Origin of the sequence: Dawidia cretensis (genome assembly GCF_018598175.1) — a bacterium.
GTDB classification, from domain to species: domain Bacteria; phylum Bacteroidota; class Bacteroidia; order Cytophagales; family Cyclobacteriaceae; genus Ohtaekwangia; species Ohtaekwangia cretensis.
The window spans coordinates 1-115343 of record NZ_JAHESE010000019.1 but is presented as its reverse complement, the minus strand read 5'-3'; the positions used below and the strand labels follow the sequence as shown (position 1 = coordinate 115343).

General features: G+C 52.9%; 80 protein-coding genes (1 of these 80 running past the window's edge). 27 read left to right on the top strand and 53 right to left on the bottom strand.

Annotated features, from left to right (window positions below; all coding sequences use genetic code 11):
* The 4 genes from KK062_RS17880 to KK062_RS17865 all read right to left on the bottom strand — a co-directional run.
* Positions 1 to 613 carry the 5' portion of a hypothetical protein gene (locus tag KK062_RS17880; RefSeq protein WP_254085703.1) on the bottom strand. It extends 203 nt beyond the left edge of the window, so the window shows 613 of its 816 coding nt (coding positions 1–613); the start codon lies at positions 611 to 613; its stop codon lies beyond the left edge, outside the window.
* 18 nt (positions 614 to 631) lie between these two features.
* Complete coding sequence (locus tag KK062_RS17875) at positions 632 to 2527, bottom strand: outer membrane beta-barrel protein (RefSeq protein WP_254085702.1); 1896 nt, start codon at positions 2525 to 2527, stop codon at positions 632 to 634.
* Positions 2520 to 3077, bottom strand: coding sequence for an RNA polymerase sigma factor (locus tag KK062_RS17870; protein WP_254085701.1), 558 nt, complete (start codon positions 3075 to 3077; stop codon positions 2520 to 2522). The genes KK062_RS17875 and KK062_RS17870 overlap by 8 nt, the downstream gene beginning before the upstream one ends.
* 224 nt (positions 3078 to 3301) lie before the next feature.
* Positions 3302 to 5323 carry a caspase family protein gene (locus tag KK062_RS17865; protein WP_254085700.1) on the bottom strand — a complete coding sequence of 674 codons (2022 nt, stop codon included), beginning with the start codon at positions 5321 to 5323 and terminating at the stop codon, positions 3302 to 3304.
* A 116-nt stretch (positions 5324 to 5439) separates the two neighbouring features.
* Here KK062_RS17865 and KK062_RS17860 point away from each other — a divergent pair, with 116 nt between their 5' ends.
* Positions 5440 to 5985 (top strand): outer membrane beta-barrel protein, encoded by a 546-nt coding sequence (locus KK062_RS17860; RefSeq protein WP_254085699.1) that lies wholly within the window; start codon positions 5440 to 5442, stop codon positions 5983 to 5985.
* Between the two features lie 87 nt (positions 5986 to 6072).
* On the opposite strand, the gene KK062_RS17855 is transcribed toward KK062_RS17860, so the two are convergent.
* On the bottom strand, positions 6073 to 11292 hold the full coding sequence (locus KK062_RS17855; RefSeq protein ID WP_254085698.1) for a carboxypeptidase-like regulatory domain-containing protein: 5220 nt from the start codon (positions 11290 to 11292) through the stop codon (positions 6073 to 6075).
* Positions 11293 to 11391: 99 nt separating this feature from the next.
* Positions 11392 to 12249, bottom strand: a complete 858-nt coding sequence (locus KK062_RS17850) for an AraC family transcriptional regulator (RefSeq protein ID WP_254085697.1) — start codon at positions 12247 to 12249, stop codon at positions 11392 to 11394.
* Positions 12250 to 12337: 88 nt separating this feature from the next.
* Here KK062_RS17850 and KK062_RS17845 point away from each other — a divergent pair, with 88 nt between their 5' ends.
* On the top strand, positions 12338 to 13279 hold the full coding sequence (locus tag KK062_RS17845) for an NADP-dependent oxidoreductase (RefSeq protein WP_254085696.1): 942 nt from the start codon (positions 12338 to 12340) through the stop codon (positions 13277 to 13279).
* Positions 13280 to 13425: 146 nt separating this feature from the next.
* Here the strand turns inward: KK062_RS17845 and KK062_RS17840 are convergent, their stop codons facing one another.
* Entirely contained in the window at positions 13426 to 14412 is a 987-nt protein-coding gene (locus KK062_RS17840; RefSeq protein WP_254085695.1) for a hypothetical protein, read from the bottom strand.
* A 175-nt stretch (positions 14413 to 14587) separates the two neighbouring features.
* Positions 14588 to 15016, bottom strand: a complete 429-nt coding sequence (locus tag KK062_RS17835) for a putative quinol monooxygenase (protein WP_254085694.1) — start codon at positions 15014 to 15016, stop codon at positions 14588 to 14590.
* A gap of 211 nt (positions 15017 to 15227) precedes the next feature.
* Between KK062_RS17835 and KK062_RS17830 the strand changes: the two genes are divergently transcribed.
* Entirely contained in the window at positions 15228 to 16025 is a 798-nt protein-coding gene (locus KK062_RS17830) for a hypothetical protein (RefSeq protein ID WP_254085693.1), read from the top strand.
* A 54-nt stretch (positions 16026 to 16079) separates the two neighbouring features.
* Here the strand turns inward: KK062_RS17830 and KK062_RS17825 are convergent, their stop codons facing one another.
* Complete coding sequence (locus tag KK062_RS17825; RefSeq protein WP_254085692.1) at positions 16080 to 17168, bottom strand: type I restriction endonuclease; 1089 nt, start codon at positions 17166 to 17168, stop codon at positions 16080 to 16082.
* A 224-nt stretch (positions 17169 to 17392) separates the two neighbouring features.
* On the bottom strand, positions 17393 to 18232 hold the full coding sequence (locus tag KK062_RS17820) for a universal stress protein (RefSeq protein WP_254085691.1): 840 nt from the start codon (positions 18230 to 18232) through the stop codon (positions 17393 to 17395).
* A 157-nt stretch (positions 18233 to 18389) separates the two neighbouring features.
* Here KK062_RS17820 and KK062_RS17815 point away from each other — a divergent pair, with 157 nt between their 5' ends.
* From KK062_RS17815 to KK062_RS17805, 3 genes are read left to right on the top strand one after another with little or no spacing between them, the layout of a single operon-like run.
* Entirely contained in the window at positions 18390 to 18941 is a 552-nt protein-coding gene (locus KK062_RS17815; RefSeq protein ID WP_254085690.1) for a hypothetical protein, read from the top strand.
* A complete protein-coding gene (locus KK062_RS17810) occupies positions 18928 to 19677 on the top strand; it encodes an LVIVD repeat-containing protein (protein ID WP_254085689.1) in 750 nt (249 codons plus the stop codon). Before KK062_RS17815 ends, KK062_RS17810 begins: the two co-directional genes overlap by 14 nt.
* A 4-nt stretch (positions 19678 to 19681) precedes the next feature.
* Positions 19682 to 20383 (top strand): hypothetical protein, encoded by a 702-nt coding sequence (locus KK062_RS17805; RefSeq protein WP_254085688.1) that lies wholly within the window; start codon positions 19682 to 19684, stop codon positions 20381 to 20383.
* Here KK062_RS17805 and KK062_RS17800 read toward each other — a convergent pair.
* The 5 genes from KK062_RS17800 to KK062_RS17780 form a co-directional block, all read right to left on the bottom strand.
* Positions 20312 to 21541 carry a hypothetical protein gene (locus KK062_RS17800; RefSeq protein WP_254085687.1) on the bottom strand — a complete coding sequence of 410 codons (1230 nt, stop codon included), beginning with the start codon at positions 21539 to 21541 and terminating at the stop codon, positions 20312 to 20314. The two genes, KK062_RS17805 and KK062_RS17800, sit on opposite strands and share 72 nt — an antisense overlap.
* 365 nt (positions 21542 to 21906) lie before the next feature.
* Positions 21907 to 22878, bottom strand: a complete 972-nt coding sequence (locus tag KK062_RS17795) for an alpha/beta hydrolase (RefSeq protein WP_254085686.1) — start codon at positions 22876 to 22878, stop codon at positions 21907 to 21909.
* 51 nt (positions 22879 to 22929) lie between these two features.
* Positions 22930 to 26499, bottom strand: a complete 3570-nt coding sequence (locus KK062_RS17790) for an ELWxxDGT repeat protein (RefSeq protein ID WP_254085685.1) — start codon at positions 26497 to 26499, stop codon at positions 22930 to 22932.
* 119 nt (positions 26500 to 26618) lie between these two features.
* The gene (locus KK062_RS17785) at positions 26619 to 28103 is read right to left on the bottom strand and encodes a calcineurin-like phosphoesterase C-terminal domain-containing protein (protein WP_254085684.1); all 1485 of its coding nucleotides are present in this window, start codon (positions 28101 to 28103) and stop codon (positions 26619 to 26621) included.
* Between the two features lie 84 nt (positions 28104 to 28187).
* Positions 28188 to 28646 carry an Lrp/AsnC family transcriptional regulator gene (locus KK062_RS17780; protein ID WP_254085683.1) on the bottom strand — a complete coding sequence of 153 codons (459 nt, stop codon included), beginning with the start codon at positions 28644 to 28646 and terminating at the stop codon, positions 28188 to 28190.
* A gap of 122 nt (positions 28647 to 28768) precedes the next feature.
* Between KK062_RS17780 and KK062_RS17775 the strand changes: the two genes are divergently transcribed.
* The 5 genes from KK062_RS17775 (at position 28769) to KK062_RS17755 (ending at position 40014) form a co-directional block, all read left to right on the top strand.
* A complete protein-coding gene (locus tag KK062_RS17775; RefSeq protein WP_254085682.1) occupies positions 28769 to 30007 on the top strand; it encodes an aminotransferase class V-fold PLP-dependent enzyme in 1239 nt (412 codons plus the stop codon).
* Positions 30008 to 30337: 330 nt separating this feature from the next.
* The gene (locus KK062_RS17770) at positions 30338 to 33490 is read left to right on the top strand and encodes a SusC/RagA family TonB-linked outer membrane protein (protein WP_254085681.1); all 3153 of its coding nucleotides are present in this window, start codon (positions 30338 to 30340) and stop codon (positions 33488 to 33490) included.
* A 19-nt stretch (positions 33491 to 33509) separates the two neighbouring features.
* A complete protein-coding gene (locus tag KK062_RS17765) occupies positions 33510 to 35111 on the top strand; it encodes a SusD/RagB family nutrient-binding outer membrane lipoprotein (RefSeq protein WP_254085680.1) in 1602 nt (533 codons plus the stop codon).
* Positions 35112 to 35209: 98 nt separating this feature from the next.
* Complete coding sequence (locus tag KK062_RS17760) at positions 35210 to 38512, top strand: VCBS repeat-containing protein (RefSeq protein WP_254085679.1); 3303 nt, start codon at positions 35210 to 35212, stop codon at positions 38510 to 38512.
* A gap of 158 nt (positions 38513 to 38670) precedes the next feature.
* Entirely contained in the window at positions 38671 to 40014 is a 1344-nt protein-coding gene (locus KK062_RS17755) for a DUF418 domain-containing protein (RefSeq protein WP_254085678.1), read from the top strand.
* Between the two features lie 156 nt (positions 40015 to 40170).
* On the opposite strand, the gene KK062_RS17750 is transcribed toward KK062_RS17755, so the two are convergent.
* The 7 genes from KK062_RS17750 to KK062_RS17720 form a co-directional block, all read right to left on the bottom strand.
* On the bottom strand, positions 40171 to 40521 hold the full coding sequence (locus KK062_RS17750; RefSeq protein ID WP_254085677.1) for a hypothetical protein: 351 nt from the start codon (positions 40519 to 40521) through the stop codon (positions 40171 to 40173).
* 450 nt (positions 40522 to 40971) lie between these two features.
* Positions 40972 to 42534 (bottom strand): SusD/RagB family nutrient-binding outer membrane lipoprotein, encoded by a 1563-nt coding sequence (locus KK062_RS17745; RefSeq protein ID WP_254085676.1) that lies wholly within the window; start codon positions 42532 to 42534, stop codon positions 40972 to 40974.
* A 20-nt stretch (positions 42535 to 42554) separates the two neighbouring features.
* Positions 42555 to 45605: a SusC/RagA family TonB-linked outer membrane protein gene (locus KK062_RS17740; RefSeq protein ID WP_254085675.1), complete on the bottom strand. Its 3051-nt coding sequence runs from the start codon at positions 45603 to 45605 to the stop codon at positions 42555 to 42557.
* A gap of 399 nt (positions 45606 to 46004) precedes the next feature.
* The gene (locus KK062_RS17735; RefSeq protein ID WP_254085674.1) at positions 46005 to 48560 is read right to left on the bottom strand and encodes a discoidin domain-containing protein; all 2556 of its coding nucleotides are present in this window, start codon (positions 48558 to 48560) and stop codon (positions 46005 to 46007) included.
* A gap of 205 nt (positions 48561 to 48765) precedes the next feature.
* Positions 48766 to 49566, bottom strand: coding sequence for a hypothetical protein (locus tag KK062_RS17730; RefSeq protein WP_254085673.1), 801 nt, complete (start codon positions 49564 to 49566; stop codon positions 48766 to 48768).
* A 166-nt stretch (positions 49567 to 49732) separates the two neighbouring features.
* Positions 49733 to 51772 (bottom strand): HelD family protein, encoded by a 2040-nt coding sequence (locus KK062_RS17725; RefSeq protein WP_254085672.1) that lies wholly within the window; start codon positions 51770 to 51772, stop codon positions 49733 to 49735.
* Positions 51773 to 51824: 52 nt separating this feature from the next.
* On the bottom strand, positions 51825 to 52175 hold the full coding sequence (locus KK062_RS17720; RefSeq protein WP_254085671.1) for a winged helix-turn-helix transcriptional regulator: 351 nt from the start codon (positions 52173 to 52175) through the stop codon (positions 51825 to 51827).
* 161 nt (positions 52176 to 52336) lie between these two features.
* Here KK062_RS17720 and KK062_RS17715 point away from each other — a divergent pair, with 161 nt between their 5' ends.
* Complete coding sequence (locus KK062_RS17715) at positions 52337 to 53230, top strand: NmrA family NAD(P)-binding protein (RefSeq protein ID WP_254085670.1); 894 nt, start codon at positions 52337 to 52339, stop codon at positions 53228 to 53230.
* A 75-nt stretch (positions 53231 to 53305) separates the two neighbouring features.
* Here KK062_RS17715 and KK062_RS17710 read toward each other — a convergent pair whose 3' ends face one another.
* The 10 genes from KK062_RS17710 to KK062_RS17665 form a co-directional block, all read right to left on the bottom strand.
* Positions 53306 to 55654 carry a GH92 family glycosyl hydrolase gene (locus KK062_RS17710; RefSeq protein ID WP_254085669.1) on the bottom strand — a complete coding sequence of 783 codons (2349 nt, stop codon included), beginning with the start codon at positions 55652 to 55654 and terminating at the stop codon, positions 53306 to 53308.
* A gap of 13 nt (positions 55655 to 55667) precedes the next feature.
* On the bottom strand, positions 55668 to 57215 hold the full coding sequence (locus KK062_RS17705) for a sulfatase family protein (RefSeq protein WP_254085668.1): 1548 nt from the start codon (positions 57213 to 57215) through the stop codon (positions 55668 to 55670).
* A complete protein-coding gene (locus tag KK062_RS17700) occupies positions 57194 to 60664 on the bottom strand; it encodes a glycoside hydrolase family 38 N-terminal domain-containing protein (RefSeq protein WP_254085667.1) in 3471 nt (1156 codons plus the stop codon). The genes KK062_RS17705 and KK062_RS17700 overlap by 22 nt, the downstream gene beginning before the upstream one ends.
* Positions 60665 to 60671: 7 nt before the next feature.
* Entirely contained in the window at positions 60672 to 63806 is a 3135-nt protein-coding gene (locus KK062_RS17695; RefSeq protein ID WP_254085666.1) for a GH92 family glycosyl hydrolase, read from the bottom strand.
* A gap of 61 nt (positions 63807 to 63867) precedes the next feature.
* Complete coding sequence (locus KK062_RS17690; RefSeq protein ID WP_254085665.1) at positions 63868 to 64797, bottom strand: LamG domain-containing protein; 930 nt, start codon at positions 64795 to 64797, stop codon at positions 63868 to 63870.
* 30 nt (positions 64798 to 64827) lie between these two features.
* A complete protein-coding gene (locus KK062_RS17685) occupies positions 64828 to 66456 on the bottom strand; it encodes a RagB/SusD family nutrient uptake outer membrane protein (protein ID WP_254085664.1) in 1629 nt (542 codons plus the stop codon).
* 12 nt (positions 66457 to 66468) lie between these two features.
* Positions 66469 to 69441, bottom strand: a complete 2973-nt coding sequence (locus KK062_RS17680; protein ID WP_254085663.1) for a SusC/RagA family TonB-linked outer membrane protein — start codon at positions 69439 to 69441, stop codon at positions 66469 to 66471.
* A gap of 84 nt (positions 69442 to 69525) precedes the next feature.
* A complete protein-coding gene (locus KK062_RS17675; protein ID WP_254085662.1) occupies positions 69526 to 70935 on the bottom strand; it encodes a sugar porter family MFS transporter in 1410 nt (469 codons plus the stop codon).
* A gap of 73 nt (positions 70936 to 71008) precedes the next feature.
* Entirely contained in the window at positions 71009 to 72814 is a 1806-nt protein-coding gene (locus tag KK062_RS17670) for a class I mannose-6-phosphate isomerase (RefSeq protein WP_254085661.1), read from the bottom strand.
* A gap of 423 nt (positions 72815 to 73237) precedes the next feature.
* Complete coding sequence (locus KK062_RS17665) at positions 73238 to 74368, bottom strand: MFS transporter (protein ID WP_254085660.1); 1131 nt, start codon at positions 74366 to 74368, stop codon at positions 73238 to 73240.
* A gap of 202 nt (positions 74369 to 74570) precedes the next feature.
* Between KK062_RS17665 and KK062_RS17660 the strand changes: the two genes are divergently transcribed.
* The gene (locus KK062_RS17660) at positions 74571 to 77201 is read left to right on the top strand and encodes a valine--tRNA ligase (protein WP_254085659.1); all 2631 of its coding nucleotides are present in this window, start codon (positions 74571 to 74573) and stop codon (positions 77199 to 77201) included.
* A 516-nt stretch (positions 77202 to 77717) separates the two neighbouring features.
* Here KK062_RS17660 and KK062_RS17655 read toward each other — a convergent pair.
* Positions 77718 to 78707, bottom strand: coding sequence for an acyl transferase (locus KK062_RS17655; protein ID WP_254085658.1), 990 nt, complete (start codon positions 78705 to 78707; stop codon positions 77718 to 77720).
* Between the two features lie 35 nt (positions 78708 to 78742).
* Here KK062_RS17655 and KK062_RS17650 point away from each other — a divergent pair, with 35 nt between their 5' ends.
* On the top strand, positions 78743 to 79642 hold the full coding sequence (locus KK062_RS17650) for a hypothetical protein (RefSeq protein ID WP_254085657.1): 900 nt from the start codon (positions 78743 to 78745) through the stop codon (positions 79640 to 79642).
* A gap of 78 nt (positions 79643 to 79720) precedes the next feature.
* Here the strand turns inward: KK062_RS17650 and KK062_RS17645 are convergent, their stop codons facing one another.
* Positions 79721 to 82132, bottom strand: a complete 2412-nt coding sequence (locus KK062_RS17645; RefSeq protein WP_254085656.1) for an alpha-ketoacid dehydrogenase subunit alpha/beta — start codon at positions 82130 to 82132, stop codon at positions 79721 to 79723.
* 271 nt (positions 82133 to 82403) lie between these two features.
* Between KK062_RS17645 and ald the strand changes: the two genes are divergently transcribed.
* From ald to KK062_RS17620, 5 genes are all read left to right on the top strand, one after another.
* Positions 82404 to 83519 carry an alanine dehydrogenase gene (gene ald, locus KK062_RS17640; protein WP_254085655.1) on the top strand — a complete coding sequence of 372 codons (1116 nt, stop codon included), beginning with the start codon at positions 82404 to 82406 and terminating at the stop codon, positions 83517 to 83519.
* 218 nt (positions 83520 to 83737) lie between these two features.
* A complete protein-coding gene (locus tag KK062_RS17635) occupies positions 83738 to 84490 on the top strand; it encodes a TerC family protein (protein ID WP_254085654.1) in 753 nt (250 codons plus the stop codon).
* Positions 84483 to 85010, top strand: coding sequence for a YfiT family bacillithiol transferase (locus tag KK062_RS17630; RefSeq protein ID WP_254085653.1), 528 nt, complete (start codon positions 84483 to 84485; stop codon positions 85008 to 85010). Before KK062_RS17635 ends, KK062_RS17630 begins: the two co-directional genes overlap by 8 nt.
* An 11-nt stretch (positions 85011 to 85021) precedes the next feature.
* A complete protein-coding gene (locus KK062_RS17625) occupies positions 85022 to 85993 on the top strand; it encodes a YheT family hydrolase (RefSeq protein ID WP_254085652.1) in 972 nt (323 codons plus the stop codon).
* Positions 85994 to 86020: 27 nt separating this feature from the next.
* Entirely contained in the window at positions 86021 to 86719 is a 699-nt protein-coding gene (locus KK062_RS17620) for an SOS response-associated peptidase (RefSeq protein ID WP_254085651.1), read from the top strand.
* A 56-nt stretch (positions 86720 to 86775) separates the two neighbouring features.
* On the opposite strand, the gene KK062_RS17615 is transcribed toward KK062_RS17620, so the two are convergent.
* The 5 genes from KK062_RS17615 to KK062_RS17595 form a co-directional block, all read right to left on the bottom strand.
* Entirely contained in the window at positions 86776 to 87786 is a 1011-nt protein-coding gene (locus KK062_RS17615) for a hypothetical protein (RefSeq protein WP_254085650.1), read from the bottom strand.
* An 82-nt stretch (positions 87787 to 87868) separates the two neighbouring features.
* Entirely contained in the window at positions 87869 to 88222 is a 354-nt protein-coding gene (locus KK062_RS17610; protein ID WP_254085649.1) for an MmcQ/YjbR family DNA-binding protein, read from the bottom strand.
* A 1-nt stretch (position 88223) separates the two neighbouring features.
* On the bottom strand, positions 88224 to 88460 hold the full coding sequence (locus tag KK062_RS17605; protein ID WP_254085648.1) for a DUF6728 family protein: 237 nt from the start codon (positions 88458 to 88460) through the stop codon (positions 88224 to 88226).
* 24 nt (positions 88461 to 88484) lie between these two features.
* Positions 88485 to 90446: a (E)-4-hydroxy-3-methylbut-2-enyl-diphosphate synthase gene (gene ispG, locus KK062_RS17600; protein WP_254085647.1), complete on the bottom strand. Its 1962-nt coding sequence runs from the start codon at positions 90444 to 90446 to the stop codon at positions 88485 to 88487.
* Between the two features lie 40 nt (positions 90447 to 90486).
* Positions 90487 to 91194 carry an SDR family NAD(P)-dependent oxidoreductase gene (locus KK062_RS17595; protein WP_254085646.1) on the bottom strand — a complete coding sequence of 236 codons (708 nt, stop codon included), beginning with the start codon at positions 91192 to 91194 and terminating at the stop codon, positions 90487 to 90489.
* Between the two features lie 61 nt (positions 91195 to 91255).
* On the opposite strand from KK062_RS17595, the gene KK062_RS17590 reads away from it, so the two are divergent.
* Together KK062_RS17590 and KK062_RS17585 are read left to right on the top strand one after the other, a co-directional pair.
* Complete coding sequence (locus KK062_RS17590; protein ID WP_254085715.1) at positions 91256 to 91990, top strand: MlaE family ABC transporter permease; 735 nt, start codon at positions 91256 to 91258, stop codon at positions 91988 to 91990.
* Positions 91987 to 92739 carry an ABC transporter ATP-binding protein gene (locus KK062_RS17585; RefSeq protein ID WP_254085645.1) on the top strand — a complete coding sequence of 251 codons (753 nt, stop codon included), beginning with the start codon at positions 91987 to 91989 and terminating at the stop codon, positions 92737 to 92739. The genes KK062_RS17590 and KK062_RS17585 overlap by 4 nt, the downstream gene beginning before the upstream one ends.
* A gap of 6 nt (positions 92740 to 92745) precedes the next feature.
* Here the strand turns inward: KK062_RS17585 and KK062_RS17580 are convergent, their stop codons facing one another.
* Entirely contained in the window at positions 92746 to 94719 is a 1974-nt protein-coding gene (locus tag KK062_RS17580; protein WP_254085644.1) for a DUF3858 domain-containing protein, read from the bottom strand.
* A 60-nt stretch (positions 94720 to 94779) separates the two neighbouring features.
* On the opposite strand from KK062_RS17580, the gene KK062_RS17575 reads away from it, so the two are divergent.
* Entirely contained in the window at positions 94780 to 95295 is a 516-nt protein-coding gene (locus tag KK062_RS17575; RefSeq protein ID WP_254085643.1) for a metallophosphoesterase family protein, read from the top strand.
* Between the two features lie 6 nt (positions 95296 to 95301).
* Here KK062_RS17575 and KK062_RS17570 read toward each other — a convergent pair whose 3' ends face one another.
* The 6 genes from KK062_RS17570 to gldA form a co-directional block, all read right to left on the bottom strand.
* Positions 95302 to 95817, bottom strand: coding sequence for a hypothetical protein (locus KK062_RS17570; protein ID WP_254085642.1), 516 nt, complete (start codon positions 95815 to 95817; stop codon positions 95302 to 95304).
* Between the two features lie 47 nt (positions 95818 to 95864).
* A complete protein-coding gene (gene dnaN / locus KK062_RS17565) occupies positions 95865 to 96989 on the bottom strand; it encodes a DNA polymerase III subunit beta (RefSeq protein ID WP_254085641.1) in 1125 nt (374 codons plus the stop codon).
* 105 nt (positions 96990 to 97094) lie between these two features.
* The gene (locus tag KK062_RS17560; RefSeq protein WP_254085640.1) at positions 97095 to 98060 is read right to left on the bottom strand and encodes a DUF4340 domain-containing protein; all 966 of its coding nucleotides are present in this window, start codon (positions 98058 to 98060) and stop codon (positions 97095 to 97097) included.
* Complete coding sequence (gene gldG / locus KK062_RS17555) at positions 98057 to 99748, bottom strand: gliding motility-associated ABC transporter substrate-binding protein GldG (RefSeq protein WP_254085639.1); 1692 nt, start codon at positions 99746 to 99748, stop codon at positions 98057 to 98059. Before gldG ends, KK062_RS17560 begins: the two co-directional genes overlap by 4 nt.
* On the bottom strand, positions 99742 to 100470 hold the full coding sequence (gldF, locus tag KK062_RS17550) for a gliding motility-associated ABC transporter permease subunit GldF (RefSeq protein ID WP_254085638.1): 729 nt from the start codon (positions 100468 to 100470) through the stop codon (positions 99742 to 99744). Before gldF ends, gldG begins: the two co-directional genes overlap by 7 nt.
* Positions 100471 to 100495: 25 nt before the next feature.
* A complete protein-coding gene (gldA, locus tag KK062_RS17545) occupies positions 100496 to 101431 on the bottom strand; it encodes a gliding motility-associated ABC transporter ATP-binding subunit GldA (RefSeq protein WP_254085637.1) in 936 nt (311 codons plus the stop codon).
* A gap of 204 nt (positions 101432 to 101635) precedes the next feature.
* Between gldA and KK062_RS17540 the strand changes: the two genes are divergently transcribed.
* The 3 genes from KK062_RS17540 to KK062_RS17530 all read left to right on the top strand — a co-directional run bounded on the left by KK062_RS17540 (position 101636) and on the right by KK062_RS17530 (position 106136).
* Complete coding sequence (locus KK062_RS17540) at positions 101636 to 103915, top strand: ATP-binding protein (protein WP_254085636.1); 2280 nt, start codon at positions 101636 to 101638, stop codon at positions 103913 to 103915.
* Between the two features lie 103 nt (positions 103916 to 104018).
* A complete protein-coding gene (locus KK062_RS17535; RefSeq protein WP_254085635.1) occupies positions 104019 to 105482 on the top strand; it encodes a redoxin domain-containing protein in 1464 nt (487 codons plus the stop codon).
* 186 nt (positions 105483 to 105668) lie between these two features.
* Positions 105669 to 106136, top strand: a complete 468-nt coding sequence (locus KK062_RS17530; protein ID WP_254085634.1) for a hypothetical protein — start codon at positions 105669 to 105671, stop codon at positions 106134 to 106136.
* A gap of 150 nt (positions 106137 to 106286) precedes the next feature.
* On the opposite strand, the gene KK062_RS17525 is transcribed toward KK062_RS17530, so the two are convergent.
* Entirely contained in the window at positions 106287 to 107261 is a 975-nt protein-coding gene (locus KK062_RS17525; RefSeq protein WP_254085633.1) for a polyprenyl synthetase family protein, read from the bottom strand.
* A 113-nt stretch (positions 107262 to 107374) separates the two neighbouring features.
* Between KK062_RS17525 and KK062_RS17520 the strand changes: the two genes are divergently transcribed.
* Complete coding sequence (locus KK062_RS17520; RefSeq protein ID WP_254085632.1) at positions 107375 to 108229, top strand: mechanosensitive ion channel family protein; 855 nt, start codon at positions 107375 to 107377, stop codon at positions 108227 to 108229.
* Positions 108226 to 109239, top strand: a complete 1014-nt coding sequence (corA, locus tag KK062_RS17515) for a magnesium/cobalt transporter CorA (RefSeq protein ID WP_254085631.1) — start codon at positions 108226 to 108228, stop codon at positions 109237 to 109239. Before KK062_RS17520 ends, corA begins: the two co-directional genes overlap by 4 nt.
* 6 nt (positions 109240 to 109245) lie before the next feature.
* On the opposite strand, the gene KK062_RS17510 is transcribed toward corA, so the two are convergent.
* The 6 genes from KK062_RS17510 to KK062_RS17485 all read right to left on the bottom strand — a co-directional run.
* A complete protein-coding gene (locus KK062_RS17510; RefSeq protein WP_254085630.1) occupies positions 109246 to 110559 on the bottom strand; it encodes an amidohydrolase family protein in 1314 nt (437 codons plus the stop codon).
* Positions 110560 to 110570: 11 nt separating this feature from the next.
* Complete coding sequence (locus KK062_RS17505) at positions 110571 to 111938, bottom strand: amidohydrolase family protein (protein ID WP_254085629.1); 1368 nt, start codon at positions 111936 to 111938, stop codon at positions 110571 to 110573.
* Between the two features lie 13 nt (positions 111939 to 111951).
* A complete protein-coding gene (locus tag KK062_RS17500) occupies positions 111952 to 113619 on the bottom strand; it encodes an amidohydrolase family protein (protein ID WP_254085628.1) in 1668 nt (555 codons plus the stop codon).
* Positions 113620 to 113727: 108 nt separating this feature from the next.
* Positions 113728 to 114078: a translation initiation factor gene (locus KK062_RS17495; protein ID WP_254085627.1), complete on the bottom strand. Its 351-nt coding sequence runs from the start codon at positions 114076 to 114078 to the stop codon at positions 113728 to 113730.
* A 1-nt stretch (position 114079) separates the two neighbouring features.
* Positions 114080 to 114880: a DnaJ domain-containing protein gene (locus tag KK062_RS17490; RefSeq protein ID WP_254085626.1), complete on the bottom strand. Its 801-nt coding sequence runs from the start codon at positions 114878 to 114880 to the stop codon at positions 114080 to 114082.
* A gap of 70 nt (positions 114881 to 114950) precedes the next feature.
* The coding region (locus KK062_RS17485) for an LPP20 family lipoprotein (RefSeq protein ID WP_254085625.1) at positions 114951 to 115343 on the bottom strand (393 nt) is incomplete at its 5' end.

Sequence of the window (115343 nt, the reverse complement as noted above, 5' to 3'; positions counted from 1 at the left end):
TCTGAATGATATTCTGGACATCGCCGCTATAGGTCACACCGCTTTCACCACGCGCAACGGTAGCACTAATCACTTGTGAGCAGTTATTCGCGTCACGCACCGTGACAGAATATTGTCCGTTGGCCAGGTTTTCGAATACAGGGTTCGCACCAAAACTGCCTGTGCCCAGTTTATACTGGAAAGGCGTCTTTGTACCCGTAGCCGTTACCGTAATGGTACCGGTGTCTTCGCCACAGCCGGTATCACTTGTTGCTTCGGCCGAAGCCACCAGGTCGCTCGAAGGCACCTGTAGGGCAACATCCGTCGTCGTCTCACAACCGTTGGCGTCTTTCAACGTAACGGTATAGCTACCACCCAGCAACTGGCTGAATGCACCGTTTGCCTGGAAGGTACTACCGTCGATGCTGAACTGGTACGGCGTACGACCGCCCGTACCCGACACGGTGATGGAGCCGTCTTCGACACCACATCCCGACGGATTACCCTGGTTATCTACCGCAAGGGTCAAACCACTCGTGGCGCAATCCACCATTTCTTCTTCAGAATGGTTTGCACAGGCGCTGGCTAACAGGCCTATTAGAAAAAAATGGACATAGTTCGCCCTGCGAATCATAAAATTCTTTGTTTTTAGTTAGAGTTGATACTTGAGTGAGAAGAAAACCCCCGAGCTCACCAGGTCGACCTTGCCTTCGCCGACGCCGGAAAGAGGAGCTTTGAGAAAGGGTTCCGCCTGTACCTGGAACCGCCTGCTCAGCCGATGCTGTATGCCGATAGAGATGTTTAACATACTAGCCCAGTCGTTGTTTTTACGTGTAAAAGTTTCGTTGTATATATAGTCCTGCGTGGGACCTTTTACTCCATACGTATAATCTTCGTTCAACATGATGTACGACGATACACCGGTCGTGATCGAGAAATTGGTGCGCGCCTCCGGTCGTATATAGTACGTCACGTTCAGCGGCAGGTCCAGCACGCGGCACTCGCCGTCCAGCCAATCTGCCTTTACCGTGTACGGTCCCGAACCGTATGTCTTCTCGGGGTTCTTGCTGGTATAGATCTTACGCGACCAGATGGCACCCGCAGTAATCCCGATACGCTTCATCGGCATAAACTCTACCAGCAAACCGACGTTGATGCCCGACTTACCCGGACGCTTGTACCCAATCGTACTGAAGTCCGGCGACACCGGCAGCTTGATATACCAACGCAACACCTTTGCCTTCTCTTGCTTCTCCTCTTCTTCCTGTGCCGCTACAACCTGTGTAGTATCTTTTTTCTCCGCTTCCTTCACCTGGGCGCTGTCTTGTTGTACAGCTGCCGCCAACGCTTCCTGCCCCGAAATAGTCTCGCCTTTGTTACGTTTCCGCATCGGTGGACCATGCACACCCATTAGGTCGCCCTTTTCCCGTACATACACGTCGTCTGCTTCACCCGCTTGCTTGTCGCGGTCCGAAGCTTGTGCGGTACCAGCCTGATCCTGGCTGTCCCGCACCGCCTCTTGGGTATCAGGGTAAAGACCTATTTTCTTTTCATCCGCCTGCACGCCGGCTCCGATCTGTTTGTCATCCTTCGTTACCTCGCTTGCCACGGGCTGTTGTTTATTCTTTGTATCTGTTGCCGATGTAGACACTTGATCTTGTTGTTCCTCTGTCGCAGCACCCTCTTCTTTTACTCCAGCGGCAGCCTCCTCCATACCTTCTACGCGATTAGCCTCCGAGGCTATTTTCGATTGCTCTGATCCGACCGGCTTTTTATCCGCCGTGGCATCTACCGGACGGCCTGCGACCCGCTGTACCGCGATCATACTATCCTGCTGATTCGATACAGCAGTCGCAGACTTACCTTGTTTTGCATTCACCTGTCCCGTCCGGCCAGTTTGGTTAATTGTCCTATCTTCCACGCCGGTGCTGACCGCTGTTTCGCGCTGTATCCGGCGGCGATTGTTCGTTGCTTCCAGGCCGGCTTCCCCGGTCTTGTTGTTATTACTGCTTCCACCGACCTCTTTCAGGCTGGAAACAGCATTTGTCTTATTGACTGCCGTCGTATTCTTAGCTGTCGTATTTCCTGCCAGGGCCTGCCGGGATGTTTCCTCCTCCTGCGTAGTTCCCCTTGCACCCGTCCGTACCGTAGCCGCCTCCTCACCGTCGTCGGCAGCATTGTTCGGCAGCTCGTCTGTTGTCGTTCCCGGGATGTCCTGTGTCGGCGTGCCAGCGTCTCCACGGTGTGTCGGCACGGTCCGGGCAAGTGCAGTGTCTGTATCCGCCGAAAGCAGTGGCATAGTCTCTACTACCGTTGCTTCCTGAGGAGAAGTCTTTCTATCGTCCGACTGCCATACCGACCATACGGAAGAGAGCAGCATTGCTCCCACCAGTACGCGCAGTGTGATGCGCCGGAAAAAAGCAGCCTTGTCGTCACTGTCCAGACGTGCGCGCAGCATCTCCCAGTCCTGCGGATCGTACGCAGGCTCGAGGCCGCTTGCTGCCTCCCGGAACAGCTTATCCAACTCTTTGTCTGACATCTCAGGCATACTTTTTCACATTAATCCTTTTCAGCAACGTCCGCAGCTGCTCGCGCGCTTTAAACAGGTTAGATTTAGAAGTCCCCACTGAGATTCCCATCTGGGCCGCAATCTCCTCGTGCATATAACCGTCTATCACGTACAGGTTAAAGACAGTTCGGTACGCCGGTGTCAATTGCTGCACCATCATGACCAATTCTCCGTAGGACAGTGTGTCCAGCGCATCTCCGTGTACCGACACCACTTGCGCGGCGGCAGCCTCCAGATCCTGATGATGCTCGTGCTTACCCGATTTGCGGTACTGATCAATGGCCGTATTGATCATGATCCGCCGCAACCACGCTTTAAACGAAGACTGATCTTCGTGCTGGTTCAACCGTGTGAACACTTTCATAAATCCATCGTTCAGGATCTCCCGGGCTTCTTCCCGAGAGCGCGTGTACCGCAAACAGATGCTCATAGCATACCCGTAAAAATGCTCATAGAGCACCTTCTGGGATTCGCGGTCGCCCTTGAGGCAACGTTGAATGATTGCGTTAAGCTGCTGCGGGTCTTCCAAGCATTCTTAATTTTTAAATCTTCCCCAAGACGGGCCTTGTCCGGGGCAGGTTGCCTGCACTTGAAAAAAAATCAACAGGATTCCAGGATGTATGGGGAAAACATCCCGAAGGTAATTATCATTCAGGCACTTCCGCAATCGATGTCGCCTATTTTACGACAGTGTAAACCCGCAATTCCTGTAAAGAGAAAAGATTGCCTTTGAACGTTTATGGAGTGATGCACCTATCGCAGATAAAATACCCCTTTTAGCCGGGCCTCTTCCCATGGCCGCTGCGAGCCCTTCGAAAGCTCCTCCACATGGTTGCGTGTATTCATAAATACATCCTCGATCCGTTGCGATACCTTCATTTGTTTAATCAGCTCGCCAGTATACAACCCGTGCGCGCCCGCGCCGTCGGAAGCCACCGAGCCGGGATCGGTCGCGTATGCGATGATCATCCCCGAAGGTGCATTGACTTTGGCCAGTCCCGCCCCACCCCGCTTACCGGTCGGGAACGGGTTGTTACGACACGCATCCAGGATGATCATGTTCAGCCCCTCGTGATTTGTCACTTCCACCGTGCGCAGCACCCCCGTCAACGGAATGGTCTTCTGCCGCACGTCCAACGCCGATTGAATGTCCGCGTCCACCGGCACCAGGTAATTGGCGCCGTCTACCTCCAGCCCGTGCCCGGCATAATAAAACACCGACACATCCACATCCTGCACACGATCGCCAAACGCATAAATGGCATTCTTCATTTGCTCGTAGGTTCCGTCTGTGATCTTCAATACATCAAAGCCCAGCTCGCTCAACGTGGCGGCCATACCGTTGGCATCGTTCACGGTATTATTGAGCTTGTTGGTATACTGATACGAAGCGTTACCGATCACCAGGGCGACCTTCTTCTGCGAAACCTTGACTTTACCGGTCACACCCGCCCTGCCGGCTACCGTTGCCCTGGGCTCATAGGTGATGTAAAAATCTTTGGTTGTTGTTTTGGCCTCCGTACTCTCGGCCGTTATACGCACTTTGTTCTTACCGGGCAGCAAGTCTGCCGCGCCGGTGAAGTGACGGTCGCCATCCAGCGTCGCTTCCTTATCGTTAATATATACCTTAGTGATCCGCTCGTTTCCTTCGATTGTACCTTCCACCGCCGCTTTATCGGTATCCACTACCTGACTGGCATAACTACGGTCTAATCCCGGTGTATTGATCTTGATCTCCGCCGGTGTGTTGCGTTCGATGTAATAGAGCTGCACCGCACCTTTCTGCAACCCCACGGCTAAATATTCACCATTCCCGGATATTGCCAGTGCCGAGGGCGTACCCGGCAAGGATACCGTACTGGTGATCTCTGCCTTCTCCAGGTTTACCGTCCACACCGCCGAGACATCTTTGGAAATATAGGCCACATGACCTGCGCCAGGCGCAAACGACATTTCGTCGACACGATAACGCATCGGCACGCGTTTGGTTTCATTACCCGTCAGCCAGTCGTACGACAAGATCATGTTACGACGCTCCGGCTGGTTCCGGCCCTGCATACCCCCCTTTGGAATAAACACCTCTTGTAATCCCACTACAAACCGATCACCCAGCGAGTTCATGGCTGCAGCATGCAATACAGAACGTGAGCCGGTATAGTCACCGCTTTGCAGCGTCAGCTCGCGCAGGAATTTTTGCGTGATCGGATTCCAGCTCAGCACGCTGCCTTGCTCGGTAATCATAAACAATTGTTGTCCGAAACGATCGTACCCCACAAACATGGGGTTTCTAACAGTAGCCGGCACACGTATATTTGCATGCGTAAGGTTTGCCTTCAGATCGAAAAGCTCGAGGTTGTTGTCCCGCGTATAGAGCACCAGTGTTTGCCGGGAAGGATCGAGGTTAACCAACACCAGCTTCGCCGGCACCTTTGCCGTACGAACGCGATCGAAGTTACCGGTGGTATATTGGTATATAGCACCGCCCGCCGTAACAACGACAAACTTATTATCTTGCTCGGTAAACGAAGTATATAGTACCTTTTCATCGGCGGACCACTGCTTCACCAGGCTCCTGTCTGCTACATCCCAGATGGATACAGTTCCTTTTTCATCCACCACCGCCAGGTACTTCCCCGCCATGGAGAACGTCATCGCCACCACCTTTATGGGGGTATCGCGGGTAAGCGCCTGGTATGGTGTAAGGAAAATATCCTGCGCAACAAGCGACGCAGCAAGATTTAGTATAAGCGTGACCGATAGTAAAATGCGAAACATATATAGTTCGTTTAAGATGTGGAGCTCATATCAACGCGCGAAGGCAACCAATTGTTTTGATTCCCGTTACAAAAACAAATTTATACTGAACCCTTTTAATCATTCAAACAAACCACATGAAAAAGTCTTTAGTAGTTGCGCTTTTAATCTTAGTCGTAGGAACCACTGCGTATAGCCAGCAGGATAAAGGTGACGTCAACGTCACCTTTTCCGGCACCTACACCAGCAATAAGTTGTATAGCTTCGGGCAGATCTTTATCAAAGGCGGTTATTTCGTAACCAAAAACATCGAAGCCGGTATAAAACCGCAGTTTCTCTTCGGTGATGGCTTCTCGGGCACCGGCGTCGGCCTGTATGGCACCTATAACTTCCTGACCAAAGACGCCAAACTGGTGCCGTACGCGGGCGCCGAAATCAACCACTCCAGCCTCAAATCCGGCGGTGGTGAAGAGTCGGGCAAAATGAAACAAACAAACATGGGCCTATACGGCGGCAGCAAATACTTTATTACCGAAAGCCTGAACGTCGATGCCGGCATGAACTTCTCGTTCAACCTGGCCAGCAACCCTTCTGAAATGGACCTCGGCATGATCTTCCAATTCCAGGTAGGCGTGGGCTTTATCGTCGGCAACGTCAATAAAAAGAAAGTAGTAGCCGAGTAATCTCGCGCACAACAAATAATATTAAAGTTGGTGAAGGTGAAGCGGTGAGCTGGTTCCGTCCCTCCGGAACCGCTCACTTGCTTTTTCCTATCGCACATTCACTGTCTTGATACCTTCCCGGCCAAACAACGTCGGGAAATACATACACTCCACCCGCGCCGGGTTCAACGCATAGGTTCCACTGAATCGCGGTATCAGCTCCACGGTATACCGGTATACCCCGGGCTCGAGGTGTTTAAAGAAGATCACCGTCTTTTCATACCGGTGCTCACGATAAACTTCTTCGCGGTTCGCTCCCGGCAGCTTGGCGCCATACGAGCATCCCGCCGGGATCGGGATCTCTAACATGACATACTCCGCTGGGTGTTTCACCGTCACGGTAGCCGTCAACCGTACGGGCTTACCCGCCGCCAGGCGCAGGCTGCCAGGCTCAAAGGCCGTTGTCACCGCAAAATCTTTATCTACCGGCGCTGGATTCTCCACCCGGTGTTGCTGGTGGGCCGTCAGGTATACCGGCCAATCACCTGTTTTGGAAACCTGCAGCGTTGTAACGTTCGCACGGAATGTATAGGGGAATGCGTGAATCGTCGTATCCTGTTTATCGCCCGACAATCGTAACGCTACATCATGGTCCGCGCGCTGCGACATATTCGTAAGCGTCGGCGCGAGCGTTTCCAACAGCAACGACGACTCATACGTGTTGCGCCAATGTTGCCCGCGCATCTCCAAGAAATAATAGCGAATACGGGTCAGGTCTTGCGGTGCCACTCCCCCCTCTTTCGCCAATAACTGGTACACCTGCCAGGTATTGGTCAGCGCGTTGTCATCGACCGGACCGTCATATACCCCCCAATAATAATTCCCTTTGGAGGTCATCTGTCGCATAGACTGGATCCATGCCCGATCGATCTTGCCGCCCGTGAGCTGCACAATACTTTCTACCAGCAACCGCTCGCGCAACGTGGCCCGGGTTGATTGCCGCACGGCATACACAACATCTTGCGCCGCCACCGTCTGGCCCTGCTCTAACAGGAATTGCATCACGGCAAGCTCGACCGGCAGGCTATCGTGCGATAGCTCACCCGCCAGCGTACGAAACAACAAGGCTCTATCAACCGGTACGGCATAACCCTGCTGTGCAGCCAGCTGCAGACTACGCGCGACGTGCAACGTCACCCATACATCGGTTGCACCGCTGTTCCACCAGGCCCATGCGCCATCGCGGTTTTGATGCGACACCAGCTTCCGGATAAGCTTCTCGATGGCGGCCTGCTCACGAAACTCCTTCTTCTGGTACGTCAACAGTTGTTGCTCCACCAACAGCGCCCGTAACCGCGAGGCTAACTGCTCATTGCAGTCATAGGCATACGTTTTTAAATAAGCCACCTCTTGCAGCAACACATCCGACAAGTCGCCCTGCGCATGGATCGTGACAGCGGTTGTGTCCGTAAAGCGCCAGGTAAACGTCGTATCGCGCGCCAGGCTGGCAAACATGCCCGTTGTCTCCAGCGTGCCCCGCGGGTACACCGGCAGGGTTCGCAGCTCGCCGTCACGGTACAGTCGCGTGGAGGCCGTATAACGAACAGATATAGAATCATGCCCCGCTGTCTGTAAGTAAATGCTGTCGATCACCGCACGATCAGGCGCTACGCTGTCGCTGCGTTGTACGCTACCATTCACCACGATACTGCGTGTCACGCGCAGCACCTCGTTGCTGTGCTGCGTGATCTTACCCAATGCCACGGCGCGATCGCCGGCCACCACCACCTCTTGCAACATTTGGACATCTGCGTATAAACTGACATTCACCACCGACTGATCTGCCATCCGCTCCTGCGTATCATATCCTATAAAAGCAAACACAAGCGTAGCGTTCGGGGGGCAGTCCAGTATGTAGTATCCATCTACGCCACTTACAGTTCCTTGCGTGGTTCCCCTGACCATCACATTTACACCCGGGATTGGTAAACCCGTTTCATCTGTCACGCGCCCCTGCACGGCCCTGCCCCAAGGCTGCCGTGGTGCAGAAGGGACATAGTATTGATTGCGCAGTCGCGCTACTTCCTGCTCGCGTTCGACGGCATCCAAAGGGCCGGTACCCAACCACCGTTGGGCTGCCGCCAGCGCCGCCGCGCTGACCGGGTCGGCGGCCAGCAACGAGCTATCATCCATTGTGCGATAGGTATGACCATACGGCCGCACCACCAGCGAATCGACCTGCATGTATTGCCCTGTCTCAAAGACGACCACCACACGGTACGTTCCCACCGGCAAAGTCCGGCCCAACACATTTCCCGCAAACGGGTATTGCTCCTGCGGGTCGTCAAGCCGAATAAAACAAGTGGTGGTCACGGCAAGCCCCCTTGTCGCAGGATATGGATCCAGCGTTACCCTGCCCATGCGTTGCGTTGTTGCGGACAGGCCGGGAGGCTGCCGGTAATGAAAAAACTGTTTTACCGTTCCCTCCGGCAAAAACCGTATACGTTGCGCCGTATAGGCTCTGTCGCGTAAAAGACTGAAGCCCATGCTCCAGGACCGCGATCCCTGCTGAATCCTTGATCGAACATCAACCTCCTTCAGAAGCAACATGTTGTTGCGCAACTGATATTGATAGTCCAGCGCAATCGGAAAGGTCATGCGCACGCTATCGTTGTGCGTAATGGCTGCCATTCCGGGGTAAACCGGCCCCACCAGTAATGTATTCCAATACCGCCGGCTATCTTCCCGGCCATTCAATGTGAGGTAATGATCTCCCTGCTGCAAGTATGTACTCTTGGCAATCCCCGCACGCTCAACCGGTATAAAATGTGTCGCAAGCCCGACTACCTCTTCCTTTGTCAATTTATAGGGCATTTTCACACGCGTTGCGTACACGGGCAAATGATTATAATCCAACGATAAAATCAGTTTCTGTGCCGAGTCTATCCGCACGTGGGGTAGCGTGATCTGTGACAATGGCAGACGCACGGTAACCGTATGCTCACCGGGCCGCACGGTGAACGAATACGGCTGTTGCAAGGCGCCGTCATAATACACCACGCGTCCATCGATATATACAATATGCGCCGGCATGACCTTTCCTTGCAGCACAACAAACGGCGCGACCTGCGCGACGTCGGCAGGCTGCCGGTTTTCAAAGTATCCACCGTCGGGAAACAGGAAGCGATAAAACAACAGGCTGTCCAGCCCCAACCGGGCACCCCAGGTAGTATATGACAAGGGCCTGCTTAACCACCGCTTTAAACGCTCCCCCATAAATACATTCCGTTCCTCCCGCTTGCGTGGCATCCTCCCTAAGTTGGGCACGGCGACATCGGTCGGCATCGTAAACTTGCGCGTATAGGCATACGCTGTCAGGTCGACATCCCGTACCGGCTGTCCGCGCGCATCGCGTACCGTGATCGTAATGGGCGCCCGTTGTCCGGGATATACCTGTTCAGGATGCTCTACGCCAATGGCCAGCTCGCGGGTATCAAAGGTGAAGGGATGCTCCTCGTTGTATACATTACCACCCCAGGTGTATTGCACAGACAGCGTATAGGTCGCCCGGGCGTCAGCCTTACGTTTCCACAACACGTCCACATCTTTCCCCGACGCAATCAATCGGCTGTTGCGGAAAAGAAAATACCGGAAGAGAATATGCCGTGGGTTCTCGGTCTTCACATGCAATGAGTCGTGCGTACGTCGCGCGGTAAACACCAGCGCCGCGGCCTGGTCACGTGGGGCCAACGACACGGTGCTGTCGGCATAGTGCACCCGGTAGAGTGTCGCGGCATAGCGCACCTTCTCCTGATAGGGCAACACCACTTCGCGCATGGACGATATACCGACACCAGTAAAGGTTTCTAACCGCACCGGACCCGACACAGGATATTTACCTGCATCCCAGGCTTTCACCTGCAACGTATCGCCCTGCAGCAACAACGCCACGGGAAACGGTCGACGATTATACGAAAGCGATACAACCTTTTCTACCCGTTCCTGGCTGCTGTTCAGAAAAGAGACGACGGCCTCATATCGTAACGCCACATCGGGCATCACACTATCGGGCAACACCACCGCGGTCTCGCCGACAGGATCCAGCGCAAGTGTATGATACCACAGCGTATCGGGCACAAAAACCTGGCGCGGAAAATATTGCTGCACCCGTACGGGGCGCAGCAATATTTCTACCCGCGCGTCGTACACCGGAAGATCATTGGCATCAACGCCTTTCAGGTATAACAATGAAGGTTCTCCGGGTCGCCCCTGCTCCACCCGCACGGAATAGGTGTTTTGCTGTAACACATAATCCTGAAACTGAAAGCTGCCCTCCGGCAGGGTACGTCGGCGACCACGCTGTAACCGGATGAAATAACGGCGATCACGCAAAAGGCCCAGGCTATCATGCAAAACAAGCTCATGGGTGTAAGCCCCCGGGCGAAAAGGTTTTGCAGTACCCAACTCTCTGTCAGACATATCATCGCGATAGCTGTTATCCGAAAGGTACAAATCCACCGGCTTGCGAAACCGACGTCCGCGTGGTGAAACAATATACGCCTTCAACCGCACCGTGTCGCCGGCTTTATACACCGGCTTATTCATGGCCACATATCCGCCCATACGCACATCTCCCCAAAGCGGGCTAAGACGATAATAAATACCAGGCGGCGACAATCGATCGCCATATACCAGGTTTGAAATATTTCGTTTGACGTAATGGTACGGTGAGAGCAGAATCTTCACCGGCGCCGAGTGGAGAACCTTCCGACCTGTGCGCACGACCACGCCGTTGTTCGACTGACGCTGGATCATAAAATACGAGACATGGCCCCCGTACTCCACCCGCAAAGTTCCCTGGCGGTTAGCGCTGGCCAACCTGTATGTGCCACTGACTGTATCGTATGGGATATTCTTTTGTCGCACATACACCTGTGCATCGGCAACTTCCCGCCCCAGCGAGTCATACAGCACCAGCACAAGGTCCCGCCGGTTGTTCAATACTTTCAGGTCTACATTGTTAACCGAACGTAGCTCCCCTCCCAGCTCGCCACCGTTGGCATACAGAAACATATAATGCCCCACCGGCAACGTGCGGGCATACGTCGAATCCGTCGGATACACATCTACCAGCGTATCGAGCATAGACACTTCAAAATCGCGAATATTGTCGTACAACCGTTGAACCTCGCCCGGCCGGACCTTATAAATAAACGTATAATAACTGGACTGACGACGCGTGGCGAGATCCTGATCCTGCGGGTGTGCCGGCAACGCAACGGCCAGCAACCAGCATATCACACAGGCGGATCGGTAAAAGTCCTGCATAGGAAATAGGGTTAGTTCCCCTCAGGATGCACGACCGGACACAATTCCATACGGGCAGGTGAAAAAAATTCAAACGTGCACGGCAGCCGCGCGCGACCCTTAAGCGACCGGCTGCGCGACGCGCTGCATTTCCTTTCGGAATTGTAGAGCGCTTTTGCCCGTTGCCTTTCGCAAGAACTTGTTGAGGTGGCTCTCATCGGCAAAGCCCAGCTCGGCAGCGATCTCGTGCACACGCAGGTCGCTGAAGCGCAGGCGCGATTCGATGTGCCGCAGGCGCAGGTTGGAAATATATTGCTGTAACGTCTCTTGTGTCTTATTTTTGAAATAACGTCCCAGGTACGATTCGGATACCCCGAACTGTTTGCTCAGGTGTTCTGCCTTGAGCTTCTCCGGCTGGCATAAATTAGCCTGTACGTAGTGGAGCATATCCAGGGCGCGTCCATCGGTATCTTCGTGCACGGCGGCCGGCAAATACTTGGCGATGTTCCGAGCCACAATGACGATCAATGTATTCACCAGCTTCTCAACGAGCTCGCGGTTATACAGGTCGCGGTTTACAAACTCCGCAATGACGGCCTCGGCCAGACTCCGCACCAGCGGTTTGTCGGATAAGTTCTTTAGGATACAGCCGGGTTGATGATTGGCATTCTGTAAAATATATTCCAGCCGCCGGAGGTCGTCGGTGTGGAAGGACTTGGAGCGTATATAATTATCGTTGAACCGGAGAAAAAAAAACTCCGTGGTGGCCCCGACGTCAAACGAATGACAGTCTTGCGGTGTGATCAGGAACATGTGGCCCGGCCGGTAGTTAAAGGTGCTTTTATTAATACACTGCTTGCCCGTGCCCGACATGATATATACCAGCTCGAAAAACAAATGACGGTGGCCGGCGCTGGGGCCTTCGTCCAGCTTGCTAAAGGCCACTTCAAACGGTTCGTACAAGGTTTCGTGCTTCATGACGCAAAACTACCGAAAAAGGTAGTAATAGTACCGGAATACCCATAAAACCCGGTATAAATTTGCATTATTAAACATCACAAAAGACATGAAAGCAATCATCTTACAGGCTCCCGGCGGCATTGAACAGCTGCAATATACCGAGCTTCCCCAGCCCGCGGTGGGTGAAAACGACGTTTTGGTACAAGTAAAAGCTATCAGCCTCAACCCCGTAGACGTCAAGACTCGCGCCGGCAAGGGGGTGTACGGTCGTCTAAAAGAGCTTACGCCCATCGTCATAGGTTGGGACATTGCCGGCATTGTCGCCGCCGTAGGCGCCGGCGTTATCACCTTCCGCCCAGGCGATGTCGTTTTTGGCATGGTCAACTTCCCCGGTCACGGTCAGGCGTACGCCGAATACGTTGCTGCTCCCGCAAATCACCTCGCGCATAAACCCGCCAATATATCGTTTGAAGAAGCCGCGGCCGCTACGCTCGCGCCGCTCACAGTCTGGCAGGCCATGGCCAACCATCCGCAGGTAGGCCCGGGTAAACGTGTGCTCATTCACGCCGCCGCTGGTGGTGTTGGTCACTTCGCCGTACAGCTGGCCAAGCACCGGGGCGCCTATGTGATCGGCACGTCGTCGGCCGCAAACAAAGACTTCGTCCTGGGACTCGGCGCAAACGAACACATCGACTACCGCGCACAGCCTTTTGAGCAGGTAGCCGGGCCGGTAGATTTTGTACTCGACACCGTCGGCGGCGACAACATCGACCGCTCGTTGACGATCGCCAACCGGGGTGGCGCCATCATCAGCATTCCCTCGGGTCTGAGCGAAGCCGTGGTACAGAAAGCAAAAGACAAAGGTGTCGATGGCAGCTTCATGCTGGTACAATCCAACGGCGTTGACCTGGAGGCTATTGCCGCCCTGCTCGCCAACGGTACCCTCAAAGCGCACGTATCACAAGTTTTCCCATTCAGCGAAATAGGTGCCGCGCACCTCCAAGTAGAAACAGGCCGCACGGTAGGCAAGATCGTTATACAAGTATAATTTATACCATTATCGAATTTTCTATATCAACAAAAAAGCACGGCTTAAAAAATCGTGCTTTTTTACTGAGAGCATATTTCGCGCCTCTGTACGAGGCAATTCGGTGGATTATACTATTTCGATAATTTTCATACTGTGGCTATCTTTTAATTTCTCTTATTTAAAACTAAACAAAATCCATGAGACGGCAAAAGAACCCCTGGATAGTCTCTATAGATTCTTCCCGGGCTTGTTTCCAAATCTTCAAAAGTATCTATGGTCTTATGTACGAAATATACATTCAAAAGTTTCGAATTAAAATTCACGATCACTTTCATACGATCCGTAACCTTTGAAGTCTGCACTATCAATTGCTCATTCGTCGGCAAGTCCAACCGAAACCTGCGTTTTTCTACCTTTCTAAATTCATACTTCTCCCCATATTGACAGGTTAGCCGAGTCATAAACTTATTGGCGTGGATGGATTGTTGCATTTCATGCTGCAAGTCCTTGACTAAAATATCCCCTCGGCAAATTGTTAATGCTATCACTTTCCGATAAGAATATTCATCTTCCTGTGCCGCATAATACACCGTCCACAAAAATTCCCCCTTCTTTTCCAAAGGCACAATTCTTCCGGTCATTTCATGCTCGTATGCAACGTAGACTTTATCGCCCACTTCTTCAATATCAAAATTGGAATACCGGTGCACGATACCTTCGTAACTATAATTATGATCAACAGGAAAATACGTCTTTAAGATGGACGATTCGATCAATTGACTGATCGATGGGAATTTATGCGTAAACATAACTTGCGATACACGCGTCCAAATCCCTTCGATATGGGACTTGTTCTGCGTTTCAAGGTACTCGCGACTAAACATCACTTTCGCCAACTCCTCCCGGAAAATTCCGGTAAACTGAAACGACTTCAGCACCGCGGTAAAAATACCACCACCTAAAATCGTTGTTCCGATGCTATTGAAAGCCGACGGTAACCGTGCAACAGTCTGCGGCAACAACGTTCCTGCCTCATTTGCAAATCCATGCCCGGATAACATATGCCCAACCAGCATGAATACAAAACCCAGCAACATAAAAATCCAGGGTAAATTGGAGAATAGCCATCTCCCGGCATTTTCTACTTTCATATATACTATAACTGATAACTGTTACAATGCCATAAAACGTATCCTTACACTTACGATGAAGGATATAGTCAAATCATTGCCTGAAAGTATATATTTTATCACACCCTGCCAACGATGGCACAAATATAATTTTGGGGAAATAATCTATTTCCCCAAAGTTAAATCCCCAAAGGAATCAATCAACGCCCAGTCCGCCGACCATCTCCAGTGCTACGCCTTCGGGCTTGCCATCGATCAACGGCATGGCCTGGCCGATCAGCGCGCGGGTCTCGGGCAGCGCGAGCGACTGGTCGTGATCTTCTTTGCTGTCCCAGATCTCCATGACATGAATAACATTTTCGTCTTTCGGGTCGCGGCCGATGGCGTATACACGTATGCCCTTCACGGCCGACACCTGGCGGGAGGCCTCCAGCAAGATAGCTGTGAGCTTATCGGCCTGCCCGGCCTTGGCGCGAAATTTACCGGTCAAGCCATATTTAGTAGCAGGAATGGTGGTCTTCTCCATAGTCGTATTCTTTTGGTTCTTGGTCTGTGTTTTAAAAAATAGCCCCGTGCACACTACTGACGATGCGCACATGGTGATCAGAAAGATAGCGAGTTTCATGGCCCTGGGTGTTTGATGGACCAAAAGTAGGCTACCCGGTTGACAGCTGTATGTCAGCAGCCGCCGCCACCCGGCACATCTATGCAAAAAAAATTGCACCCGGCCGTCCTGCCCATAGGATTGGGGCATTTTGCCGCCGTTGGGCAGAGGCACGTTGTGCCGTTGTACGCAAACTGCTACCTTGGTCCGTGACACCCCTTACCCCATTACCATGCTGAATTTCTTCAAACGGAAACAAACTCCAGCGACACCCGTTACGCCCACCGTTAAAACGGTACTGTGTGTACCCGGCCCCTGGCAGAACCATCAAGAGGTACTCCACGCCATTGCCGAAAACAACCTGAACGAATACATCTTTGCCGGCATGCTGCTGTTTGACATGAAGCGTAGCATAGGCTACGAGCTGGAAATATGTGACCCCGACACGCGCATGCGACAGTCGTTTGAAGTAGCCGGTAGCACTACCGGTGTACGTGATGAAAAAGGGTTCCTCGACGCCATCGAAGCCCACAAAACCGTGCTCTACGTGGTGGGTGAAACGGGTAGTCTCCAGGCCGCCGAGCAGATTGCCCGGGCCGGTGCCGCGTTGCTAAAAGCCGGCGGAATTGGTCTTAAAGTCGAGTCGGCCGGCAAGGCCTTTACCAAAGCGCAATGGCTCGACATGCTGGAAAAAGACTTCGACGAAGCCAGCCTCTACAAAATGTTTGTTCTCGACGTGCTGCTGGATTCCGAGCGCGGTATACTCTACTCCTGCGGCATGCACAACCTCGGACTCAAAGATGCGCTTTTTGTCGACGGCCAGGACCGCGCCGCCATCATGGACACCTTAAGCTCCTTTGGCTATTACCAGATTGTCGACAAACCCACCATCCACGCCGGCCAAACCTTCTCACCCTACCGCGACGCGCCTATATACCGCATCCACGAAGAAAGCGACCAACCCAACGCCGGCCATGACTTGTTTGAAAATCCGTTTGGAATGTGGCGGTTTGAAAAGATTAGAGACTAAAAACGCCGGGCCTATAACAGACCGGCGTTCATATGTTTTATTAAAAGAGAATGATTAAGCTTCTGCCTTTACAGGCTCTTTCTCATAAAAATCAACACTTCTCAAAAGCAATTCACTGTAATCGAATAGCTGGTCTAATGTAACTAATTCATGTTTTGATTCATTTTTAGCCTCATCAAAAAGAACTAAGTATTTCTTCGCTCCATTAAATTGCAGACGGCATAATGGCTTACGGTTATTATCGTCAAGCAACACACCATAATACGACTTCGTATCCCTTCCCACAACGCGTTTCGAATCAATGCGTTTGCGTAGGATCGATTTGACAATCATAAAGCCCTCTTTCTCATCTTCTGTTGTCTCAATACTTTTGGCTTCTTCCTCCACTTTCAACGCTGCTTCCTCCTGTACGCGTTGATTCTCCACTTCGGCCTCTTTTGAAAGAGCCGATTTCAATCGATCACTAATCATATCGCTAATAAGCTGAGTAACCGATTTCCGCACGATCTCCTTAAATTGCAAAACTACTTTTTCTGTCGCCCGGCCGTCGTAGACACTCCCAATAAAAAATTTAACAAAACCATCCGATGGTTCTTTAAATTCTTGAGAAAGAACAGCTTTTATCTCACTAGAATATTTGAGCTCGCTTGCCGTCGTAAAAATATTATCCACATCGAAATACGACTTATGGAATTTTTTGAGCTCGTCAACCTCAACATCCTTTATCTCCGTCAGATTGAATTCAAAAAACGGCTTCTCATCCATTTTATTGGACTCCACCAGGTCCGTATAGAATCGATAATGCACACCGTTTGTCAATAGACTAAATTTAGCCTTTGTCGTATGATAGTATCGAAATAGCTGAGAGTTATGAGGATCTAATTTCTCCTTATGGTGTTTACATTCAATCAGCAAAATGGGATCTCCCCCTTTCATGATGGCATAGTCCACTTTCTCACCCTTTTTGATTCCTAGATCCGCAATAAATTCCGGGTTAACTTCAGCAGGATTAAAGATATCGTATCCTAAAATCTGAATAAAGGGTAACGTCAACGAAGTCTTAGTTGCCTCTTCCGTCTGGATTTGGGGCAGCATCTTAGCCACCCGATCACCCAACTGCTTAATCTGGTCCTTAAAATCCATAAAATATAGTAGGTTAGTTAGTATGCAGACAAAGGAATAAACAACGCTCCCCTCCAACTCGTCATTCAAATGCCAGGCGTCAGGAGCCTCTCCATTCAAGTTAGAGGTTTATTATCATTCGGCAAAAGATCACACTATATAAAAATGTTTGCCGCTCATACTACGTTTTGCCTCATGAAACGTCATTAACACACTAAACCAAAATCACTACTATAAGGATATCATTAATACTCACTAACAGCAGACGGCATCACTGACGTCCAGATCATCGACCTGGAGTGGTCGACGATGTCTTCGGCCACGCTGCCGTGCAGGAAGTGCGCCATACCGCGGCGGCCGTGAGTGCCCAGGGCAATCATGTCGGCTTCGACCTGATGGGCAAAGTTTAAGATACCTGCTTCAGTGTCCATGTCATGGTATATATTGACCGTATAGTTTTCAAAGCCCAAACGCTCGGCGAAGGCTTCGAGACGCTCCCGAACGTTGACGTCGCGCTCAGGGTATAGAGGCGAATTGACCCAGACAATATGCAGACGGGTTTGGAAGAACTGTTGCAGAGCTTTGACCTTGTGGGCCAGCTCTTCCTGGAATTCGTTTTCGAGTGTACAAGGAAACACAATGCGTTTCACGGGGCCGCTATAGTTATCCTTGACGGTGATGACCGGTACGGCCGATGTGCGCACGACCTTCCCGGCATTGGAGCCTACGAAGAACTCGCGCAGGCCGCTGGCGCCGTGGGTGCCCATGATGACCAGGTCGCCGTCGACAGCGGACACATAGATGGGTATGATCTTGTGCATAGATCCGAAGCGGATCGCATGGATAACGCTTACGCTATCTGGCACATCCACCGTGAGCGTGCGCATTTCCAGCGCGGCCTGCGCGCGCAGCTCTTTAAAGAGGCCATCTTCAAACGACAAGACTGCCGGATCTTGCAATATCGGTACTTCGATAACATGCAGCAGGTGTATTTCACCGGCTGCCTGAGCGGCTACGTCGACGGCAAACCGGAACGCGTGTACGGCGGGTCCGGAAAAATCGCAGGGTACAATGATTCGTTTCATGGCAATTGTGGTTTCAAATCGTACTTCAAAAATAGCCTGGCGCAGCAATGTCGCAGATGAAGTCCGTCAGGATGGCGGCTGATTTCCATCAGACTTCCGTAGACTCATTCCAACCTTTTGCCAACCGGCCGTGTCTGACCTGTTGAAACTCCTACCTATGAGAAACTTCCTGTCATTATGCGGGTTCTTCGCGCTGCTTGTGGCACTGAATGCCTGTACATACGACGACGGCCCAGAGATCGTACAAGGCTACCGGCCGGTCTACAACCCCCTGGACATTACTGGAATCGCACTACAGGATGCACAGCCCGTGCGTTACCCCGGAAAAATTTACCGCTACGGTGCTTACCTGTTAATTAATGAATATAACCGCGGCATTCACCTTTTCGACAACAAAAACCCCGCGTCGCCGGTGCCTATCGGATTCATTCACATTCTGGGCAACCGCGAGCTGGCTATTCGGGACAACGTGCTCTATGTAGATCATCTCAATCACCTGGTTGCCCTCAGCATCGATGACTTTAATACGCTTGTAAAAATCGGGTCCACGCCGTTGGGAAAGGAGCTTGACCCCGGCCGTATCATGACGTCCAATATGCCGCCACCACCAAAGGGCTACTACTTTGATTGTGTCGACCCGTTAAAAGGATATGTTACCGGTTGGGAACCCGCCACACTTGAAAACCCGTCTTGCTATGCGCCCAAATAACTACCGCAATACCCTCATAAGGCTCTTATTTCTGTTGTGCCTTGTAGCCTGTAGCGACTCAGATCCTTCCAATAGCCCTGCGCCTACGGGTCAGGGTGGCTCGACAGCCCGCTTTACAGTGCATGGAAGCTACCTGTATACCGTCATCGATGATCAGCTCTCAGTCTTTGACCTCACGCGCCGCGATACACTCGTGCACGCTTATACCGGTAGTTTACCCTTTGGGATCGAAACAGTTCATGCCCAGGGCGGCTATCTGTACCTCGGCGCACAGAACGGCATGTACATCTACTCCCTGATGGACCCTGCGCAACCGAGCTTTGTCTTTCAATATCAACATATCCGCTCGTGCGACCCCGTGGTGGTGCAAGGCAAGTGGGCATATGTTACCTTACGCGGCGGCAACACCTGTGGCAGCAGCAGCAATACTCTGGAGATCATCGACATCCAGGATCCAAACCAGCCCATCTTGTTTAAATCGTATCCCCTCACCCATCCCTATGGCCTGGCGATCGATGGCAACATGTTGTTTGTCTGCGATGGCGCCCTTAAATTATTTGATGTGAGTAACCCCGCCAACGTACGGCTTCTGACGTCCGCTGAGATCAACAATCCCCACGACGTCATCGTCAGCAACGGACTGGCCACCGTCACAAGCGCCGAGGGCATTCTGCAATACAGCTATGGCGCTGACCACCTCACGCTCCTCAGCACCATTCCTGTTGAAATCCCTTAAGACCGTGTACTCCACTATATCACTATTCTTTGCCCTGTTGCTGATCAACACCGCAGCCTTTGCCCAGAGCACAGACGAGTATGACCTGGCCGTGCCCCGGCATGCTTTTAAATTCAGTCCTGGCCATCTGATGAACTTCCACCCGACCGTACAATTTGCCTACGAACAGCGGGTCGCGCGTCGGTTGACACTTCAGGGCGAATATGGTCACGTGATAAACGCTCAACACAATGACGAAAGAGGCTTTGCCAACTACGACGACGAGTGGAACAGCGATCGAAAAGGCTATAAAACAAAACTGGAAGCGCACTATTATGTATACGCCACAAAAAACGGGCGCTTTGCCTGGTACAGCGCGGCAGAGCTATATTATAACCATATTTCCTATACCAAACAAAGGACGACCAGCGAATACTATGGCGAAACACCCGACACCCGCTATGAAAAAATTCACCGGCAACGGGTACACTACGACGAAGGAGGTTTTAACTTCAAATTTGGTTTTGTGTATACCATGGGGCCTGTGTTGCTGGACATCAACGCCGGCTTGGGCCACCGATTTATACAGTATAATAAAATATTGCCTGTATTCAAAGAATCCCGTGATTGGTTCGAGTTTGGTCCCCGGGAAGAGTCACGTAACCAGCCGGGTCTGGCGATGGGCGTTCGTATAGGCTATCGTTTCCCGTGGCGACGGGCAACCTAACAATGCAGTCGTCACAACAGCATAAACAGCCCGTGCCGTCAGGTTTTGCAGCAACGGAGCGGCCTGCTCTTTTGACGCGGAGATCACCATCGCATACGTATACATCCGCGCCTCAGTTTGTGCAGGCTCGGTCTTCGCGGTGTATTGATAGATCATTTGTAGCGTCTGAGGTCTCCGCTGATCATTTACCTGTCGGTCAGCTTCCGGCGCTTTTTTACTCGCCTGGCGCGGCTCCGACTGTGACCTCGTTACTGTAAAATTCAGGTTTTGCACCGGTGCTGGCTCCCGGAGCATAACTTCCTCTTCACTTCCCGGATCGTTACCTTCCGGTCCCTGTTCCACGGACGCCTCGCGACCGCGTAGCGCCAGGATTTTTGCTGCGCCAAAACGCTTCACCTCTTTGATATGACCACCCTCGCGCAGTGATCCAAATTCGATGCCGATCGACAACATCAATGTCCATCCTTCTTCAGGCGGCGTCTGATCCATGGAAAGTTGCAGTGTAGTAGCATCCATTCCCTCCAGTGAGGGACACCATTCCGTCGAAGCGTCGACGCCGAAAGCGCCTCGATTATACCAGGCGTGCGGCAAATACTCTTTCTTGGCTACGTCAAAGAACAAGTCAGGCACAATGCCCAGCGTGGCGGTAATGCGAAATAACGCGTGGTTATTCTGTGGAAAATAGTTTATACTGTGCATCAGTTCAGGTATATCGACGCGGGCGCTGCACGTGGCACGGTCGAGCGTATAGTATGCCGGGTTACGCACGATGGAGTCAAAGCGCGGCATTTCCTGGGTAGTTGAAAAACCTTCGAGTATGCGGGCATGATCAGACAGGATAATATTTCTGCGCCCCCAGTCACTGGTACCATCCTGCAACTGTACGCGGCGCATGATGCTGTTGATATCACTACCAAAGTTATAGTCTGCCAGGCGCCGGATAGGGTTCATCGTCATGCGCACATGCCAGCCCATGCGTGAGCATCCGCCGAACTCGGACATCGTGCGGCGTGTATTGATAAAGTTAGCGCCTTTTTTGAGCTCGTCCGGGTTGGGTCCACCCTTACGCCGTACGACGATCTTCGAACAACCGCGCATGCGATACGCGCTCAAATCACCTAATTTACCCGTAAATGTAATCCCCTCCAGAAATGGCATAATCAATTGGCTTTATAATGAACATCCCTATAACAACTGGCAACGAAAGCGCCTGGCCGAAAGTAGTAAAAGTCTGCATCGAGTCAATCAATTGTATAATTTAAATTTTAAGGAAATAGAAATAAGAGTACGATGTTCAATAGCTTTAAAACTATTTGTTATCTATTGAATATCTATTACTAAATAACTCATTATCTATTGCTTATATAGATAGTTGCTTGACCAATGATAGACATCTACCGGATTTCTATAGTATACTTTTATGCTGTATCGAAAAAGGCTGATTATTTCTACAAACAACCGATCGGTTGAATACAAAACCTTAAAAATCGGGTATCTCTGGATGATTCAAGTTCCGAGAGAGTCTACAATACCTTTTGCAGAAAAACGGTCGTATAATTTAATACTGGTGTAAACCAGGGTTCAAAAAGGCAAAATGTATGGGGGGTATCCGGAAAGGTATGTACTTCCGTATAAATGCCGTAACGCTGTAAGATGGCGATATAGTCTTCCCGGCCGGCGTGCATGCGGGCTACACTACTGTTGAGAAACAACGTAGGTGGTGACTGTTTGCCGGCGTAGGTCAACGCCGAGGCCTGTCGCCAAAGATCAGGGTTCTCCGTGCGCGTATAGCCAAACCAGTTTGTAGCGGCTGAAATAGACCTGGTGTCGTTACCTTCACCCGATTCCGGGTGTATAAAGGCCACTATTCCGTCGATGTTTACCACCGCTTGTACAGCACTGCTATAGTCCATGTTGCGGGTGCTGTCGTCGAGGGCCGGCACGTTGGTGGCGCTACCGAGTAAAGCGGCGAGCTGGGCACCGGCAGAAAAACCGAGCGCAGCGATGCGCGTGGGGTCGGCGTGATAGGTAGCGGCGTGTGCACGGATCCAGCGGATGGCGGCTTTCAGGTCGTGTACGGCAGCGGGATAGAGCGCGTCGGTTGACAAGCGGTATGATACGGTAAAACACACAAACCCCTGCGCAGCCAATCGTTCCGCCAGGGGTATGTGCTGTTGCCGGTTGCCCGAGCGCCAGCCACCGCCATGGATGATCATGACGGCTGGTAAAGGCTTACGACTGTGTACAGGATAAAATACATCCAATTGCAACGTGTGGCCGTCGATGGTGGTATACGGTACATTCCGCGCTTGTTGCACGCCCGGCGGTACACTGTCGGTGACGAGCACGATGGACGGATAGTGCTTGCGTGCCTGACGATACGCGCCGGCATTGCTGAACGACGTGTCCGCCCGGTGGATGAGCCCCTCCGTGCGTTGCGCGTACCCGGTGAGCGGCAGCAACAATATCGTCAACCATAGTCTATACGGTGCCATGGTACAATATACATATTGTCGTGCGGTTTCCCACCGGGATGGCACGCTATATCATTTCTTAAAAATCTTCATTTGCACCGGCGCAAACGTTTCGCCGGTGATGATGACCACGTATACACCGGTGGGAACACCGGCCAGGCTGATCGTCGTTTCGGATGGACGAAAATACGTGATCGATTTTCCATAGACATCTGTTACGGTGATGTCGCGTACAGGCTTCTTCGATTCGACTATCAATATGTCTGTGGTCGGATTCGGATATGCTTTTACGGGGCCCAGGTTATCCTCAATACCCAGAACTACGTCAACCTTCAGGGTTGCTCCTACCGGCGGCGCTTCCAGGTATATATCGTCACCGGACTGACTGGCCGTGATCGTTACCGTGCCTTGGCGGAGAATGGTGACCTCGGCTCCGGATACCATGACGATGGACGGTTCGGACACGGCGTATTCTACTGGCAGACCAGACGACGCTGTGGCGTTCAGGAGCAACGGCGCATCGCCTTCGTGTACCAGGGCGGGCAGCTCGAAGGTGATGGTCTGTTCATATTTCTCAACAGTTATAGTGCGTATGACTGGCTCGGCGGCGAGGTAGTCTTCGCTACCCTCTTGCGTGGCCGTAATGGTGACCTGACCGGCGCGCAGGATGGTGGCCTGACCGGCTTCGAGGCGAATGACAGTGGGATCGGACACGACCAATGCAACCGGCAATTCCGATGTGGCCGTTGCCCCGAGTGTAAAGGGACTGTCGAGCACTTTCTTTACAGCAGGCGCTTCGAAATGGATCGTCTGTGCCACGGCCGGGTCCATGGCCGGCTCGTCCTCCAGGTCGTAATAGAAGTATTCGTTGCCATAGTTGGAGTCGTTCCGCACCTCGACCAGCATGCGGGTATCACTGATGAGGTAAAATCTACCGATCGTACCGTCTGCGCTGGTGACTTTCTTCGTCACACCGTTCGCGGTCGTTTTCCAGAGGTCATCGCGACCGTTGCTGGTGGCAATGAAATATAATGCGCCGTTGAGGGCGGTCAGTCCTTTTGGATTAGATGAGCCTTCGCCAGGTTGAATGTCGCGCACCATGCGCGTGCCTTCGGCGGTACCATCGCTCGACCACAATTCAGTGCCGGTTTGGTAGGTGCTGTTGGTAAAATAATATCGCCCGTTTACGGGCCAGGTGCCCGGGGTAATCTTGCCGGGAGAGCTATAGATCTTCTGGTGCTGGCCCGTGGCCAAATCCATCGTCCAAAGTTCATTTCCAACGAAGTCGTTATACGTCATGTTGTTGGTATACAGGATCCGGCCGTTAAGGAAAACATATGCAAACGGACCGCCTGTAGATACAGCGCCCGGTTTGGGATCGTTCAGAAATTCTGTGGTATTGCCATCGGTTTTATACATCGCCCAGCCATGCGTTGCATCGAGGCCCGTGAAGTATACAACACCATCGTGCTCAAACATGGAGAATTGTCCTTTCAGACAGTTTGCTCCGCAATTAAAAAATGGCCGGGTACCGTCGGAGGTACCGTCGGTAACGTACAAGTCTCCAAAAGCATATTTACCCAGTAGCATCCGGAATTCGGTAGCTGAGCCGGTGGCGGAGGTTTCCGGGCTCAGGTCTTTTACCATGGATGTTCCTGCTGGTGTGCCATCGGTACGCCACAGCTCCCACCCTACACCGGGCGATGGCCAGGTGAAAAGGCCAAAGGTGTCGTCAACGGCAGGGTAGATCGGCTTGACGCCGATGATTGCAAGCGGTGTACAGGGCACAGCAGTTTCTGCGCCTCGGCTCACTGCCAGCCATTGGCGTTGACCGTAGGGCCAGTTCTCGGCGCATACCATCAGGGCACCATTCACGGCATTGGCGATCAGTATATGCGCCGGTGATCCATCAACGATCAGCTCCGCGTGCGGCACGGTTCCTTCGGGCGTGCCGTCAGAACGCCACACACGAGTAGGCTTGTTGCTGGCAGTCCTCTCGGAAAAATACAGGGTATTGCCCGCTACCACCAGGTTAGCGACATCACCGTACGGCGTGTCGGGGTGTACATCTTTAAATAAGATCGTTCCAGCCGTTGTACCATCACTTTTCCAGACGCATTGGCCGTGCTCACCGTCATGCGCGACGAAATAATAATATCCGTTATACAACACCCATGGATCGGTGAAATCGGTGGCTGGTGCATGTGACGTGCCCAGGTCTCTTAGCACGGTAGTACTTTCTGCGGTTCCTTGCGTGTGATAGACGACACTGCCGTCCTTGAAGCTGCTCCATTGAAAATACAGTCCCTGGCCGTTACTACCCAGCGCTCCGGCTGATGCGGTGACCGTTGCCGGTCCAAAATCTTTTATAATACCGGTTGTTCCGGTCGTTGCGTTGTAGCTGGCTAGCCGGATATTTTGCCCATTCGGGGAAAGATAGTACAGATAATCACCGCCTACTTTCACACTCCCCTGTGCGCCGTTCGCAGCACCGGGGGTCAGGTCAACCACCATGTGGGTACCCGCCGTCGTGCCATCGCTTTGCCACAGCTCGGTGCCGTGGTCGGCATCCCATGCAAAAAAATAAGACTTGCCTTTATAGAGCACCATTTCCATGGTTCTGGTATAACTGTTCAGCTCTGTTACCATTTCCGGTTGCGACTGTCCATTGCTCCACCGATAAAGTTGCAAGACCGGCCTCCCCAGGTTGGTTCCGTTAAAGAAATATAGATCGTTGCCAGATGCCATCAGCTGTTGGGGCTTAACGGTATTTGCTCCCTGACCAATAGCTATAGCGTAAGAACCTTCCGTTGTGCCGTCAGTACGTCCCAGCCGTTCTCCATCGATAAAGTATACGATGCCGTTGACCTGGACCATACCGTAAGGATTGGAAAAACCGGAGTTATTTCGGCCAGTGATAGCACTTGTACCAGCGGCCGTGCCGTCGGTGCGAAACAGGTGAGAGTATGCCGTCCCATTGGTGCCGTTAAAAATGACAGCCTCCTCCGTTGCCACAAACTCATAGGTGGCGCCATCGTCGCGGCCAGGGTCAAGGTCTGTGATAATATGGGTGCCGGCTTCGGTGCCATCGCTCCGCCACAATTCCCGGCCCGTTTGAGCCGTCTTCAGTGAGAAGATTAGCTGGTTGCGAAACTTTATGGCACGTTCTGGCAAGATGCCGTTGAAGTCCATTACCTGGTGCGTGCCGGCCACTGTACCGTCCGTCGCCCACAGTTCATCGTTATTTATTCCCCAGTAGATGTGTGTATCGGTTGCGATAGGCGCCATGGCCAGGGAACGCGCGCCCATCTCCATGACGTATTGCGTGCCTTCGGGCGTGCCGTCAGTGCGCCAAAGCTGTGCGGGTGACTCGATCGAAACCGCATAGTTGACAACGAAATAATCGTACGCTCCCAGATGTAAAGTAATCGAGGCCCCAGGGCCGCCAGAACTGTACGTGGATGGGTTTTGCTCGTATGTGTTGATATCTTTCAACAGGGTGAGCGGCGCCTGTGCGGATACCCCATTTGTGAGCAGCACGAAGGCTGTCGTCAGCAATGCGAGGCTGCGAATGGTAACCAACCGGCAAATAGATTGCGCGAGCCCGGAAAGCGGGCGCAGGAGGCATAAAGTCAATTCCATAGACACCCCAAAAATACGGGATTTCGTCTCACCTCGTGGTCGCACGTATGTTCTGCCTCAAAATAAAACTTTACGGTGGCTACCATCCCAAACAGCCCTGGGCAAGGGTACGCCGCGTTTTACAACGTCAATGTTTCAGCGTAACGATTGTTAAAGCGATCGGTACAAACTACTTCAAAGTTTTTCGTGCCTGCTGGCGGTTTGATGAAGAACAGGTGATCGGTAAGCGAGGGATCCACCCAACTGCGCGGCACCGGCTTGGTGGCGCCTTCGTGAAGCTCAACGGACCATGGGTCGAGCTCGGTGCGTTGCTCGGGGCTGCCCAGGGATTTGCCGTCGGCAAAGCATTCGATCTTCCAGGCTTTGTCCCAGTTCCATACGTTGATGCATACTTCGTCGTGGAACACACGGTGGCGGCCCGGCACATAGGCGCGTAGCTGGTGCTCTTTCGGGCGGCCGGTGGATTTGTAGTACCACTTCAGGTCATTGCCGTCTACTTCGTATACGCCATAACCGCTCGGTGTGCCGTCGCTGCAGATGGGGCCGGTCCACCAGGCGCCGCAGACAGCGCCGTGGTTGTGCTCGGTGATGTTGTTCTCCGTCCAGTTTTCGTTTACGTGCGTGTGGCCGGAGAGGATGTGTACGTTGTATGGCTTCAATAAGGTATACAGGCGCTCGCGGTTCAGGACCACGCCGCCCATGTCGTCGGCGTATTCCTTGTAGCGGCGGCGCTTGCCCGTGTTGGAGGGAATGTGCAGGCTTACCACCACCGTGGTGCCGGGCTTGATGTATTGCAGGTCTTGTTCGAGCCAGGCAAGCTGGCGCTCATCCAGGTAGCCGATGTATTTTTTGTCTACGCCGACGAAGAACACATCGTCGAGTACGACGTAGTGGATCTTGCCGCGGTTGTAGGAGTAATATGACGGGCCGAAGTTTTTCTCAAACGTTTTGGACGAGCCTTCGTCGGTGCGGGCTTCGAGGTCCATGTCGTGGTTGCCGATGACCTGGAAGAACGGGATGCCGCTTTGCGCGATGGCTTGTTTGTAGTCGGCAAACAATTCGAATTTATCCCACACCAGGTCGCCGCAGCCGATGCCGTGAAAAAGCGTGCCGGCGGGGTATCCGCTCACCAGCGCCTTCAGGTCGGGCGCCGACTGGGTCAGCAGTTTCTGCGCGTCTTCTTTGGATTGTATCTGGGGGTCGGCCCACAATACAAAGGCGTGTTTGTCATCGCTGCCGGGAAGGGCTTGCAAGGTGAAGTCGGCCGTGAAAGTTTTCTGACGGTGGTCGACGGCCCGGTAAAATTGGGTAACGCTCTGCTCGTGCGGGAACGCATAGCCCGCCGGCAGCGACATATATACGTACGAAGCAGTCTTGTTGCTCAACAGGGTGTATTCGCCTTTGGCGTTGGTCAGCACTACGTTGATGCCGTCGGTGATGGCAACGCCGGCCAGGCCTTTGCCATTGGCCAGTACACGCCCCTTGAGCTGCGTGGTGTTGAGGTCGCGGTTGGCGCCCGCGAGACGCTGGGCCTGGGTGACAACCGGCGCGATGGCCACAGCACCCAACACGCCCAGTCCTTTGATAAAGTCTCTTCGTATCATATATAGTTTAAAAAATCGGGTTACGTGCAAAGATTGGGAGGATTGCCAGGCGAACGGGTATGCAGGACATTAAGTTTCTATTAATTATAGCGTCAGGCTGTGGCTGACCTTGACCCGGTCCATGACCACGTGGGTATAAAAATGCTTGACGTTGCTGTTGTCCATGAGCCATTTTTTGACAAAGGCTTCGTACTCCTGCATGGTACGTGTGTTGACCAGGAGAATGAAGTCGTAGTTGCCGGTGACAAAATAACATTGCTGCACTTCGGGTTGCGCCAGCATGGTGGCTTTAAACTTATCGAGCGCTTTGGAGTTTCCCTGTTCGAGGATGACGTCGACAATGCAGGTGATGGCGATGCCGGCGACGGCGGGTGCAATGATGGACACGTCGGCTTCGATGATCTTGTCTTCGCGCAAGCGTTTCAATCGCCGTTGTACGGCCGATGCGCTAAGCCCTACTTCCTGCGCAAGCTCGTCGGCGGTAAGCCGGTTGTTTTGTTGCAGCAACCGGAGAAGGTGTTTATCGAACTGATCAACGTCCATGCGTTTTTTACCCGTTTAGGGTATTAAAGATACCGTAAAAAAGCGTTTGCCTCCCGTCTTTGCAGAAATCACGCCCGGCGTCGCCGGTAGTTTTGCATCCTTAACCTTTTACGATTACGCTTATGAATCAATTTCAATCAACTTTATCTGAAGACTTGTCTGTCACTCCATTTACACCGGCCGAGATCGATGCGCTGCGGCGCGACACGCCGGGTTGTAGTCATGTTGTCCACCTCAACTATGCCGGCGCCGGTCTGATGCCAACGCCCGTGATCCAGGCCCTGCACGACCACCTCGACGTGGAAGCACGTATCGGTGGTTATGAGGCCGCGGCCTTGCGCGAGCGTGAAGTACGATCTTTCTACACGCAGGCGGCACGATTGCTCAACACCAAACCCGGCAACATTGCGTTTACATCGAGCGCCACCGATTCGTATAGTCGTGCACTGTCGTCTATTCCCTTCCGAAGGGACGATGTAATCTTAACTACTCAAGACGACTTTGTCTCCAACCAAATTCAGTTCCTGTCCTGCCGGAAACGGTTTGGTGTGCAGGTGGTACACGTGGAGAATGCACCGGAGGGCGGCGTGTCGTTAGAGGACCTTGACGTAAAGCTGCGCGTGCTGCGGCCGCGGCTGCTGGCCATTACCCACGTGCCGACCAATGCGGGACTGGTGCAGCCGGTATATGCTATCGGAAAGATCGCTGCCCAATATCCGGAAACCTATTATCTGTTGGATGCCTGTCAGTCGGCGGGCCAGATGAAGCTCGATGTACACCGTTTACACTGTGACTTTCTGAGTGTGACCACGCGTAAGTTTTTGCGGGGGCCTCGTGGCACCGGTTTTCTCTATATATCTGACAAGGCCCTGCATGCAGGACTGGAACCGTTGTTTCTGGATATGCGCGGTGCGACCTGGAAAGAGAAAAACCTCTATGTGCCGCAGCCGGATGCCACGCGTTTTGAAGACTGGGAGTTTGCGTATGCGCTGGTGCTGGGTAGCAGCAGGGCAATTGAATATTGTTTGGCGATAGGCGAAGACCGCATTGAGCGTCGCGTTAAGATGTTGGCCAACGATCTGCGCCAGGGGCTACAATCTTTGCCGGGTGTGTGGGTATTGGACCATGGTCCGGATGTTTGCGGGTTAGTGACTTTTACGGTGACGGGTGGCGAGCCGGTGTCTTTGGTGCAGCAACTGCGGAATCAGCATATTAACATCGTTCCGAGCTACCGCGATTTTGCGGTGCTGGACTTTGATGAAAAGGGCGTTTCCTGGGCGCTGCGGGCGTCGCCGCACTACCTGACGACGGAGCACGAGCTCCATCTTTTTTTGTCGTGTTTTGAAAAATTAATCCAATAGAGGATAAAAAAAGACCCATATCACCCGCAATACGGTATGGATATGGGTCTTCATGGCATTTTTTACGGGCACTATTCCCAACTTTTTTAAACTTTTATCTCCGTTGGGTGATTTCATAATTACGCCCTGCACACGATCGAAAACGTTATTCTGACCTTTCAAAACCTTGTGCTTCTACACACACGGTTGCATGTGTGCGTACACGCACACTCACTTTTGCTTGTTTTAGTTTCAAAACATTATATCTTTACTGAGCAATCGATATGCACAAAATTCCGTTTGAGCATGTCGATTCGAAATATTTACTAACCCAAAACCCAAACTACAATTATGAGAAGAAGTCTACGACTTACGTCTATGCTGTTGTTGTGGCTAACAACCGCGGTGGCGTATGGGCAGACCGTGACTGGCAGGGTCACTTCTGCCAGTGACGGCGCTGCTATGCCGGGTGTGTCGATTCTGTTGAAAGGCTCGACTACCGGTACGGCTACTGACACGGACGGCCGTTTCACTCTGAGCGTTCCCGATGTGTCGAGCGCCACGCTTACTATTTCGTTTATCGGGTACGCCACGCAGGATGTACCACTGGCTGGTAGGACGTCCGTTGACGTGGTGCTGTCGGAGGATATCTCCCAACTGGGCGAGGTGGTCGTGACGGCCCTTGGCGTGCAACGGGAGGCCAAGACGCTGGTGTACTCTACCCAGACGGTTAAGGCGCAGCAATTGACAGAAGTTCGCGATGCGAACAACTTTGTAAACTCGCTGCAGGGTAAGATTGCTAACGTGCAGATCACGCAGGGCTCGGGTGGCCCGGGTAGTGGGGCACGTTTTGTCATGCGTGGTAACCGCTCGCTGCAGGGAAGCAACAATGCGCTGATCGTGGTCGACGGTATTCCTATCAACAACGTATCGCTTTCTCCTGCGAGCAACGACTTCGGCGCGGTACAGAACTCCGACGGGGCTTCCAACATCAATCCGGACGATATCGAGTCGGTCACCGTTCTTCGCGGTGCCTCTGCCGCTGCTCTCTACGGCAGCGAAGCAGGTAACGGCGTTGTGGTCATTACGACAAAGAAGGGTACGAAGGATAGATTCACCGTTAATATAAACTCTGGGATAACCGCTGAAAGGCCGTTTGCTCTTCCAGCCGTACAAAATACATATGGACAGGGTATAGAGGGAGCGCTAACCATGGCATCCGGTAGCAGCTGGGGTGCACGTATGGACGGGCAGACCTATACGAATCTCATGGGCGAAGAGCGTACCTACAGTCCTCAAAAGGACAATATCAAGGATTTCTTCAAGACAGGCGTAAATTTGAACAACTCCATCAGCGTACAAGGTGGTTCGGAAAAAATGCAGACGTATTTGTCGTACACCAATAACAATGTGAAGGGGATTATACCCAACAACGACATGAAACGGCACACGACTACGGTGCGCCTGACCAATCAGATCAGCAGCAAATTTTCCACCGATGCGAAGTTGACCTATATCTACCAGGACATCGATAGCCGCCCTCGTACGGGTGAAGAAAACGCGCCGGTAAGCGACCTCTACCAGGTGCCCCGGAGTATGAGCCTTGGCGATGTTAAACAATATCTGGCTCCTATCGAAGTAGGCACCCCGGCCCCGGCCCCCTGGCCTGCCACGCTCTCGTCCATTTATCAAAATCCTTATTGGATGACAGAGATGACGAGCATCAATGAGACACGAAACCGCATCATGGGTTTTATTTCGGCGAAATATGAATTCAGCAAGAAGTTTGGGATTTCGGGCCGCGCCAATCTGGACAAACAAATTGACATGGGGAATTCAAAATACTCGGACGGCACGTTGTTATGGGCCACGACAGCCGGTGGTCTCTACGAACGCATGGACATGGTCGCCACGCAACAGTGGTATGATCTGAATTTTTACGGCGCGTTTGATCTGAATAAAGATTTAAAGCTGGACTACCGCGCCGGTGCCATCTACCAGGACAAACAACATGAGCGCAACATTTCGCAGGCGAACGGCCTGAACGTCCCCAACCTGTTTCTCATGTCGAACGGAAAGTCTTTTAATTATCCTTACGACGCATCAAATCTCTTTCACCAACAGGTGCAGGCAGTTTTCGGACAGCTCAGCTTTGCGTATAAGGAAGCCATTTTCTTAGAAGTAACAGGCCGGAATGACTGGTTCTCGTCACTTCCTGATCCGTATAATGTGTTCTACCCGTCGATCGGCCTTTCAGGCGTGATCTCCGATCTGGTGACAATGCCGCAAGCAATATCGTTTCTTAAACTAAATGCAAACTTCGCCGTGGTAGGTAACGGAGGCCAGCCATTCATTATCAATCCGTCGTATCCATATGAAGCGGGTGCAGGCAATGGCTTTCTGCACCGTCAATACACACAAGCTCTTGCAGACTTAAAACCCGAAGAGGTAACCAATATCGAGTTCGGGCTTGATGCACGTTTCCTGGAAGGGCGTCTCGGGCTCACATTTTCTTACTATAAGAGTAACTCCCGCAACCAACTTCTTCAAGCACGTCAACCTGTTGGCACAGGCTACGAATCCAAGTACTTCAATGCGGGTAACATTCAGAACCAGGGCATCGAAGCCGTGTTGAGCGGTACTCCTGTCAAGAGCGGAGATTTCAGCTGGGATATTACCTATAACTTTGGTTTAAACCGAAACAAGGTAATTGAAATAGACCCTTCTCTTCCGGACGGCGAGTTTTTCCTGGGCGGCGGCACCGGCTATGGCCGCCTGGCGACTCCCATCGCTATAAAAGGCGGGAGCTATGGTGATCTGTATGGTAAACACTGGCTCCGCAATGCCGCAGGCCAGCTTGTCGTTTCCCCTGAAGGCACTCCGACTGCCGGGCTTCCGACGACCGACGGCTCGCAAACTTACCTCGGGAATTTCAACCCGAAGGCTACCATGGGTATTACAAACTCCTTCACCTATAAGAACTTCTCAGCACGCGTGCTGATAGACGGTCGTATCGGAGGCATCGTGGTTGACGCAACCGAGATGAACCTGGCTAACAGTGGCATCGCCGAAGTAACGGCCAGCAACCGCGAGGAAGGCTGGAACCTCGGTGGTGTTGATGCCAACGGCACCCCTGTAGCAACCAACGTTACAGCCGAACGATTCTGGTCGGCCGGTGACAACATCGTTGCCGGAAAACGTTATGGCGTAGGCGAGGTATTTGCCTATGATGCCACCAACTTCCGCATCCGCGAGTTGAGCATCGGCTACAACATACCGGTTCCTGCCAACTTTTTGATCCGTTCAGCTAAATTTTCGATCGTCGCCAGAAACCTGGCGTGGCTGTACCGCGGCGAGTCGCTTCTGGATATACCCGGACTTGGCAAACGCAAGATGCAAATAGATCCCGATATGAGCATGGGCAATGGTAACTATCAAGGAATTCAGATTGCAACGCTTCCTTCTACGCGCAGCCTGGGTTGTAATCTGACACTTACGTTCTAAGCATTCAATGACAATACTTATGAAAAAAACAAAACGCTATATACTCCGCGCCACCTGTATGTTGCTGGGCAGTTGCATGTTGTTGCTGGCGTGTACGGAGAGCTACGAGAGCATCAATACCGACAAACGAAATGTGACCGTGATGACGGCAGCGGAAATTCCGTTCCTGTTCAGCAAGGCCTTGTCGGTGGCCCCGAACAACCAGAACAATTACCAGATCGCACAGAACCTTTTTGCCGACCAGTATGCGCAATATTTTGCCTGTACCGCGAGCTCCTTCGGTTCTGACCGTCTGGTCATCAACCAGAACTGGGTGGGGGCCGCATTCAATCCGATCTACACGCAGGTTGCACCACAACTTGATGCTATATTTCAATTGACGGATCCTTCCACTGCAGAATACCAGTTGGCCAGTATCTGGTGGGTATATGCATTCCACCGGGTGACGGACTATTGGGGCCCAATCCCTTACACGCAGATTTTACAAGACAGTGACGTCGTACCGTATGATGCACAAGACGCAATCTACAATAACTTCTTTGAACGACTATCCGCTGCCGTTACTGTACTGGAGGGGAAACGTGCAGAAACTCCGTTCGGAAACTACGACATCCTGTATGGCGGTGATGTAGACCTTTGGATAAAATTCGCCAATACACTACGGCTTCGGCTAGCCATGCGCATTTCAAACGTAAACCCGGGGCGTGCGCAAACCGAGGCGGAAGCTGCTGTTGCCGGTGGTGTGATGGAAGAGAGCCCTACCGACGACGCGCTGGTACAGCGTTCGCTGAACGGAGGCGATGGCAACGGACTGGCTATTATGCAGTGGAACGAATTTCGCATGAGCGCATCGATGGAATCGGTGCTGAAAGGATACGAAGACCCGCGTATATCGGAATATTATCTACCTCACCCTGTGGTGATCGGCGGCACGGAAGTTCGTCGCGAATATGACGGTGTACGTAACGGTATGACTCCTGGTCAGATGGCAGCGGCTGTTAACCATACGGATTCGCTTTCCCAGCAGGGACCCCGCTGGTCGCCTGTAGCGGCCGGTGGTATAGCAAGCTACAACTCTACGCCTCAGAACGTTATGTGTTCCGCAGAGGCCTGGTTCCTGCGTGCAGAAGGCGCTCTGAAAAACTGGAATATGGGCGGCAGCACACCCCAGGAATACTATGAGGCGGGCATCACCCAGTCGTTCCTGCAATGGGGCTTCACGGCCGGTCAAGCCGCGGCATACGCCGCCAGTGCCAACACACCCATCGAGCCCGACGATTTCTTCGACTCGCCGGCGATGACGGATATTCCCGTTGCATTCGGTAGCACCCTGGACGTCCAGGAAGAGCAGATAGCCACCCAGAAATGGATCGCGCTCTTCCCCGACGGAGTGGAAGCCTGGGCCGACTACCGCCGCAGTCATAAGCTGAAACTGTACCCGGTGGTAAACTCCGACAACCCGCTGATTGGAAACCCCTCTTCGCAATGGCTGCGCCGCATTCCGTTCCTCGAATCGGAGCGCGGGATCAACCCCGATGGCGTTGCCAGTGGCGAAGCTTTGCTCAACGGCCCGGACGACTCGCAGACGCCGTTGTGGTGGGACGTCATTCCTCGCAATTAGTGCTCAAAAATCCTCTATAAAAAAGGTCAGGCGGTATACACTGCCTGACCTTTTTCATTTTTATCTTTCGGTATACCTGAACCTTATCCCTTCGCGGCATGAAATCCATTTGCCTTTTACGTTTCATTCCTTTGCTGTGCAGCGCCGTGCTTATCGCTGGCTGTAAACACGACGCTACAACTTCATCGGCCCCTACTCTCTTTGAAGAAATTGCGCCGCAACAATCGGGGGTGACGTTTACCAATACGGTGCGTCAGCAAGGCGACAACCACGTATTGAACTACCCGTACTTTTTTAACGGCGGCGGTGTGGCCATCGGTGATCTGAATAACGATGGCTTACCTGATCTCTATTTTTCGGGCAACCAGGTAGCCAACACGCTATACCTCAACAATGGCAATTTTACTTTTGAAGACATTACAGTCCAGGCAGGTGTGGCCGTGCCACAGGGTTGGAAAACCGGTGTGACACTGGCCGATGTAAACCAGGATGGATGGCTCGACATATATGTATGCCGCTCTGCGCGAACGGACTCTACGCTTCGTAAAAATTTGCTTTTCATCAATAACCACGACCTGACCTTTACGGAGCAAGCAGCACAGTATGGTGTGGCCGATGACTCTTATTCTACACAAGCGGCGTTCTTTGATTACGACAAAGACGGCGATCCCGATTTGTTTGTGCTCAACCACTCCATCCCGAAGTACGGCGGCTTTAGCAAACTACTGGCCGGTCTTAAACATCAGAAGGGCGATAAATTCGGCAGCCGCTTATACCGGAACGACGGCGGCAAGTTCACCGATGTAAGCGAACGCGCGGGGCTCATTAACAACGTGCTGAGCTTTGGACTGGGACTGGCGATTACTGATTTCAACAACGATGGCTGGCCGGATCTGTACATCTCCAACGACTTCAATGAAGAAGACTATTTATACATCAACCAACGTGACGGCACGTTTAAAAATACCATTACAACTGCCACCGGGCACGTATCGCTGTTTTCTATGGGCTCTGACGCCGCCGACATCAACAACGATGGCTTGACCGACCTCATCACCCTCGACATGTTGCCCGAAAGCAACGAGCGCATCAAACTTTCGTCGGGTGATGACAATTACGACAAGTATAATCTGCTGCTGGAGGCAGGCTTCCACGACCAGATCATGCGCAACATGCTGCAGATCAACAACGGCGACGGTACGTTTTCAGAAATTGGTCAGCTGGCCGGTGTTTCGAATACCGACTGGAGCTGGGCTGCTCTGTTTAACGACTACGACGGTGATGGCTGGAAGGATCTATACATCACCAACGGTTATGAGAAGGATTATACCAACATGCAGTTCCTGAAGTTTACGGTGGACGAGCAGGTGAAGGCCCGTACCACCGGCACCGCCCCCAACCTGCAGTTGATCCTGGACCAGATGCCGGCCATTCAGGTTGGCAATTGTGTGTTTAAGAACAACGGCAACCTGACGTTCACCAAAATGAATGCACCCTGGGGTGTTACGCGGCAGTACAAATCGAACGGTGCGGCGTATGCCGACCTGGACAACGACGGCGACCCCGACCTGGTGGTCAATACCTTGAACGAGCCGGCCGTACTGTATCGCAACCGTAGTGTGGACGATCACCAGGCCAGATTCCTGACTGTAGACCTACGGAAGCGCAATGCCGGTCGCACGCTGGCGGGTACGCAGGTGACGGTATACCAACCGGGCCGTGTGCAGCACTATGCGTTTGAGCCGGTGCGGGGATTCCAGTCGTGCAGCTATACACCCATGCAGATCGGACTGGGTGCCGACAGCGTGGATTCGGTGCGCATTACCTGGCCGGATAATAAAAGCCAGCATTTCACAAAGGTCTCTAATACGCTGGAACCTGATTATGCGCAAGCTACGGCCCGCTATCGTTCTCCGTCTACTGCGAAGCCGTTTTTCACACTTACACCGGCTCCCGCCTGGCAACATGTTCCGTCCGGGGTGAACGATTTTAAACGCCAGTTTCTGCTGCCGCGTATGTATTCGCGCTCGGGTCCGCGCATGGCGCAGGGTGATGTCAACCACGATGGGTTAGAAGATCTTTACCTCTGTGGACCGCAGGGTCAGCGTGGCACCGTATTGCTGCAACGGAAAGACGGTACGTTTACGGAAGCGGCTGTGCCGGTGTTCGAGCAAGATAAAGTATATCAGGATGAAGATGCTGCCTTCTTTGACGCCGATGGCGATGGCGATGCGGACTTGTACGTGGTGAGTGGTGGTTATCAGTTTCAACCGAACGATGCCATATTACAAGATAGATTATACCTGAACAATGGTCATGGTCAGTTTATACGCGGCACGTTACCAACGGAAACGCTGGCGGGATCATGCATTACTGTGTTGGATGCGGACGACGACAAGGACATGGATGTTTTTGTAGGCACCGGTATAACACCGGGACAATACCCTATCGCGTCGGCCAGCTTATTGTTGATGAATAATGGCAAAGGCGCCTTTACTTCGAGCACGGATGGTTTATTTGCCGGGCTAGGCATGGTACGCGACGCGAAGGCGGCGGACATCAATAGCGATGGCAAGACCGATCTGATCGTGGCCGGTGAATGGACCCCCGTGCGTACGCTGATCAACCAGGGCGGCGCAGCGTTTACCGATGCTACGGCTACCTTCCTTGCCGGAAACACGACGGGCTGGTGGAACTGTCTGAAAGTAGAGGACCTGGATGGTGATGGCGACGTCGATATTGTAGCGGGTAACTATGGTGCGAATCATCAGTACAATGTTACGGCTGAACACCCCGCGACGCTCGTCTATAAAGACTTTAATAAAGATAACCAGGTCGATCCTTTCTTCTGTTATTATATAGGAGATCAGTCCTATCCATTTGCCAGTCGCGATGAAGCGCTTGGACAAGTGACATTCCTTAAGCCACGGTTCAACGACTACACGTCGTATGCAAATGCTACGTTGAACACGATGTTTAAGCCCGAAGAACTAGAAGGTGCTACGACGCTTTCGGCCCCCTCTCTATATACCTCCTATTTCGAAAATCAAGGCGGCCGATTTGTACAGCATGAATTACCTGTACAGGCACAGTTTGCTCCGGTATATGCTATTGCTACAAGCGATGTAGATCACGATGGTGACACCGATTTGATCCTGGCAGGCAATGAGACAAACGTGCGCGTTCGTGTAGGCCGCTCGGATGCGCTCAGCGGCGCAGTGCTGCTGAATGATGGCAAAGGGAATTTCTCCTATCTGCCGCAAAACCGCAGTGGATTGCAGTTGCGGCATGATACCCGGGCACTTGCGGTGATTGCTGCCGGTGGCTCAACCCTATTAATGAGTGGCGCTACCGGACAACCTTTAACATGCTATCGCCTGGCGCAACGGCCGCGCCCATAAAATCATATACCTATACTGCAACTATTCCAACGCAGCCAAAACTTCTCTACCTCAGCCACGACGAGAACTGAGGCCGGCGATTATACCGTTCATGTAAATATCGGTGTATGCCAGCGGCGTGCGCCGTATATTAATTTCACGTTAGCTATATACTCGTTATGGAAACAACTATACAACCTCTACAACAAAAGGAACGACTTTTCATTCTGGATGCCATTCGGGGCATAGCCCTGTGTGGCATCCTGATCCTAAACATCGGTGGCTTTGCCCGGCCTCATCAGGCTTCGCGCCACCTATTAGTGTACAACGAAACATCCCCCGTGGATCTTGCCTCCTGGTACGTTACCAACTTCCTGGTGGAAGGTTCGTATCGCGGCTTGTTCTCGATGTTGTTTGGCGCGGGCATGTTGTTGCTCGTACACCGGCTCGCCAAGCAACACACAGGCTTAGCCGCGGCCGATATTTATTACCGGCGGCTGATCTGGCTGTTGCTCTTCGGCCTGTTTAATGCGTATGTATTGTTATGGTTTGGCGACATCCTCTATGCGTATGCACTTTGTGGGCTTTTCTTATTCCCCTTTCGTAACAGCTCTATTAAGCTACTGCTGGTGCTCGCTATTTTCTGCTTTGCGGTGACGGTCTATAAAGGTTGGTCCCGGACTACGGAACGACTGGCGGTGCGCGAACGAGCCCTCGCCGCCCTGGCCCTCGAGAAACAGCAGAAGGCACTGACCGACAAACAACAAGAGGATCTCAAAGCCTGGAAGATGATCGAAGAAAAAAGCAGTATTGCCAAACTGCGCGAGGGTGCCGAGAAGAAGGTCAGCGATATGCAAAAGTCCTACCCCGAAGTTTGGGAACACCTGGCCCCGATGATACGGGCATTTGAAAGCACCAAGATCTATGACGCCTTTTTCTTCGACGTGATGCTGTTCATCTTTCTGGGCATGGTATTCTATAAAACGGGCATCCTGACCGGCGACAAACCTTTGTGGCTGTACGGTGTGTTTGTTGTCGTGGGGTATACGCTGGGATTCGGCTGGGGCATCCTGGAAGGGAATGCTTACCGCGCGGCGAACTTTGATTATTACCGGTACCTGGAGATCCGACCTATCAAGATCGAGATATATCAGTTACACCGCTTGTTGGTTACGTGCGGGCATATCGGATTGATTGTGCTGGTGTGGAAGAGCGGCTGGATGGATTGGTTTCTTAAAGGCTTTGCCAACGTGGGTCAGCTGGCGTTTACCAATTACCTGATGCAGTCGGTGCTGTGCACGTTGTTCTTTCATGGTTATGGTTTGGGATTTTATGGTAAGCTTACTCGCAGCGAGCTTTGGTATGTTGTCGTGGGGGTTTGGGTGTTCCAGATTATTTTCAGCGCGATATGGCTGCGGTATTTTCTCTATGGGCCATTGGAGTGGGTGTGGCGGAGCTTGACGTATTGGAAGCGGCAGCCGTTGGTACGTGCGGCAGGGTCCATTGAGACAGTTAGTGCATAAAAACAAAAAGCCCCTCGCTGCTGACGGGAGCCTGTGTCAACGGAGCTAACAGCCGCACAATTTCATGGCTGTGGGATAAAAATTCTCTTAACACATAAAAGTATTTCCCCTTGTAACCATTCTTCAACCATTGATTAAGAAGATGCTACTTACACGCTAATAACTAAGCAATTTTAATGAACCCCAAATTACTTTAGACCCTTCAGGGATGTCAGCACTCTCCGGAACATATATATAACTATGATCCGGTGGAGTCACCGACACCAACATAAGATCGCGTTTTTCCAATTCATGAAAATCACGTTCAGCCAGCTGCGAAAATTCACGGCACGGCTCAATTACAAATAGTTCTTCTTCAACTGAAAGTACTTTAATGAGATAGACATTCGCTCTAATCTCAGACTCTCCGTCAGATATACCTGCGTTATAAGCTTTTAACAATTTAATATCATCGTAATCCGCTGAAATATCTAGTAGCTCAAATTTTCCCAACTCAATCCCCTTCATTTTCCTAACATCACAGGAAATCAGAGAAATAAACAGCAAACAAAAGATCAACAAATACCTCCTCATAATCAATCTATTTCCGCGGGATGACCCCCCATATTTTTATACAAATGACCCGATTTATATAATCGATACATTCGATCGGGCTGGACTTTTGTTAGGCCAGTAGGGTCATTGGCGTCATATTGCTGCGAGCAACGCGGTGGATAGGAGTACAAGAATATAAAGGATAAATCACAAAGAAAACTCCTTGAACTGCATTAAAAGGCATAGTATAACAGGCTTAGAGCCGTTGCGGTCGCTAAACTGCACACGATTGCCATAAGTAAGGCCTTAAAAAAATATATTCACGCGATTGATAAAAACTGCTGTTCTGGGCGATTTGACGAGAGCATAAAAAAAGAGGGTATCTCAATATTGAGACACCCTCCCCTTTATCTATATCGATGCTTAGAAATTCGCTTTGTCAACATCCCACCAGAGGCGTGTGCCACCGGTGTTCGGACCCTTCAGGCGGGTAACCGCATCTGCAACGGCGGTGCGATTAGTCTGGAACTCAGCCTCGGGATACGGAAGTCTTCTGATCTGAACGTCCGTGTCGATCGAACCACCACTTCTATTCACGTAAACCGGGAACAGCTTGGGATAGCCTGTGCGGCGGAATTCCGTCCACGCTTCCATGCCTTCGGGGAACATGGCAATCCATTTCTGGGTTATGATGCGCTCGAATTTGCGTTCGTCGCTGTCTCCGTTTTCCCAGGCGATGGTGATGTTCGACGGTGCGTCAATGTTACGCTTGTCGTTCAGGGGATCTATGTAGTCAGCTTGTGTGCTGGTGTTGTCGGACAGATAGCTACCGATATTGGCACCCCACTGTTCCATCGATACCTGTACGCCCTTTTCATAGTTCGCTTGCGCGTCGCCCGCACCAGCCCAGCCACGCAGGGCAGCTTCGGCTTTCAGGAACCATACTTCCGCGGCAGACATAACGTGCTGGGCACGTGTCTGGGTAAACGTCGTCGCCGTGTTGAGGCTCGAGTAAGGCGTGTATCTCGCTTTCTCGTCGATGTCGGAACCTATACGAATACCGATGTACTGGCCGGAGAAGTCCGGGTCACCAGTGGCAGGAGTCGTTGTCCGCGCAACGTATATCGGCAGACGCGGATCGTTGTATCCCTGCAAGTAGGTAATAACGGCTGCGTTGACGCGGTTATCAGCCCACTGTTCGGTGATCATGAACAGATCGCTTGTACCGTTGGTTACCTCACGGGCGGCATCGTCGGCGGGTACTTCCATCAATCCGCCAGCGTGGGCGAGAGCCTTTTCTCCTTCACGCTTGGCAACTTCGGGAGCTACCTTTACGATGTGCGTGGCGAGACGCAGACGCAGCGAGTTGGCAAACTTGATCCATTTGGTATAATCACCTTCGTAGAACAGGTCCACCGATTCAAAAGGTTTCTGACCGGCGTTGGCAGGATCGCTTACAAATGCTCCGAGGTTATTTACAGCAGTATCGAGCTCCAGAAAGAACTGGTTATAGATATCGGACTCGTTGTCGTAGGCGATGTTCGTAGCCGATTTTCCCGCCGCACTGTACGGAATAGGACCGAATTTCTCCGTTACGCGATGCATAGCTTCGACTTTCATAATCAACGCGACAGCCCATAGGTCCGGGTTGGTTTGACCCAGTCCGCTGCGCTGCATCTGGTCGATATTTCGGAACACGAATGTATACATGCCTTTAAAGGCGTTGTTATTCCAGCCGTCTACCAAGCCGTAGTTCATGTTGTTTTGAAACGAAAACGGGTGCGGCGACATCATATAGCCCGCGTAAGCATCCGCACCCAGGTTCTGGGCAGTTTGATAGTCGTGGAACAGCTCGTGCTGCATGGTGGGAAACAATAGCTTCGCATCGTCACCTACGCCGGTGTTATCCGTATTATAATCTTCGAAGTTGTCCGTACAGCCCACCATTGCGGCGGCCGTCAGGAATGCCAGAATATATTTTTTCATAGCTATGTAGTCTTTTATCGTTAGAGAGTAACATTAACCGAGAAACCGATATTGCGGGTCGCGGGCTGGCTGAAAATGTCTACACCGGAAAGACCGTTACCCGTCGAGAGCGTGAGCTCAGGATCGAACGGAGCATCTTTGGAAATGTAGAACAGGTTACGGCCGATGAGCGAGAAGCGAAGGCTTTTCACCACGTTACTCTTCATCGGGAACGTATAGCCGAGCGACGCTTCACGCAGGCGTACAACGGTAGCGTCGTACATGTATTGGCCCATGATGCCGTTGGGGCCACCGGTAGTACCATACCATGTCTGGGCATCGACCGACGAAACAGCTTCGCCTTCGGGGTTGACCGCATTTACGGGTACGCCACCTTGCGCTCTTGCATCACCCGTCCTTTCAGAAACACCATACTGGTCCATGAGGGCTTCCGTCATCGACAGTACCTTTCCGCCGAAGCGGCCGTCTACGAGGACGTTGAGTACGAAGTTGCCGTAGTTAACCGTGTTGGTCCAGCCCATGGAGAATTTGGGGGTAGCGTTGCCGATGAATTCGAAGTCCGTCGTACGACTGGGAGCTCCGTTTTCATCGAGCATAACACGGTCCTGATCGTCGCGCATCACTTGGTAACCGTAGATGTCACCCGTCATACCGCCTACTGCTACCTGACCGAGGTACCCAAGGTTGTTGTTCCCAGTAACAACGAGGTTATTGATGCCGCGGTCGGCGGCAATATCGATCACTTCGTTTACGTTACGCGAGCCGTTGAGCGAAGTATTCCATGAGAACTTTTCGCCGCGGATCACATCGTAGCCAACCATAAATTCGAAGCCTTTGTTTTGCACTTCGCCTGCGTTGATATACGCTCTTTCGTAGAGGCTGGCGGCAGAAGGCGTCACCTCAATGAATTGATTGAACGTATTCGACTTGTAGTAGTTGAACATCACGCTGAGGCGGTTGTCAAAGAACTTCAGGTCGGCACCAACTTCGTACGTGCGGGTACGCTCGGGCTTGAGGGTAGCAAACGCCATCACACGACGCAGGTCGATCGCACCGGTGCTGGGATTGGTATAGTTTTGCGGGTTAGTCACGTACAGCGGTACCGTGTTACCTACTTCGGCGTAGTTCACGCGAACTTTCGCGAAGGTAATAGGAGCCGGCAGGTCTACTGCATCCGACAAAACACCGGAGAGACCTACTGCAGGATAGAAGAACGAAACGTCGGGTGTAAACGACAGGTTCGAAGACCAGTCGTTACGACCAGTGGCATTCAGGTACAACCACTCGTGGTAGCCAATGTTAACAGTTCCGAATACGGACTGCAGCTGTGTGTGGTTTTCGGGAATCGTCTTGGTGGCGTTCATGTCGCCGCTTACCAATACGTTTTGCGCCACAAAGAAGTTCGGGTTTCTCAGGCCGAGGCTACCGGGACCGGTTTCCAGTCCAACGCGGCGGCTATCGGTAATGGAGGTACCCACGAGACCGTCAATTCTAATAGCGCCATCCATCGGTAGGTTGAACGTCAGCAACGCGTCGCCGTACTTTTGTGAAAGCGTCTGGGAATTGTTGACGTAGAAACCGTTGGCTGACCCGCCCGTCAATGTAGCATGTGTACCGGAGTACATCTTGGCTTCGAAAATATCCTCGATGTGGTCCATGTTACCACGGAGTTGCAGGCTGAGGTATTTATTAAACTCATACTTCACGCTACCAGACAGCAGGTACCGCTTACGGTTTGCTTCGTTGGTATTTCTGTTGGCAACCCACCACGGGTTTTGACGAATATCTTCTGTGTCTATCCAGTTCTGGCGATCAAAGCCTTCAGCACCGGCAAACTCGTACTGATTTTTGTACGGCATGATGTCGGCGTTACGCGGGAACAGGTAGAGACCTACAAGCGGGTTGAGGTACAGACCGGCATTGGGTGCATTGTTGATCGTCTGCGTGGTATAGTTGACGCTGGCATCTACACTCAGCTTCTTGTCCAGGAACTTGGCCGTCTCACGCAGGGAGATGTTGTTACGATCCAGGTCGTTGGTCGGCATAACACCCTTTGCGTGGGTATTGGCATATGAGAAGTATGTTTGCGCGATTTCGTTACCGCCTGACAGACTGAGGGAGTTTGTCCAGTTTGTACCCGTGCGGAAGAATTCGTCTGTGTTACGTTCGCCGGTTCCGGCTGCGCCTGCGCCCCAGCTTTGTTTTGCAGTTGCCGTGGTTCCACCGTAGGCATTCTGGAAATCGGGCGTATAGGCCACGGTGCTTGCCGTGAAGGTCGAGTTGAAGTTTATTTGTGTCTGCCCTTCTTTGCCTTTCTTGGTCGTGATAAGGATCACACCGTTGGCAGCCTGGCTACCGTAGAGGGCCGATGCCGAAGCGCCTTTCAGCACGCTGATGCTTTCGATATCGTCGGGATTGAGCGTAGAGATCACGTCACCACCATCGACGTTGGTCGAGCCGCCGTACGCGCTGTTAGGCTGGCCGTTGGAGTTACCGCTGTTCGTTACGGGAATACCGTCTACTACATACAACGGCTGGTTAGAGCCGGAGAGTGAACGGTTACCACGCAACACGATTTTTGACGAACCACCCACACCCGATGCGCTAGGCGAAATGCTTACGCCCGGCACTTTACCGTTCAGGGTATTCATCAGGTTATCCGTTTTTACGCGTGTCAGCTCGTCGCTGCTTACTTGCTGCGTAGCATACGTCACCGTTTTTTCAGAGCGTTTCACACCGAACGCGGTGACTACCACCTCGCCGAGTGAAAAGATGTCTTCCGTCATGCCGACGTCGATCTGTGTTCTGTTGGCTACTTCAACTTCTTCTGTACCGTAACCGATAAAGGAGAAGACGAGCGTACCAGTGGCGAGAGCCGAGTTGCTAAGGGTATAGTTACCCTCGGCGTCGGTAGATGTTCCGATTGTTGTGCCCTTCAGCACAACCGAAACACCGGGCATTCCATTCCCTTCAGAAATGGACGTGACTTTTCCAGTAACCGTCTGCGCACCTGCATAGGCACACACCAGCAACAAGAAAACTGTCAGCGGGATGCGAAACGTTGTTTTCATAAACATGTTAGCGTTTAATGTTGTTAAGTTAGTTGCGGTTATTGCTAAACGCTTTTAGCTTGCTAGCTAAACCTATTTAGCAAAACGGGCGCAAAGTAGAATGCGTGAAAATGAAAAACAAGGACAGCCAACAACCGTGGACGCCAACGCTTACAACGTGTGCGTACACAATGTACTGTCCGGTTTGGAAAAGAGGGTTTAACGCACGCATTAGGGCATCCGGCCTTGCGGTGCATGTAAGATTAAATTTGCACGGCGCACATCTTCTTTAATTTTTTAATGCGACTACTTACCGTAATCTGGGGGAGTGTTTTTGCACAACGATATACACGCGATCTACAAAAACAAAGCCCCACTGAATCAGTGGGGCTTTGATGTTACATATATATTATAGAATCGTTACTCGATGACGAGTCGTTGCTGCAGTGTTTCTTTTTCTGTCTTCAGTTGGATGACGTATATACCTTTTTGCCAGCCGGAAACGCCAATCTGTGTCGTTCCTTCTTTCGTCACCGCAGACGTGTGCGATACCTGTCCGGTAGACGTGTTGACGATTTTTATGTTGGCCTGACCTACAGTGCCTTGTATGCTGACACCGATGATTTCGCACGCCGGATTCGGATATACCGAGAGGCCCATACGCGCCGCTTGTGCCGTGCCGTACACTTCAAACTCGTACAGGGAATAGCCGTATGTCGTGCCGCGGGCAGTGCCATTCATGCGTACATAGCGCGCGGCTATCGACGTGATGGCGATGTCATCTGCAGCACCGTCGCCAGTCGTCGTGTTATATACTTCGTTCCAGGCGTTGCCGTCGGTCGATACTTCGAGCGTGTAGTTTTTCGCATAGGCATTTTCCCACACCAGCTTTACGCGGCGGATGTCGTACGTCGCGCCCAGGTCAACCGTTATGGATTGCGGATCAATTCCTTCGAGGCTCGCCCACCGGGTGGCCACGTCGCCATCGATCGCCAGGCCGGGCGGGAAGTTGGCGTCTTCGAGGGACGACGCTACGGCTGTTTTGTTCAGCGCCAGGTTCACCAGTTGCTCTTCGCTGGCCGGTGTGCCGTATACTTCTACTTCCCACAGGGAGTAACCATAGACGGTGTTGCGTTGAGTCGCATAGATGCGCACGAAGCGGCCGGTGCCTGTTACCGGGATGTCGTTCGTGCCACCGGTGGCGGTGGTTGTGCTGTAGAGCTGTTTCCAGTCGTTGGCCGCCGGATTATCAGACACCTGTACTTCGAATGCCTTCGCATACGCGGTCTCCCATACCGTGCGTACGCGGTTGAGGTCGTAGCGTGCGCCGAGGTCGATGTAGATCCATTGCGGATCGCTGAACAACGTCGACCAGCGGGTTGTCAGATTGCCGTCGACGGCGTAAGCCTTCACATAGTCTGTGGTCTCTTCTGAAGAAACGGTAACGGGTTTGTTGCGGGCAATGTTCACGGGTGTTACCACGCTGACGCTATTGCTTACAGCAGAGCTGTTGCCTGCTGCGTCTTTTGCTTTGACGGTAAAGGCATAGGTGGTGTTCTCTGCCAAGCCCGTGGCTGTATACGTCGTGCCGGTTGTCGTCGTTGCCAGTATGCCATCTTTGAATACGTCGTACCCCGTAACGGCTACGTTGTCGGTTGAGGCGTTCCAGGCCAGGCTGACGCTGCCGGACGCTACCGCGGTGCTGCGCAGGTTGGCCGGTGCGGCCGGTGCCTGGTTGTCGGCTTGTGTGCCGTATACTTCCAGGGCGAAGATGGAATATCCATAGGCTGTGGCGCGGGCCGAGGCAGCGATGCGCACATAGCGACCAGTGGCGCTCAGGCCGGTGTGATCATTGACCACGGTGTTGTTACCCGCGATCGCTTTCACTTGCTTCCAGTCGTTGGCGGCGGGGTTGTCGGACACTTGTATTTGATAGGCGGTTGCGTAAGCAGCTTCCCATGTGATCTTCACACGGTTGACGCTGTACGGACCGCCGAGGTCTACATAGATCCACTGGTCGTTGGAGAATGTAGATGACCAGCGTGTGCTGTAGCTGGCGTCTACCGCGTACGATGCCGCGTACTGCGAATCTTCCGTGGACGATGCCGTGACGGTTTTGTTCAGCGCCAGGTTGTTCGGCACTGGTGTTGCATTGTTACAAACATTGCCGAGCGTGTTGTAGATGGAGTTGATGTCGCCGTATTCGGACGCAATGTCCCAGATCATGATACCGGCCGCGGTAGTCTTGGCCAGGTTGGATTTCTGAACGTGCTCGGCTGTCGTGTTGTGCTGGTCGTAGAACGGAACGCCGAGCATGCGCTTGTTTTGCGGCACACCACGGTTGGTCCAATATTGCATGGCGTCGCGGGCCATGGAGTACGGACCATAGCACATGATGTTGAGCAAGTCTACAATGCCGACGTTGTCGTAGTTGTCACCATAGAAGGGGCTTTCGGCTACGGCTGCTGTGAACAGCTTGCCCATGCCGTGCATGCGGGTAGCGATAACGGGAGCGAGTGCATTCCAGCGTGCTTTTGTGGTCGGATACTCCCAGTCGAGGTCGATGCCGTCGAGGTTGTATTGTGTCACCAATCGCGCGCAAGCATCGGCCAGGCGGTTGATGGAAGCTGTGTTAGTAGAAATTGCTTCGAACGGCGTGTTGCTGGGCGATGAATCCAACCACCCCCCCACTGACAGCAGCACTTTTACGCCGGCTGCGTGACCACGGGTCACCAGGTCGGTCAGTGCGGCGGCGCCACCCACGCCGCCGATGTTACCATCGGTGCCGGGAATTACGAAGGCATAACAAATGTGCGTGTACTTGCTGTAGTCAATTTTCGCAGGAGAATTGATATAGTAGTTTCCGCCGGCTACCCACGAAGGATAGTAGCCTACGACATTGTAGCAGGTCTGCGCGAAGGCGCTGCCCGCAAACAACAGTAGTGAGAACAGTAATAGTAGTTTTTGTTTTTGCATATATAGTACGATTTATCGTTTTTGCGCTGTAACTTTTCAGGCTACACATTTGTTATACCCCTTAGAGGGCTATAGCAGCGCGTAAAAGTAAAGGAGCAGGTAAGAGTACACTGCTCCGTTTAATAATTGGCGATAACCGTTCAATAATTACAAAATACCCTTACACAGTCCATCGAAATGTATAGGGCTCTATCGTTTACTTCAGTTACTCTTCGTATTCAAACTCCCACTGCGCCACACCGGTGTGCTCACCCGTGTTGGAGGATTTGTAACGAATGGTCTGTTTTACCGGGAGGCCATTGAGGTACGTATACTCGTGAGAATATGGTACCGAGGTGGGTTTGGCAGGTGTGTAATAACTGCTGCTTTGGCGGATCTTGTTGTTTTTGGATACGCTCTCGAAGAACATGTCGGTGAAGCCCAGCAAGCTGTAGGGATTGACGTTGTCATCAAATTCATAGTACGTCTCGTTGGCAAAGCGATTGGAGTCGTCGATGGTTTTGCTGTAGACGATGTTGTCGCCGGACATCGACATGCGGTATTTGAACCACCGGCCGTTGCTGCTTTGATAAAGCGCGTTGATGGTGTCTCCTGCTTCGTAGGTAATGGTGACGTCGGTGTCGATGTCTTCGTCCAGGTGGATGGCAGAGACGCGGCCTTTTGTGTCGTACGTATAGTTCGTGGTGCTCATCGAGCCTGTTTCTGTGCGGGTGCGATCGATCTGCGTGACTTTGTTGCCTGCGTAGGTGAATGCGTCGGTCCAGAGAACGTAGAACTTTTCTTCTTCAATTTCATACGACGCATATTCTTCGCGTTCGAGGCGGCCGGAGGATGAGTAGAAGAATGTGCGGGAGTAGCCGGGGCGAAGGGTGCCGTCGCTGCGTTGCATGGACATGACGACGGAGAGGAGTCGGGGGTTGTTCCCGGCGGCCTGGTGGTCGTCGTCGGAGCTACAGCGTGTTAAGAATAGTAACGACAGCGTAAGGTAGAGTAGGGGGTGTTTCATCGGGGTGTTTTTAGTATTGCGGTTTATTTAACGCGATACTGTTTCCTCCGGACGTATTTGTAGGAATAAAAAAACTCCGCGAGACGGAGTTTCTTTTGTTTTTGGGCTTTGCCTGGAGCGTCATGCGCGTCGCACAAGGAAAAAATCATGGGCGACGCGGCGGCCGCTAAATAAAAGAAGAACGTTCTTGCGTGTATAATAGTGTAAGCTTGTGCATGGCGCGCGTGCAGGCGATGTAGAGCATACTTTTGTCGACGGCGGTGTTGTAGTTACGGGCCGACACAAAGGGAACTACGACCTCATCGAACTCCAACCCTTTTGACAGGTGGGCCGTGGTAATAATGACGCCTTCGTGAAAGGCCGTGCTGTCGGTTGTCAGCAAATGTACATGCGGTGAACGCAGCTCATTATACAGATAAGCAGCCTGGTCACGCGTTTTGGCGATGATGCCAAGGGATTGATAGCCGGCTTCTTTATAGGTGGCAACATGATGTTTGATGGCGGCCGCTTCTTCCGCATTGCTCTCAAAACCTTTCACTTGCGGCTCTTCGCCGTGGCGCTCCATGGGCAGGAGGTCGGGGTTGCGGAACAGGCGTTGCGCGAAGGCGGTGATCTCCAATGTCGAGCGATAGCTTCTGAAAAGCTTCACCACATCGCCTTGCGGAAATACACGCTCGATCGTTTCCGCCGAAGATGCGCTGTAAGGATTCACTTGCTGGCTGACATCGCCCAGGATGGTCTTGCGGCATTTGAACAAGCGTGACAGCACCGCATATTGAATGGCGGTATAATCTTGCATCTCGTCTATCAGCAAGTGCTTTACGTGATCATACGCAGGTATACCTTCCATGCGTATTTTACAATAGATCAGCGGAAAGACATCAGAATACTCCAACACCTCACCCTGCATCATGCGGAACATCTCGGGCTTGCCAATGAATTTATAGAACTCCCGGTATACTTCCATGACGTTGGTCAGCTTGAAGATGCGCGGTACGGCTTCCCATACTTTTGCTTTTTCCTGCCCCGTGAGTTTACGATTTGTCTGACTGCGGATGTGTTGGAATACATCTTTGACCACTTCCGGAAACCGCTTCAGGAGCGGTACCCGATGGTATGTTTTTACGCGCTCCTGGATGAACGGCCAGGGTACGATCACGCCGGCGACGCGAATCTCCGTTTCGTTGAAGTAGTGATTTTCGAGGTGAATAATAAAGCGGTTGAGCTGGCTGAGAAACTCGGGGGACGCTTTGAATTTAATGCGTTCAATGAAGGCTGCATCGGGATTTTCCAACACCGCGTATACCTGCTCGAAGAAGGTCTGGAACCGTGACTTGTTTTCCAGCAGTGTATCGGCGAGCTCGTCCATGCCCATTTCGGGGATCTGCTCCTCTCCCAACTCGGGCAATACGTTGGAGATATAGTCAGCAAAGACTTTGTTGGGCGATATGATCAGGATGTCTTTGGCGGAGATTTCTTCGCGGAAGCGGTATAACAGAAAGGCTATACGGTGCAACGCGATGGACGTCTTGCCGGAACCGGCTACTCCCTGGATGATCATGACCGGGGCTGTTTCATTGCGGATCACTGCGTTCTGGTCGCGCTGAATGGTGGCCACGATGTTTTTCATCTTCTCATCCGAGGCCTTGCTTAGCTCCCGCTGCAACACGTCGTCGTGGATGTTGACCGAGTTTTCGATCATAAACTCCATCTGACCTTCGCGGATCTTATACTGACGTTTGAGGGTGATCTCACCGTTGATCTTACCACCCGGCGTTGTATACCACCCAGCACCAAGCTCGAAGTCGTAGAACATCGACGATACTGGGGCGCGCCAGTCGTAGATGAGGTTTGCACGCTCGTCGGCAAAGGAGTAGATGCCAATGTATATCAGGCTCTCCTTGTCTTTGCCATCTTGTAAAAAGTCGATGCGCCCGAAATACGGAGATTGTCCCAGTTTGAGCAGCTTGCGTTTTCGGGACACGGCCGACTCGCCTGTGTAGGCCATACGGTTGATAGACTGCTCGGAGGCGACCATGTCGGCCTCATCCATGCCCGACTGGTGCTCATACAAGTATTCCTTGCTCTGCTGTAGCTCGGCCGAGTAACTACGCACCGTATCATCTGCACGCCGGATGGCATACAGCAGTTTTTCCTTTATGACTTCGAGATATTCGCGCTCTTCCTGCTCTGTACGATGGATCATCGCGCAAAGGTAACACGATTTTGAAGAAAAGCGCCGGTAGGGATGGCGTAGCTTATTCGGCGACGACCTCGGCTGGTTTGCCTCCTAAGGCATATTCCACTCCCCAATCACGCAGCACGTTCAGAGCAGGCATCAGGGCTTTCGCTTTGGGAGTGAGAAAGTATTCTACGCGGGGTGGTATTTCGGGATAGATCACACGCTCCAGCAGGCCGTCGCGCTCGAGGTCGCGCAGTTGGGTGGTGAGCATTTGTTTGCTGATGTCTTTCATCATCATGCTCATTTTACCAAAGCGGTTGATGCCGTTGCTGACCAGATAAATGACCAGCATTTTCCACTTCCCGCCGATGATTTCCAGTGTTGCCGTTACGGGGCAGTGCTCCAGGTCTTTTGTCTTTACCGTCATAAGTAATTGATTTTCAGCATTGGTCCATAAATATAGACTAGATCAGTAAAAAGTATCTACTAACAAATATAAGACTGTCTCGTTAGTATTGCAACACCATTTCTGTTCGCGACAAGTGGCTGCGTGATTTCATTCTCACAGTTTAAAAACCTATGTATTCCATGAAAAAGTATGTTATTACCGGATCGATCGGGCACATCAGCAAGCCTGTCGTAGAGGGCTTGGTGAAAGCCGGAAAAGAAGTGAACGTTATTACCAGCGATGCCGCCAAAGTATCCGCGATCGAGGCCCTGGGGGCAAAGGCCCTGGTGGGTTCTGTGTCCGATCGCGACTTTGTCAAGCGTGCGTTTCGCGAGGCCGATGTGGTCTATACCATGATCCCGCCCATCTGGCAAACAAGTGATTGGCGCGCGGCGCAAAATGAAGTGGGTAGAATCTACATCGAAGCGCTGCAAGGCAGCACGGTAAAGTATGTGGTCAACCTGAGCAGCATCGGCGCGCACCTCGGCAACGGTGTAGGCCCGGTAGACGGCCTGGCCGATTTTGAGAAGATGCTGAACGGTTTACCCGGTATACAGGTGAAGCATCTACGCCCTGGCTATTTCTTTTATAATCTCATTACGCAGATCGGGCTCGTCAACCATGCCGGTATACTGGGTGATAATTTCGGATCAGAGGGTCAGAAGATACCGCTGGTCCACACACGCGATATTGCTGCGGTGGCATTGGAAGAATTGCTCAACGTGTCCTTTACCGGCAAATCGTTCCGGTATATTTTGAGCGACTACCGGACGATGCAAGATGCGGCACGCGTGCTCGGACAAGCCATTGATAAGAATATACCCTGGGTTGTCTTCACGGACGAACAGGCACTGAAGGGTGCGTTGGATGCCGGAGTGCCGGCGTCGCATGCCGGACCGTTCGTAGAGATGGGTGCAACGTTGCGTAGCGGACGGATGCAGGAGGATCTGGAAAAGCATGCTCCCACCCCCGGGCCGACAAAGCTTGAAGACTTTGCGCCTGAATTCCGGGCTGCCTTTACGGCAGCTTCGTAATACGGAAAAGAGCAGAGGCTGTCACAACACCTTCGCGACAGCCTCACTCTTGTTCTTAACCTAAATCTTTCGTTTCTATCGGTTGTAATCGTTGCGGGGTTGATTCCCCATTTGCAATGTCAGCTTGCCCCCTTTCTTGATATCGTCGAGGGCGATGAATGTTTTCTTTACCTTTCGGCCGTCGAGGCTCATCGACTGCACATAGATATTACCACTGCCGTTGTTCTGCGTTTCGATGACGAACTCTTTGCCTGTAGCATACGGTGCGCGGAGCTGAATTGTGATCTTGTCGAATACGGGGCTGGCGATGCCAAGCGTCGGTTTTAGGTCTGTGAGGCCTTTGACGTCGAACAGACCTATGCTGGCAATGACATACCAGGCGCCCAGTTGGCCCTGGTCTTCGTCCTGCCCGTAGCCATAGCCGTGGATGCCGGTGGTGCCATAGAACTCATTGCAGATGGCGCGTACCCACTTCTGCGTCAGCGACGGCTTACCCGAGTAGTTGAAAAGCCAGGATATATGAAGGTTGGGTTGGTTGCCTTGATTATACAAACCCGCCAGGCCAGAGAAGGCGTCGAGTGTAGTGCCACCACCAAAGGCGTTCTTTTGCGATAAGGTAAAGATGCTGTCGAGGCGTGCGTTGAACTTATCCTGGCCGATCTTTTTGATCAGGCCCTCCGGATCATGCGGCACGTAGAACGTATACTGCCACGCGTTACCTTCCTGGAATCCGCGCCAGGGTTCGCCGGGTTTAAAGTTGTCAATGAATTTGCCTTCGGCAGTCTTCGGATGAACAAGCTTTAGCGTAGGGTCGTAAATTTGTTCCCACCCGCGGGATAGGCGCAGAAGTTTTTCATAGTCGTCTTTTTTGCCCAGGGCCTTAGCCCACTGCGCGACGGCATAGGCGCTAAAGGAGTATTCCAGGGTGTGCGATGCCGAGAACTTCCACATTTCTTCCCAGTCATTGCCTTTGTCGAAGTGCGGCACGTAGCCATACTTTACAAATTGATCGACGTCCAACTTGCCGGCGCCACGCGGGCGATCTTCACCTTCGACCTCATTCTTGAGCGACGCCTGGTAAGCCAGGTTAACGTCGAAGTCGCGGATGCCCGCCATGTAGGCGCTGGCCATGACAAGGCTGACGAAGTTGGTGCCCACGCCCGAGACATAGCGGCTGTTGGCGATGCCGTCGCCGAGCCAGCCGGCGTCTTTATAAATCAGGAGTTGGCTTTTAACGAAGTCGGAATAGTACTCGGGATACGCGATGGCCCAAAGCTGGGTGAGGTTCCAGAAAGCTCCCCACACGGCGTCAGTGTTGTAATGATGGTGCACGGGATTGCCGCTGGCGTCGAGCGCTATTTGTCCAACGGCACCGTCGTTTTTAGGATACGCGCCGTTTACGTCACTCGCCAGGCCGCGGCCCAGTAAGGCATGGAATAGGCCGGTATAAAACTTCACTTTGTCTTCGCGCACGGTACCTTCTACCTTGATCCTGCCGAGGTAATCGTTCCAGGTGGCATGTGCTTGTGTCCGCGCCTGGTCGAAGGTAAGCTCACGTGCTTCGGTTTGCAGGTTCAGACGCGCGTTGTCGATGGACGTATATGAAAAGCCGGCCTTGACCGTGACGCTTTCCTGATCCTTTGTGTTAAAGGTCAGGTATAAGCCCGCGCCCTGGCCGACCTGCTCGGTGCCCCCGGGGTTCGCCCTTGCCCCCTGAAACACGCCAAAGGCGGCGGGTTTCTTGTCGACCACCGCAGAGAAAAACATGCTCACCTCTGCGCCGGGTTGATACTTCTGTACATAGACAGGCAGCGTGGTAACAAAGCCCTCGATGCGGCCGTCGGGTGTCATGTATACCCGGGCATCTTTAACGCTACCGCTTTCGCCCTGTTTGTTGCCAATGTCGAAGAGAATGTGTGATTGATTGCCGGCCGGGAAAGTATAGCGGTGCAGGGCCGTGCGTTTGGTTGCCGTCAGCTCCGCTTTTATACCGTGGTCTTTCAGTATCACGGAGTAATAGCCGGGAGCGGCTACTTCGTCCTTCCGGTCAAACCGCGAGCGATAACCCTCTTCGGGGTTTTCCAGCTTGCCGGGAATGGTCTTGAGTGTTCCCGTCGACGCCATGAATACGATGCCGCCCACCTGGAATTCGTGCAGGTTCGGAAAACCCTCGATGGATTCATGCCGGTGGTCATAGCCAACGGCATCCCACCCGTGCACATTACCATAATGCGCGTTGGTAGCCGGGGCAGGTTTCGCCATGCCGAACGGTACGGCCGACGGTGTATAAAAGAACCAGCGGCTATGCGCCGTGCCGATGTTCGGATCGACAAACTGCGTATAGTCCTGTTGTGCCAGCGCCGCCGTGGCGACAGTCGTGAACAGGCACGCAGCCAGTATGGTTTTTAGAGATGGTATGTTCATTGCTGTGGTTGTTTCAGGGTACCGGATCTTTATACTGCGCTTGCAGGACTTTGAGCTGCTGTTGCAGTTCTTTAACCGTCGCGGCATACGCAGCGTCGTTGTATACATTGTGCATTTCGTGCGGATCTTTCTTCAGATCGTATAGTTCCCACGCCTGCACAGGGTCATAAAAATACATAAGCTTGTAGCGTTCCGTGCGGATACCGTAGTGGGCCGTAGCACCAAACGACTTCTCATAATAATGATAATATACAGATTTACGCCAGTTTTTATCTTTCCCTTTTTGCAGCAATGTCTTCATCGACACCCCCTGCATATCACCGGGAACCGTAATACCGGCGAGGTCGAGCAACGTCGGGGCCACGTCGAGGTTGAGCGCATAGTCGTCTATCTGCCGGCGTTGTGGAATACCCTTCGGGTAGCGGATCAACATCGGCGTACGGAACGACTCCTCGTACATGAACCGCTTGTCGTACAGGCCGTGCTCACCCAGGTATACACCCTGATCGGACATATACACTACAATGGTGTTTTCCGAGAGGCCCTTGTCATCGAGGTATGCTAATACACGGCCAATGTTGTCATCCACCGAGCGGACACAGCGGAGATAGTCTTCCATAAACCGCTGGTACTGCCACCGCAGCCGCTGGTCCTTGTCTTTGATTGCCGCGAACGCTTTGTACGAGGAGCGATAAGCGTCATCCCACGTGCGGCGTTCGGCCGGTGTCAGGCGCTCCATTTCGCGTTGAAATTCGGCTGGAGCCCAACTGTTCACCTTCGTAATGGCGCATGTGTCGCACGGCACTTTGCTGTCGTAACGAATGTCGAGGCCCTCTTTCATAGAAATCAACTGCCGCTGCAAGGCTACACGCCCGGCGTAGTCGTCGTAGAAGTCGTGCGGCAACGGGAACTGGCGATCGTTGAAGTCCTGTAAGTATTTGAGCGGCGGCATCCAGTTACGGTGCGGAGCCTTATGGTGTAACATGATAAAGAACGGATTGTCGCGGTTGCGCTCGATCCAGTCCAGCGCCAGGTCGGTCGTGACATCGGTAACGTAGCCCGTATAGGTAGTGTCTTTACCCATGTTGATAAAGGCCGGGTTGTAGTAGTGGCCCTGGTCGGGCAGAATGTTCCAATAATCAAAACCGGTGGGCTGACTGAACAAATGCCACTTGCCAACCAGCGCCGTTTGATAGCCGTGCTGCTTGAAGATCTTGGGCAGCGTCTGTTGTTTACCATCGAAATATGTACCGTTGTCACGCTGGCCGTTCAGGTGTGAATACTTGCCGGTAAGAATTACCGCGCGACTGGGACTGCACACCGAGTTGGTCACAAATGCCTTGCGCATCAGAGCACCCTCGCGGCCGATGCGGTCGATGTTAGGGGTTTGAATCAACGCCTTGCTATACGCACTCACGGCCTGGTATGCGTGGTCGTCCGCCATGATAAAGATGACGTTGGGCTTGCGCCCCGACGCCGATTGCGCTTCCACCTTCCCGCCCGTACCTGCCAGGAAGATCAACAGACATACGATGCGGGTTATCTTTCTTGTACTTTCCATGTTTCCGTTCCGTAAGGTTTCATCCAGAATGTTTGGCCGCCGGCAGTACGCTCTTCGTTGTCGCAGGCGGTTACACGGACGGGACGGATCGCGCCCCACGCGAATGTCGATTGCACCGCCTGGTTGGACAGGTTAACCAATCGTACCAGGTAACCCTTACCATCCTTCGCAGGCCGCACTGTCGACACCGCGATCTTGTTGTTACCGCTTACGCTAAACAGCGACTTGTAGGGTACGGCATTGTTTGACAGCACGGCAACTAACGGCTGGGCAATCTCGACACTGCGCTGCTTCGCCTCGTGCGAATATGGCGTCAGGGGGATAATAGAATACCGGAATGTTACCGGGCCTGATTGAGAGGCCTTGTAATTTGTCGTCCACGAGTTATTCATCACCCAGGAGTATACCGTCGGCGACGATGTTGCAAACCGGCTCCAATCGAGGAACTCGCGCGTATCAGACATCCACGCCTCGCCTTGCAGTCCCCCTACTTCCAGGATCGGCGTACCCACCGTCGTCAGCAACACATGCTGCTGTATGCCGGAGATCGAGACACCATTGTTGACCGAGTAGAAGTTCTTATTAGCACCTGACAGTTGCTCGCGCTCGGGACGAATCTCACCAAAGGGCAAGTCGATGACTGTTTCAGCGTTGTGTACATTAAACGGAAAGGCAAAGCGTACGCTTTCAAATGCACGAACGTCCTTCTTATCGACGGTATTCCTGATATCAACGCGGTTGATACCCTTGTACACCGTAATCTCGCGCGCCAGGCTATGGCAGCCCGGCGCATCAGACGTGACGCGCAGCGTAGCCGACACCGGCCCCTCATGTACGCGCTCGATGCTTTTCACCGACGTGACATACTGCGGCGACTCGGCATTACGCCCGGTGTAAATATAGTCATTCAAACCTCTGCCGGCGGCGTAGTTGGTGACACCTGACTGCAGCGTGGTAATGGCGCCATTCCGCGGATCAACCGTAACTGAAACGAGACCATTTGACAAGGTATTGCCTTGCCCGGCAAACGGTGTCTTCGCTACGCCGGCGGGTTGCTTTGCGGCAACCAGGCGGTATACCCGGGAACCCAGCGGCTGTACATCGGCCGCGATGAATGTCCAGGTGTTGTTGCCGGTCTGTTGCAGGCTCACCTCATTATTTTTATCGTCCATCAGCTTCTTCCTTCTCAGGTCCTGCGCCGTCGTGACACTGACCACGTCCGTACGCGGCCAGAGGTTGGTGTTCAATACCTGGATATACGGGCCGCGATCCTCCACGTTTAACGCCCCATGCAACGCCTGGGTTATTTGCTGCGTTACCGAGTCGGCACGCAACGCGAAGGCTTGCTTTTGCTTCCACAGCGCGCGTGTAAATTCCGCGTCGGGGTCCGGCCCGCTGGCCGACGCACCCCACGTATGTTCGGAGAACAACGCAACGTTTCGCCAGGCATGGTAAAAGCTCTCCGACGGATAGCCCGCCGGCTTCGCGATGGACCACAATATTTCCAGTTGGTTGAGACGCTCCGCGTTGTAACGATTCAGCGACAACTCCGCTGCTGTCGAAGCTGCTCCGTCTTCCCAGTACGGTGTGAAGTCACCTTTAAAGATGGGTAGCTCGTCGCTATACTCCTGCTCGAAGCGGGTAAAGAGTTCTTCCGCCGTGCCGATGTGGAACTGCGGTGATTCATATTCTTCGTTCCACTTGCGGATGATATCCGGCATTTCCGTATCGGGCGGGCCGTTGTCGCCGTGCACCGTATAGCGCAGGTAGGAATACCGGTATGGAAACTCCTTCGACTCGAGCGTATTCAGGTATTCCCACACCGGATCGAGGCCGCTGGAAGAAAGCCGGCCCGCGAGCCAGTCGTGAAAGAACGAGTACCCCTTGCCGGCAGACCAGCACAAGATCTTTTCGTCGCCCGACGGCGACTGCCAGTAAAACGGGTAGTCGCCCCACTCCTTGTGCGCCAGGCCGACGCGACTACCGCCCGTCTCCAGGTGAGGCACATAGTTGGGGGCCATGGAGAAGTACTTCATGCCGTTTTCCGCCATGGCAGTCACCATGCCCCATGACGCCCCCGGTACGTCCGACATCATGACGGTACGAACGTCTACACCCAACGCCTGCCCCACACGATGCGCATCGTCGAACAGGTGGGTCATTTCTTCCTGCTTGCAAAGACCCGTCAGAATGTTGCCCACAGATGCGTTCAGTGCGATCTGGCCACTCTTCACGGCTTCCTGAAAGGCATGCATCTGCGGCGTGCCTTTGTAACGTGTCAGGTATTCGTTTACCGGCCACATCGTCTCTACATTCCATTTAAAACGGGCACCCTCGGGATAGTCCTTAGTCCGCGCCGCCAGCGTTACCGCTTGCTCGATGTTGCGCAATTGCAGCCGCATGACATCTTCGTGGCGGTGGGTATAGCCGATATCGAGGTGCGAATGCGGCAAAAAGTACACTTCCCACCGACGCGCTCCTTCCATCGTCACGTTTTTCTGTACCGTACCCTGACGGCTGCGGAACGCGACGTCTACTTGCACAGCCTCTTCCATTATACCCGGCGGGAACGTGGCGGTAAAATCGTATAGTCCCATTCTGGAGGCGGGAATGCGTTCACGCGTCTTCTTGCCTGCAAACGACAGCTCCACCGTGGCGCCGTCAAACAAAGGCTTATCAAACTTGAGCTTGTATTCGCGGCGTGGGCCTTCGGGTGTCTTGCGGTAACCTTGCGTGGGCAGGAACTCAACCTCCGTGATCTTGTCGATACCGGAAAGACTGCGCCTGCTCTTTTCGTAGAACCGAATCTCGCTTAGCCCATAGAAGTTTATATTCTGGTTCTTCCAGGCAGCATCCTGCTGGGTCTGCTCAGTGCCATCGTGATAGTAATTTCCGCGCTGCAAATCGGCGGTAATACAGAAATATTTAAACGGTATACCGTGCAGGTCCAGGTGGAAGTCGGCAGGTTCTTCCTGGCGGCCCACGGATTCGGGCAAGACAAAGTAATCTTTCGCGCCGTCTTTGAGCGTTTCCCAATGTTCACCGTCGCGCGAGTACTGCAGGTATACTTTCTGCAATCCGCGTCGGGTGTGGTCGTGTTGGTTGTGGTTCCAGATCTCCACAAAGTCGGGTTTGCGCTCCGTGTCGAATTCATAGAGCAACCATACCGCGCCGGCGCGCGTCTGCGGACGAGCCTGCACGGGTGTATCGGAAGGTTTCGAGATCCACATGGATTTCCCCAGATTTTGTGAACGGTGGAAGTGGCCTTTCATACCACTTCCATTGATGGTCTCTTCGTCATTGAATCCCGGAAACGAACTGCTGGATTCAACCTTCAGGGCACCTGCCGGCACCGGCGTGTATACGTCGATCTGTTGGGCGCCGGCGCCATTTATTTGACAAAACACAGCCACCAACAGGCAACTGCTGTATAATAATTCCCTGATCACCACGCTCCTACTTTACGCTTTCTGCCGTTATGCCCCATTGCTTGTTCGGCTCGTCGCCCATAACCAGCGTCAACTTGCCACCTTGCAGTAATTCCTTCGCGGGGAATTTAAAGGAGGTGAGCGGCTTGCCGTTGAGCGTCGCCGACTGCACATATTTGTTGTTGCGTGATGCGTTCGTGGCTTCGATCACAAACTGTTTCCCGCGACCATAACGTCCGCCAAGGTCTATGACGACCTGCTCGTACAGCGGACTGGCGATCTCGTATACCGGCTCGGCACGACAGCCGCCATCCGTCTGGAAGAGGCCAATGGACGCCATCACAAACCATGCGCTCATCTGGCCCTGATCTTCGTCGCCCAGGTAGGCATTGGCCTGGCCGCCGCCGTAGTATTCTTCCAGGATCGAGCGGCTCCACTTCTGCGTCAGCCACGGTTGGCCTACCCAATTGAACAGGAAGGCAAAGTGCATAGACTGCTGGTTGCCCTGTACGACGGGATAATCCCAGTACTGGTCGTTGGGCGCATTGTACCGCCACGGCTCACTGGCTACAAAACCCCAGTGGAGGCGATCGGTAAATGTCTTCTTCCCGATGACATCGGCGAGGGCCGGCACATCCTGCGGCACAAAGAAACTCAACTGCCAGGAGTTGCCTTCCACATAGTGGTGGTTGCGGCCCGACTGGAAGGGGTCAAACGGCTCTGTAAACACACCCTTGCTGTCGCGCAGCTGGGCATAACCATTCTTCGGATTGAAGGCATTCCGCCACCATTCACCGCGCTCGGCAAATACTTTATAGTCGGCCTCTTTGCCCAACGCTTTGGCAAATTGCGACACCGCCCAGTCGTCGTATGAATATTCGAGCGAGTTGGAGAACCGGCCGAGGTCTGACGGCACATATTTATACTTCATGTACGCCACCAGGTCGCGGTTACCCGCAAAACCTCCTGCTACGGGACCGGCAGGCGTCGTCTGCATTTTTTTCATCGCCTGGAAAGCCTTCTCCGTATCAAAATCACGGACGCCCATTTGATACGCCGAAACCATCAACGGTATTTCGTGTTCGGCCACCATCACCGGTATATACTCCATCCCGGCGGGGCCTTTGGCCAGCCAGCCGTTGACATCGTACATCGCCAGCTGCGAGTTCACCCACTTAGACGACCACTCCGGTGTCGCCAGGTTCCACAGTTGGTTCAGGTTCCAGAATGTATTCCAGAACGCGTCGCAGCCAAGCGCCAGGTGATTAGGGTTGGTAAACTTTTGTTTGGTCTCGTCCGGTGCCATCCACTCGCCGTTAACATCGCTCCACGTATTGCGGCACAGCGAGCGGAAGAAGTTGGTATAAAACCGTACTTTCTCCAAGCGGTTGTCCGACGTAATCGCAATGCGCGACAGATAGCCGTTCCACACGTTCTTTTGGTTCTCTACCACGGCATCATACTTCCAGCCAAAGGGTCTGGTAATTTCTTTCTCCAGGTTCTCGCCGGCATTGGCAATGCTCACCAGCGATATGCCGGAGCGAGCCTGCACGACAGCGGATTTTTTCGTATCGAATTCAACATATACACCCGCATCCTTCAAGTCCTTGCCTTGCAGTTTGCTGATGTCTACCAATTCGTCGTTGAGCCAACCGCCGATTTTTTTAATGGGCTGATCAAATTCAATAACGAAGTTCACCGTATACTCCTGGTCGGCATCGTCACTCCACACCGTTGGGCGTGGCGAGATCTGGTGGCTGCGCCCCTCGATGCGGTAGTCGCTTACTTTCCGGATCTCTACTTCCAATAATTTATAGTCATACTCCGCTTGTACGTGCAAATCGATCATCACGCGGCCGTCCTGGTCTTTCGGGAAGGTATAACGCTGAAAGCCCGCACGTTCCGTGGCCGTTACTTCGGCCCAGATGCGGGTGTCGGGCATATATACCTTATAATATCCCAGTGGCGCTTCTTCCGTCGCTTTGTCGATACGCGATCGGTAACCGCCGTCGGGATCGAACTCTCCACCTACCCTGGTTTGCAACGTGCCGTTGGTCGGCATCGTGCCCAGGCCGGCCATGGTCCACTCATGAATGTGTGTAAAGCTGCCAATGGTCTCGAACGTCGGCTGATAACCCGCCTGCCAGCCTATGTTCTGGTTGTCGGGGCTGAGCTTTACCATGCTGAAGGGCATCCACGGACCGGGCGCAATCATCCAACGGGAGTGCGCGGTACCTATGCGCGTATCAACATAGTCGGCCGGAGTTTGCACATTCCCGGCGGTGCGTTGTACAGCGCCCGCTTCAATTTCTTTTCCATTAACGACGATGCGGTACAGGCTCGTTTTAGCCTTGGTAACGGCAGGCATAGGCGCCTCCAGTTGATAGCGGGCCGAGTCCAGTATGCTTTCCAGAATTGTCTTGCCATCGAGTTGCACTTCCAGGCGCGGGGTGCCGGCCAGGTGCTCTACGTCTACCAGCAGCGGCTGAATATTTTTCTTGCCGTCTTTTAATTCATAAGACGCGGGCCTAACGTTGCGCACAAAAACGTTGTCGTTCACCGTCAATGTCACGCCGTTCGGGCCTTCCAGTCGGATGTGGTCAAATACCACCCACGAACCTTCCAGCACTGTAATCATGATGGCGTTGCCGCCGCGGCGCATCACACCTTCACGCAACGGAATCTCCAGCACACGCTCCGAGTTTGCGGGCGCACTGCCGGTCAGCGAAGCGTCAGAATTTCCCTTCAACAGGAACTTCTCGAATTGCTGTTCATTGATGCCCACCTTTAGCAGCGACTTGCGCGGATGCGCATCGACCAGATCGATCACGAGTTTCCACGGACCACCGGCAGGCAATGTTTTTATACCGAACAGAATATTGATCTCGTGCGTACGCCAGCCCGACGTGCCCCACGTGCCACCCCAGGTGTCGTCGGGGCCGGGCAGCACATACGGAAAATCCGTCGCGGCATTCGAACGACCGACAAGGAAAAAGCGGTCTTCGAAACCAAAGTCCTTACTCAAGAATTTTTTATAATCCGCCGGGCCCAGGGCCAGGTCGGAAGCGGAGTTGTCGTTCTTGCCAATGCTCCAAATGTCGGTGGCCGCGGCACGATCGATGCCGATCAAAGAAAGAAGTACGAGAACAATGAATCTTTTCATTACGCATAGATGGTTTAACCCTTCCCGCCCTGCGTTACCGGCCGGGAAGGGTGTAAGTAAATTATTCAATGCCAATCCAGGTCACCAAGGTACCGTTCATGGTATGGTTGCCGGTCTTGTCGAGAATAGATGTGCCCAGGTTCAGGGTCAGCGGCCAATAGGCCAGCAGACCTTGCTCATCCGCGGCAAAGTCCCTGCCAGTATCGGCCGCAATTTGTTCGGGTGTTTTCACGACGTTCCACAGGCTCACCTGACGCACCTCGCCGGCAAAGAACCGTCCTTCGTAAGTGGGGTGGGTTCCGATCTTGATGTGTGTTTCAGGCTTTACGTTCATGCGGTTCTTGGCTCCGCCGACCGTCATGCGTACCACTCCGTCTACGTAAAGTACGACATTCTGTCCATCGAACGTAAAGGTGAGGTGATACCATACTTTTGGCTGGAAAGCAAACCCTACGTTGCCGCCTACCCAGCCACCGTTGTGTACGTACGCCTGCAAGGTGCCTTGCGCGTTGTAACGCGTGATGAAGCCGCCGCTCGCATCTTCACCTGTAAACAGGTTACCACCGGTCATATCCTTAAAGCGTGCGTCAAACTCGATGGTAAACTTATCGCGGATGTCGTAATCGGCAATGGTGCCGATGTCCATGTTGCTGCCGACACCGAAGGAAGGATAACCGGGCTTGATCGTGTTGCCCTGATAGTTATCCATGGCTGTCTGCAAAATTCCCAGCGCGTTTTCAAAAGCATCATCAGGGCTATTGTCGAGAATATACTGAGCCCACTCGATTTGTGCCGTCAGCTGTACTTTGGAGCCCGGCGCCAGGTTGCCTTCCTCCAGGCCTTCCTCCGTGTTGGCGAGCAGCGCTTGTGCCTCGCCGATCTTTCCTACCAGCGCACTGTGGGCGGCCGAGTCGGCGGCGTCGTCATCGCTGCAGGAAGCCATGGCGATGCTGAACAACGCCAGTATCAGGAATATATTTCTGTTTAACATAAATGTTTTCAGTTGAAGTTCTTGTCTGGATTAATACTCCGGGTTTTGTCCTAACGTTTCAGGGTCAGGCATACCGTCAAACTGCGGTTGTGGAATAGGGCGCACCAGGTGGTGGTCCTGAATGTTCGGCGCTGCGTCAGGATTATACGCCCGCACACGTTCGAGTAGTTTTCCCGTGCGCTTCAGGTCATACCAGCGCTGGAACTCGCCGCCCAGCTCGCGGCCGCGCTCGTCCAGGATGAAGTCGATGCTCATGTCGGCGTCGGAAACCGTCATCTCGGCTTCGTGCCCCGGGGTGATGACACGTGCACGCAAATCGTTGATATACTGTGCAGCGGTACCCGCGGCACCCAGGCGCAGCTGCGCCTCGGCAGCGATCAGGTATATTTCACCCAACCGGATGATCGGATAGTTGCGGGCAGAGATATTGGACAGGTCGCTGGGACGCGTCTGGTCGTCAAATTTGGTAAGACCGATAAATGTACCGCGGTCTTTGGGAACGCCCGCGGCATCGTACATGTCGTTCATATCAAAGACCGTATACTTGTGAGCCACGGCTGCACGTTGACCCGCTGTCAACACACCGGTATACAGATACAATGCCGTATCGGAGTACAGCGTTTTCATTTCCGGGAACACCGAGGTGTCGTCCGCCGGGTCATTGTACAGCCACGCCCACTGGTGCCCCTGGGACCAGCGCAAGTCGGCCTCCTGATTGAATAACGAGATATAGTATTTGGATGGCATGATCTGGCAGCCGCCGAAGCCGGTATAGCCCAGCTCTGTTTTCACACCGGCAAAGCGGTCGATGTGCATGGCGTATGCTTGCCAGTACCAGCTGCCGCCTGCGCCAAATGCATCGTCGTCGCTAAACTCCGCCGTCCAGATGAATTCCTTGTTGACCTTCTTCGTCTCGTCCCACAGTGCCGTCCAGGACGGTTCAAGAGCGTAACCATGATTTTTGATGACGTCCTCCGCCATATCCGCTGCCTTTTGCCAATCGCCATGATACAGGTATATACGTGTGAGCAATGCCTTTGCAACGCCTTGGTCCACACGCCCGAGCTCGTTTGTTTTGGGCGGAAGAATGGTGATGGCCTCTTCCAGGTTGGCGATAATTCTATTGTAAAAATCCTCCCGTGTAGATCTTTCCGCCCGAAGGCCCTCCTCTACGTCGGTCGATTTTGGCAAGTACGTGTCGCCCCATTGTTCTGTCACGTGCCACAGGAAAAATGCCTGTAACGTCAGCACCTCGCCCTTGCGGCCTTCTTTTACTTTTGGATCGCTATAGACCATGTCCGGATAAGTTTCCAGGAACAGGTTGCAGTTCCACAAGGCTTTGTAAAAATGATTCCAGTACCAGGCAACGTCAGCGCTGTTGGCATCGAGCCCCAGGTAGTCCGTTACCGGGGTACCGGCGGCGTTCTTGCCCCGGAGCCAGGTATCGGCGCCATTCTCGGTCATAAAGCCCAGGCTGAACGTACCGCCGTAGACGTTCAGTTTTTTATACAGCAGGTGCACAAGCGATTCACTTCCCTCTTCGGTCTCAAATACAGCTACCGTAGGGCCATACGACTCCTCGTCCAGGTAGCTTTCGGAGCATCGGATCGCGCTGAAGGTGAAAGCAATCACCAATGCGCTATAGAGTAATTTTTTCATCCTTTTAATATTTTATAACTGAAAGTTGAGGCCCATGATGTATTGTGTCTCGTTGAACTGGATGCCATCCTCGCGCCAGTAACCCCAGTAGCGGAACGGAGCATTGACCGTGGCATAGACGCGCAACTTGCTAACTGCGTTTTTGAGCAGGGCGTTGTTGACCGTATAGCCCAATGTGATGTTCCGCACATCTATATAATCATTGCTGTGATACGCGGTTGCCGACATATACCGCATGGTCTGGCCGGCCACCGGACGGGGAGATCTGTTGGACGGATTCTCGGGTGTCCAGTAATCGACGTTCACGGTATTCCAACGGCCCACCTGGCCTGGCCAGATGGTGGCTTTATAGCTGTCGAACGTAAGCGCGCCGATCTCCGCATACATATCGAAGGTAAAGTCGAAGTTCTTCCAGTTAATGGTCGACGAGATAGAGCCCATCCATTTTGGACGGCCGTTGCCGATGATCACGCGGTCGTCGCCGTCGATCTTTGCATCGCCGTTCAAGTCAACCACTTTCACTTCACCGGGCTTCTGCCCATAAATGGCGGCTACGTCGGCTTCGTCTGTTTGCCAGATGCCGGCTTGTTTGTAGTCGAAGCGTACACCGGACACGGGCTGGCCGATCCACCAACCGTTGTTGATATCCTTGTCCAGGCGCGGGTCATACAGCTCGATCATCTCTTCCTTGTTGCGGTAGTAGGTCGCGCCGACGCTCCATCGGAAAGAACCCTTGCTGACGGCCACTGCGTTCAGGGCGATCTCCAGACCGGTGTTTTGCGTACGGCCTACATTCTCCATGGCTTTATCGAAGCCGCTGGTGTAAGGCAGTTTCCGTTCGTTCAGCAGGTCGTACGTTTTCGATTTATAGTAGTCGATCGTACCAGTGATGCGGTTGTCGAAAATACCGAAGTCGATACCGAAGTCAAGTGACTTTGTTTTTTCCCACGTCAGGTACGGTGTGGGGCGGATACCCGGCTCGAGCCCGGGGTAATGTACCTCTCCGCTCTCGGTATTGAAGGTCACAAAAGATGTGTTCAGCGTACCGCGGGTGGCATAGGCGCCGATCGACCGGTTGCCGCTTACGCCATAGCTGGCGCGCAGTTTCAGGTCGGATATGACCGGGATGTTTTCCTGTACAAACGACTCTTCCGACGCACGCCATGCCAATGCAAACGACGGAAAGAAATCCCACCGCTGATCTTTCGAAAGCTGCGAGGCGCCGTCCTGACGGAAGGTAACGGTGGCCATATACCGGTCGTTGTAGGCGTAGTGAATACGTCCTACGTACGAGATCATCTGCGTGCGGGTAAACGCCGATCCCAGTGTTTTACTGTCGCTCAGCGCACCCATATTGAACCACTTATAGCCAGCCAATACCTGATCGCGGGCACTGACAGAATTATTAATAGCTTCTACGTTCTGGATCTCGTATACACCCAATACGTCGATGGCATGCTTGTTGAACGTCTTTTTATAGTTCAACACGTTGTTCCACATATAGTCCGCATTGCGGTTGTTCTGTGTCTCGACCCGGTTGCGGGCATCATTATATCCCCACCAGCGCTGGTCATAGTACAGTCCCTGGGCATAAAACCCGGGGTTATAGGAGAAGTTCGTACGGAACGTCAGCCCCTTGGTGATGTCAAACAATGCATAACCCTTCAGAAAAGCTCTCCAGCTTTCGCGGCGCTCGTCATAGACGTCGTTGCTTTCCGTCGCAAAGGGATTCTTGACGATCGGATCGCCCATGTCGTTGTTCAGAGAGCCGTCTTCGTTATAGATCGGCATCAGCGGCGACATCTGCAACAGCAGGGGCAGCGGATCGGGCTTCGCTTTTTCTTGGCTGTAATACAACCGCGCCGCCAATCCGACCTTCATGAACTTCGCGACCTGATGATCGAGATTCATGTTGGCATAGTATTGATTTGAATACGCACCGTCAAAGCGGGCGTCGTTGTTCCGGGCGTTGATCTGAATTTTATATTGTGTTGTGGGAGTTCCTGAGGAAACTGTCACCGTATGGCTTGTCCAATGTGTCGGGCGCTCGAAATACTCGCCTACCCAGTCGGCATCAACCTTACCCATGTTGGCAAGTTCGGTACCCAGGAATATTTTGGAATCGTCCTCCACGCTGGACCATGTTCCCGCTGCCCGGTAGGCTTCGCGTTTCATGGCAACGTACTCGTTGGCGTTCATCGGATCGTATGTATGATAGTTTGCCTTGCCGATGCCGGTAAACATATCGTAGCTCACGACCGTCTTACCCTCTTTACCCTGCTTGGTGGTAATCACAATTACACCGTTCGCGCCCTGCGCACCATACAGCGAGGTGGATGACGCGTCTTTCAACACGTCTACCGACGCGATGTCGGTCGGGTCAATTGTATTGAGGCCGCCATAGTACGGCATACCGTCGAGGATAATGAGCGGATCGTTGCCCGCCCGCACCGAACGCGTACCCCGCACGCGGATGTCATTACCGCTCACACGAACACCCGGCACGCCGATCAGCGCAGCCCGAATATCGTTCGAAGGTATCCGCACGATACGATCAGCGCCAAGGGATGAAACAGCGCCCGTTACGTCCGACTTCTTCACCGTCTGGTAGCCCATGACGACTATCTCGGACAGTGTTTCCAGCGAAGGGTTTAGCGCTACATTGATTGTAGACTGCTCGCCTACGATAATTTCTTCCGACAGATAACCTACAAATGAAAACACCAGCACCGTGCTCTTATCGGGCACGGTCAGCGTATAGTTACCTTCGGCATCGGCCATTGTGCCTTGCGAGGTGCCTTTGATCACGACATTAGAGCCCGGCAACACCTCGCCGTCGGGCGAAGTAATCTTGCCGCGCACCACAATGCCATCCTGCACGACGTCGGTTACGATCGCTGCCCGGGGGGCACCGGTCACGCCGCCCGGCGCGACGGTAAACAGGAGCATGCCGCAACATGCCCAATACGTAATTAATCTTTTCATACACGGAGGTTTAGGTGCTAGTTGTTGATATGTTCATACAAATTGTTAGGCGTACGTACAGGGACTTTTTTACTTACTTCAGCCTTATCCTTCCTTCTTCCAGATCCGCTCGATCTCTTCCAGGGTCTTGCCCTTGGTCTCGGGAATCATCCTGTACGAGAAGACCAGGAGTATCACAGCATTGACCATGAAGATCCAAAATGTGTAGGCACCGCCCAGGTCCTGCATCATCACGGGCGTCCACTGCGTAATCAGCGCCACGCCGATCCACAGTACCACGGTAGCCAGGGACATCGCGACACCGCGTGTTTTAGTAGGGAATATTTCAGAAATGATAACCCAGGGAATAGGCCCGAGGGAAGACGCAAACGAAGCAATGTAGCCGATGATAAAGACCATCAGCCAGGTGTTGTTGCCCACCTGCAAATAAAACAGCAGGCCGATGGCCGCCAGGCAGATGACCATACCGGACACGCCCCACAGCAACAGCGAGCGCCGGCCGATCTTATCGATGAATGCAATGGCCACGAAAGTAAAGATGGTATTGGTTGTACCGATAATAACAGTCTGCACCAACGCGGCGTCCTGGCCCATGCCGATGCTTTTTAAGATCTCCGGAGCATAATAAATGATTGCATTGATACCGGTTATCTGCGAGAACAATGCCAGTACAACACCTACGATCAACGCTGCGCGCAGTCCTTTTGAGAAGAGCTCGCGGACAGTACCTTTCTCCTCGTGCAGCGTATTACGAATGTCTTGCAGCACGACACGCGCCTGGATATCACCGTTGAGCTTCTTCAGAATCTTCAATGCTTCATCGAGCCGGTTTTTGCTGGCGAGCCAACGCGGACTTTCCGGCACGAGGAAGAGCAGGCCGAAAAAGATGATTGCCGGCACTACTTCTGATCCCAGCATATAGCGCCAGCCCAGCTCAACATTCCAGGCTTCGTTACCCATGCTGGCGATCTTCATGTTGATGAAGTAGATCAGGTTTATACCGATCACAATCGCCAGCTGATACAGCGTCACCAATATACCACGGTGCTTCGCCGGTGCGATCTCGGCAATATACAGTGGCGACAACATCGACGCAGCCCCCACGGCAATGCCGTTAATAAACCGGGCGATAACAAATTGCGTGAGGTCTACCGGAATGGCCGAGCCCACCGCCGATACGGCGAAGATGATGGCGGTCAGGATCAGTACTTTCTTGCGGCCGATGGCGTCGCTGACATAGCCTGTACAGAGTACACCAAAGATACATCCCCAAATAGCGCTGGAAGCTGCCCAGCCCGTCATGGCAGCGGAAAGCTGAAACTTGGTTTGTAGATACCCAATGGCCCCGGCGATCACCGCTGTATCGTATCCAAACAGCAGGCCGCCAAAAGCTGCTACGAGCGATATCGTTACAACAAACCGCATATTGGCACGGGGGCTTTCATTGACCGTGCCGGCTTTTTCCATTTCTGCTGCTTTTGTGTTCACATCCATAAGACATAAAAATTTAGCACTGCCCTATATACCCTTGCATTAATAGCTCGTACAGGCGCAGGTATTCGGTTGTTTAGTTTCGTACAAATGCTTTGATCGTGGCACACTGTTGTCCAACCGACTCGCCATGTGGCCGAACCGTATACTCTCCTACAGCGGCTGGCACAATAAATGTTTCCGCATAGTGCACCACAAACGGCTCAAATGCGCCGGAGGGGCTTTCAACAATCGCTTCGCGTCCCTCAATCAGGTTAAGCACATTGACCGTGTTACCGGTGTGATGCGGCACTGTGCCGGTAAACCAATGCCGCCGGGTCTCAATGAATTGCGAGGCATGCAAGCCTGTTTTTTCTTCGATCCAACCGTCGCCTTCGCCGATCTTCTCAATAGCATTGATCAGATTTTTCTTTGTCCACTCCGTCTGACGATCCCATTGGATTACTTTCTCACCATGGTCGATGTGAATGGGACGTGGCTTGCCGTCAAGGCCTAAGCGATCCCAATCCCACAATTTAAAGGTGAAGATGTAAGGGGTAGCGCTGATTTCCAGTACCATGCTGTTTCGCCCGGAACAATGTACCGTTCCCGCGGGAATGAGCACATGGTCGTGTTTCTTTACGGGCCACTTGTTGACGTATTTCTCCGCATCGAACCTACTTGTCTGCTGAGCCTCCCGTAGCTTGTCGATCATCTCCGTTGGATCTATGCCGTTCTTCGTGCCGAGATACACTACGGCGTCCTCACGGGTATCCAACATATAGTAGCTTTCGTCCTGGGTGTAGTCCAGTCCGAAGTGTTCTTTTATATATTCTTTTGTGGGGTGTACCTGTAAGCTCAGGTTGCCACCCTCCATGGTATCCAGAAAATCGAAACGAATGGGAAACTCCCTGCCAAAGCGTTGATATACATGCTGCCCCAGCAGCGACTGCGGATACGCGAACACCAGGTTGATGGAAGGTATTTCCACCACGTGTTGACCGAATCGCAGCAACAGGCTATTCTCTTCGGGCACACAGTCAAAACACCATGCGTAATTCTCTGCGGACTTGTCGAGGTCGCACACTTCCTTCATCCATTGTCCACCCCACGGGCCGGGATCAAAAAAAGGCACCACGCGGAAAGGCTTATTCGATACCAGTTTCAGTCCTTGACGAATAGATGTGCCCCGCACAAGTTTGGGTTCATTGTGTTTATTTGTATCCAGGACATAATCCCACGAATCCATCAGGGTTTGTTTGTGGCGGTCCAACACGCGCCAATCAATAAAGAACCCTTGTTTGTATTGCTGTGAGAAAGTAGCCTGTTGGTTTTGTACCCCCAGGTTATTCACTTCATGCCGGCGCATGCGCAGTTGTATTTCCCACCGCGCCATATCGACATACACCAGGATATCGCCGTGGCCAACAACCGCTGCGGCCCCCTCTCCTACTACTACTGTCACACCCTGACCAGATGCTACTTGCTTTTTGAGCGTCTCAACGGCCTTGGGGTCAAAGTAATCCTGGATTTCCAACGAGGTCAGTTTGCCAAAAACACGGTCATCTGTCAGGTAGGGATATACCATCTCGCGAATGTCCTCCTCTTCCTTATATGCCGTGCGGGTGACAACAAAGGAGTCATACTCCAGGGTATCGCGCAGGGTCTTCTCGAGGGACTCCCAATACACGCCCTGGTAGCAATCGACCACCAGCACAACATTTGGCTGGTATTGTCGTCTTTCATTAACATGTTTTTGGAGCTGGGTAGATATATGCTTCCAGCCTGCCCAACAGTTCTCGTCAGTCGCCTCCACCCGGATAGCCGGATGTTTATCATAATTCGACGTTATCCTGGTCTCGTTAACCTCCGCTCCTGCTACCAAATCGCTTCTGTCCATCATGACGCTTATCTATCTTTTCGTTTTTGCATTTCCTTCATCTCCTGCCCATCTTATAAAAATGTGTGTATGTATGAACATTCGATAACTCAAAACTAGCGCAAATGTTTGAACCGCCAAAAAAACGGGGATCTTTTTCTATCAGCGGGGTAACAACCTTGTAAGATACCGTTTTGTTTGCCTTGTGTGCGATGCTCACCTCGAGCGGTCCTGCCTGCATCATACGCCACCTGCTGGCCCGGTGTCAGCACGGCAAGTTCTTTGGGGTTGTTGTCCTCTATAATAGTCTACACGCACCTTGCCGGTGGTTACCGCCACACAGGTAAGTCGCCCCATGGACGGGCTTCGCGTGGATAAGCGTATAAAAGAAGGCCGGGTTGAGAAACTCAAACCGGCCAAACCAACCTCACGCGTCAAAGAAAGATCTTATAAGAGATGGAGCGCTTGCAATACTTCGATTATACCATCGGGCAATGCGACACCACTAAAAAATATACCTACGGAAAAGACTTTGTGGTCAGATGCTGCCCGACGGATGGCCAGCGGCAGCGAGCTTACTGACAAGGTCGAGAACAACAAGGCAAACAACAATGTGAGCACAAGTACGACTATCGGCTGTTGCACCACAAAAAGCAACGTCATGACGAGCACGATCAGGAACAAGCTTCCGTAAAAGGTCTTGCGCAGGCCCAGTCGTGTGACCATATGGCTGGCCGGCCACGAGACAATGGCTGACAGTACCAGGATATATACCAGCAATACCTTGCCGTTGGCGGCATGCAGCCACGCCCCGATGCGCGGTTGCAACACGTCGGGGAAGAGGTTGAACATGACCGTGGTGGCGGTGCCCAACGCTATACCTAGTAGTAAAATGTGACCATACCGTGCCGTGCCCAGATCCGCATCAGCTTCTGTTTCTTCCTCTCTGCCGGCCTGCGTTTTGAACAGGTGCAGCGAGTTCTTTTTCAGCGCCAGGCCCGATAGAGCCACAACAGCCCCACCCGCCATGAAGGTGGCCGGTGCACCGGCATAGTCGATAATGTCGACGATGACAGGCTCGAGCGCATAGACCAGGTTGCCGATGATCGTGAGCAAAGCCATGGCCCGTGGCAGCTGCTCGACGGGAGTAAAGAGCTCGAGCGTGGACAGCGCAGGACTGGTGAAGATGCTCATGGCGATCAGCCAGCAGATGATCAGCACCGGCAGTATCCATTTAAACGTTTCGCCGGGGTGTGCCAGCAGCGTAAAGGCTACGGCCATAAAGATCATGGCGGCAAAGCTGATGCCCGCCGAGATGATGGGAATGCGATGGCCCTTCTCGGCGCGGTAGCGGTCCCCCAGCAGCCCCGCCAGGGGTGGTGTGACCGTCACAATGATAGCTTCTGCTACGACGAGCAAAAGCGAAAACTGCGTGAAGTGAAATTCAACGAGCAGCTTGGGTTGATAGCGTTTGTACGCTATCCAGCCGACGACCACCGAGGCATACAGGGCGGCCAGGCTCCAAAGCTGCTTCCACCGGATTTCCGGTTCGGGTTTCGTGGCAGCAAGAATTTTCATAAGGTGTCTCAGGTACCCTATCTACGCAACGCGACGGCCCGGTGGATTTCGGTCCAACCGGATTATTCCAGCCCCTGCATTTTGAGCCCATTTTCCCCACTGTCGTATGCTCATTTTCTTTATTTTTGCGGCCTTACGGACGCCCGCCGGCGGTTGCAAATACTGCTAGAAGGGTGCTCCGTGAGCCCAATACCCTATTGATATGCTTTCGACAAAATATAACCCTGCAGAAGTAGAAGACAAGTGGTACAAGTACTGGATGAAAAAAGGCTTTTTCCACGCCAAGCCGACATCCGGAAAAGAACCTTACACCATTGTGATCCCGCCGCCGAACGTGACGGGCGTGCTGCACATGGGCCACATGCTGAACAACACCATCCAGGATGTGCTCGTACGTAAAGCACGTATGGAAGGCAAAGAAGCCTGCTGGGTGCCGGGCACCGACCATGCGTCGATCGCTACCGAAGCCAAGGTCGTTGCCATGCTACGTGAACGTGGCATTAAGAAGTCAGACCTCTCCCGCGAAGAGTTTTTGAAGTATGCGTGGGAATGGAAGGAAAAGTATGGTGGCATCATCCTCGAACAGCTGAAGAAGCTTGGCGCCTCCTGCGATTGGGATCGCACCAAGTTTACCATGGATCCCGACTACTACGAAGCCGTGGTCGATGTTTTCATCGACTTGTATAACAAAGGCAATATCTATCGCGGCATGCGCATGGTCAACTGGGACCCTGCCGGCAAGACTGCACTGTCGGACGACGAAGTTATTCACCGCGACGTCCCCTCAAAATTATACCACATTCGCTACGCCATTGAAGGCAGCCAGGATGAATATGTAACCATCGCGACGGTACGTCCCGAAACGATCATGGCCGACGCGGCCATCTGCGTAAATCCCGCCGACGAGCGGTACAAACACCTGAAGGGCAAGCGTGCACTGATCCCGCTGATCAACCGCGCGATTCCCATTATAGAAGACGAATATGTCGCGATGGATTTTGGTACGGGCTGTTTGAAAGTAACACCCGCGCACGACATGAACGACAACGAGCTCGGCCGCAAGCATAACCTGGAGGTGATCGACATTCTCAATGAGGATGGCACGCTGAACGAAAAGGCCAGGCTATACGTTGGCGAAGACCGTTTCATTGCACGTAAAAAGATTGCCAAAGAACTGGAAGCCACTGGCTACCTGGTGAAAGCCGAGGAGTATACCAGTCACGTAGGTTTCTCGGAAAGAACGGATGCCGTGATCGAGCCGCGTCTGTCGCTGCAGTGGTTCCTGAAAATGGATACCATCACCAAGCCGGCGCTGAAGCACGTCATGAATGACGACATTCAACTTATTCCGCCGAAGTTCAAGAACACCTACAACCACTGGATGAGCAATGTGCGGGATTGGTGTATCTCCCGCCAGCTGTGGTGGGGCCACCGCATACCGGCATGGTATAATGCCGCCGGCGACCACGTAGTGGCGAGAACCGAAGCCGAAGCCCTTGCGCTCTTCCAGGCCAGGAACCCGAATGTTACCGCCGCCGAGGTCCGCCAGGATCCAGACGTAATGGACACCTGGTTCTCGAGCTGGCTGTGGCCTATTGCTGTCTTTGATACCACGGTTTTTAAAGATGGTAACGCCGGCAATGCCGACCTGAATTACTTCTATCCTACTAATGACCTGGTGACGGCCCCGGAAATTTTGTTCTTCTGGGTAGCGCGTATGATCATTGCAGGCTATGAATACCGCGGCGCCATGCCGTTTAAGAATGTATACCTGACAGGCATTGTACGCGACAAACAAGGCCGCAAGATGTCAAAATCGCTGGGCAACTCGCCCGATCCGCTCGACCTCATTGCCACCTTCGGCGCCGACGCCGTGCGCACGGGTATGCTGTTCAGCTCGCCGGCGGGCAACGACTTGCTGTACGATGAAAAGCTGATTGAGCAGGGCCGCAACTTTACGAACAAAATCTGGAATGCTTTCCTGTTTGTGAAGGGCCTTACGGTGGCCGATATACCGACACCCGAAGAAAACGCTACGGCGGTGGCATGGTTTGAAACACAACTGCAGCAGTCGCTGGCCGAGCTGAACGATCACTTCAGCAAGTTCAGAATGTCGGACGCGGTCCACGCTGTACGCAAACTGGTGTGGGACGACTTCTGCTCGTGGTATATTGAAATGGTCAAGCCGGAGTTTGGCAAGCCGATCGATGCAGCAACGTATAGCCGCACGGTGGGTTTCTTCGAAACCTTGCTCCGCGCCACGCACCCCTTCATGCCGTTCATTACAGAAGAACTGTGGCACGCGCTGCAGGAGCGTACCGATGACGACTGCGTGATCAAGGCCGCATGGCCCGTGGCTGGACCGTTCGAAGATACGCTGCTACAGGAAGCCCGGTTGGCATTTGAGATCATTACCGAGGTTCGGAATATGCGTAATGCAAAAGGCCTGTCACCGAAAGAGGCGCTGACACTGCTGGTTAAAAATGGTGAGAAGGTACCGGTGAAGGCGTGCTGGACAGTAGTTAAAAAGCTGGCAAACCTGAAGGAAATCAACTTTGTGACAGAAGCACCGGCAGGGCAATCGTCGCCATTCCTGGTGCGGTCGGCAGAATTCTTTATCCCGCTCGAGGGGAAAGTGAACGCGGAGCAAGAACGCGATGAGCTGCAAAAGGAATTGATTTACCAGCAAGGATTCCTCGAGAAGGTGAACCAAAAGCTTTCAAATGAGAAGTTTGTTGCGGGTGCGCCAAAGAAGGTACTGGACATCGAGTATAAAAAGAAAGAGGATGCTGAGACAAGGATCAAAGCGCTGGAAGAGGCCTTGAGTCGGTAGACATGTGGCTTGCGTCCATAAAAAAAGGCTCTCTGAGATCATCAGAGAGCCTTTTCTTTTCCTGGTTGACAGAAAAGTAAACATGTCCATTCCTGGAAACTATGTTAAAAAACATACATACGCTGCTGAGCAGCCGAAGGGATGCGGCGGCGGGAGAGGCGTTGGCTTTTCAGTATCTAGTGGCTTGTTTCACAAGCGGGATAAGGCCCGGGCACGGTGCCGCTACGGGTTATCGTCGCTTTGTCCTCGAGGCTTGAACTGCTATTGGGCAACAGCGATCGTACCAACTGAGGGAATGAAGGGATGCTGATTAGATTCTTTGGGCGGTCTTGGCAGTGTGCTTGGGAGCCTCCTTTTTCGTATAGGTAGGACAAGTGTACTGGCTGCACGCTGAGATGAAAGCTGCTAAGAGTGCGAATGCAACAATCTTTTTCATGTTATAGAATTGGTTACTAACAAAAATATGGTTCTTTAATAAGAAAACAAATGTGAAAAGGTGCAATCGACGCGGTTTTCTTACTCCATCATCAAATTACATCCTCGAATATCACTGTTGTCCATCCGTCCGAGGACCTCGAATGCGCCTGATTCATATACTTTTCCCAGGTCTTCGGTTTCCAGGAAGGAAATCGTCTGGAAGTTTGCCAGGTCTACGACGTTAATCCCTGCCGTTTCATCAAGTAACCCCTTGCGTAGCGGATCCGTTACTTCCCGGCCCGTAATACGCATCCAGGGCGGGCATTTAAATGTATATTTTCCGGTTGTATAGGCCTGAGAAAGCAACTCGGTCATGCCGTATTCGGAAAATACCGGCCGGACATGCAATCGTTCGTATAAGGTTTGGTGCAGCGCGGCGCGGGTAATTTCCTTACGTCGCCCCTTCATGCCCCCGGTTTCAAAGACCAGGCAATGGCTAAGGTCGACGTCATGTTTTTCAGCCAGGTCCAGCAAGGCAAACGATACTCCCCACAGGATGATCTTTTTGGAGGTATGGCGCAGCTTCGCTACATCGGCCAGCAGCTTGTCGGTCTGGTGCAGGTAGTACGCCGAATATTCGGATTGGCTATTTTTTATGAAATAGTCCATCATGGCAATGAGCGACGAACCTTGCCGCTCAAGGTAAGACGGTAACAGTGCCAGAAAATGGTAGTCTGTCAGGGGGCCAAAGAAGAACTCGAAACACCGCTGGGCGTGTTGATGGTAAAAGGCCAACTGCCCCACGCCGTGGCGGCTCGTGGTGGCGCCGGTGGTGCCGCTGCTGGTAAAGGTCACTTCGGGCGTCCATTGGCCGGTTTGCAGAAAATGCGTCTTAAAAAACGATATGGGCAAAAACGGGACGTCCTGCCAATGCCTGATAGTGGCCGGAGCCACGCCCAGGTGGCGAATAAAGGCGGCGTAAACGGGGTTGTTCCCCGCCTGGAAACGAAATACCTCCAACGCAATATCATTGAAGGTATCATCGTTTACCGAGTATAATTTCGATTCAAAATTTTTAAAAGTATCCAAGCGTCGTTAACTTGACCGGGTCCAAAAATACGGAAATGAGAGTTATAAAAAGTTTGTGCCTGTTTGGTGGTTTGGCGTGGATGATCAGTGCCTGCTTTGAATCGCCTGAGTATCCCAACACGCCCAAAATAGCCTTTGAAGGCGTCTCTTTCCGCGAAGTGAATGGCTCCGACTCGCTGACCCTGTCCATGACGTTCCAGGACGGCGACGGCGACCTGGGTTTGGACGCAAACGACCCGCGCTACCAGGCAGCTCCCTATAATTCGTACACCTATGCGATCAAGAACGGTTCACCAGGTGGATTTGACAACGGAATTGTACCTTTCCGCATTGCCGACGACGACACGCAAGCGCTCGGGCTCGACCGGATCGATTTTATCCGGCCCACGAGCCAAAATCAAGGAATCCTGTTGACGGACAAGGCCCTGGACGATCCGGAGTACTACGCCACCATGCCGGCCGACATCTATCCCAATACCTGTACAACCTATCATTTTGACTCGGTGTACGTGCTGGAGAGCGACAACCTCATCGATGAAACATTTACGGTAAAGAGACGGATTGCCATACAAGGCGACAACCTCCTGAAAGTAGAAGGCCGTTTTGTAGTCGAGCGTAATCCGACCTCGTTCAACATTGAAGTAGGCTTCGAATATTTGCCAAATCCGGATGGTGAATGGACTTCTTACGACTGGACGCGCGATAGTGAATCTAAGATCTGTGCACCGTCTTTTAATGGTCGATTCCCCGTACTCACGCAAGACGACGGATCGTTGGATGGTATCATCCGATACCACATGGTGTCGGAAGGTTTCATCGGCATCTTCGGCATGAGTACACCGTTGCGTCTGACCATCCAGATTCGCGATCGTGCCCTGAATGAAAGTAACACCATTGTCACGCCGCCCTTTACGCTTGCTGAAATCCGACGCTAGCGATAACTGCTCAGCGTATCGCTATGACTGGTACATGGTATATAAAAAATAAGCCGGTTAAACCGGCTTATTTTTTTATCAATATAATGACGGGAATCTATCGGCGTCTGCTTCGTGCATCATTTCATACACGACTTCAAACACACTCTCCGGATTAGGCTTTGTAAAATAATCGCCGTCTGATGCGTAGGCCGGGCGATGCTCGCGCGCGGTAATTGTCACCGGTTTCGCATCGAGGTAACGATAAGCGTTCTGTACCTCGAGCACCTGCTGCATCATAAACGAGCTCGCGCCACCCGGTACATCCTCGTCCGCGAAGACAACGCGGTTGGTTTTCCTGACCGAGTCGGCAATGCGGTGGGTCACGTCAAACGGCAACAGTGTTTGAGCGTCGATCACCTCGCACGAGATGTTGGCTTGCTCTAATGCTTCCGCGGCTTCCATCACTACGCGACACATCGATCCGTAAGTAACGATGGTCACGTCGGTACCCTCGCGGAGTACTTCGGGTACACCCAGGGGTATCGTGAACTCGCCGACGTTATCGGGAATACGCTCTTTGAGGCGATAGCCGTTGAGGCATTCGATAATCACCGCCGGGTCGTCTGCCTTTAACATGGTATTATAAAAACCGGCCGCCTGCGTCATGTTACGGGGGGTGATGATATATATACCGCGCAAGCTATGCAGCAACATGCCAATCTGCGATCCGGCGTGCCATACGCCTTCCAGGCGGTGGCCACGGGTGCGGATAATGAGCGGAGCTTTTTGTCCACCCTTGGTGCGGTATTGCAAGCTCGCCAGGTCGTCTGACAGTGTCGGCAAGGCGTAGATAAAATAATCGAGGTATTGTATTTCGGCAATGGGGCGCAGGCCGCGCAGGGCGGCGCCGATGCCCTGGCCGATGATGGTGCATTCGCGAATGCCGGTATCGGTCACGCGCAGCTCGCCATGTTTGGCTTGCAGGCCGGCAAAGCCCTGGTTTACGTCGCCAATCTTGCCTACGTCTTCGCCAAAGGCCAGCACGCGCGGGTCGCGCGAAAGGGCGGCGTCAAAGCATGCCTGCAGTACTTCGCGTCCGTCTACGATGGACGAATGCTCGGTATACTTGGCCGGAATGATCTCTTGTTTCAGCGCCGACTCATCGGACTCGCTATACAAATGTGAGCTATAGCGGCTGTGGTTGTCGTCTTCGGCCGCGGTCAACCACGCGATGAGCGCGGTCTTGGCATCGTGGCTTTCTTCGCGAAATAAGCGTAATGCTCTTTTCGCGGCACGCATGGTCTCGAGCCGCGTAGCGTTGATAGTCGTCGTCAACTCGTTGCGCAGCAGGGCTATCTCCTCGCTGTTGCGGCTCATGCCTTCGGCTTGTTCGAGAATCGTCGTTACCTGGAGCTGGTCGCGTTTTACATCTTCTGTGAAGGCTTTCCACGCGCGTTCTTTCGCCTGGCGTGCGGTTTGTTTCGCTTCCTTCTCGATATCGTCGAGCTCTTCCGGTAGGATCATGACTTCCTGGACGAGCCACTCACGCATTTTTTTAACGCAATCATGCTCGACCTCCCACGCCAGGCGCTCTTTGGATTTATAGCGCTCGTGCGAACCCGACGTCGAGTGCCCCTGGGGTTGTGTCAGCTCTTCGACGTGCAGCAATACCGGTATATGTTGCTCGCGGCAGATCGTCTCGGCACGCTGGTAGGCCTCCATCAGCGCGGAGTAATCCCAGCCGTTGACGGTAATGATCTCAAAACCGTTTTCGGTTTCGGTGCGCTGCAGACCGGCAAGCATTTTCGAGATGCTACCTTTGGTAGTATGATACTCTTGCGGTACGGAGATGCCATAGCCGTCGTCCCAGATAGAGGTTAGCATGGGCACCTGCAATACACCCGCAGCGTTGATGGCTTCGAAGAACATGCCTTCGGATGTCGAGGCATTCCCAATTGTGCCAAACGCGATCTCGTTGCCGTTAACGGAGAAGTCGGTATAGCGTTGCAGGTCGGGATTGTTGCGGTATAATTTAGAGGCATATGCCAGGCCCAGCAGGCGCGGCATCTGCCCGCCGGTGGGCGATATATCGGCGCTGCTGTTTTTTATATCCGTCAGCTTTCGGAACCGACCGTGCTCGTCGAGCGTGCGGGTGCCGAAGTGGCCCGTCATCAAACGACCTGCTGTGGAAGGATCTGCCACGATGTCGGTATGAGCATATAATTGTGCAAAAAATTGCTGTATGGTAAGCTCACCGATGGCAAACATAAAGGTCTGATCACGGTAATAGCCCGAACGGAAGTCGCCATTGCGAAACACCTTTGCCATCGCAATTTGGGCGAGCTCTTTGCCATCGCCGAAGATACCGAACTTGGCCTTCCCCATAAAGACTTCCTTGCGGCCGAGTATGCTGGCCTCGCGGCTTTCCAACGCCAGGCGATAGTCGGAAAGGATCTCTTTCACTCTCGCCTGTGTGAATCGGGTCTTTGCTTCTTTAATCGCGCTCAAGATTTCCGGATTTTAGTGCTTGTGTTCAGATCAAAAATAGACAATAGTTTTACGTTTCAAAAGCGTTTGACCGACGGGGTCCTTCGCAACTGCTTTTTTTCGATGGCACGAATACAAATTTTATTTCGAGAATAGTTCTTCTCCAACATTTTTCTCGAATGAAAGGAACATTAACAGGCAATTATTCCGATTAAAAATCATCTTTTACCAACTCCCGATTTGTGAGCAGGTGGCTGCTATATTTGCACGAAATTCTAAACCATATCCAAGCATGATCATTGGCGTACCGAAAGAAATCAAGAACAATGAGAACCGTGTCGCGCTGACTCCGGCAGGCACACAGGAACTGGTAAAACGCGGCCATACCGTATATGTCCAAACGACAGCAGGTTCCGGCAGCGGTTTTCAGGATGACGAGTATCAAAAGGCCGGTGCCACGTTGTTGCCCACCGCAGCCGACGTCTTCGCAAAAGCCGAAATGATCATGAAGGTAAAGGAGCCCGTCGAACAAGAGTATAAATTAATCCGCAAAGATCAACTGGTTTTCACCTACTTCCACTTTGCATCGTATGAGCCGCTGGCCAAAGCCATGCTCGAAAGTGGCGCCATCTGTCTCGCATACGAAACGGTAGAACGCGCCGATGGCAGCCTGCCGTTGCTGGTGCCGATGTCGGAAGTAGCCGGTAGAATGTCTATTCAGGAAGGTGCTAAATACCTCGAGAAGCCGCTTAAAGGCCGTGGTATTCTCCTCGGCGGCGTGCCGGGCGTAAAGCCTGCTAAAGTACTGGTATTAGGCGGTGGTGTAGTCGGTACCAACGCTGCGAAGATTGCAGCCGGTATGGGTGCCGATGTAACGATCGTAGACCTCAACCTGACCCGTCTGCGCTACCTGGACGACGTCATGCCCAAGAACGTACACACACTCGTGTCAAACGACTATACCATCCGTGAGGAAGTAAAAGACTCTGACCTTATCATTGGGGGTGTACTGGTGCCCGGTGCAAAAGCGCCCAAACTCATCACCCGCGACATGCTAAAGACGATGCGTCCCGGCACGGTGCTGGTAGACGTAGCGGTGGACCAGGGCGGCTGTATTGAAACGTGCCGTCCGACAACACACGAAGACCCAACCTTTATCATCGACGAGGTCGTGCACTATTGCGTGGCCAACATGCCGGGCGCGGTGCCCTATACCTCTACGCTGGCGCTGACCAATGCTACCCTGCCGTATGCCATCCGGTTGGCAAATCAGGGCTGGAAGAAGGCGTGCCAGGAAAGCCAGGAGCTGCGCCTGGGCTTGAACGTCATTCAAGGGCAAGTGGTGTATAAGGCTGTAGCCGATGCTTTTAATTTGCCTTATACCGACGTAAGCAACTATTTAGCCTAATTGTAAATTAAACAGGCCTGACGTAAGGTAATTCTTACACCTAAAACAAACAGGTCTTCCATAACAAGGGCCTTCCTACTATCAGGAAGGCCTTTTTTGGTCTATTCCCTCCCCTTACGACGTTAGGTTCCGGTACAAATTCCACGTAACCCGCCTTTGGAGGATCGCGTTACATATCCTATTTTTAACGCTTAAATAAATCTGGATAACCCCTCGGCATGGAAATATTCCTTCACGCGGAAACCTGGCTTGCCTTGTTAACGCTAACGTTTTTTGAGATTGTTCTTGGGATTGACAACATCATTTTCATTTCCATTGTTTCAAACCGCTTACCTGCCGAGTACCGGGCCCGTACCCGCAATATTGGCCTGATGCTGGCCATGGGTGTACGTGTCTTACTGCTGCTGACCATCACCTGGGTGATGAAATTTACCCGCCCCCTGTTTGAAGTACCGCACTGGATGGCCGAAGACGGTGCCATCAGCGGTCGTGACCTCATTCTCATCTTTGGTGGTATGTTCCTCATTGCAAAGAGTACGCGCGAGATCAACCACGAGATGGAAGGTGAGGATGAGCTCAGCGCGGAAAGCGGTCAGAAGAAAGTGAACATATCAAATGTTATTGTACAGATCGTATTATTGGATATCATCTTTTCGTTTGACTCCATCCTGACGGCTGTCGGTTTGACCAATGAAATTATCATCATGATCATTGCTGTCGTGCTATCGATCGGTATCATGATGATCTTCTCGGGCAGAATCAGCGAGTTCATCAACCGTCACCCGTCGATGGAGGTGCTGGCCCTGGGCTTCCTGATCCTGATCGGTTTTATGATCTTCCTCGAAGGGCTGGGTAAAGATATTCCGAAAGGATATATATACTTCGCGGTGGTGTTCTCCATGGGGATCGAGATGATTAACATTCGCGCGCGCGGCAAACGCAAGAAAGTCAAAGAAGAGTTTCATGAGTAACGACGCTGCCTTACGCTATCCCATTGGCCGCCACGAAGGCAAAGCCTCGTATACCGCGACTGAAATTACCACGCTGATCGATCGCATCGAGGCTGTGCCTGCGGAGATCGAAAAGCTTTTCAAAGGTCTTTCCCCGCGTCAGTTAGAAACGCCGTATCGCCCCGGTGGATGGACTGCCCGCCAGGTGTTACACCACATTCCCGACAGCCACCTGAACGCCTACATCCGTACCAAGTGGACCCTCACAGAAGATACCCCTACCATCAAGGCGTACGATGAAGTTGCCTGGGCCCAAACCGGTGAGATTGTTGCCGACCCCGCCCTCGCGGTAGCCCTGCTGAAAAGCCTGCACGCCAAGTGGGTGCCCTTGCTGCGTTCGCTACGCGAGCCGGAGCTGCAACGTTCGTTCTTCCATCCGGACTCCGGGAAGCACATTCGCCTCGATCAGTTGATCGCCAGCTATGCATGGCACGGTGAACACCACGCCGGGCACCTTAAGATTGTGGCCGCCTTATCGTAGCACCCGGTGTTATGCCCCTTGTTCCCTACGACCCTCCGTTCTTTCTCTTTAACCGCCACCTGGAAACCATCTTCCCGGCGCTGATGCGCTCGGTAGAGCTTCCTCCCTACACCCGCGAGCGCATCGAAACGCCCGACGGCGACTTTCTCGACCTGGACTGGCTCTCCCGATCCCGACAGATCGGGGGGACCGGCGATGTCGGCATGCGGCCTTTGCTCATCCTCTCGCACGGCCTGGAAGGTGACTCACAACGTCCGTATATCAAGGGCATGGCCAAAGCCTTCCTTCTGCAAGGCTTCGACGTGCTGGCCTGGAATTTCCGCGGCTGTGGGCTGGACATGAACCGCCTGCTGCGCTTTTACCACAGCGGCGCGACGGAAGACCTGGACCTCGTCGTACAGCACGCCATCCAGCAAGGCTATACTCAAATCGACCTGGTCGGCTTTAGCCTCGGGGGCAACCTTACGTTGAAATACCTGGGTGAGAGCGCGCTGCCGCCGGCCGTTCACCGCGCCGCGGTGTTCTCCGTACCGCTCGACCTGTACGATGCCTGCCTGGAAATTTCCAGGCGCGAAAACTGGATCTACGCACGGCGTTTTTTGAAGAGCCTGAAATCGAAGATCACCCGAAAGGCTACACAAATGCAAGGACTCGACACGAGCCGCCTGGAGAACATTCGTACCATTCTTGAGTTTGACGAATATTATACCGCCCCGCTGCACGGCTTTGCCAGTGCATTGGATTATTACGAGCGCAACAGCTCAATCCATTTTCTGGATGGCATACACGTGCCCACGTTAATCGTCAATGCTGTGAACGATCCCTTCCTCGGTAAAAACTCCTTCCCCATGGAAAGACTCGCGAAGCACGCATCGGTCACCTTCGAGTGCATCACGCGGGGTGGCCATGTGGGCTTCGCACAAATCAATAAAAATGGGTTATATTGGAGTGAAGAGCGCGCGTTGCAATTTATCTTGACGTAAATTGCAGACCTAACACCCCCGGCCACTATGATCGATCGCTATAGCATTACTGCGTCTGCCTCTACGCTCAGTGACCGTTTCGGAGTGGACGTGCCTGAATTCTATAAACCGCGCTACAACGCCACCACCACCCAGCTGCTACCCGTCATTACCCATACTGCCCCACAAGGCATTTCTAATTTCTACTGGGGTACCTCGCCGGCATGGGCCAAAAACAAAACCCTTAGCGAGAAGATTGTAAACGTTCGCACGGAAACGATCCTCGAAAAAGCCGCGCAACAAAAGTCGATCATCAAGAATCGGTGTATCGTTCCCGCCGATGGTTTTTATGGCTGGAAGCGCGCGGGTAAAAAGAGCTTTATTCCCTTTCGCTTCGTGCCCCGGGACTCGGGATTGTTTTCATTCGCCGGTACATGGGACGAGTATGAAGATACGGAAGGCAATCAGTTTCATACGTTCTCGGTTATTACCGTGCAAGCGAATTCGCTCGTAGCTTCGGTGCAAGAGCGTATGCCGGTGATCTTAGATCCAAGGGAAGAGGCTGTGTGGCTCAATAAGGAAAGTACAGAGGCAGATCTACTGGGATTGTTGAAGCCTTTAGAAGCAGAATATTTGAACCACTACTCGGTATCACCACGCATTAGTGATAACGCAGCCGACGTGCCGTCGTTGATTATACCAGCACCGCCGTCAGATCAGTTCGGGAATTTGACTTTGTTTGATTAACGGGTATACGCCTGTCTTCAGATTGGTGCCAGAGTGGGCATACCAGGCACGTGTCGTTAGAATCCGTCGTCGCTTTCCTCTTTCTCTTCCGCAGGCGTTTCTTCAGGCTGATCTTCATCAGCCTTCTTCTTCGACTTCTTCTCTTTCTTCTTCTTCGCCGGTTTCTCAGGCTCGTCGGTCTCAGGCTTCGGTTCTTTTTTCTTCTTGCGCTTGAACAGACCTTTCTTCTCCTTCTCCGGTTCAGGTTGCGAAAGTTGAGAATCTACTTGTTTCTGCTGTTCTTCTTCGTCGACGTAGTCGAAGTCGTCGTCGCGCGGTTCGGGTGCTACGACAGAGTCAGCAGGTTGTTCCTTCTGCTTCTTTTTGAAGAGATTCTTAAAGAAGCCACCTTTCTTCTTCGCGGCTTTTTCCTCTTTCGCGGTCTCCGCCTGGCCTAGCTTGGCAAGGCGTACGTCCGGCAATACAAGGTAGTTGCGCAGGTACCACATATAGTTGTCCTGCTCCACGTTGAAGGTAATTTCGGTGACGACATATTTCGGTGTCGATTTTATCATCTTACCGGTAGCCGGGTCGATGTGGGCAGTGTCGGAATATTCGTATCTCAACATCCGTAGCTCCTTGTCTTTGGTAATGACATAGATGCTGTCGCCTTCGGCTTCTTCGGACGTGGTGTCTTGCGGGACGTCTTCGATGTAAATGCTGTCAATGACCGAACGGGCGGCGAGGTCGAGCTCGGCTCCCGGTACAACGCCGTCTTCGCCGTTTAGGCCCAGGCTGTCATATCCTTCCTTCAGAGAGTCGGGTACCTGCACGTAGACATTCTTCATGGGAACGGTCTGCATGCTGCGGATCTTCTTGCGGTACGAGGTAGGCTCGGCAATGAGGTATTTGTTCTTGCTGGCAGTCAGCACTTTGGGGGTGGAATCGTCCTGAAAATAGCTGAATTGCTTGCGTAACGCGTCCTTATCGTAGATGAACGCGCTTTGATACGCAGGGCAGATCATGCGCTGTGTACAAGCAGTCAGGAACAGGCTACAGATGAATAAAACAAAAAATGCCCTCAGCATGAACAGGGTAATTCAAACAAAAATAAAGAATTTACCCATAACTCTCCTGATAGCGTAGGATTTATGGCATTTTGCGCTCGATTCATGCCTTATTTAACGCGATTTGCTGCTTTTTCGTCAGTCCTGACACTACTAAATTGTAAGAATTGTCGACCCACTGCTGTAAAAGGCGGTTAGGAACCGATCCGTCCATGACGACCGTAATCCAGTGTTTTTTGTTCATGTGGTAGCCCGGCTGCACCGCGGCATACTCTTCTTGCAGCAAAACGCCCTGCTCAGGGTCTACTTTCAGGTTGACGCTTTCGAACTGATCGACGTCGGTCAACGCAAACATTTTGCCCATGACCTTGTACACCAGGATGTTCTCACCAAAAGGAAATTCCTCGGTTACCCCCTTCTTGGCGTTGCACCAACGCATAAAGTGCTCCAGGTCCATATTACAGCCGGGGCTTGATGACCAGCTTAAAGATCAGGTATAGCACACCGATCAGGAAAATGGCGATGGACAGTTTATTGACTCCGTGCATCATCTTGATGTTGATGTTACTGGGGCGTGCCGGATCTTTCTTGCGAAAGAAATAATTGCCTACCTCCCCCATACTAAAGAACTCTTTGATACCGCCCCGCTTCTTCGCGGCAGGTGCCGGTGCTTCTGCCTTTACTTTATCGTCCATGATCGTGCTCTTTAGAGTAAAACGTTAGTTCACCTGTTCCTGTTCAATCCAGTCGCCGTGTTCACGGATCAGGTTGATCAACTCATCGACCGCCTCAACGGTCGGCACATTTTTGCGTACGACCTCCCTGCCTTTGTACAATGTAATGCGGCCGGGGCCGGAGCCTACATAGCCATAGTCCGCATCGGCCATTTCGCCAGGTCCATTTACGATGCATCCCATGATACCGATCTTGATACCCTTGAGGTGGCTGGTGCGCACGCGAATGCGGGCCGTGGTCTCCTGCAGGTCGAACAACGTACGTCCACACGAAGGGCAGGATATATACTCGGTTTTCGAGATCCGTGTGCGTGTGGCCTGGAGGATATTAAAGGCAGTATCGTTTACCATTTTGTCGGAGCCGCTGCGTACGATCTCCAGGAAGAGGCCGTCGCCGAGGCCGTCTACCAGCAAGCCGCCGGTGTCGGTGGCTGCATAGAGCTGCAGTTGCTCGCCATTCAGGTCCTGATACTGGCGGCCGATGACGACTGGTACGTCGCAACCCTGGTTGATCAGTTCGACGAACAGCCGGCGCAACGCAGCCATGGCATGGGCATTGTCGGTCGTCGCCAAGAGCACGACCGTAGTGTCTTGCTTCAGCCGTGCCAACAGGGTCTGGTCCATGTCTTCGGGTGTTACGCGCACGAAGTTAAGCACCGGCGATTGTTCCACACCGCGAAGATATTCGGAGACGGGTATTACCGGATAGGTTCTATCTTTCCCGCGCTGCGTCAGCCAGGCGGCGTGGTGGTATAATAATCCCAGCGTGCCGGGTATTTCAAAGTCGACAGCATGATCGCCCAGGAATATATAGTCGCAGGCGGTGTCGGTTATGTTCCATTTATCGAGGGGCACCGAGTATTGATACCCCACCGAAAATAAAGAAGCTGCGGTAATCTTATCGCGTCCCGATAGGTCGGTTATGACGCGGGGCACGGCGTGTGTCCCACCGATGTTAAGTACTTCGCGTGTTACACGGCGGTTGTATTCAAACGGTGTGATGGGATAATGTACGATGGGCGCAATCGGCGCATGGCCGACGCGGTGCTCGTAGCGGGCGGCCAGCTCGCGGGCCACCGGCACTTCGGCTTCAGGCTCTTCAGTGAGCGACACGCGAATGGTATCGCCCAGGCCATCTTCAAGCAAGGTGCCTATACCGACCGACGATTTGATGCGGCCGTCCTCACCATCGCCCGCCTCTGTCACTCCCAGGTGCAACGGATACGGCTTCAGTCCTTCTTCGTCCAGCTTCTGCACCAGCAGGCGGTACGCTTGCACCATTACCTGCGGGTTGCTGGACTTCATGGACAGCACGATGTTGAAGTATTGTTCGTCTTCACAAATACGGAGGAACTCCAATGCCGACTCGACCATGCCCATGGGACTATCGCCATAGCGGCTCATGATCCGGTCTGACAACGAGCCGTGGTTGGTACCGATTCGCATGGCCGTGCCGTGCTCTTTGCAGATGCGGATCAGCGGCAGGAATTTCTCGCGTATGCGGTGCAGCTCGGCCTGGTAGCTGGCTTCGGTGTATTCAATGGTCTCGAAGCGTTTTTTGTCGGCGTAGTTGCCGGGGTTGATCCGCACCTTTTCAACAATGCGGGCTGCCAGCTCGGCAGCGTTGGGTGTAAAGTGAATGTCGGCCACCAGGGGCACTTTGTAGCCGCGCAGGTGCAAGCCTTTACGGATCTCGGCCAGGTTCTGGGCCTCTTTGATGCTGGGGGCCGTAATACGCACATATTCGCACCCGGCGTCGACCATGCGGATCACCTGCGCGATCGAGCCCTGGGTATCCATCGTATCGACGGTCGTCATGGACTGAATGCGAATGGGGTTTATGCCACCCATCGGCACGTCGCCAATGTTCACTTCCAGGGTCTGGCGCCGGCTGTACTGCACCAGGCTGTTACAATATTGCTTTAAAGCATCAATAGACTGATTCACACACGCTGATTTTAGGGCAAAGGTAGGGAAAAAGACGTCGTTACAGGTCGCCCAGGATGGGTCTGATGACGATTTCCTCCACTACACTCCGGTGAGACAACGCATAGGCGCCATAGACAGTTTCAGCAACATCTTCCACCTTCATAAAACGTTCGTCGGGAAGGTCCGTGCCGTCCCAGCTGGCTGTACGGGTAGCCCCGGGAATGACCGCCGTTACGCGGATGTTATGCGGCATCATCTCCTCGCGCAGGCATTTGGTAAAGCCCAGCAGGGCAAATTTACTGATGGCATACGACCCGCCATTGGGGTATGCCTTGATGCTGGCCACGGAGCAGATGTTAAAAATATGGCCCAGCCGATTGCGTTTCATATCCTGGATCAGCCCGCGTGTCGTGCGGTAGGCGCTGTAGAGGTTGGCGTGGATCATGCTCTCCAGGGTACCCTCCGGCTCGGTGGCAATGTCGCCGGGAATGAAGTAGCCCGCATTGTTTACCAACACCTCCAGCGGCTGGCCTAGCTGCTGAACAAACGTACAAAATGCCTTTACCTGGTCTTTGTCTGACATGTCACCCAGCTTGACATGTACCGTAATGCCAGGGTGCGCTGCCTCTACCGCTGCCTTCAGTTGACGCAGGTCCTCGTCGTGGCGGGCACACGTCGCAATATCAAATCCGTTGGCGGCAAATTTCTCGATCACGGCCCGCCCTATTCCCTTGGTTCCGCCGGTCACGGCAATCAGTCTGTTCATGATATTTTTATTCTATCTTTAGCCCAAGATAAAAGATTGCGTTTGTTTTATTGCAGCTATGATCACGGAGATTGGTAAGTACTTCATGTTTCTCGGTACGATGCTCGTGCGCCGGGAATCTTTTAAAACATATTACAAGCTTATACTGGAAGAATGTGTCTCCGTTGGCATCGGGTCCGTGTTTCTGGTGGCCCTGGTGTCAACGTTTATGGGCGCTGTAACAACGGTGCAGACGGCGTTCAACATGGTGAGTGACTTTATTCCCGATTATGTGATCTCGCAGGTGGTGCGCGAAATGATCGTGCTGGAATTGGCGCCCACCATCATTGCCGTGATCTTCGCCGGTAAAGTTGGCTCGGCCATGGCCAGCGGCCTGGGCACGATGCGCATTACCGAACAGATCGACGCACTGGAGGTGATGGGCATTAACTCGATCTCGTACCTGGTGCTGCCCAAGATCATCGCCTCCCTCATGATGTATCCGCTGCTGGTGGTCGTCGCTGGCGTCTGCGGCATGGTGGGCGGATACCTGGCCGGTACACTCACCGGCATCATCTCGCCGAACGATTACGTGTTGGGGCTGCGCTCCAGCTACAATGAATTTACCGTCATCTTTGCGCTTATCAAGTCCGTGGTGTTTGCGTTCCTGGTGTCGTCTATCTCCTCGTACAAAGGTTATAACACCCAGGGCGGCGCCCTGGAAGTGGGTGTGTCCAGCACCCAGGCTGTTACCAGCAGTGTAATTGCCGTGCTGGTAGCCGACTATTTACTGGCCCAACTTTTACTCTCCAAATGATCAAGATCGACAATATAACCAAGTCGTTCGGCGAGAAAGTCGTACTGAACGGTGTGAGTGGTGTTTTTGAAAAAGGTAAACCCAACCTGTTGATTGGCGCCTCGGGTACCGGCAAAAGTGTATTGCTGAAATGTATTGTCGGACTGGTGATGCCCGACAAAGGCGAAGTATTTTATGACGAGCGTCCCTTTTATGCGAGCGACCGCGACGTCAAAACGGATATCCGCCGCGAGATGGGCATGCTCTTTCAAGGCGGGGCATTGTTTGACTCCAAAACGGTGGAACAAAACGTAATGTTTCCCCTTGACGTTCTGACCAATATGCCCCTCGACGAAAAGATGGACCGCGTCAACATCTGTTTAAAGCGGGTAAGCCTCGAGAACTCCAACAAAAAGATGCCTTCTGAGATCAGCGGGGGCATGAAGAAACGCGTGGGCATCGCGCGGGCGATTGTTAACAATCCCAACTACCTGTTTTGCGACGAGCCCAACTCCGGCCTCGACCCGCAGACGTCAGTGTTGATTGACGAGTTGATCCAGGACATCTCCGAAGAGTATGACATCACCACCATTGTCGTAACCCACGACATGAACTCCGTGATGGGTATTGGCGAAAAAATTATGTTCATCTACAAAGGCCAGAACCTGTGGGTGGGTACCAAGAACGACATCACCCACTCCGGCGTGCAGGAGCTGGACGACTTCATCTTCGCTAACAAGGTGATGCGCAGCCTGCGCCAGCAGCAGTAACAGCCCCTACCCTTTCTTACGAAACACCAGGTCGGTCTGCTCAATCGCTACCACGCGGCTATATAACTCTTTCAGATAGTGGTATTCTTCCGAGGAATAAACTGCTTTCTTCAGCTGCATGGAATTGTGCAGGCTAAGCCGGTTGACATTCTGTTGAATATCAAACAGGAAGCGGCCGCCGTCGTTTGGTAACGACAGGCCCACTTTTGCAGGAGGATCTACCAGCTCGTAGCTCTCGGGAAAGTTCATGGTAAAGACCAGTGTCCTTTCAATGGCCACACCAAAGTCGACCGGATACAAACGCTCTACAGACTTAAACGGATTCTCCCGACGCTTCCACGCAATAAAAGGACTGAACAGAAATCCCTTCGCATTCGACTGATCGAACACCTGGAAGGTCAGCTCCATTTTCTCGATCAGCGGCTTTTCAATTTCTTCTTTGCCCACCGCTTCATACTTCACAACCTCTACACCGGGATAGTCGGTACCAAAGTCTTTGAGGTATTCCTCCTGGTTGGTAAACTCCGACATTTCTATTCTCTTGTAGAGGGCGGCGTAGCCGGTATACGTGGTTTGCAACGTACCCTTTAGCATACCGTTGGGCAATAACGTCACGTCTACCACCTGGATTTTTTTCGATTTGTCAGAAGGCTTCAATTCATACCAATACGATTCCTTCTCCGCCATGACTCGCCCCTTGCCGTTCAGGCAACGGTCGGGCAACATGCCAAAAGGCAGATGGGGTATGGTCGCGTCGAGCAAGTACGACTTGCCCTCGATATTGACCTTGGCTACAACATAATTAAAATCACTCATCACCGGGTGTATGTCGGTGGGCAGACCGTGGTTGCGGGTGGAGAGAATCAGGGGTTCTACATCCACTTTGGCATACCGCAGGGCGGCGATGAGCGACAAATTGATATCGCCAATATTGCCTGTTTTCTTTTCGTACGCCTTGCGAATGCCAAACTCGGCCACGCATCCGTAGGTGTCGTTCCAGGAATACCGGCGTTTGATATGATCGTATACCTGCCGGGCGCGCACGAGTGGATCTTTCTCTATCAATACGGCGGCGGCCGTCGACTCGTCCAGTACGTGCCGCCCTGACTTTAACTGCCCACCAAATTCATCGTCGCGTCGCAGCTCCTCCTCTACATCTTTCCATTCTTTGGTAAACTTGTCTTTACGCCCATCAAAATACTGCACCTCGGACAATTCGAAATTGATGCAGGACAAAAAGTTGACCTTCGCGGTCATATACTCCTCTTCATGAAAGGCTGGAATGTCTTTCATGGCCCATTTATACCGGGCACAGTCAGCACGACCGCCCCCCGGGGCAAAGCAATCCTTAACCACTTCGCCTTCTTCCATATCCAGCTTCAGGAAACCGCGCAGGGTGATATTAAACCTATAGTTTCCCGGGATGGAAGCCCAGTACTCGCTGTAGATCTTCGGTATGTCGGACTGAAACTCCCAATCGCGGAAGTTGAAGAGAAACGGCGACTCCAATATATAGCTATACTCGATCACGGTTCCTTGTTGTACATTGGGAATAGCAAACTTGGTTGCATTCCAATATTGATTGAGGTCCTGTTTAAATACATTCTTGGGATCAAACCGGGTCTCTTTCATGGACCCGTTCTCGTAGTTATACGCGGATGCGCGAATCTTGCGCACGGTTTCCTTCCGGGAATCGTTGTGACGGAGGGGTATCTCAATATTTGCCAGGCGTATGCCACTTTTCTTCAGGATCTTAATACGCACATGGTACTCTAACAACAGGTTGTAGTCGTTACCGTTGTCTATGTAAGCTTCACCAAATTCCTGGAGCACAACGGCCTCGGCAGTGGTGTCCTTTTCATACCGCTTCATGTCCAGCTCGCGATAGGTCGTCTTACCATATTCAAAGCCGTGGTCCTGAGCGGTCGCTGCCAGACCGATATAAACCAACATCAACGCAAGGAAAAATCGGGTGTACATATATGACTAAAAAACTGTTAGTAAAATTCCTTCAAGATAAAAGTTTAATACCTTTCGCGCATGAAAATCGGACTGCTTTCGGACACACATGGCTACTTCGACCCGGCCGTCTTCCGACATTTTGAATCATGCGACGAGCTCTGGCACGCGGGGGATCTTGGCGACGGCGTACTGGACCGGCTGCAAGCATTCTGCCCGGTGCGGGCCGTATTCGGAAACATCGACAGCCGTGCCCTGCAAACATCGCTGCCTGAAGATCTATTCTTTACATGCGAAGGCGTAAACATTTGGATGACCCATATTGGTGGGGTACCACCTAACTACAACCCACGCGTAAAAAAGATTCTGAAGTCCCGCACGCCGCCTGATATCTTCATCTGCGGTCACTCGCACATCCTGCGGATAAAGCGCGACCCCGGCTTTAACAACATGCTTTATATCAACCCAGGCGCGGCTGGTAATCACGGCTTTCATGCCATCAAGACGCTGGTGCGATTCACGATCGACAATGGTCAAATCGGTAACATGGAAGTGATTGAGCTGGGCAAACGCGGTGCCCTAACGCCAGTTGAATAGAAGTTATCAGAAACGATAGGCCAGGGCAATGCCGCTGCCTTTCAGGTTCATGGATACGGATTCGGCGTCCTGCCGTTCCAGTGCACGGTTATATTTCTTGGCACCTTTCGCCCACAGAATAACACCGGGTACAGCCAGGCCCGTACCACCCACCATCATTAGAATACCCAGCGCCGCCTTCGGGTCCCCTTCTTCGTAGGTAGTGCCGTTGTAAGTATTGTAATTGTAATAATTTTCGTCTGCATTGCCATAAACAATGATACCGCCGACGAGCATGCCCGCGCCAAGAATGGTCATGATACGACCTGCGTTGCGCATACGCTCACCCGGTAAACGGGCTGCATGATATTCACCCAGTCCGTCAAAAGCTTGCACCTTTTGTACGATTGGGCTTACCGTGTACACAGAAGAAGTGAAAGATGTGCTTGTCGAAGTGCTCGCCAACAGACCGTAGTCAGCTTGTGCGGATGCCTGCAAACCAAACAAGGTCAGCAATACCGCGAGGGTTAACGTGTATTTCATAACTATTACTGAATACGGAACGGCAAACGATGGTAAGCTGGTGCTTACTATACGTATTGGTTGAGCATAACCGGCATCACCAGCATGAGGATGTCCTCACTCTCGTCTTTCTCCACCGGCAGGATCACACCAGCCTTGTTGGGGGCTGACATGGTCAGTCGAATCTTGTCAGAGTCGCAATTGGTCAACATTTCGATCAGGAATTTAGCGTTGAATCCGATCTCGATGTCTTCACCGTCATGCTCGCAAGAGAGTCGTTCGTTCGCTTCGTTAGAGAAATCAAGATCTTCGGCCGAGATCTGCAGCTCGCTGCCAGTGATCTTCAGACGTACCTGATGGGTCGTTTTATTCGCGTAAATCGAAATACGCTTCAGCGCGCCGAGCAGGTCGTTGCGCTCGATCGTCATCGTGATGTTGTTGGCCGTGGGGATTACGTTGTCGTAGTCCGGGAAACGCTCATCGATCAGGCGGCAGATCATTTTGATGTTGCCAAACTTAAAGAAGGCGTTTGACATGTTGAAGTTCAGGCTTACGTCAGTGTTTTCCGACGGCAGCGTCGCCTTCAGCAGGTTCAGGGCCTTGCGGGGGATAATGATGGAGTTACCGTTTTCCGACTTCACGTCGGCGCGGCGGTAGCGCACCAGGCGGTGGCCGTCGGTAGCTACGAAAGTAGTGTTCTTTTCACCCAGGTTGACGTATACACCCGTCATAGCCGGGCGAAGCTCGTCATTGCTGGTAGCGAAAATGGTATTGTTTACGGCACGAGACAGAACTTCTGTTGAAATCTCCGCGCTAAAGTCATTTGAAACCACTGGCACTTTCGGGAAATCCGTCGCATTCTCACCCGACAGCTTGTAACGGCCGTTGTCGGAAATGATCTCGACGCTGTACGTCGACTCATCGATCGAGAATGTTACGGGCTGCTCGGGCAGGTTTTTGAGCGTATCCAACAGGATACGAGCCGGCACGGCAATATTACCCTTCTCTTTAGATTCCACTTGAATCTCGGTGATCATGGACGTCTGAAGGTCAGACGCCGTTACCGTTAATCCACCTTTCTCCAGTTCAAACAAAAAGTTCTCCAGAATGGGTACAACCGGGTTGGTGGTAATCACACCATTGATATTAGAGAGTTGCTTAAGCAGGTAAGCAGAGTTAACAATAAACTTCATTCTAGTAAAGTAAAAAGTGGTTAGTTCTAAAGCGGGGACAAAGTTATAAAGAAAACTGAATAATAAAACGGGTCGGAAAATGCAAAAAAACCCGGACAATTTGAATTATTCCTTCGAAAAAAATGCTTTTGGCTGGATTAACGACAATAGATCGCTTTCGCGAAAAACAGCCCAGTCACGCCCGTCGATCCTCCCAATGAGCGGGACAGCCTTGGCAGAAGCTTCATTAGAGGAACGCCGGAACGGAAAGAGCTCCAGCGTATACGCGGTCCCACCCACGTCCTTTACCTCGATAAAAAATAGCGGTGCCATTTTACCCAGGCTGTCAAGTGCGGGCGAAGGAGTCTGATATTCTTGCACTTGCAGCAACGACACGGCGTCCAGGTAGTTATTGAGCTTGGCGGTATCGGTCTGCTCTAATGCGAGTCCGCGAATGCCAAAATACTGGTGGTCATCCAGCTCAACGCGAAACCCCGCGGTCTCTTTTCCCGGGTACTGTGCCACCAGGCTGCTGAAATTGCGCCAGTTAAATCCAAACACATACCGGCTGCGCCACCCCTGCCCATCCAATTCAAAAATGCCCGCGGTGTAAACCCGGTACCCGGGAATGGTCACAATGTAAGGCGTCTCGCCGGGGCGCATAAAATATGCCTGTGTCTTTTGACGATTGCCACCAGCATAAAACACATCAGTCTTTTCGCCACCCGAGATAAGAGTCACTTCAACACCCTCCTTTACCAGTTTTGTAGCAATCGAGTCTTGCTGGGAAACGGCCACCGGGCGTCGCGGCTCGGCTTGGCGCAGGGTAGCAAACAATACATCGATCATGCCCCGGTCGGCATCGAACCGATCGTTTACCCGCCACTGCGACCCACTGAATTTAAGTTGCGTCGCACCAGCAGCCGAACGAAGCACCACTTCGTTGATAGTCGTCAGGTCGGCCGTCTTAAAAAGATCTTTGTTGACGGTAGGAGCCTCTCCACGACTGTTGAGCCAAAGCATACCCGCCGTTGCCAGTAGCAATGCCACCAGCGAAATAAGCCGTTGTTTGTTTTTCTTCTCCTGCATCATCCGAATCGCGCAAATTTTTTCTTCCGCCAATACATACGCACGACACCAAAGATCGTCAGCAACACCAGCGGCACCACCAGGTTCAGGATTTGCCAGGTAACACGCTCCTGCTTCACCTTTTCCCGATCCAACGGACGGATCTTAATTTGTTTACTGCGCGCCTGAATAAGCCCCTGCTCATCGACGAGGTATGCCACAGCATTCATTAGCAAGTCGCGGTTTGCAAAAATATAGTTCGTGAACGGATAGAATCCCAGCGGCTGCGGCTGATGATTCCGCGGGTTCACTTCGTTCATCGCCAGGTCGGCGTCGGCCAGCACCACCAGCCGCGTCGGAACGCTGTGATCCCGGAACGTTTCTTTTGTCTCGCCGTCGGGCAAGAACCGGTTTTTGTACAGGGATGTAAAGGAGCCCTCCAACAAATAGCCCACCGGCACACCGTCTTTGGAAAAATCTTCGGGGCGTACATCCTGACGGAGCGCATTCGCGCTGATGTTTACCGGGGCCATCACCGTACGGGTTTGTGCGGACGTAAACAGCAGCGGCGTCTTCTTCACACCCGGCGCCTTGACCGTGTCGATGCTGCTGATAAAACGCGTCACCACGGCATCGAGATTACGGGTGATGGGGTGATCTGCGTAGCGATTGATCAGCGGGAAGAACGGCCACTCCATCATCTGCATTTGCGGCTTGCCGCCGGCCTGACCGGTTACGATGGGGTACTGCGCCGCCTGCAAGTCTTGTACCAGGTCGGGGTTGATCCGTACGCCGTATTTAAACAATTGGTCGTCGAGGTTCTCGGCATAGGGCAATGCCAGATAGCCTGCTACAGCAGCACTGTCCATGCGGGCGTTGAGCCGGTCGATCAGGAACAATACTTTGCCGCCTTGCATGATATATTGATCCAACCGATATTTTTCTTGTTCGGAGAAAGCCGTGACCGGACGTACGATCACCAGGGCATCATAGCTCTCCGGCGACGGCGTTGTCACGAGGCTTACACCACGTTCCACTTCGTATACCTGGCCCAGGTCGCGGTACAGACTTACAACCTGCATACTGTCAGCCTCCCCGTGACCACGCAGAAAGCCGATGCGCTTGCGGTCGGTATTGGTCAGCGTATATAATGCATTGATCAGTTCGTACTCGACCGTTTCGATGGATTGATTGATGCGTTCGTCGGATGTGCGGGCGGTGCTACCTTTCAACAACATGACGCCGGTTTCCATACCGCCGGCGGCAATGACAGCGCCGGGAAAGATGATCTTCTCCACACGCTGGCCATCGCGTGTATCGATCACGTTCGTAGGTTGAATACCGCGTTGCGCCAGGTCGGCCATAAACTCCGACTGGGCCTTCTCACTGCCCGCGGCCTGCGGGTTCGTAAAGGTGATGTGTAGCTTGCCGGGGGCATATACCCGGAATTCGTCCAGCGTCTCACGAATGGTTTTCTGAAAGCGTCGGAAGCCGGCGTTCAATTCACCCTCCAGGTACGCTTCGATGTATACATCATCTTCCAGCGCGCGCAGAATGGCTTTGGTTTGAGGCTTGATGCTATACCGTTTCTCTTCGGTCAGGTCCACCCGGAAGAAATACCGGGAGGCCACCAGGTTAACCAGCAACACCAACACCACGGCATTGGCCAGTAACAAGAAATCGCCCGTCTTTCTGCTTTTCCAGTTTACCATTGCCTGCTTCCGATAATGAGTTTGGTGATGGATAACAACAGGAATATGACACTGCCGAAGTACAGCAGGTCGCGGCTGTCGATCAGTCCTTTGCTTAACGACTCGTAGTGATACACGATGCCTAGCTGGCGGATCAAAAGCGTGTTGGCCGACCAGACATCGAGTGTCGCCAGCGAGTCAAATCCGGAGAATAGTACAAAGCACAGGAACGCTGCCACGATAAAGGCAACGATCTGGTTAGGCGTGATGGAGGATGCGAGGATACCCGCCGCGCAAAATACCGCACCCAACAACGCCAGGCCTATGTACGACCCGGCAATGCCGGCCGTGTCGAGGTTACCCGGCGGATTACCCAACTGGTATACCGACACATAGTACAGCAAGGTCGGCAGCAAGGACACCAGTACCAGGGCAAAGCCCGCGAGATACTTGCCCAGGATGATGTCCCAGTCGCGCAGTGGTTTGGTCATGAGCAGCTCGAGCGTACCGGCTTTGCGTTCTTCGGCAAAGCTGCGCATGGTGATGGCGGGAATGAGGAAGATAAAAACATACGGCCCCATGGAGAACAACGTATCCATGTCGGCATAGCCGTACTCGAGCACAGAAGTCTCGGGGAAAAACCACATGAACAACCCAATCACCGTCAAGAAGGCGCCGATCACCAAATACGCGATCAGGGAGTTCAGGAAGCTGCTGAATTCTTTAGAGAGGACCTGGAGCATGTTTTAGAACACGGCAAAAATAAGGTTAATTTTCTGCATTTGGCGTGATGCTTCCGGCTGTGAGCGTATGAAAAATAGTTTCCAGCGAATTTTCTTCTTGCTGCAGACCGATCAGCGACAGGCTGTGATCCGCCGCAAACCGGAAGATCTCCGGACGCACGTCAACTTCCGCAGACGTCAACGCAAAGCGGCCACCTTCCAGCGAACGCACCTCCGTCACACCGGGCAGGGTCCGCAGTTGTTCGGCGCTTACGCCACCCGCAAACTCGGCGATCACAACACGCTGGCCACCGCTACGGCGCAGCAAATTTTCCAGCCGGTCGTCCGCCACAATAACACCTTTGTTGATCACGATCACGCGGTCGCACAGCGCCTCCACCTCTTGCATAATGTGTGTGGAGAACAATACGGTCTTATCGCGGCTCACATCTTTTATGAGCTTTCGAATCTCCACAAGTTGGTTGGGATCGAGTCCCGACGTAGGCTCGTCGAGGATCAACACCCGGGGGTTGTGTATGAGCGCCTGCGCCAGGCCCACCCGTTGGCGGTATCCCTTGGAGAGTGTTTCAATCTTTTTGTTTTGCTCGCGTGTCAGGCCACAGCGTTCGACCATGGCCCCTACCGCACTGCGCAGGGCGTCGCCCCGCATGCCGTAGAGCTTGCCGACGAAATGTAAATATTCGTGCACAAACATGTCCAGGTACAAGGGGTTGTGCTCGGGCAAATAGCCCGTGACCTTCTTGACCTGAAGTGGCGCTTCGACGACGTCGTAGCCCGCCACGTGCACCTGCCCCGACGTGGGCGGCAGAAAGCAGGTGGCAATCTTCATGGTTGTGGATTTGCCAGCGCCGTTCGGACCGAGAAAGCCTACGATCTCGCCTTCGCCGACCGTAAATGATATTTCGTTCACAGCTTTTTGCTGTCCGTACAATTTGGTGAGGTTCTTTATTTGCAGCGACATGCTTGAAAAGAAAAGGCAAGTTTAACGCTTTTTTAAACATGTTCGGAAGTATGTATCCATCGTTTACGCCAGATTGCCCCGGCCGGCCGCCAACCGCGCCCTGGGTTTGATTTCTGCGCGATTCCTTCTAATATTACCCACTTGTTACGACCACGCCGTCCTGCTCTTCGCGTGGGTGAATAACAACAACGCGTGGGGCAAGACATGAAGAAAATAAAAGACATCGTAAACCGGGACCTGATCAACCTGACCAACTGCGAAAGCGAGCCGATCCACATTCCCGGCAGCATCCAGTCACACGGGTTTCTGATCGGGGTAAAGCAAGCACCGGACTTTGTCATTGACTTCATTAGCGGCAACTGCGAAGCCTTTATCGGGGTTTCCCCGCAAAGTTTACTGGGCCAACCGCTGCGCACCATCTTTCTCGATCAACTGTTCCAGGAATTTACAGATTACGTGGCGCGCGGTGCGATCGATGCGTCACAGCCTTTTGTCTTTCGGAGGGCGCAGACGCCCTACAACACCACACTGCACTATAGCAATGAAATACTGGTGCTGGAATTTGAACCCTTCCCCGACGGCAGCCAGAATCTGCCGGATCTCTACAACCAAACACGACGTTTCATCTCGCTGATGGAGGATGCGAGCTCATTGACGGATTTGTGCGAGGCTATCGCCGCGGAGACACGCAGCATCACGGGGTACGACCGTGTGATGATCTATCGCTTTGACAAAGATTACAACGGCAAGGTGATCGCCGAAAGTAAACGCGACGACCTGGTGCCCTTTCTGGGGCATCACTATCCACACACCGACATTCCACCGCAGGCCCGCGAGCTATACCTGCGCAACCTGCTGCGCATCATTGCCGACGTGCATTATACGCCGGTGCCCATCCTGACCATCGACGACAACACGCCGAATAAGAACCTCGACCTGAGCTTGTCGATCTTGCGCAGCATCTCGCCCATTCACATCGAGTATCTTCAAAACATGGGCGTGGCCGCTACGCTGACCATCTCGTTGGTGCGTCAGAAAAAGTTGTGGGGCCTGATCGCATGTCACCACTACTCCTATAAAACATTACCACACTTTACACGTCTGTCTGCACAGCTGCAAGGGCATTTCCTGACATCACAGCTTAGCGTACGCGAAATTGCCGACAGCTATGAGCTATCGCAAGAAGTAGAAGCCAACTACCAGCGATTGTTACCGGTGCTACGCCATGAGAATGACTTTCTAACGGGCTTACAACACATGCCCGAGCTGCTGGGCCTCACCCACGCGGAAGGTGTTGTGATCGTAAACGAAGGTAAGCTTTACAGCGCCGGCGTAGTGCCTCCCGAGCCTGCGTTGCGCAAGTTGATACATTGGTTGCAGAACACTGTGCAGGGCGAGCTGAATACCTCGCGTCTGCACGATCTATACCCCGAGGCAGACACGATACGCGACACCGCTGCCGGCATCATTTGCAATTCGCTCGTGGATACGACACAGGACCTGATCCTCTGGCTGCGGCCGGAGGTGGAGAAAACGATCGACTGGGCGGGAAACCCTGCCAAGGCCGTGCTGCCCAACGAGCAAGGTGTACGCCTTTCACCACGCAAGTCGTTTGACCTGTGGCGCGAGACCGTACGCAACCAAAGCAAGGAGTGGCATAGTGTTGAAATACAAGCCGCCGCACGGCTCACGTTCTCGCTGCAACGCCAGCTGCTTCTCTCCTACCTGAGCCGTGAAGAAGCACGCTACCGCAAGCTGAGCGAGAAGCTACAAGATACCAACGCCGAGTTGGAGAACATTCAGTGGATCGGCACCCACGACCTGAAAGAACCGTTGCGTAAGATCCAGATCTTTGCCTCGCGCATCTTGTCGTCGTCGTTTGATGCGCTGCCCATAACCGTCGCCGACCCCGTGGGACGCATGATGAATGCGGCCAACCGTATGCAGTCGCTGCTCGACGATATCATGGCGTATTCGCTGCTGACCAAAAACAACGAGAACGCCTTCGCCCCGTGTGACCTGAACCAGGTGATCCGCGAAGTGCGACACGAGTTGAAAGAAGAGCTGGAAGAAAAGAAGGCAACACTCCACACCGATACGCTGCCGACACTGGCTGTCATACCCTTCCAGATACGGCAGCTGTTTTTTAATCTGATTGCCAATGCCCTGAAGTTTTCCGCTCCCGGAAAGCCGCCGGTGATCCGGATACACTACACCCCCCTGCCGGCCACAGAGACTGGCGCGCATCGCATTACGCTTGCCGACAACGGCATCGGCTTTAGCCAGGAGCATAGCGAAAAGATCTTCCAGGTGTTTCAACGCCTTCACACCCAGGAGAAGTATGCCGGCACCGGCATAGGCCTGGCCATCTGCAAAAAGATCATGGCCAACCACCAGGGCACCATTGTGGCCACGGGACAGGAAGGCGAAGGCGCGGCCTTTGTCCTGGAGTTTCCCGAAATACCCACCCACAGGCCATTTTAAGAACTTTTTAACACTGTTTTCAGAATCCCCAGTGTTACAAACCCCTGCAGGCCGTTATTAAGGTATTGACCGGAACAGTGGAATTCCAGAAATTTACCCCCCAATGAAACGTATTATGCGCTACCTCGCTTTTGTCTGCTTTCTTCTTACCTCCGCATATTGCTCGGCTCAAACCGGCTATAACTTCAAATTTAAGGTCACCGGTTGGAAAGACACCACCGTATACCTGGGCCACTACTACGGCGAAAGCACGTACATCAAAGACACTGCGCGCGTGAGCGCCGCGGGTGAGTTCGTGTTCGACAACAAAAAGACGCTGGACCAGGGTGTATACTTCCTGGTGCTGAACAAAAACAAGATCTTCGAATTCCTGGTAGGCAGCAACCAGCGGTTCACCCTCGACACTAAGGAAGAGGATTACATCAAAAACATGAAGACCAGCGACCCCGACAACAAGCTGTTCTTTGAAAACATGCTCTTTAACATGGAACGGCACAAGGAAGCCGAGCCACTTTTAAAAGTACTGCAAGACAGCACGCTGACGGAAGATCAAAAGAAAGACGCCCGTGCCAACTTTAACAAGATCAACGACAAGGTCATGGCCTACCAGGCGGAGATCATCGCCAAACACCCCAAAACGCTCACCGCTACCATCTTCAAATCAAACACGGCCGTCAAAATCCCTGACGCCCCCAAGAAAGCCGATGGCAGCATCGACTCCACCTTCCAGCTGCGTTGGTATCGCGAACACTTCTTTGACAACTTCGACCTGAGCAACGATGCACTTATACGCATGCCCCGCCCGGTGTACCGCGAAAAGCTGAAAGAATATACCACCAAGCTGTTTGTGCCCCAGGCAGACTCGGTCATCAAGGCAGTCGATAAAGTCATTGCCCTGGCGAAGACAAACAAAGAGACGTATAAATACTCCGTTTTTGTATTCATCCAGGAATATCAGCAGCCCGAGATCATGGGCCTGGACGCTGTATTTGTCCACCTGTATGATAAATACTTTGTCACCGGCGAAATGGACTACTGGGCTACCAGCCTGAAGAAGACGTTGAAAGAACATGCCGAGCGTCTGCGTAAAAGCATGATCGGCAAAGTAGGTCCTAACCTGATCATGCAGGATGCCAACTTCAAGCCGCGGTCGATGTATGACATCAAAAACAAGTATACCATTCTGTACATCTTCGATCCCGATTGCGGCCACTGCAAAGTGGAGACGCCTAAGCTCGCAGACTTCTATAAACAGAACAAAGCGAAGTTTGACATCGAGGTGTATGCCGTGAGCACGGACACGTCCATGGCGAAGATGCGCGAATACATGAAGAAGATGGACATGAAGTGGATCACGGTGAATGGCCCGCGCACCTACGTGGGACCTCACAGCGACCTGTACGATTCGCCTACCACGCCTACACTCTACATCCTCGACGACAAGAAAAAGATCATTGCCAAGAAGGTGCCAGCCGAAAGCCTGGCGGAATTTTTTACGAACTACGAGAAGTTCCTGAAGGCCCGCGCGGCTAACCAGGCCAAACCTAAAACGCCCTCTAAAACCTAGGCACTACCGGACACCGCTCCGTACGGAAGTGAACAGTTTCTCAAGTTCGTACGGTGCAAAAGCGGCTTGTATGGCTTAAAAATGGGTTTTGTAACTTTTTGCCCCATTTTTGAGTCTTATATGCAACCATTCACCCGATGCGCGGTATCTAGTGAAGTAAGGGACGTAATTTAAACCAACACCTGTATGGCCTTTTTTGATAAACTCCTCGGCAAAAAGAAACCGGAATTGAAAGCTCGCTGCCCCATTACCCGGGAGCCGATTGAAAGCGGCTTTGGGTACTTGCTCACAACGTCGCAGATCATTGCCTCGAAGAAGTATTGGGATATGATCATGACGGAGCCGGAGACCATGTCGTATACGGTGTCGCATTTCAAAAACGTCGCCAGCGGTACACAAATGCGTAACATGATCTTTGAAAAATACAGCAACATCGACAAACCGTGGATGATCTCCGACTCGTGCATCAACTTGTTCGAGAACGTCGACAAAAAGTCGGCTCGCGAAAATGCACGCAAATGGTGGGAACATGCCGGCCAGTTTATACCCGAGCAATCCGGCCCCGCCTCCAATGCGCTGGACACCCAAACCTTCCAGGTCTGGAAAGACTACGCCGTGCTGGAAGCCGGCCGCTCAAGAATAGTTTTACAGTAGTTTTAAATAGTTTAAAGTAATGGAAAGGCTGCGCAGAAGAACGCAGCTTTTTCTTTTTTATAGGAGGCAATTTTGTACTTTGGATAACACAAGACAGACGTCTTTTAGCTTAGTATAGTTTAGAGCTGTAATTCTATCTATACCTTTCAATTAATTATTGCGATCAATAGTATACTGCACCAGTTGGATCAGCGAACGCTTATAGTTCGACTCGGGGAAATTCGCTAACAGTACAAGTGCATCCTGGTGGAACTTGTTCATCGCCGTCGTGGCATATTGAATGCCCCCTGACTTTTTCACAAACTCGATTACTTCGCGCACCTTCGCCGGCTTGCTGCCTTCGTTTTTGACAATGCGAATAATGCGACGCTTTTCCAGCCAACCAGCCTTTGACAAGGCATGGATCAGTGGCAGCGTCATTTTCTTTTCCTTGATGTCGATGCCTACCGGTTTGCCGATCTCGTCTTCGCCATAGTCGAAGAGGTCGTCTTTGATCTGAAAGGCCATACCGATCTTTTCACCAAACTGGCGCATGAGGCCAACGGTCTCGGCACTGACGCCCGATGAGCTGGCGCCTACAGAACAACATGAAGCAATCAGCGAGGCCGTTTTCTGCCGGATGATCTCGTAATACACTTCTTCGGTAATATCGAGGCGGCGGGCCTTTTCCATCTGCAACAGCTCGCCTTCGCTCATGTCGCGTACGGCGTTGTTGACGATGCCCAGCATGTCGAAGTCGCGGTTTTCGATGGAAAGATGCAGCCCCCGCGAAAGTAAAAAGTCGCCTACCAGTACGGCTATCTTATTCTTCCACAGCGCGTTTACCGAGAAGAAACCCCGGCGGTAATTGGCCTCGTCTACAACGTCGTCGTGCACCAGCGTAGCCGTGTGCAGCAACTCGATGAGTGCCGCGCCGCGATGGGTAGACTCGTCGATGCGTCCGCAGGTGCCCGCGCTCAGGAAGACAAACATCGGCCGCATCTGTTTACCCTTGCGCTTGACGATGTAGCTCATGATCTTGTCCAGCAGCATAACGCGGGTCTTCATCAAGGCCCGGAATTTCTGCTCGAACTCCTCCATTTCCCGTTCAATCGGGGCTTTGATATCGTCCAACTTCAAAGACATGGCCGCAATAATACGGAAATAAGGCTCTATTCTCTAATACCCCCGGGTCGATTTAATACAGTTCCCAAGCAAAAGCTATTGACTATTGTGCAGGTACTGCCGTATTTCGGGCCATGGATTTTCTACCAGGATTTTGGGGCTATATACTCTTTTCAGCCATTGTCATGACCATCGCGGTGGTCGTGGCCCGCTCGCTGCGGTTTATCATGGGTCGTATGATCCGGGGTGCCTCTACCAAGCTGAAGGTGGATCCCACCAAGTATAATTTCCTGAAAAACGCGGTCGAGTTCATTGTGTATATCATCGCGCTGATTGTACTGTTCAACTCCATCCCCACCCTGAAAAGCTATGGTGCCGCGCTCTTCGCGGGTGCCGGTGTGCTGGCCGCCATTGTCGGTTTCGCTTCGCAGTCGGCCTTCTCCAATATCATCAGCGGCATCTTCATTGTTATTTTCCGCCCCTTCAGCGTCGGCGACCGCGTGAAGGTTGGGCAGCTCTATTCGGGCGACGTAGAAGACATCACCCTGCGCCATACCGTGATCAAAGACTTTGAGAACCGCCGCATCGTCATTCCCAACAGCGTCATCAACAACGAGACCATCATTAACTCCACCCTGGAGAAAGAGGTCCTGTGTATGTTTATCGAGCTCGGCTTGTCCTTTGACTCCAACATAGACCAGGCCCTGCGCATTATGCAGGAGGAGGCGATGAAACATCCCGACTGCCTGGACAACCGCACCGCCGAAGAGATTGAAAGCGGCGTACCCCAGGTACGCGTGCGGCTTGTCAACATTTCGGAAACGGCGCTCCAGCTGCGGGCCGGCGCCTGGGCCAAAGACCCGGCTACGGGTTTTGCCATGAAATGTGATCTGCTGCGCAGCATCAAGCTCCGGTTTGACGAAGCGGGCCTGTCACTTGCACGGCCGCAGCAAACGGTTTATCTTAAACACCAGACACCAGACGCATGACCATAACACCCGCTGCTGCTACCCACGCCGATGGCCGGGAAATTCTCGAGCTCATCTCCTATAACCGGGAGAGCCATGACAAGATCGACTGCATGCCCGTCAACGAGCTTTTGCAGCAGCTCAAGCCCGAGCGCGTCAACTGGATCAACGTCGACGGCCTCAACAACCAGGACGTTATAGAAAAGATCCAAAGCCACTTCTGCCTGCACTCGCTGCTGATCGACGACGTACTGAGCGATCAGCGCCCCAAAGCCGAAGAATTTGACGACTATCTGTTCTTTACCATGAAGATGCTGCACCGCATCGACGGCACCGGTATATATTACGAACAGATCAGCTTTGTGCTGGGCAAAAACTTCCTGGTATCCTTTCAAGAAAAGGAAGGCGATCTTTTTGACGGCTTCCGCGAACGCATTCGCCTGGACCTGGGCCGTGTGCGCAAGCGCCAGGCCGATTACCTGTTATACCGGCTCATCGATATCATTGTCGAGAATTATTACAACGTCCTGGACAAAGTAGGCGACCTGGTAGAAGACATCGAAGAAACGGTCTATGAAAGTTCCACCAACCAGACCTTTCACCGCATCCAGAAACTAAAAAAGGAATTGATCTTTCTGCGTAAAGCCTTATACCCGCTACGGGATGCGCTTGGCAAGGTCATAAAAGATGAATCAGAATTTGTACACGAGGAAAATCTGCGATTCTATTCAGACGTATACGATCACGTAGTACACCTCATCGACTCCGTCGATACCTATCGTGACTTGACGGCGGGCCTGATGGACGCCCACATCAACGCCATGAACACACGCATGAACGAAGTCATGCGTGTGTTAACGGTCATCTCCACGATCTTCATGCCGCTAACCTTTATCGTAGGCGTATACGGCATGAACTTCCATCACATGCCCGAGCTCAGCTGGCACTGGGGCTACTACGGCGTGTGGGGCGTCATGGCGACGCTGGTTATTGTCATGCTCAGCTTCTTCCGCTATAAAAAGTGGTTCTAGCCCGTCCTATTGTTTCGTCACACCGGGCGTGCGCTGCAGAAACTCATCGTACAGCTCGGTCTGCCGGCTCTTCATCGGAATCTTCCAGCCGTCGATAAACACCTGGTGAATGGTCGTCTTCGTTTCGAACGGATCGCCGTCGCTGATCAACAACGTAGCATTCTTGCCCACTTCGATCGAGCCCAGCTTGTCTGCCACGCCAAAGATCTCTGCCGGCACGATCGTGACTGCCTTCAATGCCTGTTCGCGTCCCAGGCCGTACGCCGCCGCATAGCCGGCGTGGTACGGCAGGTTTCGCACATTGCCTCTATCGTCGGTCGTACCGAGGGCCACTTTCACACCGGCTTTGTGCAAGAGACCGGGATTCGCATAAGCCTTATCGTACCGGTCGTAATCGCGTGTCGGTACCGCCAGCACCGGGCCGGCAATGACCGGTATATTGGCTTTGGCAATCTCGGCCGCGACACGCCAGCCTTCGCTCACGCCCGACAGAATTACTTTTTTCACCTTCTTCTCGCGCACCCACGTAAGAGCATTCAAAATATCTTTCGCAACATCCACCTGGATGATAAACGGACGCTCGCCGCGTACCACCGGCAACAATGCCTGCATCTCAGGATAGTAGTTCACACCCTTTGATTGCAGCGCCGAGTCGATCTTGTGATATTCCCCGGCTTTTTGCCAGGCTTCGCTCAGTTTGTTAATACGCTTGTCGTACTCGCGCTTGATCTCCTCGTCGGTGCGTTTATCAAAACCGCCGCGACGTCCGGAATGTGGCCATATGATCACAACACCTTCAAACCCGGCAAACATCTGGTCGGGCGTATAGCCGTGCAGATTGATGAGCGCGGCCGTACCGGGCATCAGGTCTCCTTCCGGTGTGGCAATGACGGTGGTGACGCCACTGACGCGGGTCACCGGTATCAGCACAGAGTTCGGGTTGACCGCTGTCAACGCCCGCATTTGCGGAACGATGTCACCCACTTCGTTGAAGTCGCGCGTGCGCGGGTCGGAGGCAACTTCGCTCAGGCCCAGCTTGGTGTTGGCGTCGATCATGCCGGGGTAGATCCAACGTCCGCGGCAGTCGATTACTTCGGCGCCGGCAGGTACCGTTACCGACGTGCCGACCGCGGTGATCTTACCATTGCTGATGACCACGGTCCCATCCTGGATGACGCCCTTCGTCACCGTCTCGATGGAGGCGTGCGTCAATGCGTACGTAGCGTGTGTGCTTTTCTGGCTTTGGGCGGCAAGCGGTTGGACGGCAAGCGCCAAGGCTACCGTTGCGCTGGCATATAAAAAGGTAGTGAGTTTCTTCATGACCGGGGACATTAGTTAAGTCCGAAAATAGTATCAAATGCACCGTCGAGGCCTTCCAGACAGCTGTCGTGGTCGCGTTGTTCCAGCTCCACTGCTTCCACCGGCTCGTTGGGGTCGACGGCCAGGCGCATGTCGTCGGCATCCTTCGTGCGGTCAAACCGCACCACGCCATCGACGATCGTTACCTGCGGCACACCGTATACCGACAGCGGGTGGTTCTGGAAGATCACCAGGTCGGCATCCTTCCCTACTTCGATCGAGCCCACACGCTGGTCGATGCCCAACTGTTTGGCGGGGTTGAGCGTAATGAGCGCGAGCGCTTCGTCGTCGCTCAACGCGCCATACTTCTGCGTCTTGCCGGCTTCGTGGTACAGGTGGCGCATCAGCTCGGGATCGTCGGAGTTGATGGAGGTCGTGACGCCGTTACGCGTGAGGATGGCGGCATTGTAGGCCGTCGAGTAGTATACCTCGAACTTGTATGCCCACCAGTCGGCAAACACCGAGGCCATCGCGCCATAGGCGGCCAGCTCGGGTGCTACTTTAAAGCCTTCGTTCACATGCTGAAATACAATCTTCTTAATGCCGAAATCCTTGCACACCTGCAACATCATATAGATCTCGTCGGCGCGGTAGCTGTGGCAGTGAATGATAATATTGCCTTTTAGGATCTCCGCCAGTGTTTCGAGGCGGTAGTTATACTCCGGCGGTGCGCCGCGAAAACCTTTTTGTGCCCTGGCTTTCGTATAAGTGTCCACGGCGGCAGCATAAGCCTTTGCTTTGGCGAATGCCTCACGCATGACAAACTCCACGCCCATCCGTGTGCGGGGTACGATGTTGTTACCACCGCCGTGTACCCGCGTGGGGTTCTCGCCCAGGGCGAACTTAATGGTGCGCGGTGCGCCCTGCATACGCAGTGCCTCCGGTTCCAGGACGCCGTAGCGCAGCTTGAGCGTTTGGCACTGACCACCAATGGCGTTGGCCGAACCGTGCATGGCATGAATGGTGGTCACGCCGCCGGCCAGCGCGCGGTATAACGATACGTCAAAGGGATTGATGGCATCGCCTACCGCTACCTCCGCCGTGACGGGCGCAGTCCATTCGTTGATGGCGTCGATACCCTGGTGTGAGTGCGCATCGATAATGCCGGGCATCACAAACATGCCGGTAGCATCTTGCACTGTATAGCCGGTGGGTGCTGTGAGATTCTTCCCTACCTGCGCGATCTTTCCGCCTTTGATCAATACGTCGGTGTTGACCTGGGTGCCTTGGGTAATCGTCAGCACCGTGGCATTGCGGATCAGCATGTTGCCGGTCTGCTGGCCCAGCGCCGGTAGCGCCGCCAACAGTGCCAACAAAGTATGATATATAGTTCTTTTCATGTTGTTCAGGTGTTTAAGGCTTGGGTTTCTGTTGTCCTTGTACCGGCAGCTTGTCGCCACCGTCGAGTGTTGCCTCGCCTTTGAACGTCGAGCCTTCTACCTTTGCCTCTACTTCCACTTTGATGCTGCGCCCGTCCTGGTTCATAACAAACGAGAACTTCAACACGTTGCCTTCAAACGTAATCGTATCGAGTGTAACCGGCTGCGGCAGGAAATCAGCAGACACGGTACCCGCGAGCTGTGTTCCTTCTTTCTTAATAGTGAGCAACGCTTCACTCTTGCCTTGTGGTGTTTCAGACGTTACCGTCCACTCGCCCTCGAGTGCTACTTTCGCTGCTTCCTTCTTGGCGGCGCCAAGGTCCATTTTATACAGTATACCGTTCACAAATACATAGTGCACGACAGACTTCTCGTCAAAGTACGGCTTGCGTGTCACCACCAGGTTGGCAACCTTGCCTGCATCGACAGAGCCCAGCAGATCGGATACGCCCAGCAGCTGCGCGGGCGTCGTCGTCAAGGCTGCCAGCGCCTGATCTTCCGTAAGCCCGGCTTTGATCATCTTGCGCAAGTTGCCGCGAATGTCACCTGCTTTTACTTGCAATGCCGAAAACCCAAACGGCACACCGGCCTTTTGAAAGACTGCGGCCTGCCCGGTATATTTTGCGGCAAACTCTGCCTTGCGTTTGTCCAGCGCTTCCTTCTCTTGCGCAGTCATGGACTTCAGCGGCTCATCTTTCTTTTCCTCCTTCTTTTCTTCGGGCAACTGCAGACTGAGGAATACCTTGGCGCTTGCGGCCTTCAGCTTCGGGGCAACGTCCCAGCCTTCTTTTACCTCGGCCACCACAAGCGGAAAACCTAAACCTTTCTGCAGGTCTAACACGCGGTGCACGTCGAGAGCCTTCTCGGCTTGAAAGAGCACCGGCATCTTTCTATCGATCACGGGGTAAAAAGCTTCCAGTACCCGATCCGTCGACGCAGGTTTCAAGCCGTTACGCGCAGCGGCGTACGTCGTCGCATAAGCCTTGGCTTGTGCGGCTTGATGATATAATTCACGCCACTTGGCGATCACGCCAATGACGGTGACGGGATACACGCGATCGGCCGTAGCCAGGGTAGAGAAGAATGATGTTTGTGATTGTAGCACCATGTCGTCGGCGGAGCGACCGCCCAGCCACACCAGTGCGCCTGTGCCGGGCAGCATACCACCGTGCGGCACGACGTGCGCCGTGGTAAATCCTACTGCGCGCAGTTCCTCTACCCCCTTATCCGTGGGGTTTAGAAAATTGCGCACATCGGTTTGCGGCGCAATGCCCGCGCGGTCGGGCGGCGGATTGCCGGGATCTTTCACGCGGTCGCGGTTTTCGTTGTTGGGTCTGTTTACACCCACGTGCGAAAGGCCGTCGATAAAGCCGGCGTAGACATACAGGCTATCGCCCTTCAGCACAATGGCCTCGGGCGGCACGGGTATATTTTTGCCGACGGCTTTTATCAATCCGTCTTTCACGATCACCGTGCCTTTGTCGACAGAGCGTCCCGGACTTTGAATAATAGTGACAGAGGTAATGGCGTAGGTGCCCGTGACAGGCAGAAGCTCGCGTTCTTCCTGAGCCAGCAGCGGGCCTGCGACGAGCAGCCACACCAGCGCCAGGCTCAGCCGCGCGGCGACAAAAGGAGTCTTCATTAAAACGTAGGTTAATGGTTAAGTTCTGGGGGGAAAGATAATCAGGATTTCCGCTGCACTAAAAGCAGCCTACAGGAAAGGCCTATAAATTGGCTGGAAGGCAACGCCTTAGCCAATACGCTTTGCCTTGTATCCTTCTTTTTGCAATATCTGTACAACTTTGTCGCGCACGTCGCCTTGAATGAGCACCTCGCCGTCTTTCTGCGAGCCACCCACACCGCATTTGGATTTGATAAGCTTGGTGAGTGTTTCGAGATCGGCAGTCATCCCGATAAACCCGGTGACCAGCGTTACCTGCTTGCCGGCGCGCCCGCTCTTGTCAAGCTGCACACGCAGACTCTGCTGCGGCGGCGGCAACGTTTGAGCTTCGTCGTTTTGCTGATAGGAGAACTCAAAATCGGAGCTGGTAGAGTACACCACTCCGTCACGTTTTTTCCAGTCGTTGTTCTTTTTGCTCATACTACAAAATTAACCATAAAGTGATCAGCAGCAGCACGGCGTTGACAAAACTGGCATTAAAGAAAAACTCCAGGTTGTGGCGAAACAAAACAGCCGACAGCGAGATCACAAACAACACCCCAGGAAACATCGCCAGCGCGCGATAGACATAGCCCATCTTGAACTCCGTTCCCTGGTAATATAGCGACATCGCCGTACGATACACCAGGGTACGGCTATACTGCACCTGTGCCTGGGCCGGTCGTGGCCCGTCATAGTCGTACACTTTCAGATGATCGCCATTAATTAACGACAAGTGCAGAACCGCAGACAGATTACGACCCCGTCCACCGGGTCGTTGGAAATAGTAAGCGTCAACTTCGCTTTCCACCACGGAATAGGGTAACATGTAGTCCAGCATGAATAACACGGTCACCATCAATCCCACATAATTGAACCACCGTATATACGGCACGCACTGCTTGATCAGCTCCTCGCGTTGACGACGCGCGCTCATGGTCGGCGCCGGCCTGGGACGATATTTTGGATCGCGGTGCCGCGGCGCAGGCGGTGCCTGCTCGGCCGCGGTCGCACCACCTACAAGCTCTGTCCACCCTTGCTGACGGCGCAGATCATAGGCAGCCCGACTGTCCGGATCGCCCAGCACATCATAGGCCTCGTTGATCTCCGCCATGTAGGCATGCGCCTGCGGATCGGGATTCTTATCGGGATGGTACTGCACCACTAACCGCCGGTATATACGCTTGATCTCTGCCGCGTGCGCAGTAGAGCGTATGCCGAGTATAGCGTAGTAGTCTTTCATGCTGAATACAAAAATAAAAAAGCCACGGCATATGCCAGTGGCTTTTTTAAGAACAGGTCTGGCAGCAAGATTACTTGTTGCTCATTTTATCCATTTCCTTTTCGAAAGTCTCTTTAAACTTCTCATAATCGTAGTCGATTTTGAGACGATCGTCTTTCGACATCTTTTCGTTGTAAGAAGCCACCAGGTCATCGGCAGAAAGCTCGATGGCGATATAGGTTTTGTAGCTTCCGTCTTCGGACTTCATCAACTTTTCGCAGATGGTCTTCAGACCGGTAAGCTTCTGGTCTACGATCTCGCGGTTCAGCTGTTCGAAGCGCTCTTCTACCTCCTCTTTGTTGTTCATTTCGCGGGAGTTGGTATAGTTGTCGGTGACGGCTTTTACCGTTGTCTGGATGCTGGCCGCCAGTTCCGCGCGGGCGTTAGCAAGGGCCTTCTTCTTCGACGTTACCTGGTCCTGGCT

Coding starts and splice junctions, on each gene's coding strand:
- KK062_RS17875 (WP_254085702.1), bottom strand. CDS start 2,527: ATGCCTGAGATGTCAGACAAAGAGTTGGATAAGCTGTTCCGGGAGGCA.
- KK062_RS17865 (WP_254085700.1), bottom strand. CDS start 5,323: ATGTTTCGCATTTTACTATCGGTCACGCTTATACTAAATCTTGCTGCG.
- KK062_RS17860 (WP_254085699.1), top strand. CDS start 5,440: ATGAAAAAGTCTTTAGTAGTTGCGCTTTTAATCTTAGTCGTAGGAACC.
- KK062_RS17855 (WP_254085698.1), bottom strand. CDS start 11,292: ATGCAGGACTTTTACCGATCCGCCTGTGTGATATGCTGGTTGCTGGCC.
- KK062_RS17850 (WP_254085697.1), bottom strand. CDS start 12,249: ATGAAGCACGAAACCTTGTACGAACCGTTTGAAGTGGCCTTTAGCAAG.
- KK062_RS17845 (WP_254085696.1), top strand. CDS start 12,338: ATGAAAGCAATCATCTTACAGGCTCCCGGCGGCATTGAACAGCTGCAA.
- KK062_RS17840 (WP_254085695.1), bottom strand. CDS start 14,412: ATGAAAGTAGAAAATGCCGGGAGATGGCTATTCTCCAATTTACCCTGG.
- KK062_RS17835 (WP_254085694.1), bottom strand. CDS start 15,016: ATGAAACTCGCTATCTTTCTGATCACCATGTGCGCATCGTCAGTAGTG.
- KK062_RS17830 (WP_254085693.1), top strand. CDS start 15,228: ATGCTGAATTTCTTCAAACGGAAACAAACTCCAGCGACACCCGTTACG.
- KK062_RS17825 (WP_254085692.1), bottom strand. CDS start 17,168: ATGGATTTTAAGGACCAGATTAAGCAGTTGGGTGATCGGGTGGCTAAG.
- KK062_RS17820 (WP_254085691.1), bottom strand. CDS start 18,232: ATGAAACGAATCATTGTACCCTGCGATTTTTCCGGACCCGCCGTACAC.
- KK062_RS17815 (WP_254085690.1), top strand. CDS start 18,390: ATGAGAAACTTCCTGTCATTATGCGGGTTCTTCGCGCTGCTTGTGGCA.
- KK062_RS17810 (WP_254085689.1), top strand. CDS start 18,928: ATGCGCCCAAATAACTACCGCAATACCCTCATAAGGCTCTTATTTCTG.
- KK062_RS17800 (WP_254085687.1), bottom strand. CDS start 21,541: ATGCCATTTCTGGAGGGGATTACATTTACGGGTAAATTAGGTGATTTG.
- KK062_RS17795 (WP_254085686.1), bottom strand. CDS start 22,878: ATGGCACCGTATAGACTATGGTTGACGATATTGTTGCTGCCGCTCACC.
- KK062_RS17790 (WP_254085685.1), bottom strand. CDS start 26,499: ATGGAATTGACTTTATGCCTCCTGCGCCCGCTTTCCGGGCTCGCGCAA.
- KK062_RS17785 (WP_254085684.1), bottom strand. CDS start 28,103: ATGATACGAAGAGACTTTATCAAAGGACTGGGCGTGTTGGGTGCTGTG.
- KK062_RS17780 (WP_254085683.1), bottom strand. CDS start 28,646: ATGGACGTTGATCAGTTCGATAAACACCTTCTCCGGTTGCTGCAACAA.
- KK062_RS17775 (WP_254085682.1), top strand. CDS start 28,769: ATGAATCAATTTCAATCAACTTTATCTGAAGACTTGTCTGTCACTCCA.
- KK062_RS17770 (WP_254085681.1), top strand. CDS start 30,338: ATGAGAAGAAGTCTACGACTTACGTCTATGCTGTTGTTGTGGCTAACA.
- KK062_RS17765 (WP_254085680.1), top strand. CDS start 33,510: ATGAAAAAAACAAAACGCTATATACTCCGCGCCACCTGTATGTTGCTG.
- KK062_RS17760 (WP_254085679.1), top strand. CDS start 35,210: ATGAAATCCATTTGCCTTTTACGTTTCATTCCTTTGCTGTGCAGCGCC.
- KK062_RS17755 (WP_254085678.1), top strand. CDS start 38,671: ATGGAAACAACTATACAACCTCTACAACAAAAGGAACGACTTTTCATT.
- KK062_RS17750 (WP_254085677.1), bottom strand. CDS start 40,521: ATGAAGGGGATTGAGTTGGGAAAATTTGAGCTACTAGATATTTCAGCG.
- KK062_RS17745 (WP_254085676.1), bottom strand. CDS start 42,534: ATGAAAAAATATATTCTGGCATTCCTGACGGCCGCCGCAATGGTGGGC.
- KK062_RS17740 (WP_254085675.1), bottom strand. CDS start 45,605: ATGAAAACAACGTTTCGCATCCCGCTGACAGTTTTCTTGTTGCTGGTG.
- KK062_RS17735 (WP_254085674.1), bottom strand. CDS start 48,560: ATGCAAAAACAAAAACTACTATTACTGTTCTCACTACTGTTGTTTGCG.
- KK062_RS17730 (WP_254085673.1), bottom strand. CDS start 49,566: ATGAAACACCCCCTACTCTACCTTACGCTGTCGTTACTATTCTTAACA.
- KK062_RS17725 (WP_254085672.1), bottom strand. CDS start 51,772: ATGATCCATCGTACAGAGCAGGAAGAGCGCGAATATCTCGAAGTCATA.
- KK062_RS17720 (WP_254085671.1), bottom strand. CDS start 52,175: ATGACGGTAAAGACAAAAGACCTGGAGCACTGCCCCGTAACGGCAACA.
- KK062_RS17715 (WP_254085670.1), top strand. CDS start 52,337: ATGAAAAAGTATGTTATTACCGGATCGATCGGGCACATCAGCAAGCCT.
- KK062_RS17710 (WP_254085669.1), bottom strand. CDS start 55,654: ATGAACATACCATCTCTAAAAACCATACTGGCTGCGTGCCTGTTCACG.
- KK062_RS17705 (WP_254085668.1), bottom strand. CDS start 57,215: ATGGAAAGTACAAGAAAGATAACCCGCATCGTATGTCTGTTGATCTTC.
- KK062_RS17695 (WP_254085666.1), bottom strand. CDS start 63,806: ATGAAAAGATTCATTGTTCTCGTACTTCTTTCTTTGATCGGCATCGAT.
- KK062_RS17690 (WP_254085665.1), bottom strand. CDS start 64,797: ATGTTAAACAGAAATATATTCCTGATACTGGCGTTGTTCAGCATCGCC.
- KK062_RS17685 (WP_254085664.1), bottom strand. CDS start 66,456: ATGAAAAAATTACTCTATAGCGCATTGGTGATTGCTTTCACCTTCAGC.
- KK062_RS17680 (WP_254085663.1), bottom strand. CDS start 69,441: ATGAAAAGATTAATTACGTATTGGGCATGTTGCGGCATGCTCCTGTTT.
- KK062_RS17675 (WP_254085662.1), bottom strand. CDS start 70,935: ATGGATGTGAACACAAAAGCAGCAGAAATGGAAAAAGCCGGCACGGTC.
- KK062_RS17670 (WP_254085661.1), bottom strand. CDS start 72,814: ATGATGGACAGAAGCGATTTGGTAGCAGGAGCGGAGGTTAACGAGACC.
- KK062_RS17665 (WP_254085660.1), bottom strand. CDS start 74,368: ATGAAAATTCTTGCTGCCACGAAACCCGAACCGGAAATCCGGTGGAAG.
- KK062_RS17660 (WP_254085659.1), top strand. CDS start 74,571: ATGCTTTCGACAAAATATAACCCTGCAGAAGTAGAAGACAAGTGGTAC.
- KK062_RS17650 (WP_254085657.1), top strand. CDS start 78,743: ATGAGAGTTATAAAAAGTTTGTGCCTGTTTGGTGGTTTGGCGTGGATG.
- ald (WP_254085655.1), top strand. CDS start 82,404: ATGATCATTGGCGTACCGAAAGAAATCAAGAACAATGAGAACCGTGTC.
- KK062_RS17635 (WP_254085654.1), top strand. CDS start 83,738: ATGGAAATATTCCTTCACGCGGAAACCTGGCTTGCCTTGTTAACGCTA.
- KK062_RS17630 (WP_254085653.1), top strand. CDS start 84,483: ATGAGTAACGACGCTGCCTTACGCTATCCCATTGGCCGCCACGAAGGC.
- KK062_RS17625 (WP_254085652.1), top strand. CDS start 85,022: ATGCCCCTTGTTCCCTACGACCCTCCGTTCTTTCTCTTTAACCGCCAC.
- KK062_RS17620 (WP_254085651.1), top strand. CDS start 86,021: ATGATCGATCGCTATAGCATTACTGCGTCTGCCTCTACGCTCAGTGAC.
- KK062_RS17615 (WP_254085650.1), bottom strand. CDS start 87,786: ATGCTGAGGGCATTTTTTGTTTTATTCATCTGTAGCCTGTTCCTGACT.
- KK062_RS17610 (WP_254085649.1), bottom strand. CDS start 88,222: ATGGACCTGGAGCACTTTATGCGTTGGTGCAACGCCAAGAAGGGGGTA.
- KK062_RS17605 (WP_254085648.1), bottom strand. CDS start 88,460: ATGGACGATAAAGTAAAGGCAGAAGCACCGGCACCTGCCGCGAAGAAG.
- KK062_RS17595 (WP_254085646.1), bottom strand. CDS start 91,194: ATGAACAGACTGATTGCCGTGACCGGCGGAACCAAGGGAATAGGGCGG.
- KK062_RS17585 (WP_254085645.1), top strand. CDS start 91,987: ATGATCAAGATCGACAATATAACCAAGTCGTTCGGCGAGAAAGTCGTA.
- KK062_RS17580 (WP_254085644.1), bottom strand. CDS start 94,719: ATGTACACCCGATTTTTCCTTGCGTTGATGTTGGTTTATATCGGTCTG.
- KK062_RS17575 (WP_254085643.1), top strand. CDS start 94,780: ATGAAAATCGGACTGCTTTCGGACACACATGGCTACTTCGACCCGGCC.
- KK062_RS17570 (WP_254085642.1), bottom strand. CDS start 95,817: ATGAAATACACGTTAACCCTCGCGGTATTGCTGACCTTGTTTGGTTTG.
- dnaN (WP_254085641.1), bottom strand. CDS start 96,989: ATGAAGTTTATTGTTAACTCTGCTTACCTGCTTAAGCAACTCTCTAAT.
- KK062_RS17560 (WP_254085640.1), bottom strand. CDS start 98,060: ATGATGCAGGAGAAGAAAAACAAACAACGGCTTATTTCGCTGGTGGCA.
- gldG (WP_254085639.1), bottom strand. CDS start 99,748: ATGGTAAACTGGAAAAGCAGAAAGACGGGCGATTTCTTGTTACTGGCC.
- gldF (WP_254085638.1), bottom strand. CDS start 100,470: ATGCTCCAGGTCCTCTCTAAAGAATTCAGCAGCTTCCTGAACTCCCTG.
- gldA (WP_254085637.1), bottom strand. CDS start 101,431: ATGTCGCTGCAAATAAAGAACCTCACCAAATTGTACGGACAGCAAAAA.
- KK062_RS17540 (WP_254085636.1), top strand. CDS start 101,636: ATGAAGAAAATAAAAGACATCGTAAACCGGGACCTGATCAACCTGACC.
- KK062_RS17535 (WP_254085635.1), top strand. CDS start 104,019: ATGAAACGTATTATGCGCTACCTCGCTTTTGTCTGCTTTCTTCTTACC.
- KK062_RS17530 (WP_254085634.1), top strand. CDS start 105,669: ATGGCCTTTTTTGATAAACTCCTCGGCAAAAAGAAACCGGAATTGAAA.
- KK062_RS17525 (WP_254085633.1), bottom strand. CDS start 107,261: ATGTCTTTGAAGTTGGACGATATCAAAGCCCCGATTGAACGGGAAATG.
- KK062_RS17520 (WP_254085632.1), top strand. CDS start 107,375: ATGGATTTTCTACCAGGATTTTGGGGCTATATACTCTTTTCAGCCATT.
- corA (WP_254085631.1), top strand. CDS start 108,226: ATGACCATAACACCCGCTGCTGCTACCCACGCCGATGGCCGGGAAATT.
- KK062_RS17510 (WP_254085630.1), bottom strand. CDS start 110,559: ATGAAGAAACTCACTACCTTTTTATATGCCAGCGCAACGGTAGCCTTG.
- KK062_RS17505 (WP_254085629.1), bottom strand. CDS start 111,938: ATGAAAAGAACTATATATCATACTTTGTTGGCACTGTTGGCGGCGCTA.
- KK062_RS17500 (WP_254085628.1), bottom strand. CDS start 113,619: ATGAAGACTCCTTTTGTCGCCGCGCGGCTGAGCCTGGCGCTGGTGTGG.
- KK062_RS17495 (WP_254085627.1), bottom strand. CDS start 114,078: ATGAGCAAAAAGAACAACGACTGGAAAAAACGTGACGGAGTGGTGTAC.
- KK062_RS17490 (WP_254085626.1), bottom strand. CDS start 114,880: ATGAAAGACTACTACGCTATACTCGGCATACGCTCTACTGCGCACGCG.